The sequence below is a fragment of the Acinetobacter sp. N1-1 genome (assembly GCF_056711485.1).
Genome location: NZ_JBWXUO010000012.1, coordinates 1,729,293 through 1,844,635, shown reverse-complemented (window position 1 = coordinate 1,844,635; position 115,343 = coordinate 1,729,293). Strand labels below are relative to the sequence as shown.

108 protein-coding genes, 6 tRNA genes and 3 pseudogenes (2 of these 117 cut by a window edge) are annotated in these 115,343 nt (G+C 35.5%); 83 read left to right on the top strand and 34 right to left on the bottom strand.

Going from position 1 to position 115,343, the window contains the following annotated elements:
• The 4 genes from AC1MPL_RS09160 to AC1MPL_RS09145 all read left to right on the top strand — a co-directional run.
• Positions 1–641, top strand: partial view of an autotransporter assembly complex protein TamA gene (locus tag AC1MPL_RS09160; RefSeq protein WP_479766208.1) — the 3' portion only. Its footprint begins 2,047 nt before the window's first position; the window shows 641 of its 2,688 coding nt (coding positions 2,048–2,688); its start codon lies off the left edge, out of view; its stop codon occupies positions 639–641.
• Between the two features lie 19 nt (positions 642–660).
• Complete coding sequence (locus tag AC1MPL_RS09155) at positions 661–5,151, top strand: translocation/assembly module TamB domain-containing protein (RefSeq protein ID WP_479765545.1); 4,491 nt, start codon at positions 661–663, stop codon at positions 5,149–5,151.
• Positions 5,152–5,225: 74 nt separating this feature from the next.
• A complete protein-coding gene (locus tag AC1MPL_RS09150; RefSeq protein WP_479765544.1) occupies positions 5,226–5,561 on the top strand; it encodes a hypothetical protein in 336 nt (111 codons plus the stop codon).
• A 187-nt stretch (positions 5,562–5,748) separates the two neighbouring features.
• Positions 5,749–8,388, top strand: coding sequence for a bifunctional aconitate hydratase 2/2-methylisocitrate dehydratase (locus AC1MPL_RS09145; RefSeq protein WP_479765543.1), 2,640 nt, complete (start codon positions 5,749–5,751; stop codon positions 8,386–8,388).
• Positions 8,389–8,449: 61 nt separating this feature from the next.
• Here the strand turns inward: AC1MPL_RS09145 and AC1MPL_RS09140 are convergent, their stop codons facing one another.
• Complete coding sequence (locus tag AC1MPL_RS09140) at positions 8,450–9,364, bottom strand: hypothetical protein (protein WP_479765542.1); 915 nt, start codon at positions 9,362–9,364, stop codon at positions 8,450–8,452.
• Between the two features lie 226 nt (positions 9,365–9,590).
• A complete protein-coding gene (locus AC1MPL_RS09135; protein WP_479765540.1) occupies positions 9,591–10,469 on the bottom strand; it encodes an ATP-binding protein in 879 nt (292 codons plus the stop codon).
• Between the two features lie 182 nt (positions 10,470–10,651).
• Here AC1MPL_RS09135 and AC1MPL_RS09130 point away from each other — a divergent pair, with 182 nt between their 5' ends.
• From AC1MPL_RS09130 to AC1MPL_RS09100, 7 genes are all read left to right on the top strand, one after another.
• Positions 10,652–12,130: a DUF3336 domain-containing protein gene (locus tag AC1MPL_RS09130; RefSeq protein WP_479765539.1), complete on the top strand. Its 1,479-nt coding sequence runs from the start codon at positions 10,652–10,654 to the stop codon at positions 12,128–12,130.
• Positions 12,120–12,896 (top strand): protein kinase domain-containing protein, encoded by a 777-nt coding sequence (locus tag AC1MPL_RS09125; RefSeq protein WP_479765538.1) that lies wholly within the window; start codon positions 12,120–12,122, stop codon positions 12,894–12,896. The genes AC1MPL_RS09130 and AC1MPL_RS09125 overlap by 11 nt, the downstream gene beginning before the upstream one ends.
• 108 nt (positions 12,897–13,004) lie before the next feature.
• A tRNA-Leu gene (locus AC1MPL_RS09120) sits at positions 13,005–13,089 on the top strand.
• A gap of 31 nt (positions 13,090–13,120) precedes the next feature.
• Positions 13,121–13,194, top strand: a tRNA-Trp gene (locus tag AC1MPL_RS09115).
• Positions 13,195–13,233: 39 nt separating this feature from the next.
• Positions 13,234–13,318: transfer RNA gene (locus tag AC1MPL_RS09110), tRNA-Leu, on the top strand.
• 55 nt (positions 13,319–13,373) lie between these two features.
• Positions 13,374–13,447: transfer RNA gene (locus AC1MPL_RS09105), tRNA-Trp, on the top strand.
• Between the two features lie 37 nt (positions 13,448–13,484).
• A tRNA-Leu gene (locus AC1MPL_RS09100) sits at positions 13,485–13,569 on the top strand.
• 68 nt (positions 13,570–13,637) lie between these two features.
• On the opposite strand, the gene AC1MPL_RS09095 is transcribed toward AC1MPL_RS09100, so the two are convergent.
• The 4 genes and pseudogenes from AC1MPL_RS09095 to AC1MPL_RS09080 form a co-directional block, all read right to left on the bottom strand.
• Positions 13,638–13,841, bottom strand: a complete 204-nt coding sequence (locus tag AC1MPL_RS09095) for a hypothetical protein (RefSeq protein ID WP_479765537.1) — start codon at positions 13,839–13,841, stop codon at positions 13,638–13,640.
• 280 nt (positions 13,842–14,121) lie between these two features.
• Positions 14,122–14,517, bottom strand: a pseudogene (locus tag AC1MPL_RS09090) (hydroxyacylglutathione hydrolase C-terminal domain-containing protein); the annotation flags it as partial.
• A gap of 39 nt (positions 14,518–14,556) precedes the next feature.
• Positions 14,557–15,722 (bottom strand): IS3 family transposase gene (locus tag AC1MPL_RS09085; RefSeq protein WP_479764079.1). Its coding sequence is split into 2 segments (ribosomal slippage): positions 14,557–15,464 and positions 15,464–15,722, totalling 1,167 coding nucleotides; the frame shifts between segments, so codons are not numbered across the junction.
• A gap of 63 nt (positions 15,723–15,785) precedes the next feature.
• Positions 15,786–16,136, bottom strand: a complete 351-nt coding sequence (locus AC1MPL_RS09080) for an MBL fold metallo-hydrolase (RefSeq protein WP_479765536.1) — start codon at positions 16,134–16,136, stop codon at positions 15,786–15,788.
• 169 nt (positions 16,137–16,305) lie between these two features.
• Here AC1MPL_RS09080 and pabC point away from each other — a divergent pair, with 169 nt between their 5' ends.
• Genes pabC through tmk form a run of 3 tightly spaced genes read left to right on the top strand, consistent with a single transcriptional unit; the run spans position 16,306 to position 18,791 of the window.
• Complete coding sequence (gene pabC / locus AC1MPL_RS09075; RefSeq protein ID WP_479765535.1) at positions 16,306–17,121, top strand: aminodeoxychorismate lyase; 816 nt, start codon at positions 16,306–16,308, stop codon at positions 17,119–17,121.
• 5 nt (positions 17,122–17,126) lie between these two features.
• Positions 17,127–18,182, top strand: coding sequence for an endolytic transglycosylase MltG (gene mltG / locus AC1MPL_RS09070; RefSeq protein ID WP_479766206.1), 1,056 nt, complete (start codon positions 17,127–17,129; stop codon positions 18,180–18,182).
• Positions 18,183–18,791, top strand: coding sequence for a dTMP kinase (tmk, locus tag AC1MPL_RS09065; RefSeq protein WP_479765534.1), 609 nt, complete (start codon positions 18,183–18,185; stop codon positions 18,789–18,791).
• Here tmk and AC1MPL_RS09060 read toward each other — a convergent pair.
• From AC1MPL_RS09060 to AC1MPL_RS09050, 3 genes are all read right to left on the bottom strand, one after another.
• Positions 18,786–19,373: a uracil-DNA glycosylase family protein gene (locus AC1MPL_RS09060; protein WP_479765532.1), complete on the bottom strand. Its 588-nt coding sequence runs from the start codon at positions 19,371–19,373 to the stop codon at positions 18,786–18,788. The two genes, tmk and AC1MPL_RS09060, sit on opposite strands and share 6 nt — an antisense overlap.
• Before the next feature lie 196 nt (positions 19,374–19,569).
• The gene (locus AC1MPL_RS09055; RefSeq protein WP_479766126.1) at positions 19,570–20,142 is read right to left on the bottom strand and encodes an IS630 family transposase; all 573 of its coding nucleotides are present in this window, start codon (positions 20,140–20,142) and stop codon (positions 19,570–19,572) included.
• Positions 20,052–20,408 carry an IS630 transposase-related protein gene (locus tag AC1MPL_RS09050; protein WP_479763665.1) on the bottom strand — a complete coding sequence of 119 codons (357 nt, stop codon included), beginning with the start codon at positions 20,406–20,408 and terminating at the stop codon, positions 20,052–20,054. Before AC1MPL_RS09050 ends, AC1MPL_RS09055 begins: the two co-directional genes overlap by 91 nt.
• Before the next feature lie 436 nt (positions 20,409–20,844).
• On the opposite strand from AC1MPL_RS09050, the gene AC1MPL_RS09045 reads away from it, so the two are divergent.
• From AC1MPL_RS09045 to AC1MPL_RS09035, 3 genes are all read left to right on the top strand, one after another.
• Entirely contained in the window at positions 20,845–21,081 is a 237-nt protein-coding gene (locus AC1MPL_RS09045) for a hypothetical protein (RefSeq protein WP_479765531.1), read from the top strand.
• A gap of 124 nt (positions 21,082–21,205) precedes the next feature.
• Positions 21,206–21,538 carry a hypothetical protein gene (locus tag AC1MPL_RS09040; RefSeq protein ID WP_479765530.1) on the top strand — a complete coding sequence of 111 codons (333 nt, stop codon included), beginning with the start codon at positions 21,206–21,208 and terminating at the stop codon, positions 21,536–21,538.
• Positions 21,539–21,649: 111 nt separating this feature from the next.
• Positions 21,650–22,267 (top strand): LysE family translocator, encoded by a 618-nt coding sequence (locus AC1MPL_RS09035; protein ID WP_479765529.1) that lies wholly within the window; start codon positions 21,650–21,652, stop codon positions 22,265–22,267.
• Positions 22,268–23,056: 789 nt separating this feature from the next.
• Here the strand turns inward: AC1MPL_RS09035 and AC1MPL_RS09030 are convergent.
• From AC1MPL_RS09030 to AC1MPL_RS09020, 3 genes are read right to left on the bottom strand one after another with little or no spacing between them, the layout of a single operon-like run.
• Positions 23,057–23,629: an IS630 family transposase gene (locus AC1MPL_RS09030; protein ID WP_479766126.1), complete on the bottom strand. Its 573-nt coding sequence runs from the start codon at positions 23,627–23,629 to the stop codon at positions 23,057–23,059.
• Positions 23,539–23,895, bottom strand: coding sequence for an IS630 transposase-related protein (locus AC1MPL_RS09025; protein ID WP_479763665.1), 357 nt, complete (start codon positions 23,893–23,895; stop codon positions 23,539–23,541). The genes AC1MPL_RS09030 and AC1MPL_RS09025 overlap by 91 nt, the downstream gene beginning before the upstream one ends.
• A 32-nt stretch (positions 23,896–23,927) precedes the next feature.
• On the bottom strand, positions 23,928–24,131 hold the full coding sequence (locus AC1MPL_RS09020) for a hypothetical protein (RefSeq protein ID WP_479765528.1): 204 nt from the start codon (positions 24,129–24,131) through the stop codon (positions 23,928–23,930).
• Positions 24,132–24,501: 370 nt separating this feature from the next.
• On the opposite strand from AC1MPL_RS09020, the gene dusB reads away from it, so the two are divergent.
• The 3 genes from dusB (at position 24,502) to cydB (ending at position 28,500) form a co-directional block, all read left to right on the top strand.
• Positions 24,502–25,503, top strand: coding sequence for a tRNA dihydrouridine synthase DusB (gene dusB, locus AC1MPL_RS09015; protein WP_479766204.1), 1,002 nt, complete (start codon positions 24,502–24,504; stop codon positions 25,501–25,503).
• A gap of 547 nt (positions 25,504–26,050) precedes the next feature.
• Entirely contained in the window at positions 26,051–27,496 is a 1,446-nt protein-coding gene (locus tag AC1MPL_RS09010) for a cytochrome ubiquinol oxidase subunit I (protein ID WP_479765527.1), read from the top strand.
• Positions 27,496–28,500: a cytochrome d ubiquinol oxidase subunit II gene (gene cydB / locus AC1MPL_RS09005; protein WP_479765525.1), complete on the top strand. Its 1,005-nt coding sequence runs from the start codon at positions 27,496–27,498 to the stop codon at positions 28,498–28,500. The genes AC1MPL_RS09010 and cydB overlap by 1 nt, the downstream gene beginning before the upstream one ends.
• A gap of 406 nt (positions 28,501–28,906) precedes the next feature.
• Here the strand turns inward: cydB and rbsK are convergent, their stop codons facing one another.
• The gene (gene rbsK / locus AC1MPL_RS09000) at positions 28,907–29,839 is read right to left on the bottom strand and encodes a ribokinase (protein WP_479765524.1); all 933 of its coding nucleotides are present in this window, start codon (positions 29,837–29,839) and stop codon (positions 28,907–28,909) included.
• 446 nt (positions 29,840–30,285) lie between these two features.
• On the opposite strand from rbsK, the gene AC1MPL_RS08995 reads away from it, so the two are divergent.
• The 8 genes from AC1MPL_RS08995 to AC1MPL_RS08960 all read left to right on the top strand — a co-directional run bounded on the left by AC1MPL_RS08995 (position 30,286) and on the right by AC1MPL_RS08960 (position 37,122).
• Entirely contained in the window at positions 30,286–31,536 is a 1,251-nt protein-coding gene (locus tag AC1MPL_RS08995; protein WP_479765523.1) for a NupC/NupG family nucleoside CNT transporter, read from the top strand.
• A 218-nt stretch (positions 31,537–31,754) separates the two neighbouring features.
• Complete coding sequence (locus tag AC1MPL_RS08990) at positions 31,755–32,705, top strand: nucleoside hydrolase (RefSeq protein ID WP_479765522.1); 951 nt, start codon at positions 31,755–31,757, stop codon at positions 32,703–32,705.
• A 120-nt stretch (positions 32,706–32,825) separates the two neighbouring features.
• Positions 32,826–32,900, top strand: a complete 75-nt coding sequence (gene pqqA, locus AC1MPL_RS08985; RefSeq protein WP_081401732.1) for a pyrroloquinoline quinone precursor peptide PqqA — start codon at positions 32,826–32,828, stop codon at positions 32,898–32,900.
• A 70-nt stretch (positions 32,901–32,970) separates the two neighbouring features.
• Positions 32,971–33,885 (top strand): pyrroloquinoline quinone biosynthesis protein PqqB, encoded by a 915-nt coding sequence (gene pqqB / locus AC1MPL_RS08980; RefSeq protein WP_479765521.1) that lies wholly within the window; start codon positions 32,971–32,973, stop codon positions 33,883–33,885.
• 23 nt (positions 33,886–33,908) lie between these two features.
• Complete coding sequence (pqqC, locus tag AC1MPL_RS08975) at positions 33,909–34,667, top strand: pyrroloquinoline-quinone synthase PqqC (protein WP_479765520.1); 759 nt, start codon at positions 33,909–33,911, stop codon at positions 34,665–34,667.
• The gene (gene pqqD, locus AC1MPL_RS08970; protein ID WP_479765519.1) at positions 34,664–34,942 is read left to right on the top strand and encodes a pyrroloquinoline quinone biosynthesis peptide chaperone PqqD; all 279 of its coding nucleotides are present in this window, start codon (positions 34,664–34,666) and stop codon (positions 34,940–34,942) included. The genes pqqC and pqqD overlap by 4 nt, the downstream gene beginning before the upstream one ends.
• Positions 34,939–36,063 carry a pyrroloquinoline quinone biosynthesis protein PqqE gene (pqqE, locus tag AC1MPL_RS08965; RefSeq protein WP_023272233.1) on the top strand — a complete coding sequence of 375 codons (1,125 nt, stop codon included), beginning with the start codon at positions 34,939–34,941 and terminating at the stop codon, positions 36,061–36,063. Before pqqD ends, pqqE begins: the two co-directional genes overlap by 4 nt.
• A 6-nt stretch (positions 36,064–36,069) precedes the next feature.
• On the top strand, positions 36,070–37,122 hold the full coding sequence (locus AC1MPL_RS08960; protein WP_479765518.1) for a dipeptidase: 1,053 nt from the start codon (positions 36,070–36,072) through the stop codon (positions 37,120–37,122).
• Between the two features lie 41 nt (positions 37,123–37,163).
• On the opposite strand, the gene AC1MPL_RS08955 is transcribed toward AC1MPL_RS08960, so the two are convergent.
• On the bottom strand, positions 37,164–37,817 hold the full coding sequence (locus AC1MPL_RS08955; protein ID WP_479765517.1) for an epoxyqueuosine reductase QueH: 654 nt from the start codon (positions 37,815–37,817) through the stop codon (positions 37,164–37,166).
• Between the two features lie 712 nt (positions 37,818–38,529).
• Between AC1MPL_RS08955 and AC1MPL_RS08950 the strand changes: the two genes are divergently transcribed.
• Positions 38,530–39,840, top strand: coding sequence for a PepSY-associated TM helix domain-containing protein (locus AC1MPL_RS08950; RefSeq protein ID WP_479765516.1), 1,311 nt, complete (start codon positions 38,530–38,532; stop codon positions 39,838–39,840).
• A 24-nt stretch (positions 39,841–39,864) separates the two neighbouring features.
• Here the strand turns inward: AC1MPL_RS08950 and lptB are convergent, their stop codons facing one another.
• From lptB to AC1MPL_RS08925, 5 genes are read right to left on the bottom strand one after another with little or no spacing between them, the layout of a single operon-like run.
• Positions 39,865–40,608 carry an LPS export ABC transporter ATP-binding protein gene (gene lptB, locus AC1MPL_RS08945; RefSeq protein WP_479765515.1) on the bottom strand — a complete coding sequence of 248 codons (744 nt, stop codon included), beginning with the start codon at positions 40,606–40,608 and terminating at the stop codon, positions 39,865–39,867.
• Complete coding sequence (gene lptA / locus AC1MPL_RS08940) at positions 40,605–41,192, bottom strand: lipopolysaccharide transport periplasmic protein LptA (RefSeq protein WP_479765514.1); 588 nt, start codon at positions 41,190–41,192, stop codon at positions 40,605–40,607. Before lptA ends, lptB begins: the two co-directional genes overlap by 4 nt.
• Positions 41,176–41,724, bottom strand: a complete 549-nt coding sequence (gene lptC / locus AC1MPL_RS08935; protein WP_237413739.1) for an LPS export ABC transporter periplasmic protein LptC — start codon at positions 41,722–41,724, stop codon at positions 41,176–41,178. Before lptC ends, lptA begins: the two co-directional genes overlap by 17 nt.
• 34 nt (positions 41,725–41,758) lie before the next feature.
• Positions 41,759–42,298 (bottom strand): KdsC family phosphatase, encoded by a 540-nt coding sequence (locus AC1MPL_RS08930; RefSeq protein WP_479765513.1) that lies wholly within the window; start codon positions 42,296–42,298, stop codon positions 41,759–41,761.
• 1 nt (position 42,299) lies between these two features.
• Positions 42,300–43,292: a KpsF/GutQ family sugar-phosphate isomerase gene (locus AC1MPL_RS08925; RefSeq protein ID WP_479765512.1), complete on the bottom strand. Its 993-nt coding sequence runs from the start codon at positions 43,290–43,292 to the stop codon at positions 42,300–42,302.
• A 193-nt stretch (positions 43,293–43,485) separates the two neighbouring features.
• On the opposite strand from AC1MPL_RS08925, the gene cysS reads away from it, so the two are divergent.
• The 5 genes from cysS (at position 43,486) to AC1MPL_RS08900 (ending at position 49,774) form a co-directional block, all read left to right on the top strand.
• Positions 43,486–44,907: a cysteine--tRNA ligase gene (gene cysS / locus AC1MPL_RS08920; RefSeq protein WP_479765511.1), complete on the top strand. Its 1,422-nt coding sequence runs from the start codon at positions 43,486–43,488 to the stop codon at positions 44,905–44,907.
• 45 nt (positions 44,908–44,952) lie between these two features.
• Positions 44,953–45,028: transfer RNA gene (locus AC1MPL_RS08915), tRNA-Gly, on the top strand.
• A gap of 195 nt (positions 45,029–45,223) precedes the next feature.
• Positions 45,224–47,377 (top strand): TonB-dependent receptor, encoded by a 2,154-nt coding sequence (locus AC1MPL_RS08910; RefSeq protein WP_479765510.1) that lies wholly within the window; start codon positions 45,224–45,226, stop codon positions 47,375–47,377.
• A gap of 28 nt (positions 47,378–47,405) precedes the next feature.
• Positions 47,406–48,629 carry an MFS transporter gene (locus tag AC1MPL_RS08905; protein WP_479765509.1) on the top strand — a complete coding sequence of 408 codons (1,224 nt, stop codon included), beginning with the start codon at positions 47,406–47,408 and terminating at the stop codon, positions 48,627–48,629.
• Positions 48,630–48,658: 29 nt separating this feature from the next.
• Positions 48,659–49,774 (top strand): siderophore-interacting protein, encoded by a 1,116-nt coding sequence (locus tag AC1MPL_RS08900; protein ID WP_479765507.1) that lies wholly within the window; start codon positions 48,659–48,661, stop codon positions 49,772–49,774.
• Between the two features lie 8 nt (positions 49,775–49,782).
• Here the strand turns inward: AC1MPL_RS08900 and AC1MPL_RS08895 are convergent, their stop codons facing one another.
• On the bottom strand, positions 49,783–50,709 hold the full coding sequence (locus tag AC1MPL_RS08895) for a helix-turn-helix transcriptional regulator (RefSeq protein WP_479765506.1): 927 nt from the start codon (positions 50,707–50,709) through the stop codon (positions 49,783–49,785).
• A gap of 434 nt (positions 50,710–51,143) precedes the next feature.
• Between AC1MPL_RS08895 and AC1MPL_RS08890 the strand changes: the two genes are divergently transcribed.
• The 5 genes from AC1MPL_RS08890 to AC1MPL_RS08870 all read left to right on the top strand — a co-directional run bounded on the left by AC1MPL_RS08890 (position 51,144) and on the right by AC1MPL_RS08870 (position 59,976).
• Positions 51,144–52,742, top strand: a complete 1,599-nt coding sequence (locus AC1MPL_RS08890) for a purine-cytosine permease family protein (protein ID WP_479765505.1) — start codon at positions 51,144–51,146, stop codon at positions 52,740–52,742.
• 103 nt (positions 52,743–52,845) lie between these two features.
• Entirely contained in the window at positions 52,846–54,672 is a 1,827-nt protein-coding gene (gene atzF / locus AC1MPL_RS08885; protein ID WP_479765504.1) for an allophanate hydrolase, read from the top strand.
• Between the two features lie 13 nt (positions 54,673–54,685).
• Positions 54,686–58,291 carry an urea carboxylase gene (uca, locus tag AC1MPL_RS08880; RefSeq protein ID WP_479765502.1) on the top strand — a complete coding sequence of 1,202 codons (3,606 nt, stop codon included), beginning with the start codon at positions 54,686–54,688 and terminating at the stop codon, positions 58,289–58,291.
• A complete protein-coding gene (locus AC1MPL_RS08875; protein ID WP_479765501.1) occupies positions 58,291–58,983 on the top strand; it encodes a GntR family transcriptional regulator in 693 nt (230 codons plus the stop codon). The genes uca and AC1MPL_RS08875 overlap by 1 nt, the downstream gene beginning before the upstream one ends.
• 102 nt (positions 58,984–59,085) lie before the next feature.
• On the top strand, positions 59,086–59,976 hold the full coding sequence (locus AC1MPL_RS08870; protein WP_479765499.1) for an amino acid ABC transporter substrate-binding protein: 891 nt from the start codon (positions 59,086–59,088) through the stop codon (positions 59,974–59,976).
• Between the two features lie 48 nt (positions 59,977–60,024).
• Here the strand turns inward: AC1MPL_RS08870 and AC1MPL_RS08865 are convergent, their stop codons facing one another.
• The gene (locus AC1MPL_RS08865) at positions 60,025–60,954 is read right to left on the bottom strand and encodes a DUF6662 family protein (protein WP_479765497.1); all 930 of its coding nucleotides are present in this window, start codon (positions 60,952–60,954) and stop codon (positions 60,025–60,027) included.
• 124 nt (positions 60,955–61,078) lie between these two features.
• Here AC1MPL_RS08865 and AC1MPL_RS08860 point away from each other — a divergent pair, with 124 nt between their 5' ends.
• The 3 genes from AC1MPL_RS08860 to AC1MPL_RS08850 are packed head-to-tail and all read left to right on the top strand — an operon-like array spanning position 61,079 to position 62,870.
• The gene (locus tag AC1MPL_RS08860) at positions 61,079–61,603 is read left to right on the top strand and encodes an FMN-binding protein (RefSeq protein WP_479765496.1); all 525 of its coding nucleotides are present in this window, start codon (positions 61,079–61,081) and stop codon (positions 61,601–61,603) included.
• Positions 61,591–62,442, top strand: a complete 852-nt coding sequence (locus tag AC1MPL_RS08855) for an FAD:protein FMN transferase (protein WP_479766202.1) — start codon at positions 61,591–61,593, stop codon at positions 62,440–62,442. The genes AC1MPL_RS08860 and AC1MPL_RS08855 overlap by 13 nt, the downstream gene beginning before the upstream one ends.
• An 8-nt stretch (positions 62,443–62,450) precedes the next feature.
• On the top strand, positions 62,451–62,870 hold the full coding sequence (locus AC1MPL_RS08850) for a hypothetical protein (RefSeq protein ID WP_479765495.1): 420 nt from the start codon (positions 62,451–62,453) through the stop codon (positions 62,868–62,870).
• A gap of 254 nt (positions 62,871–63,124) precedes the next feature.
• On the opposite strand, the gene AC1MPL_RS08845 is transcribed toward AC1MPL_RS08850, so the two are convergent.
• The 3 genes from AC1MPL_RS08845 to AC1MPL_RS08835 form a co-directional block, all read right to left on the bottom strand.
• Complete coding sequence (locus AC1MPL_RS08845) at positions 63,125–63,493, bottom strand: DUF423 domain-containing protein (protein ID WP_479765493.1); 369 nt, start codon at positions 63,491–63,493, stop codon at positions 63,125–63,127.
• A 94-nt stretch (positions 63,494–63,587) separates the two neighbouring features.
• The gene (rpoH, locus tag AC1MPL_RS08840; protein WP_479765492.1) at positions 63,588–64,460 is read right to left on the bottom strand and encodes an RNA polymerase sigma factor RpoH; all 873 of its coding nucleotides are present in this window, start codon (positions 64,458–64,460) and stop codon (positions 63,588–63,590) included.
• Positions 64,461–64,584: 124 nt separating this feature from the next.
• Positions 64,585–64,836 carry a sulfurtransferase TusA family protein gene (locus AC1MPL_RS08835; protein WP_479765491.1) on the bottom strand — a complete coding sequence of 84 codons (252 nt, stop codon included), beginning with the start codon at positions 64,834–64,836 and terminating at the stop codon, positions 64,585–64,587.
• Positions 64,837–65,189: 353 nt separating this feature from the next.
• Here AC1MPL_RS08835 and AC1MPL_RS08830 point away from each other — a divergent pair, with 353 nt between their 5' ends.
• The 10 genes from AC1MPL_RS08830 (at position 65,190) to AC1MPL_RS08785 (ending at position 74,960) form a co-directional block, all read left to right on the top strand.
• Positions 65,190–65,402 carry a cold-shock protein gene (locus AC1MPL_RS08830; RefSeq protein ID WP_023272199.1) on the top strand — a complete coding sequence of 71 codons (213 nt, stop codon included), beginning with the start codon at positions 65,190–65,192 and terminating at the stop codon, positions 65,400–65,402.
• 104 nt (positions 65,403–65,506) lie between these two features.
• Positions 65,507–66,658: an ATP-dependent RNA helicase RhlB gene (rhlB, locus tag AC1MPL_RS08825; protein WP_479765490.1), complete on the top strand. Its 1,152-nt coding sequence runs from the start codon at positions 65,507–65,509 to the stop codon at positions 66,656–66,658.
• 148 nt (positions 66,659–66,806) lie between these two features.
• Entirely contained in the window at positions 66,807–67,385 is a 579-nt protein-coding gene (locus AC1MPL_RS08820; RefSeq protein ID WP_479765489.1) for a nitroreductase family protein, read from the top strand.
• 11 nt (positions 67,386–67,396) lie between these two features.
• Entirely contained in the window at positions 67,397–68,476 is a 1,080-nt protein-coding gene (locus AC1MPL_RS08815; RefSeq protein ID WP_479765488.1) for an NAD(P)H-dependent glycerol-3-phosphate dehydrogenase, read from the top strand.
• Positions 68,477–68,499: 23 nt separating this feature from the next.
• Entirely contained in the window at positions 68,500–68,970 is a 471-nt protein-coding gene (locus AC1MPL_RS08810) for a phosphoglycerate mutase family protein (protein ID WP_479765486.1), read from the top strand.
• Positions 68,971–69,116: 146 nt separating this feature from the next.
• Positions 69,117–70,121, top strand: a complete 1,005-nt coding sequence (locus AC1MPL_RS08805) for a quinone-dependent dihydroorotate dehydrogenase (RefSeq protein ID WP_479765485.1) — start codon at positions 69,117–69,119, stop codon at positions 70,119–70,121.
• Between the two features lie 5 nt (positions 70,122–70,126).
• Positions 70,127–70,717, top strand: coding sequence for a CvpA family protein (locus AC1MPL_RS08800; protein WP_479765483.1), 591 nt, complete (start codon positions 70,127–70,129; stop codon positions 70,715–70,717).
• Between the two features lie 24 nt (positions 70,718–70,741).
• Positions 70,742–72,280 (top strand): amidophosphoribosyltransferase, encoded by a 1,539-nt coding sequence (gene purF, locus AC1MPL_RS08795; RefSeq protein ID WP_479765481.1) that lies wholly within the window; start codon positions 70,742–70,744, stop codon positions 72,278–72,280.
• A gap of 93 nt (positions 72,281–72,373) precedes the next feature.
• Complete coding sequence (locus tag AC1MPL_RS08790; protein WP_479765479.1) at positions 72,374–74,251, top strand: M48 family metalloprotease; 1,878 nt, start codon at positions 72,374–72,376, stop codon at positions 74,249–74,251.
• 64 nt (positions 74,252–74,315) lie between these two features.
• On the top strand, positions 74,316–74,960 hold the full coding sequence (locus tag AC1MPL_RS08785; protein ID WP_479765477.1) for a hypothetical protein: 645 nt from the start codon (positions 74,316–74,318) through the stop codon (positions 74,958–74,960).
• Positions 74,961–74,995: 35 nt separating this feature from the next.
• On the opposite strand, the gene AC1MPL_RS08780 is transcribed toward AC1MPL_RS08785, so the two are convergent.
• Together AC1MPL_RS08780 and rpsU are read right to left on the bottom strand one after the other, a co-directional pair.
• A complete protein-coding gene (locus AC1MPL_RS08780; RefSeq protein WP_479765475.1) occupies positions 74,996–75,442 on the bottom strand; it encodes a GatB/YqeY domain-containing protein in 447 nt (148 codons plus the stop codon).
• 27 nt (positions 75,443–75,469) lie between these two features.
• Positions 75,470–75,685, bottom strand: coding sequence for a 30S ribosomal protein S21 (gene rpsU, locus AC1MPL_RS08775; RefSeq protein ID WP_001136722.1), 216 nt, complete (start codon positions 75,683–75,685; stop codon positions 75,470–75,472).
• A gap of 144 nt (positions 75,686–75,829) precedes the next feature.
• Between rpsU and tsaD the strand changes: the two genes are divergently transcribed.
• Positions 75,830–76,846 carry a tRNA (adenosine(37)-N6)-threonylcarbamoyltransferase complex transferase subunit TsaD gene (gene tsaD, locus AC1MPL_RS08770; protein WP_479765474.1) on the top strand — a complete coding sequence of 339 codons (1,017 nt, stop codon included), beginning with the start codon at positions 75,830–75,832 and terminating at the stop codon, positions 76,844–76,846.
• 35 nt (positions 76,847–76,881) lie between these two features.
• Here the strand turns inward: tsaD and AC1MPL_RS08765 are convergent, their stop codons facing one another.
• Entirely contained in the window at positions 76,882–77,103 is a 222-nt protein-coding gene (locus AC1MPL_RS08765; protein WP_479765473.1) for a DUF1653 domain-containing protein, read from the bottom strand.
• Between the two features lie 440 nt (positions 77,104–77,543).
• Between AC1MPL_RS08765 and AC1MPL_RS08760 the strand changes: the two genes are divergently transcribed.
• The 4 genes from AC1MPL_RS08760 to AC1MPL_RS08745 all read left to right on the top strand — a co-directional run bounded on the left by AC1MPL_RS08760 (position 77,544) and on the right by AC1MPL_RS08745 (position 82,069).
• Positions 77,544–78,134: an IMPACT family protein gene (locus AC1MPL_RS08760; RefSeq protein WP_479765472.1), complete on the top strand. Its 591-nt coding sequence runs from the start codon at positions 77,544–77,546 to the stop codon at positions 78,132–78,134.
• Positions 78,124–78,738, top strand: coding sequence for an acyltransferase (locus AC1MPL_RS08755; RefSeq protein WP_479765471.1), 615 nt, complete (start codon positions 78,124–78,126; stop codon positions 78,736–78,738). Before AC1MPL_RS08760 ends, AC1MPL_RS08755 begins: the two co-directional genes overlap by 11 nt.
• A gap of 326 nt (positions 78,739–79,064) precedes the next feature.
• A complete protein-coding gene (gene pgaB, locus AC1MPL_RS08750; protein WP_479765470.1) occupies positions 79,065–81,068 on the top strand; it encodes a poly-beta-1,6-N-acetyl-D-glucosamine N-deacetylase PgaB in 2,004 nt (667 codons plus the stop codon).
• A 158-nt stretch (positions 81,069–81,226) separates the two neighbouring features.
• Positions 81,227–82,069, top strand: coding sequence for a universal stress protein (locus AC1MPL_RS08745; RefSeq protein WP_479765468.1), 843 nt, complete (start codon positions 81,227–81,229; stop codon positions 82,067–82,069).
• 113 nt (positions 82,070–82,182) lie between these two features.
• Here the strand turns inward: AC1MPL_RS08745 and AC1MPL_RS08740 are convergent, their stop codons facing one another.
• The 3 genes from AC1MPL_RS08740 to AC1MPL_RS08730 all read right to left on the bottom strand — a co-directional run bounded on the left by AC1MPL_RS08740 (position 82,183) and on the right by AC1MPL_RS08730 (position 84,943).
• Complete coding sequence (locus AC1MPL_RS08740) at positions 82,183–82,848, bottom strand: O-methyltransferase (RefSeq protein WP_479765467.1); 666 nt, start codon at positions 82,846–82,848, stop codon at positions 82,183–82,185.
• Between the two features lie 107 nt (positions 82,849–82,955).
• The gene (locus tag AC1MPL_RS08735) at positions 82,956–84,230 is read right to left on the bottom strand and encodes a histidine-type phosphatase (RefSeq protein ID WP_479765466.1); all 1,275 of its coding nucleotides are present in this window, start codon (positions 84,228–84,230) and stop codon (positions 82,956–82,958) included.
• A gap of 17 nt (positions 84,231–84,247) precedes the next feature.
• A complete protein-coding gene (locus AC1MPL_RS08730; protein WP_479765465.1) occupies positions 84,248–84,943 on the bottom strand; it encodes an oligogalacturonate-specific porin KdgM family protein in 696 nt (231 codons plus the stop codon).
• A 281-nt stretch (positions 84,944–85,224) separates the two neighbouring features.
• Here AC1MPL_RS08730 and AC1MPL_RS08725 point away from each other — a divergent pair, with 281 nt between their 5' ends.
• Both AC1MPL_RS08725 and AC1MPL_RS08720 read left to right on the top strand, forming a co-directional pair.
• Positions 85,225–88,164 carry an insulinase family protein gene (locus tag AC1MPL_RS08725; protein ID WP_479765464.1) on the top strand — a complete coding sequence of 980 codons (2,940 nt, stop codon included), beginning with the start codon at positions 85,225–85,227 and terminating at the stop codon, positions 88,162–88,164.
• A gap of 19 nt (positions 88,165–88,183) precedes the next feature.
• Positions 88,184–89,347, top strand: coding sequence for a phospholipase A (locus tag AC1MPL_RS08720; protein ID WP_479765463.1), 1,164 nt, complete (start codon positions 88,184–88,186; stop codon positions 89,345–89,347).
• Positions 89,348–89,385: 38 nt separating this feature from the next.
• On the opposite strand, the gene ilvA is transcribed toward AC1MPL_RS08720, so the two are convergent.
• Positions 89,386–90,921 (bottom strand): threonine ammonia-lyase, biosynthetic, encoded by a 1,536-nt coding sequence (gene ilvA, locus AC1MPL_RS08715; RefSeq protein ID WP_479765462.1) that lies wholly within the window; start codon positions 90,919–90,921, stop codon positions 89,386–89,388.
• A 117-nt stretch (positions 90,922–91,038) separates the two neighbouring features.
• Between ilvA and rpiA the strand changes: the two genes are divergently transcribed.
• The 9 genes and pseudogenes from rpiA to AC1MPL_RS08670 all read left to right on the top strand — a co-directional run bounded on the left by rpiA (position 91,039) and on the right by AC1MPL_RS08670 (position 98,490).
• A complete protein-coding gene (gene rpiA / locus AC1MPL_RS08710) occupies positions 91,039–91,710 on the top strand; it encodes a ribose-5-phosphate isomerase RpiA (RefSeq protein WP_479765461.1) in 672 nt (223 codons plus the stop codon).
• Positions 91,711–91,718: 8 nt separating this feature from the next.
• The gene (locus AC1MPL_RS08705) at positions 91,719–92,378 is read left to right on the top strand and encodes a YgjP-like metallopeptidase domain-containing protein (protein WP_479765460.1); all 660 of its coding nucleotides are present in this window, start codon (positions 91,719–91,721) and stop codon (positions 92,376–92,378) included.
• 117 nt (positions 92,379–92,495) lie between these two features.
• Positions 92,496–93,542, top strand: coding sequence for an N-acetyl-gamma-glutamyl-phosphate reductase (argC, locus tag AC1MPL_RS08700; RefSeq protein ID WP_479765459.1), 1,047 nt, complete (start codon positions 92,496–92,498; stop codon positions 93,540–93,542).
• A gap of 54 nt (positions 93,543–93,596) precedes the next feature.
• Complete coding sequence (locus tag AC1MPL_RS08695) at positions 93,597–94,343, top strand: DUF6776 family protein (RefSeq protein ID WP_479765458.1); 747 nt, start codon at positions 93,597–93,599, stop codon at positions 94,341–94,343.
• Between the two features lie 17 nt (positions 94,344–94,360).
• Complete coding sequence (clpS, locus tag AC1MPL_RS08690) at positions 94,361–94,774, top strand: ATP-dependent Clp protease adapter ClpS (protein ID WP_479766201.1); 414 nt, start codon at positions 94,361–94,363, stop codon at positions 94,772–94,774.
• Positions 94,775–94,783: 9 nt separating this feature from the next.
• Entirely contained in the window at positions 94,784–97,060 is a 2,277-nt protein-coding gene (gene clpA / locus AC1MPL_RS08685) for an ATP-dependent Clp protease ATP-binding subunit ClpA (RefSeq protein ID WP_479765456.1), read from the top strand.
• 9 nt (positions 97,061–97,069) lie between these two features.
• Positions 97,070–97,414: a YnfA family protein gene (locus AC1MPL_RS08680; RefSeq protein WP_479765455.1), complete on the top strand. Its 345-nt coding sequence runs from the start codon at positions 97,070–97,072 to the stop codon at positions 97,412–97,414.
• 135 nt (positions 97,415–97,549) lie between these two features.
• A complete protein-coding gene (locus AC1MPL_RS08675; RefSeq protein WP_479765454.1) occupies positions 97,550–97,747 on the top strand; it encodes a hypothetical protein in 198 nt (65 codons plus the stop codon).
• A 72-nt stretch (positions 97,748–97,819) separates the two neighbouring features.
• Positions 97,820–98,490 (top strand): annotated as a pseudogene (locus tag AC1MPL_RS08670) (pseudouridine synthase).
• Positions 98,491–98,527: 37 nt separating this feature from the next.
• Here the strand turns inward: AC1MPL_RS08670 and AC1MPL_RS08665 are convergent.
• Complete coding sequence (locus tag AC1MPL_RS08665; protein ID WP_479765452.1) at positions 98,528–99,838, bottom strand: MFS transporter; 1,311 nt, start codon at positions 99,836–99,838, stop codon at positions 98,528–98,530.
• A 375-nt stretch (positions 99,839–100,213) separates the two neighbouring features.
• On the opposite strand from AC1MPL_RS08665, the gene AC1MPL_RS08660 reads away from it, so the two are divergent.
• Together AC1MPL_RS08660 and ykgO are read left to right on the top strand one after the other, a co-directional pair.
• The gene (locus AC1MPL_RS08660; RefSeq protein WP_479765451.1) at positions 100,214–100,390 is read left to right on the top strand and encodes a hypothetical protein; all 177 of its coding nucleotides are present in this window, start codon (positions 100,214–100,216) and stop codon (positions 100,388–100,390) included.
• 102 nt (positions 100,391–100,492) lie between these two features.
• Complete coding sequence (gene ykgO / locus AC1MPL_RS08655) at positions 100,493–100,618, top strand: type B 50S ribosomal protein L36 (protein WP_023272165.1); 126 nt, start codon at positions 100,493–100,495, stop codon at positions 100,616–100,618.
• Positions 100,619–100,811: 193 nt separating this feature from the next.
• On the opposite strand, the gene AC1MPL_RS08650 is transcribed toward ykgO, so the two are convergent.
• On the bottom strand, positions 100,812–101,228 hold the full coding sequence (locus AC1MPL_RS08650; RefSeq protein ID WP_479765449.1) for an A1S_2505 family phage non-structural protein: 417 nt from the start codon (positions 101,226–101,228) through the stop codon (positions 100,812–100,814).
• A gap of 137 nt (positions 101,229–101,365) precedes the next feature.
• Here AC1MPL_RS08650 and uvrB point away from each other — a divergent pair, with 137 nt between their 5' ends.
• From uvrB to proB, 5 genes are all read left to right on the top strand, one after another.
• Complete coding sequence (uvrB, locus tag AC1MPL_RS08645; RefSeq protein ID WP_479765447.1) at positions 101,366–103,381, top strand: excinuclease ABC subunit UvrB; 2,016 nt, start codon at positions 101,366–101,368, stop codon at positions 103,379–103,381.
• Between the two features lie 82 nt (positions 103,382–103,463).
• Positions 103,464–104,039 (top strand): lipocalin family protein, encoded by a 576-nt coding sequence (locus AC1MPL_RS08640; protein WP_479765445.1) that lies wholly within the window; start codon positions 103,464–103,466, stop codon positions 104,037–104,039.
• A 126-nt stretch (positions 104,040–104,165) separates the two neighbouring features.
• Positions 104,166–105,125, top strand: a complete 960-nt coding sequence (gene rarD / locus AC1MPL_RS08635) for an EamA family transporter RarD (RefSeq protein WP_479765443.1) — start codon at positions 104,166–104,168, stop codon at positions 105,123–105,125.
• 147 nt (positions 105,126–105,272) lie between these two features.
• Complete coding sequence (gene cgtA, locus AC1MPL_RS08630) at positions 105,273–106,478, top strand: Obg family GTPase CgtA (RefSeq protein WP_479765441.1); 1,206 nt, start codon at positions 105,273–105,275, stop codon at positions 106,476–106,478.
• A 16-nt stretch (positions 106,479–106,494) separates the two neighbouring features.
• Complete coding sequence (gene proB / locus AC1MPL_RS08625; RefSeq protein WP_479765439.1) at positions 106,495–107,628, top strand: glutamate 5-kinase; 1,134 nt, start codon at positions 106,495–106,497, stop codon at positions 107,626–107,628.
• A gap of 47 nt (positions 107,629–107,675) precedes the next feature.
• On the opposite strand, the gene AC1MPL_RS08620 is transcribed toward proB, so the two are convergent.
• Positions 107,676–107,885, bottom strand: coding sequence for a hypothetical protein (locus AC1MPL_RS08620; RefSeq protein ID WP_479765437.1), 210 nt, complete (start codon positions 107,883–107,885; stop codon positions 107,676–107,678).
• 167 nt (positions 107,886–108,052) lie between these two features.
• Here AC1MPL_RS08620 and AC1MPL_RS08615 point away from each other — a divergent pair, with 167 nt between their 5' ends.
• The 8 genes and pseudogenes from AC1MPL_RS08615 to recO form a co-directional block, all read left to right on the top strand.
• A complete protein-coding gene (locus AC1MPL_RS08615) occupies positions 108,053–109,252 on the top strand; it encodes a DUF1615 domain-containing protein (protein ID WP_479765435.1) in 1,200 nt (399 codons plus the stop codon).
• Positions 109,222–109,875, top strand: coding sequence for an HAD-IB family hydrolase (locus AC1MPL_RS08610; protein ID WP_479765433.1), 654 nt, complete (start codon positions 109,222–109,224; stop codon positions 109,873–109,875). Before AC1MPL_RS08615 ends, AC1MPL_RS08610 begins: the two co-directional genes overlap by 31 nt.
• 341 nt (positions 109,876–110,216) lie before the next feature.
• Positions 110,217–112,040 (top strand): translation elongation factor 4, encoded by a 1,824-nt coding sequence (lepA, locus tag AC1MPL_RS08605; RefSeq protein WP_479765431.1) that lies wholly within the window; start codon positions 110,217–110,219, stop codon positions 112,038–112,040.
• Between the two features lie 13 nt (positions 112,041–112,053).
• Complete coding sequence (gene lepB / locus AC1MPL_RS08600; RefSeq protein ID WP_479765430.1) at positions 112,054–112,917, top strand: signal peptidase I; 864 nt, start codon at positions 112,054–112,056, stop codon at positions 112,915–112,917.
• Between the two features lie 230 nt (positions 112,918–113,147).
• Positions 113,148–113,849: a ribonuclease III gene (gene rnc / locus AC1MPL_RS08595; protein ID WP_479765429.1), complete on the top strand. Its 702-nt coding sequence runs from the start codon at positions 113,148–113,150 to the stop codon at positions 113,847–113,849.
• A gap of 2 nt (positions 113,850–113,851) precedes the next feature.
• Positions 113,852–114,874, top strand: coding sequence for a GTPase Era (gene era / locus AC1MPL_RS08590; protein ID WP_479766200.1), 1,023 nt, complete (start codon positions 113,852–113,854; stop codon positions 114,872–114,874).
• Positions 114,875–114,898: 24 nt separating this feature from the next.
• Positions 114,899–115,071: pseudogene (locus AC1MPL_RS08585) on the top strand (NF038104 family lipoprotein).
• Positions 115,072–115,343: the beginning of a DNA repair protein RecO gene (gene recO / locus AC1MPL_RS08580; protein ID WP_479765427.1), read on the top strand. It continues 439 nt past the right edge of the window; 272 of the gene's 711 nt are visible here — the first part of the coding sequence; the start codon lies at positions 115,072–115,074; its stop codon lies off the right edge, out of view.

Here is a 115,343-nt window from a genome sequence, read left to right as displayed (position 1 = left end):
TAAATAGTAGTGATGTGCCTGCTGCATTTTTAAAACCTGGCTCTAGTCCTGAACAACAAGCCTTGTTACTAGGTTATCAATTGTCGAAAACCAATAGCAATGATCCAATTAATCCAGTAAAAGGTTTCAAACAAACATATAAGCTTCAATTGGGCTCTAAATCTGTTGTTTCAGATGCCAATATGGCAATTGCAAATGCAGACTGGAGCTTTATATATTCGTTAGGGAAAAACTATAATCATCAGTTTATTGGCAGTGCAAAGCTTGCTTATATTTTTACCGATGATTTTGCAAATGTTCCTTATAATTTAAGATTCTTTGCAGGGGGAGATCAAAGTCTGAGAGGCTTTGATTATAAAGCATTATCTCCTACAGAAGATGGTTATAAAATTGGTGGGCAAGGATTGGCTGTAGGTTCATTAGAATATAATTATCAATTTAAAGAAGGTTGGCGTGCTGCGATATTTACCGATTTTGGTAATGCATATAATAAGAATTTTAGTAATCCAATTGCTTATAGTGTTGGCACGGGTATTCGTTGGCAGTCTCCTATTGGACCAATTCGTTTAGATATTGCTTCAGGTATTTCAGATCCTGCACATCCAATTCGTTTACATTTCTTTATTGGCTCTGAACTTTGATTTTTGGATGAGAAAACGTATGACTGTACAAGAAAAGCCAAAATCAAGTTGGCTAAAAAGAATTTCTATTTCATTGTTGAGTATTCTTGTTGTTTTGTTGATTGCACTTGCTGTAATGTTTTCAACGGATAAAGGCAGTAAGTTTTTACTAGATCGTGTACTTTCAAATCAAAGTATGTTGAGGTATCAATACGAACGAGGTAGTTTTTTAGATGGTCTTATTTTAAATAATATTGATGTCAATTTAGACTCACTTGAAATCAAAATTAAACGTGCAGACTTAGTTATAGGTTGGCGTGCTGTTTTAGAACAAGAAGTTCATTTCTCTCGTGCAAATATTCAAGAACTACAAATTATTGATAAGAAGCCACCAAGTAATAAACCTTTTGAGTTTAGTGACATTAATATGCCTGTGACCTTGCGTCTAGATCAGGCAAACTTAGATGTATTGCGAATAAAAACAACAACATCAAGTACAGATTTAAAAGATTTACATTTGAAGAATACCTTATGGAAAGGTACGAAGCTTACATTTAAAGAAGCAAACTTAAAGGTTGGTGATTACGTTGCTGTAAATAAAGCACAAGGTATGATGGACTTTAAGCAAAAGTATCCATTAAATGTGACTGCACAAGTAGATATTCCATCACTACATACATTGAATATTAAAAATATTTTTGTCGATGCCAGAGGGACGCTAGATACAATTACCGCAGGTTTTGCAACAAATACCCCAGATTTAGTATCAGGGAGAATGATTGTTCATCCTGTACGTGATAATGTGCCGATGAATGGTCAATTAAACTTTAAAAATTATCACTTGCCATTTGCAACAGACCAAAAATTGTTTATTCCATCGGGGGTTGCCTATTTAAATGGTTCTGCTTCAGATATGTCTGTAAATTTAAATACTGAATTATCGGGTAAAGATATACCGAAAGGAAATTATAGATCAAATTTATATGTAGACTATGTACATCAAATGAAGATTAACCAATTTCAAGGTAATCTGATGGGAGGTATTATTAATCTCTCAGGTATCTTAAATTGGGAAAAGGCGCTTCGTTGGGATATAAAAGGACAGTTAAGTGGTCTGAAAGCATCTGATAAATCAATTCCTACTTCTATAAAAGACTTTTTGCCTCCTGATATGGATGGTAAGTTGGGTGCAACAGGTGATTTAGATAAAGGGACTCATCTCAATGCATTTATTGACTTTAATAAGTATGAAAAAATTAAATTTAAACTGATACAAGATGAACAAAGCACAGCAAATAAAAAAAGTGTATCGCCACTTAAAATGAATGTTTCATGGTCTGATATGAATCGTGCTATGCCTTATATTGGGTGGTTGAATAGCCCGAAAGGACAGGCAGATATTTCATTAGAAGGGCAAAAAACATCAGTAAATGCAAACTTAGATATTATTAAAAATCCAAAGGGAACGCTACCTACAGGGCAATATATTGCAAATGCATTATTGAATGATCATGATTTGGATGTTTCTACCTTTAAATATATTACGCCTCAAGGTGGGCTTATCGGTGATGCAAAAATATTACTGCCTACTGAAAAAAGACCATTGAAATGGGAAGCCAATTTACAGGCTAAAGACTTTAATCCGCAAACGGTAGCTGATGCTGCACCTGTAGATCTGCTTAATGGGGCATTGAAAGCAAATGGTTATGCTGAAAAAGATGCCCAAATTATTCAGTTAAAAGCGATTGATCTCACTGGAAAAATGGCTCAACAAAAAGAGACGATTCGTTTAACTGGTGAGACCACGGCATCTATTTTAATGAATGATGAAAAGCATGGCGGTGGTTTACGCGGTTATGGCGTAATTTATAATGGAAACTTGAAGTCTAGCCAATATCCAGATGCAGATGGCGCATTAAATATTAAAATTGCGGGTACGAAAGATAGTATTCAAGTGAATCAATTCCAACATGAAGGGACTGCTGGTAAAATTTTAGCCAATGGTGTTGTAAACTTACATAATGGTATTGGTTGGAATATGAATGCTTCATTGGTGAAGTTTAAACCACAGTATTTTGTATCTAATGTGCAAGGTGAAGTCTCTGGTGTGATTAAGACACAAGGAATATGGTCTGATCAGGCAAAGCGTATTTCTATAGAAGATTTGAACTTAGCAGGTATCATTAATCGCCAAATTTTGCGTGGTAAGGGGAAACTTAGTTTAGTTTTAAATACAAAAAATAATAGCTTAGTGCCACAGCAATTCGAAGCAAATGATTTGTTCCTTGCTTATGCAGGTAACCAAATTCAGGTTACAGGAAATGCACAAGATTTAGATGTAAAACTTAATGCTCCAGCATTGTCTAATATTTATAGTGGACTTTCAGGAAATGCTTATGGTGCAGTTCATCTAAAAACACAGCCAAATATTAGAGCAACTGCAAATATTAATGTAGATCATCTCACATATGCTGGAAAACTTAATGTTGAAAAAGTTCGTATTCGTGGAGAGTTACCAACTTCTGAAACAACACCAAGTACATTAAAAGCAGAGCTGACTAACTTAAATTATGGCAATAGGCAAGTTCAGTATGGTGGTCTTGTTTTATCAGGTACGCGTGCAGCCCATATTGTCAGCCTACAAGCTTGGAATAAATACTCTAAGTTTTATGTTCAGTTGGCAGGTGGTTTTAATGCCAATAATGATTGGTTAGGGCAAATTCAGAAAGGAACATTTGATTCTGTACGTGCTGTTTTAAACCAGCAGTCGAATGCAAATGTGATATATCGTACAGCGACAAAACAGCTATATGTTGGAGAGCATTGTTGGGCAAGTAATCAAAGTAAACTTTGTTTTGATAAGCCTGTACAGATTAATCCAACAAGTGGTGATGTTTCTTTTGTTGCTAATAACTTAAATTTGAATGACTTTTCAGCCTTTATGCCAAGTGGTTTAGCCATGACAGGAGAGGTTGATGGTTATGCGAAAGCGAATTGGTCCGACGGACATAAACCAAATATTGATGTAAGTATTATTGCAAAAAATGGAGATATTGGTGTTTCTTCGGATGATCCTGATGATCCTGCAACAACGACAAGCTACCAACAGATGAGTCTGATTGCTAAGAGTGTAACTCAAGGCTTATTAATGCGTTTTGATGTAAAAACAGCAAATATTGGTAATGGCTATGCAAGTGTGGTGATTAATCCATATGATGAAAATTTGCCGATGCAAGGTGAAGTTGCATTTTCGAAGGTTGATCTTAAATTTTTAAAACCATTTATTTCAGACGTAAGGAATATTGGCGGAACACTAGATTTTGCTGGAAAAATTAACGGAACACTCTCAAAGCCTTTAGCAACTGGAGATTTACGCTTAAAAGATGGCTCTATTAGTATGATCTCAGCGCCAGTCAATTTAACGAATATTCAGTTGTATTCTTCAATTAGACAAGATCAGGCAAGTATTATGGGAATCTTTAATAGTGGACCAGGTATAGGAAAAATTGATGGTTTTGTAAATTGGGCGGATGACTTACATATTCAGTTAAAAGTGCAAGGTGATAATTTACTTATTAGACAAACACCTCTTGCAACAGCACTGGTAAATACGAAGGTAGGTTTAGATATTTATCCAATGTCTAGAAGTATTATTGTTAATGGTAAAATTGATGTCCCTCGTGCGATTATTAATATGCCAGAAACAAGCCCTGATGTAATTAATGTATCTTCAGATGCAAGAGTTGTTCATAGTGGCGACGATTTAATTGCTATTCTAAAAGCAACAAAACCATGGAATATACAAGCAGATATTGATTTATTGTTAGGTGATCGTGTTATTTTTCAAGGATTTAATAGTAGAATTCCTCTAACTGGTCATTTGTATTTATCTCAACGTGGTACAGAAATTGCGATGAGTGCAAACGGAGCAATTGGGGTAAGTCAAAAGGTTAAAATTGAAGCCTATGGACAGTCATTAGACTTAAATCGCGCGATTGCTCGTTTTAATGGACCACTTTCAAATCCAACATTAGATATAGATACGACGAAGAAGATTTCGAATACAACAGTGGGAATTCGAATTACGGGAACAGCAACAATTCCAAATATTCAAATTTATAATGATGGCGGCTTATCTGAGCAAGAAGCTTTAAATGCTTTAATTACTGGAAGAATTAATGAAGGTAGTAGTAGTTTAAGTCAAACAGAAGGTTTTAAATCGGATGTAAATAATACGCTTGCAGCAGCAGGTATTAGCTTAGGTTTGGGTGGAACTCGCGCATTTACAAATCAGATTGGTCATGCATTTGGTTTGAGTGGCTTGGCTTTAGATGCTCAAGGTACAGGAAGTGATACGCAAGTGAGTGTGACAGGTTATCTTACACCTGATCTATACTTACGGTATGGTGTTGGTGTATTTACAGCAGTGAATACTTTAACACTACGTTATCAAGTCAATAGACGTCTATATCTAGAAGCGAGTGAATCTGTCGAACGTGCAGTTGATTTATTCTATAATTGGCGTTTTTAAAAATATGTTATTTTAATCAAAATCTTAGGATAAAAATTGATTAACTTAAATTCATAAATTGGTTTGGAGTTGGAATGAAGAAATTATTGTTTCTCGCTATTGGTGGGGTTTTATTGGTAGGCTGTAGTGAGCATAAGCAAGTATCATCTCAAGAAGCATGGCAAGGGTTTTGTAAGTCAATTCCAAGTGCTGCGTATAATATTATGACAGACCGCCAACAAGGTATTATAGAGAATGCTGCATTAGACAATGCTAAAAAAATTGAAGATGAGCATGCACGTAACTACGTGGTTAGTCTTGTGAAAGATGCATATAAAGTACCACTATATGAAAAGATGGTTGATAAGGAGAGTGCAATGACAGAGTTTAGTAAAGGGCGTTACGAGAGTTGTCTTGCACAGCAACCATAAGCGAAAGAAAGCACTCTATATGAGTGCTTTTTTATATATACCATTTCGATAGAAAATAACGAGCATCACAAACAAACACCTAAATAACATTAACTTTTTGAATTAACTTTAGTAAAATTTAAACAGTACATTACTTACAGCAATAGGAAGAGTAAGTAATTTTTGAGAAAAAAAGAGGAAGAAAACCGTGCTAAAAGCTTACCGCCAACACGTTGAAGAACGTGCCGCACTCGGAATCCCACCGCAACCATTAAATGATGCACAAACAGTTGAATTGGTTGAATTACTTAAAAACCCTCCAGTAGGTGAAGAAGATTATTTAGTTAACTTGCTAGAAAACCGTATTCCTGCAGGTGTAGACCAAGCAGCTTATGTAAAAGCTGCTTTTCTTGCAGCGATTGCAAAAGGTGATGCAGAATCTCCTCTTGTAACTAAAGAAAGAGCTGTATATTTGTTAGGTACAATGCTTGGTGGTTATAATGTTGCACCACTTGTAGATTTACTTGAAGATAAGCAACTTGGTGAGCTTGCAGCAACGGCATTGAAAAAAACATTACTCGTATTTGATGCGTTTCATGATGTTGCAGATAAAGCAAAATCGGGTAATGCAAATGCACAAGCAGTTTTACAGTCATGGGCAGATGCAGAGTGGTTTACAAGCCGTAAAGATGTGCCTGAAGAAATTAAAATTACTGTCTTTAAAGTCACAGGTGAAACGAATACCGATGACTTATCTCCTGCGCAAGATGCATGGAGCCGTCCAGATATCCCTTTACATGCAACGGCAATGTTAAAGAATGAACGTGATGGTATTCATCCTGAGAAGCAAGGTGAAGTCGGTCCAATTAAACAAATTAAAGAGTTACTTGCAAAAGGAAATCAAGTTGCTTATGTAGGTGATGTTGTTGGTACAGGCTCATCACGTAAATCTGCAACAAACTCGGTGCTTTGGTACTTTGGTGAAGATTTACCTCATATTCCAAATAAAAAAGATGGTGGTGTGTGCTTAGGTGGGAAAATTGCGCCAATTTTCTTTAATACAATGGAAGATGCTGGCGCACTACCTGTGGAAATTGATGTTTCTGATATGAATATGGGAGATGAAATTCTTCTTAAAGTAAATAAAGCTGAAGCAAAAGTTACAGCATTTAAAAATGGTCAGCAAATTGCTGATTCAGAATTAAAAACACCTGTATTACTTGATGAGGTACGTGCCGGCGGACGTATCAATTTAATTATTGGTCGTGGATTAACAGCCAAAGCACGTGAAGCATTAGGTCTTGAACCATCAACATTGTTCCGTCAGCCAAGACAACCACATGACTCTGGTAAAGGCTTTACGCTTGCTCAAAAAATGGTGGGTCGTGCTTGTGGTTTACCTGAGGGTCAGGGAGTACGCCCTGATACATACTGTGAACCACGCATGACAACAGTTGGTTCGCAAGATACTACAGGCCCAATGACACGTGATGAATTGAAAGATTTAGCATGTTTAGGTTTCTCGGCAGATTTAGTGATGCAATCTTTCTGTCATACAGCAGCTTATCCAAAACCTGTTGATGTTCAAATGCAACATACATTGCCTGATTTTATTATGAATCGTGGTGGAGTTTCATTACGTCCGGGTGATGGTATTATTCACTCTTGGTTAAACCGTATGTTGCTTCCTGATACTGTTGGTACAGGTGGAGATTCTCATACACGATTCCCATTAGGAATTTCATTCCCCGCGGGTTCGGGCTTAGTTGCATTTGCTGCAGCGACGGGTGTTATGCCATTAGATATGCCAGAATCAATTCTTGTGAAATTTAAAGGAAAAATGGCACCAGGTATTACATTGCGTGACCTTGTACATGCTATTCCTTATTATGCAATTCAAGCAGGTGATTTAACCATTGAGAAAAAGGGTAAGAAAAATATTTTCTCAGGTCGTATTCTTGAAATTGATTTAACTGAAATGGAAAATGAGCTAACAGTAGAGCAAGCTTTTGAGTTATCAGATGCATCTGCTGAAAGATCTGCTGCTGGTTGTGCAATTACTCTTTCTGAGGAAAAAGTTGCTGAATATCTCCGTTCAAATATTACAATGTTAAAGTGGATGATTTCGCAAGGCTATGGCGATGCACGTACAATGGCACGCCGTGTAGAAAATATGGAAAAGTGGCTGGCAGAACCAAACTTATTAAAAGCAGACCCTGATGCTGAATACACCAAAGTCTATGAAATTGATTTAGCAGACATTCAAGAACCTGTATTATGTTGTCCGAATGATCCAGATGATGCAAAACTATTATCTGATGTTCAGGGTGTGAAAATTGATGAAGTCTTTATTGGTTCTTGTATGACTAATATTGGTCATTTCCGTGCAGCAGGTAAATTGTTAGATAAAGTACCAAGTGGTTCACTTTCTACAAGATTATGGTTGGCACCACCAACACGTATGGATGAACACCAATTAATGGAAGAAGGTTTCTATAATACATATGGTCGAGCAGGTGCAAGAACAGAGATGCCAGGTTGTTCATTATGTATGGGTAACCAAGCACGTGTTGCACCAAATACAACTGTTGTTTCGACATCTACACGTAACTTTCCAAACCGTCTAGGTCAGGGAGCAAACGTATATCTTGCTTCTGCTGAGCTTGCATCGGTTGCGGCAGTTTTAGGTAAATTACCAACACCTGAAGAATATAAAACGTATGCATCGCAAATTGATAGTATGTCATCTGATATTTATAGATATATGAACTTTGATCAGATGAGTGATTATCAAAATGCTGCTGTGAAAGTAGATACTAAAAAAATTGCAATGGCTCAATTAACGTAGACATAGGCAGTTAAAAAATACCCACATTTATGCGGGTATTTTTTTAACTTTATATTTTATATTATACAGAAAGTAGTTCCACTTTAATTTCAACTCGTTTGTTTTTTGCACGTATTTCGAAATTTAAATTGATATGGTTTAACTCTTGAATATAACGAATTGATTCAATATCAATAATTTTGAAGAATTCACCAAAATGATTAAAATCATGGCTTAAATCTTTGAAATCATTTTTAAATTCTTCAACCAATACATGTTCAAGTGCGCATACTAGTGATTTATCTTCCGTTGTATAGCTAAGTTCTTTTATTTCTTCACTCTGAGTATCTGTAATTAAGCAATCTACTTTATAGGTGAGTGTTTCTCGGTCGTTTAAGAAAGCAGGATGTAGCATTGATTGGTCTGTATCTAAACTGAACTCGACAGCATATGTCCATAAGTTAAGTTCACCGCGAAATTGTTCCCAATCTTCTAAGAAAGCATCTTTTGATGTTGCTATATAGTCTTCGCCTAACGGTTGTTCTTTTACATTTTTAAAAAACTCAGGTAGGAAGCCCATTGCTTTTGCATTTTCTTCGCTAATGTCTTTAATTTGTTCTATCCAAACTTTTTCAACCCTAAGGTGAAGTCTAGAAACAAATTTAGGCATAGTTTCCGCAAGGCGCCATGTTCCACGTAAAGAAGCGGGACTACCTTTTGAGCCTTTTGTCCCAACATTATCGGCCTGATACCAATAGTTATCATCATCTAAGTTTGGGCTTTTACATTCTTCAGCAGATACATCATTATATGACCAATGTGCTGCCCAGTTTTCTTGGATCCAGATTTGATCGCCAACTTGAAAAGGAATGCTTAGTTTCGCGGCCTCTTCTGCATTTTGTGGTTGAGGCTGAATGGGTACACGTAGTTGTTGTTTTTCTTTTCTAAGAATAGCATTGACTTCACCCGCCATCAGTGGAATTGAAAATTCAGACATATTGTTATCCTAACAAATTAAATTTTAAGAATTAAAATGAATACGAGTATAGAATAAAAAAATCTTAAACTATTTTCATATTCATCTTGAAATATAAAATGTAATAAAACATATACCTTTAGGTTATATCACGACTAATACTAATATGTGTAGTGATATGGCACAGGAGATATCATTTTATGTTCTGATTAAGCAATAAATGATATCTTTATAAAATTTTAAACATTTAATTTTTTTGATATTTTAATTGAGATGAGCCAATCCAATGTTTTGAAAATTGATATGCTGCACGTCCTGAACGTTGTCCTCGCATTTGACACCACTGTAATGCTTGTAGGCGAGCTTCTTGACTAAATTCTAATCCGTTTTTTTCTAAATAATGTTCTACAATTTCTAAATACAGGCTTTGATCCATAGGATAAAATGATAACCACAACCCAAAACGGTCAGAAAGAGATATTTTTTCTTCAATGGCCTCTTGAGGGTGTAGCTCAGTATATTGTGGAACATCTACTCGAGTTGTTGGCGTATTTTCATGCATAAACTCAGGAAGTAAATGACGTCTATTACTGGTTGCATATACAATAAAATTATTATTTCCTGATTGTAATGAACCATCTAAAACACTTTTTAAACTACGATAATTTTCATCTTCTGCATTAAATGCAAGGTCATCACAGTAAACAATAAATTTTTCAGGTCTATCTTTAATTTGTGCTTGAATTATGGGTAGGTCTGCTAGGTCATCTCGTTCGATTTCAATGAGTCTTAACCCGTAATTTTGGTATTGAGTAAGTAAAGCCCTAACAATAGATGATTTCCCCGTTCCTCTAGAGCCTGTCAGTAAAATATCATTTGCAGGTAGGCTTTTTAAAAATTGCTCAGTATTTTGAATAATGACTTCTTTTTGTCTTTGGATGCCCTTTAGATCATCAAGATACATCGTTTTAGGTGAGTGAATAGCAATAAGTTGTTTATTTTGCCATTTATAGGCAGGTGCAGAAAAATCTGTTTCTTGCTTGAGTTCAGGTAGGGTTTGCTTAAGCTGTTGTAAAACGTGCGAAAGTGAATCAATAAGGTGATCAGGGAGTTCTATATGTGCCATAATTGTGTATTATCATTGATTTGTTTTATTACTTTTTAAAATATTTAAAAACAATTTACAAGTAAAGCATAAAAGTTGTATTTCAACTCTTTTTATATTTTATAAAATGTTTTATAGATACAGGTATATTTAGTTAATTTTGCTTAACTACGATCGGGTTAGGTGAAAATTTAGGACATAGAATGTTAAAGCTATTATCACAGCATGCGACAAATTTTCAGCACGCTTATAAAATAAAAAGATTAGAACAGCAGCTTGTACATGCAAATAATTATGAGGAATGGAAAGAAATAGCACAACAACTTGATGAAACATCAGATATACAAGCATGGAAAGAGGATAATGAGTCGACATACTTTGATCGTGATGTGATTACACATCGGTTATTTCTACTCAAAAAATATAAACAACAGGGGCGGATAAAAGACCTCCTAGGTATATTGCATGAGGGACTGACCTATGATGTGGCAAATATCTGTCATCCGATGCTTTTTGTTGTATCTTATTTAGGTACAAAAAAAATTATCGAAGACTATATTGATACTGTTGATCAAAGCCTAAAATATATTGCTGCTGCATCTGATGAAATAATTTCATTGGATGAAAAAGTTAAATTCTTTGAGCTATGTAAGACCGCATATGGTCAGCCTGCATTGATGTTTTCAGGTGGTGCAACATTAGGACTTTTTCATAGTGGTGTTTGTAAAGCGCTGAAAGAGCATAATCTTTTACCAAATGTATTGTCAGGTTCAAGTGCAGGCGCAATTATGACGGCAATGCTTGGTACATTAGACAGTGAAAAATTTAATGAATTGTCTACAGGTGATCAGTTTTATAGTCAGGTTTTTCAGTTTAAATCTTTAAAAATGCTTTTAAAAGATCCAAGCGGTTTTACGGATGTTAATTATTTGAAAAATTTCTTACAAGAACATCTAGGTGATATTACTTTTGCAGAAGCATATGAGAAGTCAGGTCTAGATATTAATATTGCGGTGGCACCTTATAATGCTTCACAAAACCCGCGAGTATTAAATCGTTATATGTCACCCGATTTAATGATTTGGAGTGCTGTATTGGCATCTTGTGCTGTACCTATTTTATTTCCTCCAATTGAACTGATTGCAAAGCGTTATGATGGTAAACACGTACCATTTATGAAAAATACCCGTTGGGTAGATGGCAGTGTAAGAAGTGATTTTCCGCAAGAAAAAATTGCGCGCTTATATAACATTAACTACAGCATCGCGAGTCAGGCAAACCCGCATGTTGTCCCTTTTATGCAAAGTGATGTTGAGCGCTATCGTCAAGATTTGTTAAGTTGGCCAGAGCGTATTGTCAGAAGGCAAGGGAAGGTCTTTGCTAAAGGTGTAATGGATTTTACACGTGAACGTGTTGGTGCTGTGCCACAAGTTCGTCGCTTGCTTGACCATGGTTATGGTATTGTTGATCAATATTATTATGGAGATATTAATATTATTGGTAAATATAACTTTCGCCATTATGGTTATTTATTACAGAACCCAACCCCTGAAATATTTAAAAAACTGCAAAAAGAAGGTGAACGTGCAACTTGGCCTAAGCTATCAATGATAGAGATCTATGCACGTATTGGGAAAGCACTTACGCAGATTCATGCAGATTTATTAAAAAATGAATCTTGAGTTAGTTTCAAAGTCACAAAGTTTAAAATATGGACGCCGTGTTTTTCGCTTTAAAAAAACAGATGGGTTTTATTATTTGAAGTGTCAAAGTGATGTCGGTCATGAACAATTGAGGCAAGGTTTTAAGCGAGAATATAGTTTTTATATTAAAAATCAGAAGAATCTTTTTCTATTACCATTTGAAAAAGCAAGTCTTACAACATTAGATACATTTGGTCTGTCAGAAAATAATTTTGGTTTTATTCTGCCAGAAGCAAAACCAGTTTTTTTAAATAGAAGCCCGAGTGAATTCAATCTTTATGAAATTGTAGAACACATTTTAAACTTATGTGAGCCTTTGCAAAAATTACATCAAGCGGGATATATCCACGGTGATATAAAAAAAGAACATTTTGTTGAATATGCCGAACGCTTCTGTCTTTTAGACTTTGAACATACGGTTTTAGCTTCTTCTGAAAATAGATGTAGTTTAAATGCAACGCCAAGATACATGGCACCAGAACTTTTTCATGGTAAAAATAAGACAATTCAAACAGACTTATATGCATTGGGTATTGTTTTATATGAATGGTTAATACAGCAGCGCTTAAGTGCATATTCTTATGAAGCGTGGGCCAAATTACATTGTCAGCAATATTTTTTTCAACTGCCTAAAGTTTATGACAAGCTACAATTTATAATTAATGGATTACTAGAAAAACAAAAAATAAATAGATTTCAAACTGTAGATGCATTTAAAGCGTCGATTTACTTAAATTTTATGTAGGTAAAGCATGCTAAGCTTATGTTTTGAATGTTATTTGTGCATGTAAAATAACTTTTGGAAAAAAATACTTGTCATATAAATGACTTCTCTATAATATACACAGCCATTGGGGGCGTGGCGAAATTGGTAGACGCACTGGATTTAGGTTCCAGCGCCGCAAGGTGTAAGAGTTCGAGTCTCTTCGCCCCCACCAGTTTTTAGTAGCAATATGTTATTAAAAATATAGAGGATTGGTGTAATGGTAGCATGACGGTCTCCAAAACCGTTCGTAAAGGTTCGAATCCTTTATCCTCTGCCACTTTTAGGAGTGATTCTAAAATCTGAGTAAATACTCAAAGGGGATGTGGCGAAATTGGTAGACGCACTGGATTTAGGTTCCAGCGCCGCAAGGTGTAAGAGTTCGAGTCTCTTCATCCCCACCATATATTAAGAAGCAAGATAATACTCTTGCTTTTTTATTACTGAGATTTGAGTATTAGAGGATTGGTGTAATGGTAGCATGACGGTCTCCAAAACCGTTCGTAAAGGTTCGAATCCTTTATCCTCTGCCATTATAGATTAGAAAAAATTCTGAAGTGTAAATGTTTAGGGGATGTGGCGAAATTGGTAGACGCACTGGATTTAGGTTCCAGCGCCGCAAGGTGTAAGAGTTCGAGTCTCTTCATCCCCACCATATATTAAAAAGCAAGACTAGAGTCTTGCTTTTTTTGTATTTAAGCGGAGCCGATCCATATAATAAAATTATGCTTTTAAGTGATCTTCAAACTCTTCGCCCAGTTGCATTGCTAATGAGTTACCAGCTAGATCGAAGGTTACAAGACCGTATTCTTTCTTAAAACTAAATGTAAAACCTTTATTGTCAGTTAAGCTTTTTACTGAGTACCCCAATTTTTCTAACCAAATTCGAAAAGCAATTAAGTTTTTTGCTTTAACAACCTTTTTCATGGATTATCTCCTTATTTGTCCTTTCTTATTTATAAGGTTGTATGGTTTATTTTTAAAGGGGGGAGAACTGCAATAAATATGAAAAAAATACGTTTCAAAAAAAAACGTTATAAAATAACAACACTGCTTACAATCTAACTGTAAGTGTAAAACAGACTATTTGTGCCAAAATAATAAATATTTCTATATAATCATATAATTAAGATTTATTCTAAAATCAAAATATTTTATCAATGTTACATTTACACTTTTTGTTATATTGTAAGTAAATATTGCAGTTCTATAGATTATCTTTGAGTGTACGCAAATTTGAAAACGATTCAACCGATTTTGCACGTAGAAATGGGTTGGTTTCTTTTTCTAGAGCAATTGTTGTTGGAAGTGTAATTTTATTGAGCAGTCTTAAATATTCAATGTGCTCTACACGCTCTTGTAATATAAAGTTATCAGGTTCTACAGATAATGCAAATTTTCCATTACTTAAAGTATATTCATGTGTGCAATATACCTGAGTAGTATTTGGTAGTTGTGCGAGTAACTGCAAAGAGTGATACATTTGAGTATGTGTCCCTTCAAAAACGCGACCACAACCCATAGCAAATAGTGTATCTCCAACAAATACGCAGTTTATGCTTGGAATATAAAAGACAATATGACCTAGGGTATGACCAGGTGATGTGTGCTGAATTATCAGGAGACTTTCACTTGGGAGATTTTAGGCAGCCAACTTGCAAAAGTCCTCTGCCATTTGATTTGGTGTCTTAAAATCCAAACCTTTTTGAATTCTTCGTTGATTATAAAATAACTCTATGTATTTTGTAATCTCCGCTTTGGCTTCTTCCCTCGTTTTATAGCTATGATGATGCACCAATTCGTTTTTGAGTATGCCCCAGAAGCTTTCAATCGGTGCATTATCGTAACAATCGCCACGCTTGCTCATTGAACCCTGAAAGCCACATTTTTCAAGTAAGTTTCGATATTCATGACCGCAATATTGGCTGCCTCTGTCTGAATGCACAATGAGGTCCTTAGTTGGTTTTTGATTGCGAATAGCCATATTCAATGCATCACAAACAAGCTTGGCTGTCATACGCTCATTTAAGCTGTAGCCAACCACTTGTTTCGTGTAAAGGTCTTTTACAGCTGCTAAGTACAACCAGCCTTCAGTTGTCCATATATACGTAATATCACTCGACCACGCTTGATTTGGTTTAATCATTGAGAATTGTTGTTCAAGCAAATTTGGATAGATCGCTCGGTTATGGTCACTGTTCGTTGTTCTTTTGAAACGCTTGTGGCGCTTACAATACAGCTGATTTAACTTTTTTATCTGACGAACGGCATAGGCACTAATTTTTACGCCCTGAGCCTGTAAATGCTTGGTTAAACGAATATAGCCATAGCTCTGTTTCGTTTCCTCATGTGCTATTTTGACCAAAATTGCTTGTTGATTTCGCTGAATTGATTGTTTACTCACACCTTGTTTTAGCCAATCATAAAAGCATGAAACTGATACGTGAAGTAAGCGAGCCATCAAAATAATAGGAAATAAGTGTCTTTGCGATTTCATATAGGCGTACCTTACTGACTTTCTTTGGCAAAGTACGCTGCTGCCTTTTTTAGAAATTCACGTTCCATTTCGGCTGTTTTAAGCTGCTGTTTAAGTTTTTTATTTTCTTCGAGTAAAGCATTTAGATCAGGTGAATACTGTTTTGTACCGGCTAAAGTCCCTGCCTTTGCCTTTGTATTCCAGTTCGAAAGGGTTTGCATGGAAATGCCGAGTTCTCTAGCTGTTTGGGATACATTGCCTTGATTGGCTTCTATTGCTTTGATCGCTTCAGCTTTAAATTCTGCCGTATACGTCTTGTGTTTCTTGCTCATGGTAAACTCCTGATGAGTATGTATAGTTTACCAAGTTAAACCCTCCTGTTTTTTCAGCAGACATCAAGGTGTTGCCAAAACTTCAATATTAAAATGATTAAAAGTAAACTGATCCTGATGCTGTAGTGGCTTAGATAAAAAAGGAATTTTCTTCTCCTCTAATTGTGGGCCATATATAGGTAGACTCACATCGTATTCTAATAGTCTTGGTACGCCAGCAGTGTGGTCTTTGTGCCAATGCGTAAGCCATACCTGTTTTATTTTTAAATAATTATTCTTACAGTATTCAATGACAATCTCTCCATCTGTTGGATCTACGACGACAACCTCACGTGTTTTTGTATCTTCAAGTAACCAAATATAATTTTGTAGACTATTTTCAACATCTATTACATGTATATTAAAATGTATCATTAACTGCAATCCTTATGTATTTGATAAATTATAGATGTAAAGAATTGGATCTATAAGACTTACTTATGTAACATAACTTTAATTTATTAAAAAATAAGTATTTTTATAAAAATAAGTATAAAAAATTAAACAAAGAATTTACACTATTAAAAAGTAAGAGAGGGTAGTTATGTTTTGTTTTAAAAATGGTGTAAGCGTAACTCATACTTCATTATTAGATCGTGCTTTTCAGTATGGAGATGGCTGTTTCACTACCATATGTATTGAAAATGGCAAAATACAGCTTTGGTCTAGACATTTAAATAGACTACGTCAATCTGCTGAATGTCTAATGCTTAATTTTGATGAAAATGCTTTAGAAAAACAATTGATTACATCTCTGTCAGAAATTCGGGACTTTAATGGCACTTTAAAAATAATACTTAGTCGAGGTGAGGGACAACGAGGATATGATTTCTCAAGAGAAAAAGAAGTAGATATTTATCTATTATTCTTCCCGAGTTATCAAAAGGTTACACCATATTCAATAATAGCAGCATCCAGTATTTTAAATAATAAAATTGGTATAACAATGCCAAATCTTGTAGGCATCAAGTCTTTAAATAGATTAGAACAAGTTGTTTTGAAAAGAGAAGCAACAGACAGAGGTGTTAAAGAAGCACTAGTTTTAGATATTCAAGATAGAATTGTTGAAGGTATAAGCAGTAATTGCTTTTTGTTGTTAAATGGACAATGGGTTACACCTTATCTTGGTTATAATGGCATACATGGTGTAATGCGTGCTGAAATATTAGATAGAATGAAAGAATCTCATATTATTTGCCAAGAGCGCGAAGTTTATATTGATGAAGTAATCAATATTCAGGCAATGTTCTTTTGTAATGCACTACATCCTATGCAAGCTGTTCAGAAAATAGATAACCACGTATTAGATGATCAAATAACTAAACAATTATTTGATCTATTGAAATTAGACCAAATGTAATAATGATGAATAGAATGGAAAAAAATAGACCTGAAAAGAAAAAAACCAATATACGCTTTTGGTTTGTTGCACTATTTGTCATTGTTGCTAGTTGTTGGATTATTTATGGTTTGAGTTTAGGGCGTCAATATCCTGTTGATGGACAAAAGCAATTTATTTCTATTAATCAAGGTGAAACATATACAGGCTTGATCGACCGTTTAGCACAGCAGAACAAAATTGATTTTCCAACCGTTGTAAAAATTTATCGTAAATTGATGGTTCATGGGACGCTTAAAGCAGGTGTTTATGAGGTTGAAAAAGGAATGACTGTAGTTGAGGTTTTACAGCTGATGTCTAATGCTGAAAATTCTCAAATGAATAAAATTATGGTAATTGATGGGACAACATCTAAACAACTTTTAGATAGGTTGCGTCAAGATCCATTTGTGACCAAAACAATTGTAAATTTACCATATGACCAAATGATGGCAGAACTTGGAATACCTTATAAAAATTTAGAAGGACTTTTAGCACCGAATACTTACTTTTTTAATAAAGGTGAAACAGATAAACGAATTATTTTAAATTTGTATCACCGTCAAATGGATGCTTTAGATCGTGCATGGGAAAATCGTGCTGGCAATCTACCTTATAAAAATAAATATGAGGCGCTGATCATGGCATCTATTATTAAAAAAGAAACAAGTGTAGACAGCGAACTTAATCAAGTTTCAGGTGTGTTTGTACGTCGGCTTCAGCAAGGTATGCGTTTACAAACAGATCCAACAGTAATCTATGGGTTGGGAGACCAGTACGATGGTTCAATTACAAAGCAAGATTTGCGGACACCTACACCATATAATACTTATACAATGAATGGTTTACCACCAACACCAATTGCGTTACCAGATACTAAATCTATAGAAGCTGCGATGCATCCTGATGATTCTAAAAATGTCTATTTTGTAGCAACTGGAAATGGTGGACATAAATTTAGTGAGACATTAGCGGAGCACAATGCGGCAGTTCAAAGTTATTTATCCGTTTTAAAAGCAAAGAAGAATGGAGCAACACCATAAATGTTTATTAGTTTTGAGGGTACAGAAGGTGTTGGTAAAAGCACTTTAATTAAACGTGTACATGAATATTTCTTAGAGAAAAATAAAGAAGTTATTTTAACACGTGAACCTGGTGGCACAGCTTTAGCAGAAAAAGTACGAAATCTTTTATTGCAGGTTGATGATACAGAGGTCATGTGTCCTGATACAGAGCTTTTACTCATTTATGCAGCACGTAGTCAGCATTTAAGTGAAGTCATTTTACCTGCACTTCGTGATGGGAAAGTTGTTTTAAGTGATCGTTTTACAGATGCAAGTTTTGCCTACCAAGTGAAAGGGCGCGGGTTGAGTGAATCAAAACTAGAAATACTCAATCAGACCTTTGTAGAAAGAATGCCAGATATTACGTTATGGTTAGATGCACCTATTGAAGTGGGTATGTCTCGTGCGCGTGCACGCGGTCAGTTAGATCGTTTTGAAAAAGAAAAACTTTCTTTTTTCTCTAAGGTGAGAGAAGGATATGCAGAACTACATCGGCAACAGCCTCAACGTATTTATAAGGTAGATGCGACACGTTCTGAGCAAGAAGTGTTTAGGCAGGTATTAGAAATTTTTGAATCTAAATTATAGTAAGCCGATTTCTTTAAATAATTTTTGATATGCTTGTGCTTTCTCTTGGAGCGCTAAAGGGTAAGCACGAGATGTTGATGGCATTCTATATAGTTTAATATCACGATTTATGAAATGTACATGACTTGACTGTTGTATTGTGGGTGCTTTCGCATAGGTAGGAAAATGTTGCATTAATATTTGAGTTGCTTTCTCTCCTGTAGTCATGATTGCTTTACAGTTAGGTATTGCTGTTAAAAGTGCAGTAAGACTGCTTGGTTCAATCACTTTTAAAAATTTATCCGATGCATTTCCTTTCAGACGTTTGACTCTGTATGCAGTATCAAAAATAGCAATATGATATTCATGAAGAAAAGCTTTAATTTTATCTAGATAAAAGTTTTTATTTGCAACATCTAAAAAGTAAGATACATCTTTAAAGAATAATAGCCCTATGATCCGCCACATATCATTTTGATAATTTGGATAATAAAAATCCATTTTCCACTTATTTTTAGGAGGTGGAAAGCTACCAAGTATAAGTAGTTTAGCTTTTTTAGGTAAAAAAGGATCTAATGGATGGATTTCGATAGTTGGTTGCATGTTATGATATTTTTAACTTATTTGTACTTGACTAACATTATTAATGATGCTGTAAACTCTTACAATACAACTATTTAATTATATCCAAATGAACCTAAATTTTAATATATAATTCAAATATTTAAAAACATAAACTAATTCATAACAAAAGTAGCCTGTTTTAAGTTGAGTGGTAATAAATATATAGTCAAACAATCTAATTACTCATACAGACATGAAAAAACATCTGAAAGAGTCGATCAATACAATCCTCTTGCCATTCTTTTCTCTTTTTCTTAATCCATGCCCATGTCTTTTCAATGGAATTCAAATCAGGACTATAAGGCGGTAACCATAAAATATGATGCCCATGATGTTCTAGTAACTCCTGTGTGTCTGCTCGTTTGTGAAACGTCGCATTATCCATCACAATGATGCTGTGTCTAGGTAATTCAGGAATAAGAAAATGCTCTACCCAGAAATGGAATACATCTGAATTAATTTTACAATTGAATAGCCCAACGCTAAACAACTTATTTTCATACAATGCACCAATGGCATTGGTCTGATTATTTAATTGCCAATTAAATAATCCATAACATGGTGCTCCTTTAGGAGAGTAACCATGAGGTCGATAATCGTGTGATTTAAACCCACTTTCATCAAGATAAACAATGGGATGCTTTTTTTGAAGATGATCTAAAGCTTTGGTGAATGCGGATCTGAGGGATTCTTTTGCTTGTGGATGGCGTAAGGTCTTTTTTTCACTGTGATTCCTAAACGTTTTAATGCATAACCAATAGATGCAGCTGAGCAGGAAAAGCGTACAGCACGCTCATATTGATAATCATCTGGATATTTCTCAACATCAGCACGTAGTGCATCATCCTCAATTTTAAAAGGTTTCCGTGGGCGAGTTCTTTTAACCTCAATTCTTTTTTTCCAACTCAAAATTGTATTTTTATCAATCTCAAATTGTGTCGATACCGCTCGTATGGAATGTCCTTCCTCAAGCTTCGCTATAACTTTTCGTCTAAAATGTTCTGAATAACTCATTTCCATATTGTCTTATATTTTTGATTGTTTGACTATAAATTATGAATTTTCCAAATATTGATGTATAGATATCATCAAATAGGGCATATCAAACATTAAAACTTGGGTTAGTGACTTAAATTTATTACTTACTATTGTTAACGTATCTTAATATCTATTGGTTGCTAAGTAACCGTATTGAAATTTTATTGAAACAATATTGATTAACTAAAAAAAATAGGTATAATAATTTTTATAGGTTAAATATATTTTCATAAAATATATTTATTGACCACCCTCTATTTATAGCCACGTTAATACCCCAATTGCGTGGTTTTTTTTATCTTTTAGAAAGCTAAATAGGTAGATGCAATGGTTTGAAACACTTTACTGCATCACAAATACGGTTTTCTATGGTATCTATAACTCACTTTAAAAGATGCATAGGAAATGTGAAGTGATTGTTACACTAGAAAAAGTATTGGATGGTTCTATTTTAAAGGTATTTACTCAGGAAGTAATTAAGAAAAAAACTAATGGTGATCAAGTAACTGTTGTGGAATGGTATGATGAAAATCAACAGTTAATTCAAGAAAATAATTATCTTGAAGTATTGAAGGAACCTGAGGTTGGAAAAGAAATAGGTTCTTTACTTCTTGAAACAAGATATAAAATTATTGATATTAAACACTAAGATTTTTATAAAATGCGTAAATTTTGCGCATTTTATCTCATCTATTTGGGGGTATTCGCAATATAGAATGAAGATACTCTATTAACAGCTTATACTGAACTATTGAGAATGGAATTTAATAAAGATGTATGAATATAATTATAGAACAGGATGGTCAGATGCTAAATATGATTTTAGTGCTGAATTAAATAGAGAGTTACAAACAACCGATGGGCCAATTACACCAGAGGAAGCAATGGAACGTTTGGGGTATATTTGTGATCCTAGTCTATATTTTAATCCTGAAAATTCCCCTAAATATATTACTGTATTAATAGCAAAAACTGTAAATGTGGATATGTATCAATATATTGTTATTTTCTCTTTATATGCTGATAATTTTGAGTATTTTGGTGTTTCAGATATGCCAAGTTTAATAGAGCTGCTTGGTAAACTTATTCCTATAGTCAGAGCATGATTTTGAAAAACTTGATGCTAATAATACAAACTTATAGATACCTTTAAGTAGTTTTTTACAATAAAAAAATCTATTCTATAAATATAAAAATATTCTACTGGGACATTTTACATGATTGAAATTTTAATTCCTTTTTTAATTGCAATTTGTATTTTAACAATTACACCAGGCTTAGATACAACTTTAATTATTAGAACTGCTAGTTTAGAAACAAAACCGAAAGCATTGAAAACTGCTACAGGAATTGGTTTTGGGTGCATTATTTGGGGAATAGTTGTTGCTTGTGGTCTTGGAGCATTACTTGCAACCTCTGAAATAGCATTTAATATTTTAAAGTGGATAGGTGCTATTTATTTGGCTTGGCTAGGTATAAAAATGATTCTTAATCCAAGAAATTCTCTTGAGTCTGTGAGCGATGTGACAAGTAATGGGAGTCAAAATTGGTTTATAAAAGGTTTTTTAACCAATATTTTGAATCCTAAAGTTGGAATATTTTATATTTCTTTTTTACCACAGTTTATTCCTGCAGGTGGACAGACTGAGGTTTGGGTAATGGCATTGGTTTCTATCCATGTCATCATAGGATTTATTTGGTCTTTTATACTCATTACTTTAATGCGGCCTATTGCAAAATATCTAAAGCAACCGAGTGTTATTAAGAGGCTAGATAGAATTACTGGATCAATATTTTTATTATTTGCCATTAAATTAGCGTTTACCAAACGCTAATATTTTCAAAATAGTAAGTCAAATTATGAGGCTTTTGTTTGACCTAGTATATAAAGTAAGAAATATGGTCAAATTTAGGAAAGATATAATTGTTTTAAAACACTACAACAGGTTGTTGATGCTGTCACATAAGGCATTTCAATATTTTTGAGCAATAGATGACAGAGTAATACAGTAAAAGCTTTTCTTTAATCGATCAGTTTTGGTACTATATGCTTTCGGTTAAGAATACTGCTAAAACAACAACTGTAGTTAGCTCTACCTATACAGTATTATTTCTTGCACCCAAACTTAGATCTATTTATTACTTTTATAAAAGCTTACATTATTTATAATTACAACATTAATTTCTCTTAGTTGATTGAGTAGTCGAATAAACTAACTTATGCACTTCTGTAGTTTTACTCTCTGAAATTATCCTTCGTCATATACTAGAGGTGATTAGCACCTGTATATTCAGTTAAGTTTTGGATTTGTTTTAGAGTGTTATAATATCTTGTTTTATATGATATGAAAGATAGTATTAGTACTTTCAATAGATGTTAGCTCTAGCAAAGGTTTATATGAATCAGGTGAAATATATTTTATTTTTCTAAGAATTAAATACTTGATATAGATATTTTTTCTAGCTTTTATAAAAGCTAGTCGTGAGAGCTTGAAACTCTAAACTTATTGGTAACTATTCGTGATTTGCGTAATCCTGAAAGAGAGTTTTTATATTCATTAATTACACCTTCAATATTTTGCCCCATACATATTCAGCTTCAGTATGAACTATAGTCAAACAATCTAATTACTCATACAGACATGAAAAAACATCTGAAAGAGTCGATCAATACAATCCTCTTGCCATTCTTTTCTCTTTTTCTTAATCCATGCCCATGTCTTTTCAATGGAATTCAAATCAGGACTATAAGGCGGTAACCATAAAATATGATGCCCATGATGTTCTAGTAACTCCTGTGTGTCTGCTCGTTTGTGAAACGTCGCATTATCCATCACAATGATGCTGTGTCTAGGTAATTCAGGAATAAGAAAATGCTCTACCCAGAAATGGAATACATCTGAATTAATTTTACAATTGAATAGCCCAACGCTAAACAACTTATTTTCATACAATGCACCAATGGCATTGGTCTGATTATTTAATTGCCAATTAAATAATCCATAACATGGTGCTCCTTTAGGAGAGTAACCATGAGGTCGATAATCGTGTGATTTAAACCCACTTTCATCAAGATAAACAATGGGATGCTTTTTTTGAAGATGATCTAAAGCTTTGGTGAATGCGGATCTGAGGGATTCTTTTGCTTGTGGATGGCGTAAGGTCTTTTTTTCACTGTGATTCCTAAACGTTTTAATGCATAACCAATAGATGCAGCTGAGCAGGAAAAGCGTACAGCACGCTCATATTGATAATCATCTGGATATTTCTCAACATCAGCACGTAGTGCATCATCCTCAATTTTAAAAGGTTTCCGTGGGCGAGTTCTTTTAACCTCAATTCTTTTTTTCCAACTCAAAATTGTATTTTTATCAATCTCAAATTGTGTCGATACCGCTCGTATGGAATGTCCTTCCTCAAGCTTCGCTATAACTTTTCGTCTAAAATGTTCTGAATAACTCATTTCCATATTGTCTTATATTTTTGATTGTTTGACTATAAAACAGCTTTAATATGGCTTGACTCTTTCAGTACTGTTGATGGTGCAACATCTTCAAGCCCAATAGATGGATCACCTTTTCTGCAGTATAGGGCATGATCTGAAAAATCTTGTCTTGTTAATGAATAGATATTTTTCTCAGAAATGATTAAACTAGCGAGGTAATTAAGTGTCCAAGTTTTTGTCCCTAGCGAAACCATCTGATTCTTCCAAATATTTTTTGATGAGATCAGTCAAGGTTCTGCGTTTAGCAGCAACTTCAGGATTTAATCAATCAGGGTTAACCAATATTTAGCATCACTTTCTTTTTTAAAAGTTCTGGTCTTATTGAATGTAGTTTTATCTGGTCTTTTAATTCGTATCTGTGCCGTGTAAGTAAATTTACCATCTACTTTTTGACGTTTTGTAATGGTTCCCATGCTGTTCGTAGCTAACTTTGGTACTAAATTTGTTTGTTGCTACAAATGCGAAAATTGTAGCATTATTTTAGCAATGAATAGCATAAAATCATTGAGAATGTTAAAGAATATAGGAAATTAAAAATTGAGTAAAAACAATGTAATTAGAGAATTGTTTGATAGATCAATAGATAAGAAGATTTGGGTTGCACCGATGGCAGGTGTAACAGATAGACCTTTTAGAACATTATGTAAATATTTTGGTGCAGGTCATGCAGTTAGTGAAATGATGACGGCAGATAAAACTTTAAGAATGACAAAAAAGAGTTTGTATCGTGCAAATTTTGATGGAGAAATTGCACCAATATCTGCACAAATTGCAGGCTCTGATCCATTAGAACTTGCTGAGGCAGCGCGCTATCAGGTTGCAAATGGTGCGCAGATCGTTGATATAAATATGGGATGTCCCGCAAAAAAAGTATGTAATAAGCTTGCAGGTTCGGCATTACTCCAAGATGAAAACTTGGTTGAGAGAATACTTAGTACGGTAGTTGAAGCTGTGGATGTGCCAGTGACATTAAAGACTCGACTGGGTTTCCTTAATGGTGAAGAAAATATTCTAAGAATAGCAGAGTGTGCTGAAAAATCGGGAATACAGGCGCTTGTATTGCATGGTCGTACACGTGAAGATATGTATTTAAATACAGCACGTTATGATTTGATTGCCCAAGTTAAAAATACCATTAATATTCCTGTAATTGCAAATGGCGATATAGATAGCCCTGAAAAAGCAAAATATGTTCTAGATAAGACTAATGCAGATGCTATTATGATCGGTCGTGCTGCACAGGGAAGACCATGGATATTTAGAGAAACTGCTCATTATTTAAAAACTGGGAAATATTTAGCTGCACCTGAAATACAGGAAGTGCGTAATGTACTTCTTGGACATTTAACTGAACTATACGACTTTTATGGTGAGTATTCAGGGTGTCGTATTGCAAGAAAACATATCGCTTGGTATACCAAAGGGCTACATTCAAGTAATGATTTTCGTCAACAAATGTATAAGGTAGATAGCACAGCTGAACAGGCAAAAGTTGTTGAACAGTATTTTAATCAACTATTGCATCATGGTGAAAGAATGAGTGATGTACAGATTGAGTGTATTTAGCTAGAAAAGATACTTGTATACACCGATCTATATATACAAAGTTAATTATAGTTATGGATGTTAGCTTGAGCGAATAAGTTCTAGTCTTATTGCAGCTTTGTTATATAAAAATTAAGTAGATAGGTGTGTTTATATTCTATAATAGATTATTGACCGTATAACGTAAAATTCCAATATATCAGATACAGTCATTGTGATTTTTTAACTCTATATTTTCTAATAGCAATCTTATTTGGAATTCTGATCTTATAGTTAAGTTTTTGGCTTAAATTCAATAGATGTTGCAGTAGATCATGAAACTGATTTAAAAAAATATTAATATTTGGCATCAAATATGACATAACTCGGTTAATATATACCATTATAAACATGGATAGCATATTGATGCAGTTTATACCCCAATCATCAATGTTTATTAACTAAACAGTTGCAAATTTATCATCTAGCAGTTAGCCAGATCGGTATATTTGCATATGATTTATCGGTAAAGGAAATTTAAGCATGACTTAGTCGAGATGACTAGATCTCATAATCCTGAGGAGGAAATATGTCTCTAGGATTAACAGCACTTGAATTAGCACGAATTCAATTTGCTTTTACAGTTTCTTTTCATATCATTTTTCCAGCGACATCCATTGGTTTAGCATGCTTTTTAGCAGTTTTAGAATGGCGTTGGCTACGTACAAGAAACCCTGTATATAAAGATTTGTTTAAGTATTGGCTTAAAATCTTTGCAGTTGCCTTTGGTATGGGTGTGGTTTCTGGCGTGGTAATGAGCTATGAATTTGGTACGAACTGGAGTGAGTTTTCAAGAATAGCAGGAGGTGTTACTGGTCCTCTACTTACTTATGAGGTACTTTCAGCATTCTTCTTGGAAGCAGGTTTCTTAGGTGTAATGATGTTCGGTTGGGGAAGGGTGAGCGAAAGAGCCCACTTTTTTGCAACGTTCATGGTTGCTATAGGAACTTGTATTTCGATGTTCTGGATTTTATCTTCGAACAGTTGGATGCAGACCCCACAAGGATTTGCTATTGAAAATGGTGTTATTGTACCGAAAGATTGGTTAGCAATTGTTTTTAATCCATCTTTCCCATATCGTTTTGTACATATGGCAATAGCTGCATTTCTTGTTTCTGCCCTTATTGTTGCAGGCTGTTCAGCATGGCATCTGTTACGTGGTCGCCGTGATGAATTGGTTAAAAAATCATTTTCTATGGCACTTTGGATGATTTTGTTTGCAGCACCAGCACAAGTTATGGTTGGAGATCAGCATGGTTTAAATACTTTGCACCATCAACCTGCAAAACTTGCGGCAATTGAAGGTCACTGGGAAACAAATACAAATGAGTCTATGCCACTCTATGTATTTGGTATTCCAGATATGAAAGAAGAAAAAACTAAATATGCAATTGGTATTCCATATTTAGGTAGCCTTGTACTGACTCATGAATTAAATGGTGTTGTTAAGGGCTTAAAAGAGTTTCCTGCAGAAGATCGTCCAAATTCAACAGTAATTTTTTGGACTTTCCGTGCAATGGCGGGTCTTGGTATGCTTATGCTTTTATTAGCGGTAACAGGTTTGGTACTGCGTAAAGGTAAGGCACTTTATGAGAAGTCTTGGTTCCACCGTTTTGCAATTGTAATGGCACCTACAGGATATATTGCATTATTAGCTGGTTGGATTACAACAGAGATGGGGCGTCAACCATGGGTTGTATATGGTGTATTACGTACATCTGATGCAATGTCGCCAGTATCTGCAAACCAAGTAGGTATTACATTAATTATCTTTGTGATTGTTTATACTGTAGTTTTTGGTACAGGTATTTACTATATCTTGAAGCTTATGCATAAAGGTCCTCAGTTTATTCATTCTAAAGCTGAAGAAGTTGGTGGTGTTGGTCATTTTAAAACACCTATGCGTCCTTTAAGTGCAGTTGATGAAGATATTGATGAAGATGACAGTCATGGTAACAAGGGAGGTAAACAATAATGATTGATTTATCTTTAATCTGGGCTGTTATTATTGCGCTTGGTGTTCTAATTTATGTAGTTCTTGATGGGTTTGATTTGGGAATTGGAATTTTATTCCCATTCATTAAGGATCAGCAAGAACGCGATGTAATGATGAATACTGTAGCTCCTGTTTGGGATGGTAATGAAACTTGGATGGTACTTGGTGGAGCTGGTCTATTCGGTGCTTTCCCAGTGGTCTATGGTACATTGCTTTCAGCATTTTATATGCCAATTATGCTAATGCTTGTTGCTCTTATTTTTAGGGGAGTTGCTTTCGAATTTCGTTTTAAAGCACATCGCTCTAAACCAGTATGGGATATGGCATTTATTGGTGGTTCTACATTTGCAAGCTTTATTCAAGGTGTTATTTTGGGTGGATATATCCAAGGTGTTAAAACTGAGAATGGGCTATATGTTGGTGGTGGTTTAGATTGGTTAACACCTTTCTCTCTATTTACTGGCGTTGGTGTGGTAGTAATGTATGCAGCTTTAGGCTGTGGTTGGTTAATTATGAAAACTGATCATGAGCTACAAGATAAGATGTATCGTCTTATGCCAAAGCTTATAATTGCAGTATTATTACTCATTGCAGCTGTTAGTTTGTACACACCATTTGCACACCATACAATTGCACAAAAATGGTTTACTACACCACAGCTTTATTACTTTATGCCTGTACCATTACTTGTAATTCTATTTGGTTTCCTTGCATGGAAGTCTTGTTTTGCACGTGATGACTTTAAACCATTCTTTTATACATTATGTATCATGTTTTTAGCATATACAGGGTTTATTATTTCGTTGTGGCCAAATATTATTCCGCCATCTTTAACAATTTGGCAGGCTGCAGCACCTAGAGATAGTCAACTATTTGCTTTAATTGGTGCATTGGTACTCATACCGATTATCCTTATGTATACTATTATGGGATATTGGGTGTTTAGAGATAAAGTTCGTGTAGGTGATGAAGGTTATCACTAATTTATGAGGGAAATATGAAAGGTTCTCAAATAAAATGGTTTGTGCTTCTATGGCTTGCTGGCGTTTTAGTACTTGCGGTTATTGCAGGCTTATTTAGAGGCTTGTTAATGCTTGCGTATTAGGTGTCATTGAGTTATTTGAATCAATATCCTTCGAAAAAAAAGCCGACTAATTTAAGTCGGCTTTTTTTATTTTAAATTTTGAATGGTTCAGGAGAGTCTCTTTTATGGAATATAGTTCTAGGTATATCTTCTATGTCAAAGAAAAGTATAAAATTTTGTAGTCAAAAGCATTTTAAGTGCTTGTAAAAATTATTTATTAGAATATTAAGTAAAAATGAGCATGTATTTTCTTTCTAAATATAAATGATACCCTTGCATAGAAAGGATACAAGGGTATCATTTACTTATTGATCTTCTAAGAAAAGATTAATTTCTTTGCGCCATGGTACAGAAGGTTGACCACCTGCACGAGTAACTGCAATTGCAGCGGCAGCATTGGCAAAGCGTGCAGCTTTCTCTGCAGTTTGGCCTTCTAGAAGAGCTGTAATAAAAGCGCCATTAAATGTGTCCCCAGCTGCAATGGTATCTATTGCTTGTACTTTAAATCCAGCAATCAATTGCCCTTGTCCATTTTGGCTAAGCCAAACACCGCGTGAACCCATAGTAATTACAACTGTTTTAATGCCTTTGCCATGTAAAATTTGAGCTGCATCATCAGCGTCTTTTTCATTATGTACAATTTTTCCAGTTAGGCTTAGCGTTTCTGTTTCATTGGGAGTAATAATATCTACTAAACTTAATAGTGTTTCAGGTAGTTCTCTTGCGGGTGCAGGGTTTAAAATAACTGTTACATTTGCTTCATTTGCAATTTTTGCAGCTTCTATAATACTTTCTAGTGGTGTTTCTAGTTGTAATAGTAGGGCATCAGCTTCAGAAATAAGTGATCTATACTGTTGTACGTATGAAGGTGTAAGGCTAGCATTCGCGCCTGCACAAATACCTATACAGTTCTCGGCAAGTGCATTCACAAAGATAAGAGCAACGCCAGTAGGTTGTCCATTGACTGATTGAATGGCATGTATATTAATATTATCTTTTTCTAATTGTACCTTAACACTATTACCAATCGCATCATTGCCAACACAAGCAATAAATGAAATATTTGCACCACTACGACCAGCAGCAACCGCTTGGTTTGCACCTTTGCCGCCAAAAGCAACTTGATAGTCATCTCCTGTCAAGGTTTGACCAGGGTGAGGGAACTGCTCTAACTTAAGAATATGATCTGCATTGATACTGCCGAGTACAACAAGTTTTTTATGAGATATAGAATTCATTAACAGCCCAAAATATAAAAAATTAGACAAATGATACCGTGTTTTTTTTAAATTTACTGTGAAGTTAACCTATGAATGGGCAAAATATATTCTTAACTTTAGGTTATAATATATATTCCTACAAGGAATAATTTGTAAGATAAGTAAAAAAAGATTCGATATTTTAGTAGAAATTTGTTACATTTACGCTAATTGAAGTGGTAAAGATAAAGTTTTTTATAAAAAACAAATACTTAATTTTAACTACTTCTTTTTTGTGCTTGAAATTTAGCATGAACAATTCGTTTTGAGTAGATTTTAGGGCATTTGCTGTTTAGTAAGGGGTGAATGCTAAAATTTACTGCAACATCAAGTTTAATCTGAGTTTTGTAATATAAGAAAAGTATTTGCGTAATCTATTTTTAAATAGGTGTGGATAGACTTGTGCTTATATTACGGAGATACGTATGTCTGAATACCGCGGCTTAATTGGGATATTGATTCTGTTGCTTATAGGTTTTATTTTTTCAAATAACAGAAGAATGATTAAGATACGTACCATTCTACCTGCATTGGCTTTGCAGTTTGTATTGGGGCTTTTAATTTTATATGTCCCTTTTGGAAAATATTTATTTGAACAACTCGCGGTAGGTTTTAATAAAATTATTAGTTATTCTGATTCAGGAAGTACTTTTCTTTTTGGACCACTTGTTGGTAGCAAAATGAATACAGTATTTGATGGTGCAGGATTTATTTTTGCTTTCAAAGTACTTCCAACGATTGTTTTTGTAACAGCGCTCATTACTATTTTGTATTACCTTAAAATTATGAATGTATTTATTCGTATTTTAGGTGGTGCATTTCAAAAAGTATTAAATATTAGTAAAGTAGAATCTTTTGCTGCTGTTACAACCATTTTTATTGGTCAAAATGAACTGCCTGCAGCACTTCGTCCATTCTTACTTAAAATGAATAAGAATGAACTATTTACTGTAATGTGTAGTGGTATGGCTGCTGTGTCTGGTTCGGTACTGGTTGGCTATGCTGGTCTTGGTGTGCCAATGACATATTTACTTGCAGCATCTTTAATGGCTATTCCAGGTGGTATCTTGTTTGCAAGGTTACTTAGTCCTGCAACTGAAGTTTCACAAGTAGAAGTCAAAGAGATCTCTTTTGGTGAAAACAAACCAACCAATATTATTGAAGCTGCTGCTAGTGGTGCAATGCTTGGTCTTAAAATTGCTGCTGGTGTTGGTACGGTGATTATGGTTTTTGTCGGCTTGCTGGCACTACTGAATGGTTTGGTCGGTGGAATTGGTGGAATATTTGGAATTTCAGATTTATCAATCAATTCAATTTTTGGTTATATTTTATCCCCACTTGCTTATTTAATGGGCGTGGATTGGCATGATGCTTCTCTTGCAGGTGCATTACTTGGACAGAAATTGGCAATTAATGAGTTCGTTGCCTATTTAGGTTTAGCGCCTCATTTAGTGGATCACAGTATTTCTTCACAGACTGCTGCAATTATTTCATTTGGTCTTTGCGGCTTTGCAAATTTTAGTTCTATTGGTATAGTAATTGGTGCATTTAGTGTTGTAGAGCCAAGTTTAACCCCTGTTTTATCTAAACTTGCATTACGCGCACTTTTAGCAGCAACGCTTTCTAATTTAATGAGCGCAACAATTGCAGGAATTTGTTTGTCTTTCACAATGTAATAATATTTTTTTTACTCAGCCAAACTATACAAAGTGTATGTTTGGCTTTTTTTATGCAAGTCGCTTAAAAAATTATATTAACTTCAGTTTACATTATGATATTTGCATTAGAATTATACAGGCTCGGGTTCACTTCATATAGGGTTCACGGTATAGTGCCGTGTCATTTTTAAGTCAATACAATAGTGTTGGTTTTTTGCTCATTGAAAGGTATTTACATGCGATCTACAACTCAAAAAATTATTATTGATACAGATCCAGGTCAGGATGATGGTGTTGCAATTTTGCTGGCACTTGCAAGCCCAGAACTAGAAGTTATTGGTATTACGACTGTTGCAGGTAATGTACCTCTTGCTTTAACAAGTCGTAATGCAAGAATGGTATGTGAGTTGGCAAAGCGTTCGGATATAAAAGTTTTTGCAGGCTGTGATAGACCACTCAAAAAGCCATTGGTTACTGCTGAAAATGTGCATGGTAAAACAGGGCTCGATGGTATAGATTTGCCTGAACCAACAATGCCATTACAAGAGCAACACTCTGTTGATTTTATTATAGAAACATTTCGTAATGCACCTGAGAAAACAATTACATTGTGTACACTAGGACCAATGACCAATATTGCTCAGGCTTTGATACAAGCACCAGATATTGCGACACGTATTCAAAAAATTATTTCTATGGGTGGTGGCTTCTTTGAAGGTGGAAATATTACACCTTCAGCAGAATTTAATATGTTTGTAGATCCTGACGCAGCCAAAGTTGTATTTGATGCAGGAATTGAAATTACTGTTGTACCATTAGATGTGACACATAAGGCTTTAACAAGTGCAACTTGGATTAAAGAGTTAAGAGCATTAAATACGCTTGTGGGTGAGGCTGTAGCTTCTTGGACAGATTTCTTCGAGCGCTATGATAAAGAAAAATATGGTTCGGCAGGTGCGCCGTTGCATGATCCATGTGTAATTGGTTATTTGATTGCACCACATTTGTTTACAGGTAAACAAATTAATGTGGAAATTGAAACAACAAGTGAGTTAACTATGGGGGCGACTGTTGCCGACTGGTGGAAAGTAACTGATCGTCCTAAGAATGCATATTTTTTAAATACAATTAATCGTGATGGGTTCTTTGATTTACTTACTGAGCGTTTAGGCACTTATACTGAGTAATTTACATTTTAAGAAACTCTAAGGCTGTCCATTTTATATAAAGTTGGTTACAATAGAGTTTCAAATTTATCTTAAAATGGATGTGCGACCAATTAGCACATAAGGATTGGAGTATTGGACATGCAATGGACTAAACCTGCATACACTGATTTACGTATTGGCTTTGAAGTAACTATGTATTTTGAACACCGTTAATTTAAAAGTATTTATTGATAAGCCCTAGAATTTCTAGGGCTTATGTTTTTGTAGCATAGGTAAATAAAATATGTATATTTATGTATTAGGTTCGGCTGCAGGTGGTGGTTTTCCACAATGGAACTGTAACTGTTCTAATTGTGATGGTGTAAGAAATGGCATACTCAATGCAAAAACCAGAACACAATCTTCTATAGCAGTATCTGAAAATGGTATAGATTGGGTGTTATTTAATGCCTCTCCAGATATCAGGCAACAACTTTTTGACTTTAAAGCAGCACAGCCTGCGAGAGCATTAAGAGATACGGGCATTAAAAGTGTTGTTCTGATGGATAGTCAACTTGACCATACAACAGGCTTGATTACGCTTAGAGAAGGCTGTCCAATCAATGTTTGGTGTACAGATATGGTACATCAAGATTTAACCACAGGCTTTCCATTATTTAATATGCTCAAACATTGGAATGGTGGTGGTTTACAGCATCACAAAATTGATCCTACACAGCAGTTTAAGATTGATGGATTTGAGAATTTAGAATTTATCCCATTAGTTATTCGTAGTGCATCACCACCATATTCGCCACACCGAAATGACCCACACGATGGTGATAATATCGCAATGATTATCAAAGATCGTAAAACGCAAAAGCAGTTATTCTATGCACCAGGGTTAGGAAAAGTAGATAATGAAGTTATGCAAATTATGCAAGCTTCCGATTGTGTAATGATTGATGGTACTTTGTGGACAGACCACGAAATGCAAACGCGTGGTGTAGGTACAAAAACAGGTAGAGATATGGGGCATTTATATATCTATGGTGAAGGTGGATCTTTGTCTTATTTAGACCAGCTTGAAGATACTCGTAAGATATATATTCATATTAATAATACTAATCCAATTTTGGATGAAGATTCAGAGCAGTTTGCAACATTAAAGAAACATGATGTGGAAGTCGCATTTGACGGCATGCAAATCGAGCTTTAAAACATAAAGATCAAGGAATGAAAATGAGTCATACGCAGACACCTTTTACGACTGAGGAATTTAAACAGACCATCTTAGATAAAGGTCAGTATTATCATATTTATCATCCATTTCATGTCATGATGCATGAAGGGCGAGCGACTCAAAAGCAAATTCAAGCATGGGTTGCCAATAGATATTATTATCAGATTAATATTCCTTTAAAAGATGCTGCAATTATGGCGAATTGTCCTGATCAGCGTGTACGCCAAGAGTGGATTCAGCGTATGATTGATCAAGATGGCGAGTATCCAGATGGTGGTGGGCGTGAAGCATGGTTGCGTTTAGCTGAAGCAGTAGGATTGACACGTGAGCAAGTTATTTCAGAAGAACTTGTTTTACCCGGAGTACGTTTTGCTGTAGATGCGTATGTAAATTTTGCTCGTCGTACATCTTGGCGTGAAGCAGCAAGTAGCTCCTTGACTGAGCTTTTTGCACCTAAAATTCATCAATCGCGTTTAGATTCTTGGCCAAAACATTATCCTTGGATTAACGAGCAAGGTTATGACTATTTTCGTTTAAGGCTTGGACAAGCACGTCGTGATGTTGAGCATGGCTTAAATATTACGTTAGATTCATTTACAACGTATGAATCGCAACAGCGCATGTTGGAAATTTTGCAATTTAAGCTTGATATTTTATGGTCAATTTTAGATGCGCTTACATTGGCTTATGTACATAATGAAGCACCGTATCATAGCGTGACAGATCAACCCGTATGGCATAAAGGATTATTTAAATGATTTTAGATACAAGTATTGTACCCGTATGGCAACGTGGTTATCGTTTTCAATATGAGCCATCACAGCAAGCACATATTATTTTGTACCCTGAAGGAATGATTAAGCTGAATGAGTCTGCTGCTGCGATTGCACAGCATATCGATGGTCAGTGTACGATTGCAGATATTATTGCAAACCTGAAGCAACAGTTTGGCGATATTGAGCAAATTGATACCGATGTGGCCGACTATATGCTTGTAGCGCAAAAAGAAAATTGGATTAAGTTAGACAAATGAGTGAGGTTGGTTTACCGCTCTGGTTACTTGCCGAGCTGACTTATCGTTGTCCTTTACAATGCCCATACTGTTCCAATCCGCTTGAATTTGCATCTATGCAAAATGAGCTAACAACAGAGCAGTGGTTCGATGTATTTAAAGAAGCACGTGAGATGGGTGCAGTTCAGTTAGGGTTTTCGGGTGGAGAACCATTGGTTCGCCAAGATTTGCCTGAACTCATTGAATATGCACATAAATTGGGTTTTTATACCAATCTCATTACTTCAGGCCTAGGGTTTAATGAAGAAAAAATTGCTCAGTTTAAGCAAGCAGGTTTAGATCATATTCAAGTGAGTTTCCAAGCCAGTGATCCTGTTATTAATGATATGTTGGCAGGTTCAAAACGTGCTTTTGAAAAGAAAAATGAAATTGCACGGCTTGTAAAAAAATATGAATATCCAATGGTTCTGAACTTTGTTATACATAGGCATAATATTGATCAGATCGAAGATATTATTCAGCTTTGTATTGAACTTGAAGCAGACCAAGTTGAGCTTGCGATTTGTCAGTTTTATGGATGGGCATACTTAAACAGACAAGGGCTTTTACCTACCAAAGAACAGCTAGTTCGTGCTGAGCGTATTACCAATGAATATCGTAAGAAGCTCAGTGATGCGGGTAATCCATGTAAGCTTATATTTGTGGTTCCTGATTATTACGAAGAACGACCAAAAGCATGCATGAATGGTTGGGGAAGTATTTTCTTAACGATTACACCTGATGGTACTGCATTACCATGTCATGCAGCGCGTCAACTACCAATGAATTTCCCTAATGTCAAAGATGAAAAACTCTCTGATATATGGTATCGCTCTACAGGGTTTAATCACTTCCGAGGCGATGCATGGATGCCTGAGCCATGTAAAAGTTGCCCTGAAAAGAAAAAAGACTTTGGTGGTTGTCGCTGCCAAGCCTTTATGCTGACAGGAGATGCCTCTCAGCCTGATCCTGTCTGCTCAAAGTCAGACCATCATCATTTAATTTTAAAGGCAAGAGAAGAAAGTGAACGTGAGCTTGCATTACATGAGCTGACATTTAGAAATAAAAAGAACTCTAAGTTGATCTTGGTCTCTAAAGGATAGTTTTTAATGCAAAAACCAAAGATATTCGATGGTCATAATGACCTTTTGGCAAGACTTTGGTTAGCAGATGATGAAGACCCATCATTTGCTTTTTTGCACAGTACGCTTACAGGACAAATGGACTGGGAAAGATGTCAAAAGGGTCAACTTATCGGGGGGCTTTTTGCTATTTTTGTTCCGCCATTTGAATATGTAAAAAAGAACTATCCACATAAAATTGATTGGACTTTACATCAAACTGCATATACAACGCAGCAAGTTGAACAAATCTGTTTTGCACAAATGTCCTATCTACTACAGATAGAGGCAAAGTCAACAGGAAAAATTAAGATTTGTCGAACTGTTGAAGAGATTCATGATTGTATTGCAAATGGGGTATTTGCAGTAGTTATGCATATAGAAGGTGCTGAAGTACTTGATGCAGATTTTCATTTACTTGATGTTTTTTATGCTGCGGGACTAAGAAGTATTGGGGCACTATGGAATGCACCAAACCAGTTTGGTTATGGCTTAAACGTACCTTTTCCTCATTCGCCTGATACAGGGTATGGCTTAACAGCATTAGGAAAAGAACTCATTCGCTATTGTCAACATAAGCGATTGGTTGTTGATGTTTCTCATATGAATGAAAAAGCATTTTGGGATACTGCAAGTATTTTACAGCAACCCATTGTAGCGACGCATTCTAATGTCCATGAAATATGTCCTCAAGCACGTAATCTCACCAATATGCAGTTAGAGGCAATTGCTTTGTCTAAAGGTTTTGTTGGTGTAAATTTAGATACTGCTTTTTTACGTGAGGATGGGAAGCGTAATGCAGATACATCATTTGAAATTTTAATTCGCCATTTTGATCATCTCATTGAATATTTAGGAGAAGATCATGTTGGATTTGGTTCTGACTATGATGGTGGCTTTATGTCAAATGCATGGGCTGATATTTCTTATTTTCCAAAAATTATAGATAAACTCTCAGCACATGGATATAACGATGATTTAATTGAAAAAATTAGTCATAGAAATTGGTTATGTGTTTTAAAAGGTATTTGGAAGGAGTGAAAAGTAAAAGAGCCTCAATATTTTGAAGCTCTTAAATACAGTTACTCTTCGTTACTCATTGCAGAGTAGAATTTTACACCGAGCTTAATACGGTCTCTACCTTGGCTTTTACGGAAGCGGTTTGTATCACGTAGAGAGTAAACGCAACCACAATATTCTTGCTGGTAAAATTCTTCACGTTTACTAATTTCAATCATACGGCTTGAACCACCGCCTTTACGCCAGTTATATTCCCAATATGTCATGTCCGGATAATGAGATGCGGCACGTACACCACAGCCATTAATCTGTTTCATATCTTTCCATCGAGAAATACCTAACGAACTTGAAATGACAGGAAAACCATGTTCGTGTGCATACAGTGCTGTACGTTCAAAACGCATGTCAAAGCACATAGTGCAACGAATTCCACGCTCTGGTTCTTCCTCCATACCTTTTGCACGTTCAAACCAGTTGTCTGTATCGTAGTCACAGTCGATGAATGGAATATTATGTTTTTCAGCAAATCGAATATTTTCTTCTTTACGAATGAGATATTCTTTTACAGGATGAATATTTGGGTTGTAAAAGAAGATTGAAAAATCAATTTCAGATTCGATGAGTGCTTCCATAACTTCACCAGAGCATGGTGCGCAACAAGAATGAAGTAATAACTTATCCGCCTTATTTGGCAACTCTAGTTTAGGTCTTTGCATAATAAAAAATCGTAGAACATTACATAGTAGATAAGCGGGTCATTATACGAGAAAAACAAACAGATGTTGATGGTTTTTTATGCTTTGACACTTTATTTTACGAAGCAACTGCGTATCTAAGAGGATAGATATGCTATTTGATGGTTTAGAAATTCTAGTCAAAAGATAACGTTGCCTTTAATGGCTTTTTAGATTGTGCCCAATAATTGGTATAACTAGATATATAGTAGGTTTTATTTAAACGTGCTTTTAAATCAGGATTTATTTGCATACTTTCATTTAGAGTAGTAGTTGTAAAAGCAGGTAGGTTTGTAACATTATCAGTATAGTTTGCATTGTGTAATGCATCTATCGGATATCTTTTTGATATTAAAACGATAATTTGCAGTAAGGTTGGCGCTATGTTTCAGTTAAGCATGCTGATTGTATTGAGTTGCATATTCTATCTCTACACAAAGTGTATTCATATGCATGAATTTAGGCATAAAAACTTACAAAACACAAGGCTTTGAAATATCAATGCAATTATCGTAAGTGATAAGCCAAGTTTTTGTATATACGTAAATATATTGTCAAAATATGAAAAGCACAGCTATCTTACTCTATAATGGTTAATGTATGTAAAGTAAAAAAGTATGTTGCTAATAAAATGCACCAAAATTTCTCATTTAAAAGTTTTATAGATCAAACTTTACGAGTCCTACATATATATGTGGGGCTTCTTGTTGCGCCATTTATATTTGTTGCAGCACTCACTGGAACGCTTTATGGATTAACACCTCAAATTGAGAAAAAGCTTTATGAGCCATACTTGATTGCAAAACATCAAGTGCATCAGCAGTCACACCTTTTAAGTGAGCAAGTCAAACGTGCTCAAAAGTTTTTACCATCATCTGCACATATTACTGCTGTTCGACCTGCAACAGATGCCAATACAACAACAAGAGTGTTGTATATGGATATGAGAGACCCAAGTAAAACTGTAGCTATTTTTATTAATCCTTATAACCTGACAATGCAAGGTAAATTACCTGTTTATGGAACAAGTGGGGTTTTGCCTATACGTACCTTTTTAGACCATTTGCATCGTGATTTATTACTTGGTGAGTATGGGCGTATCTATAGTGAACTTGCTGCGAGTTGGTTGGGTATATTTGCGATTACAGGTTTTATTCAATGGCAAAGAAGAAAAAGAAAAACAGCCAATGCGCATTTAAGACATCGGTCTATATATTGGCATGGTCTAATAGGTATAAGTGTTTTGCCGATGCTTTTATTTTTCTCGACAACAGGACTGACATGGTCAAATTGGGCAGGGGGAAATATCGCTAAATTTAGGCATTTAATGAATAGTGATACGCCTTCTTTAAATACTCAGTTAGGTATCCATCCTTTAGTAAGTAGAGATGAACATGCTGAACATCATATGGGTATGATGATGCATCATGGCAGTGAAATGACATTAAATAATCTGACTGATTTTGATGCTATAGTAAATATTGCACGTACACGTGGATTAAATGCATCTGCGCTACAAATTAAACCAAGTTATGATAAAAATCGTGTTTGGACAGTTGAAGAACTACAACATCAATGGCCAATAAAAATAGATGCGTTGGCCGTAAATGTTAAAGATAAATTGGTTGTGGATCAGATTCATTTTAAAGATTTTCCACTGTCTGCAAAATTGACACGTTGGGGTGTAGATTTACATATCGGTATTTTATTTGGATGGGTAAATCAACTATTTTTAGTGATGTCAGGGCTTGGTTTGCTCGTTCTCATTTTCTTTGCATACCGTGCATGGTTTAGTTATGTAAGGCCATTACATACACTTATAGAATGTAGTCATCAATTAATATACTGGTGTAGCCATGCACATACTAACCAGTTAGGTCTTTGTTTAGTCGTATTAGGCGTGATGTACTTTATTATGCCTATTTGGGTAATTAGTATTGGTCTGTTAAGCCTTTTTGTTACAGTACATGCAATGTATTTAAGGGTTTATGAAAAGCAAGGCTAAAAGGTTTAACCCTGCTTTAATTATTTAGACTGTAAAGTCATCACCTAAATAAACTTCACGAACAGTACTGTTGGCAAGGACTTCAGCAGCTGTACCTTCAGCAATAACAGCACCTTCACTCACAATATATGCCTTTTCACAAATGGCGAGTGTTTCACGTACATTATGGTCTGTAATAAGAACACCAATGCCACGATCTTTAAGACTTTGAATAATTTCTTTGATATCGCCTACAGAGATTGGATCAACACCTGCAAAAGGTTCATCGAGTAGCATAAATTTTGGGTCTGCTGCTAAAGCACGTGCGATTTCTGCACGACGACGTTCACCACCAGATACACTCATACCAAGGGAATCTTTAATGTGGCTAATTTTAAAGTCTTCAAGCAATTCTTTTAAACGCTGTTCGCGTTGTACTTTATTTAAAGACTTTCGTGTTTCTAAAATAGCCATAATATTTTCCCCAATTGTCAGTTTGCGGAAAATTGATGCTTCTTGAGGAAGATAACCTAAACCCTTACGCGCACGTTCGTGCATCGCAAAGTTGGAAAGGTCTTGGTCGTCTAAATAGATTTCGCCTTTATCCATGCGTACAAGTCCGACAACCATATAAAAGCTGGTTGTTTTACCCGCACCATTTGGCCCAAGTAGACCTACAATTTGTCCACTTTGCATTTCAAATGAAACATCTTTTACAACCCAGCGTTTACTATAGTTTTTCGCAAGGTGTTTGATTCGAAGTGTTTGTGGTGTCATTGCTGTACTCATTGGCCAACAGCTCCAGGTGCTGCTTTTGATGTGTTTGGGGGAATTATGATTTGTACACGACCTCGGTTCTCAGAAGCACTCGTATTGGTTGCCGTTGAATTGCTACTACCAATAGCTTCAATGTCACCTTTATTCATGCTATAGCGTAAAGTTTCACCTTTTACACTTGCACCATCTTGGTCGACAAAGGCATTTCCTGTGAGAACAATAATACCTGAGTCAGCATTATAAATAATTTTCTGCCCTTGGCCTTTAGCAAGACCTTTATTTACATCCATTTTTTGTTGGAAGCGAGCAGGGTTACCTGTTGCTGTAACCGTGCTAATCTGACGATTTTTATTAAGTTGTGCAATGACAGAAGCTGCTTGTAACTTCATTGTACCTTGTTCAATAATAACATTGCCTGTATATGTAGTTACGCCTGTTTTATCATTATAAGTTGCACGGTCTGCAACTAAAGAAATTGGTTGATTACGGTCGCTAGGTATAGCAAAAGTAGCCATTGCCGTGAGTGATAACGTACCTACCATAACGCATTTTAGGAAAGCTTTATAATGAGATTGTTTTTTAGGATTTAGGTGCATACTTTCCTCGAATATTAAAAAACTCATATTGTCCTGAATTAAGATCGGCATTTAAGCCCTGACTGACAAATTGGCTTTGTGTAGAATCAACATTTACAGTGCGGTTGGTTTCTATACGTTTTTCTTTTGGATAGCCTGTAAGCTCATCAGTTTTAAATGTAATCATACCTTGAGGAGAGTTTCTATTAACGACAACATCATCTCTTAAAACGAGTTTTTGGTTGTCATTATAGCCATCACCACGTGGGGCATAATATGTACCATTTTCTTGTCCATGACTATATGTTGTAGCATGTAAATTATACATTTGTGTGGTTGCATCTTGTTTGTTTTGTATAATTTGGTCTACAGATGCGCGTATTGAAACATCGCCTTTCTCATCAGTTTGAGTCAGTTGAACGTTTTGTGCAGCGTAAGTCATGTTGCGTGATGCATTGGTATCTAGCTTTTTACTATTCCCACTATAGTAATAGTAACCACCGCTTACGGCTGCAATCACAAGTGCAATGACATATAAGTTTTTTGTTTCCATAAGCGTAGTTTATCAAACTAAATCGTTAAGAGTCTTAATGAGATGTTGCTAAATATTTTTCAAGAAGCTGTTCGTAAGAGCCTTTCGCTTGGAGCAAAAGGTCACATACTTCACGTACAGCACCGCGACCGCCCATAGCTTGTGTGACAAAGTCTGCACGTTTGCGAACTTCTATATGACCATTAGGTACAGTCACTTTTATTCCTGCAATTGAAAACGCTGAAAGGTCAGGCCAATCGTCACCCATATATAAGCAATCTTGAGGGTCTAAAGAAAGTTGCTTGCATGCTTCTTGTAAAGCAGTGCCTTTATCTTCACGTCCCTGATAAATAAGGTCTACACCTAAGTCAGTCATTCTTTTAGTGACAATCTGGCTTTGACGACCTGTAATAATAATGACTTTGAGACCTGCTTGTTGCACAAGCTTCATACCAAGTCCATCGCGAATATCAAATGATTTAATTTCATCACCTGAATTAGTGAGAGTAACAAAACCATCGCTCAATATACCATCGACGTCTAAAACGAGTGCTTGTATCTCTTTTGCTTTTTCAAAGTATATTTGAGAAGTCATATTAGGCTACTCCTGCGCGAATAAGGTCATGCATACCCAGTACACCAATGACTTTATTTTCATCATCTACAACAACAAATTGATTAATCTTTTTAGCATTTAATTGCGTAAGTGCTTCTACAGCACGCTCATTTTCTGAAATTGTTGCAGGGTTTTTTATCATAACTTCAGAGATAGGTAAGTTTACATCAAAACCTTGTTGTTTATCGATCAGACGGCGTAAGTCTCCATCTGTGAATATACCCAGTAATGTATTATTTTTATCAACAACTGTAGTTAAGCCTAAACGTTTTTCTGTAATTTCAAATAAAACCTGTCCCATTTTTGTTTCAGGTACTACGCGTGGGAGTGCATCACCTGTGTGCATGAGATGTTTTACATGTAAAAGTAAGCGTTTTCCTAATGCACCTGCAGGGTGAGATCTTGCAAAATCATCTGAAGTAAAACCACGAGCGTCTAGTAATGCGACAGCAAGCGCATCACCAAGTGCCAGTGTTGCTGTTGTACTTGATGTGGGTGCAAGGCCAAGAGGGCAGGCTTCTTGTAAGTCACCTAATGTAAGTGCGACATCTGCATTTTGAGGCATAGGGCCTTGGTCTGTTGCACTAATCGTAATGAGTGGGATTTCTAAGTGTTTTACCAAAGGCATGAGCATCATAATTTCATCACTCTTTCCTGAGTTTGAAATTGCAATGAGAACATCACCTTTGACGAGCATGCCTAAGTCGCCGTGACCTGCTTCACCCGGATGCATAAAAAATGAAGGCGTACCTGTTGATGCAAATGTCGCAGCCATTTTTCTGCCAATATGCCCAGATTTGCCCATGCCTGTAATGACCAAACGGCCTTTACATGCAAGAATAATTTGGCAAGCACGAACAAAGCGATCGTCAATTTCATTCGCTAATATATTTAGTGCTTGTTGCTCTATTTTTAGCGTTTCTAACGCAACCTTTTTAAAATCAACTTCGTTGGGTAGATTTGGAAAATTCAAAGCAGATTACCTTATGCAACAACGGGTATGAGGATATACCGAAAAATCATATGCATAGTATCATATAACAAACAAATGCATGTTTTTAAATGTATATCTTTTCACAAACTTAGCATTTTTATTGTATAAGACTTTGTGAAAAACAATCGATCAGTTATGATGGAATATCTTTCGTTTAAACAAATTAAGATCTATGCAACCATTTGTTTTATATAATTCAGAGCAACGTAAAAAAGTTGAATTTGTCCCACGTAAAGATGGCCACATTGACATCTATGTCTGTGGTATGACGGTTTATGACTACTGTCACATTGGGCATGCTCGTACAGTGGTTGCATTTGACTATATTATTCGGTTTTTACGTAGCCAAGGTTGGAAAGTTGAATATATTCGTAACATTACAGATATTGATGACAAAATTATTCAACGTGCCAATGAGCGTGGAGAAAGTATTGGTGAACTGACAACAAAGTTCATTGATGCAATGAATGAAGATTTTGCCGCATTGGGTTGTGTACCACCAGATCAATCGCCAAAAGCAACTGATTATATTGATGAAATGCAAAATATGATTGGTACATTGGTGAAGAATGGTACGGCTTATGCTGCAAATAATGGCGACGTATATTTTGAAGTCGATAAGTTCAAACGTTATGGTCGATTATCTGGTCGTAAGCTTGAAGATATGCAAGCGGGTGCAAGTGACCGTGTAGATGTAGAAGTGGAGAAAAAGCACCCATTTGATTTTGTATTGTGGAAACATGCGAAGCCAAGTGAACCATTTTGGAATTCTCCATGGGGTAATGGTCGTCCGGGTTGGCATATTGAATGTTCAGCAATGTCTACATGCTGCTTAGGAAATCATTTTGATATTCATGGTGGTGGTGGTGATTTACCATTTCCACATCATGAAAATGAAATTGCACAAAGTGAAGCAGCAACTGGCGAGCAATATGTAAACTATTGGATGCATGTTGGTTTTGTGAATGTTGATGGCGAGAAGATGTCGAAGTCTTTAGGAAACTTTTTCACAATTCGTGATGTGATGCAAAAGTTTCATCCTGAGGTAATTCGTTATTTTATTATGTCTTCCCATTATCGTAGTCCGATTAACTTTTCTGATACTGCACTGAAAGAGTCTAAGGCTGCGCTGACACGTTTTTATAATGCGTTTAAAGTATTTGAACAGCGCTATGGTATGACGGTCTCTGAATCTACAGAACAAACGTATATTGATCGTTTTAATCAGGTCATGAGAGATGATTTTAATACAGCCGAAGCACTTGCTATTATTTTTGAGGTATCTCGTGAGTTGAATCGGGCAGTAAAAGAAGAAGCTGAAAATGAGGCTCGCCGTTATCATGCGACGCTGAGATATTTAGTTGATATTCTTGGTCTAGTACAGCATTCAGTCGATGACTTCTTAAAGTCAGATATTGGTCAAACTGCACTTGAATTATCTGATGCTGAAATTGAAGAACTGATTGCCAAACGTGTTGATGCAAAGAAATCAAAAGATTTTGCGAAAGCAGATGAAGTACGTCAGCACTTATTAGATAAAGGTATTGTATTAGAAGATACACGTCAGGGGACTGTTTGGCGTAGAGCAGATTAAAAACTCTTGACAAACGTTTTCCCTAATTTATAATATTGGCACATTGCGGGAATAGCTCAGTTGGTAGAGCATAACCTTGCCAAGGTTGGGGTCGCGAGTTCGAGTCTCGTTTCCCGCTCCAAAATTTTGAAAGCCTCAAGATAATTCTTGAGGCTTTTTTTATATTATATAAAAAAATTAGTATTTCAAAATAAGTCTTTAAATTTCAGAATCTTTTCTTATTTTTTTTAATTATTTCCGATTCTTTCTATTCATTGAGAATGATTATTAGTAATCTTGTGAAAAATTTTATGCTTGAATAGTTACAAGGCTCAAAATGAATAACGTATTAGGTTTTAAACTTTCGGTATTAGGGATAAGTATTACATGTGTGATGCTATCTCAAATAGTACAAGCATCAACAGAAGTAAATGATAACTATAAAGTTTTACCGGCAATTAATCTTGAAGCAACAAAAAATACAACAGATACAATTTCAGCGGGTCAAGTCAGTCGAAAAAGTCAAATTGGCATCTTAGGGAATAAAGATGCTATGGATACGCCATTTAGTACAGCAAGTTATACAGCAAAGTACATAGAGGATCATCAAGCAAAAAGTGTCGCAGAAGCATTGGAAAGTGAACCGTCTGTACGTGATTATTTTGGTGCAAATAGTTTGGGAGAGTATTTTAATATTCGTGGTTTAAATGTAACGACTGAAGAGTTTGCATGGAATGGCTTATATGGGTTAAGCCCACATAATCGCACACCAACTGAATTTTTAGAGCGTGTAGAGGTCTTACGTGGAACGAGTGCAATGCTTTATGGTATGTCGCTTGGAGGTAGTGTAGGAGGGACAGTAAACCTAGTACCTAAACGCGCAACAGATGAGCCTATTACACGCTTGACAACAAGTTATACATCAAAATCTAATGTTGATGCGCATTTAGATATTGGACGTCGATTTGGTGAAGGTAATAAGTTTGGCGTACGTGTAAATGCAGTTAAAGGCCATGGAGATACGACGCTTAAGGGGCAAACTGAAGATAGAACATTAGGATCAATTGCATTGGATTATCGTGGTGAAAAATTACGAACGTCACTAGATGCCTATTATATTAAGGAAAAGTATGAGGGTGGCATGCCATTAATGGCATACTTTAAAACATCATCTATTTTGACAGCACCTAAGGCCTCTACAAATATTATGCAGGGTGCATATGCAACCAGTGAAACCAAAGCAGTTATAGGACATGCAGAGTATGACTTCATACCGAATTGGACTGTATATGCAAGTGGAGGTACCAAGGAGCAAGAGTCCCATGGTGCAATTGCAAATAATGCACTATGCACAATTACGAGTACAGATGGGAGTTGTACCGCAATTGGGCGTAATATTACAAATATCACGCATACAAGTTCAGGTGAGTTAGGTGTACGTGGGCAATTTAAAACGGGTGCTATTGACCATAGCCTTGTATTAAGCGGAAATATTGAAAAACAAGATACCGATTCTGGATATAATACTGTTTCTTGGAAGTCAAATATTTATTCACCAGTAAATAATACTCTATTTGCAAGTGATCCAACTTTTGTACCAAGAACGAAAGAGGTGACACTTTCAGGTATTGCACTTGCTGATAATCTATCTTTCGTAGATGGAAAATATCAGCTAATGCTAGGGACACGATTCCAAAATGTAAATACGCATAGTTGGACAAATAGCGGTACCGCAATTACAGGAAGTGCATCTTATAAGAAAAGTGCAGTTACACCTGCTGTAGGATTCGTAGTTAAACCTTGGAATAATTCAATTTCCCTTTATGGCAATTATATTGAGGGCCTTAGTCAAGGCGACCAAGTTACTGCAACAACAGCATCAAATTATGGTCAAGTGTTCGCACCGTATAAAACTAAGCAATATGAGCTTGGTACAAAATGGGAAAATGGGGCATTTAGAAATACATTAAGTATTTATCAAATTGATAAACCAAGCATGATTTATGACAAATCGACCAATAGCTATAATGCTGATGGTGAGCAACGAAATCGCGGTATCGAGTGGACGACTGCAGGCAATATAACAAAAGATGTGCGTCTTTTAGGTGGTGTGACTTATATAGATGCTATTACAACCAAGACATCATCTGGAACATATAACGGAAACAGAGCTTACGGCGTTCCTCATTGGCAGTCTAACCTTGGTTTAGAGTGGGATGTACCTCAGCTAGAAGGGTTAACATTAACAACAAATACAATTTATACCGGTAGTGAATATGTAGATACAGCCAATACGCAAAAAATTCCAAGCTGGTTCCGTTGGGATTTAGGTGCACGCTATAACACGTTTATTGCAGGATATAAAACTACCTTTATGGGTAGTGTTGAAAATGTAATGAATAAAAATTATTGGGCAGGCGTCTATGGTGGTTACTATATAAGCGAAGGTACACCACGTACACTCAAACTTTCTATGTCATTTAATTTCTAATCAGTATTTGAGATATGGAATGTTGTGCATGAATGATAATAAAAAACCGTGGCCACTATTAATTAGTGTGTATACCACACAATATATTGGTATTGCTTTTATTATTTCTGCAGCATTTGCGATTTTAAGGCAAAGTGGTATTGCACTGGATAAATTAGCTTTAATTAACTTAGTTGCATTACCACTGTTAGGAAAGGTGCTGTATGCGCCCTTGGTAGATAGTTTTCGTCTTTATTTCCAAGGGCAATATCGCTCTTGGTTGCTTACGGCACAATCGATGATGACGCTATTATTATTTATTTGTGGATTTTTAGATATACAGCATCATTTTTCTACCATTTTAATACTGTTTATTATTTATACTTTTTTTATGAGTGTGCAAGATGTTGCAGTCGATGCACTTGCGTGTAAGATTTTTATTGCGTCTGAACGACAGTTTGCTAACAGTATTCAGTACTCAAGCAACTTAATGGGAAATATTATTGGTGGTGGGATATTACTTATTTTATATCCATGGTTGCAGTGGAAAGGAGCACTATGGATTTTAGCAATTTTAACAGCAGTATCAAATGTACAAATTGCATTTTATCGTGAGCCTGAAAGCGATTATAACAATCCACATAAAAAAGCTTCTGGACAGTTTAAGAGCTTAGTTCAACAAATTCGAGTTTTTGTAAAACAACATAGAACATGGTTTTTTCTGTTGTTCATTTATCCAATTGGTTTTACCGCCGTTTTTGGCATGCTAAACCCTTTATTGGTTGATGCTAAATGGTCACTTATGGAAATTGGTTTTGCAACAAAAATATTTGGTTCGATTGTTGGTGTTTTTTCAGCATTTTTAGCCAGCTTTCTTATTAATAAATTACGCCGTAAATTTGCCTTGCTCACATTAACTTTGCTACAGGGAGCTGCACTGCTGTTATTTATTCCGATCACTTTGGGATATACACAAAAGTGGATGGTTTATACAGCAATCTTTGCCTATTTCATTGCAAATCCCGGATTAATGTCTGCATTGTCTACGTTAATTATGGATAGAGCATCTTTAATGCCTGCTAAAGCTACTTTCTTTAGCTTGCAGTTTAGTCTTGTGGTGTTTATGGGATTTGCTTATTCAGCCATAGGCTTGGCCCTTGCACAGCATATTGGGTATACAACTGTTGTCATACTCACATTTATTTGTGCACTCATTGTGACGACACTGACATGGAAGTTATTGCCAGATTATACCGAAGGGTCACAGACCTAATCTAAAAATTTGGAAAGATGAAGATAAATATGATTAAAAAGTATACCCCTATTCAGGAGAAAGACCGTAAGCTCGATATTGTTGATCATGTCAATCAGGATCATACGAAAGAACTACGTATGATTGCTCAGAGCTATGGAAAAAATATGCATATCGATTATGCATATATTGTTGATATTTTTGAAGAGGGCATTTTACTTAAGGTACACGATTCCGAGTTAAAAAAATACGCTGAATTATTCGTTGCGTTTGAATTAAATGGCGATCTTGAGGAACAAATTTTATATTTGGCCTATAACTCATTTGTTAAGCAAAAAATTGAATTTAGTAATAATACCAAACAGTATTTTGAAATCACTCAGAAGTCGCAAATCACTAAAAATATCAAACGTTTAACCATTAAAAGTCAATTGCCTTTGCCTGATGACTATGCGGGTTATGCTTATGGTCTAGTATTGAAAGTTTTCGAGAAATCTCAGCCTCTAAAAGTGAAATCATCAAATAAGAGTGGTTGGATAAAAAATACTTTTGATCGAGGATTTTTATGGGTAATGAAGCATCTATCGAGTCAGAAAAGACAAAAGCTATTAGAGACGATGAATAAAGATGTTCGTTTATATACGTTGCGAAAATCTTTTAGTCAGAGTGATGATACAGTATTGAATTATGGTTATATTGATATTTTTACGCATGGTAATAGCGCTGGCAGTGAATGGGTCAAACAACTAGAAGTAGGCTCTATGATTTCGAGTCGAACTGAAACAGACGATAAACATACACATTTACACGACGGTCGTGCTGTATTAATTGCAGATGAAACAGCTTATCCCGCTCTCGCAGGTATTTTAGAATTTTGGAAAAATGAATACCCACCGACAGTGATTTTATTGTGTGCCGATGAGGCAGATCTTGACTATTTTAACAACTTTTCTTTTCCAAGAAACACTGTATTAAAGCAGGTTCATGGTGATGTGATATATCAAGCACAGCAAGTCATTCAAGTATTGGAAGAAGTTGAACATATAGAAAATGTTTGGGGTGCTTTAGAAAATAATGCAGCCAAAAGAGTAAGACATTATTTACGTAATCAAAGACAGCTTCTTGGAAAAAATAACCATATTAAAGGATACTGGCGCTTAATCTAAAAAACGTTTTAGGGTTCGTATTGATAAAAGTTTGTAAATACTTTTTTAAAATATTGAGCACTACTATAACCAGTTTTTATAGCGACATATTCAAGAGAAAATCCTTCTTTAAGCAAAGCTTGGGCATATTTCATTCGTGCTTTAAGAAGATACTCTCCAATAGTATAGCCTGTATTTTCTTTAAAAAACTGTTTTAAGTGGCATTCATTTATACCGACTTGTTTTGCTAAATTCCGAATCGTGATTTTTTTATAAAATTGCGTATCTAAAATTTCGATTGCTCTTTTAATTGGTAGGGGAGTTTCATGCTGATATTGTTTATGTTTCAATAATAAGCTAACCAGCTCTAAAGTTGCTCCCTCCAAATGAAGTAAGTCTAACAAATTCTTGGCAGTTGGTAAGTTAAGTAAGTGTTGAGCATGGTGATGTATATCTTTATTAGGGATTTCAATGATATGTATTGCTGATGAGTGATTACTTGAGAAAAATTGAATAAAAAAGTTTTTTGCATCTAGAGGCTTTAATTTTTCTAATAAATCCTTCCCAAAATCAAGTGTAATTAAAGACATTTCTTGTTTGGCTTGTAAATAAATAGTCTGTTTACCAATAATGCCACGACGTAATATGATCTTAGGAGATTCAATAATATAATCTTTATTTAGATCACTATTCTTGATGTAGTGTGTACCTGAAAGTAATAAAGTAATACCAAAAGAAAATAAATTTCTATTTCCTGTAATTTCTAATGGTCGGTTTAACCAATATTTTCCTTTACCAATGCATAAACGATTAAAGTCATATAACTCCGTAAATCCGTTACCTTCTATTGGATTAAATATATTGAGTTGATGGTTAGGTAAAGACGAGATACTATCGATATATAGTCCTTGCGAAGATTTTAAGATTTCTTTATGGATATCAATAAATTTAGACACCGTATAAGACCTTAATTTAAGAAAACAGTTGATAATGATTTTCATTTAGTTGTGAGCTAATGTCAATGGTGGAAATTATTTTGTGAAGTTATAAATGATGGTATTTATTGGCAGATAAATGTTAATGCGAGTCTATTATTTTGATTTTTCACAGTGGCATAAACGTATCCGATTACTTTTCTCTAAGTAATTCATGGAATTTTACTTAATTTGGTTTATGTATGTCTTGGCTTTTTAATGCTTAAATTATTTTGTACGGTTCAAGTATAACTTTAATTAGCAAATTATTCCGATACTTATAATATGGATATGCATCGTATGCTATGCCATTATTACTGTTATATTTTTATAGAGAAAAAGTGTAATTAATATTTAGAGATTGGCATATTCATTGCATTTTTAATGACTCATTCTTTGAGTTGAGTTAAAGAGGCATGGAAAAAAATGGTTATGTAGAGGAACGGCCAAATAAAGCAGCCAATGAAACATTAGAAGATTATACCTTGCGTTATGCCCCATATAGCTTTCGCCGTTGGAGTCCTAAGGTAGTTGCTATTACTGCGCTTGGAGGAATCGCATATTTAGCAGATTTCTCCATTGGTGCTAGTATTGGTATGACTTATGGTACGAATAATGCCATCTATTCTATTTTATTTGCTGCAATGATTATATTCATCACGGGTATCCCGCTGTCTTATTATGCAGCGCGTTATAACATCGATTTAGATTTAATTACACGTGGTGCAGGTTTTGGCTATTTTGGATCTGTAATTACAAGTATTATTTTTGCGAGTTTTACGTTCATCTTCTTTGCGCTTGAAGGGTCTATTATGGCGCAAGGTTTATTGTTAGGGCTAGGAGTTCCCTTATGGTTGGGCTATTTAATTTCAACCATTATGGTTATCCCCTTAGTCATTTATGGTATGAAAGCCCTTAGTAAGTTACAGGTATGGACAACACCCATTTGGCTTATTTTAATGATTGGTCCTGTAGCTTATTTAATTTATCAAGAACCGACTTTAGTTCAATCATTTACTATATTTGCAGGTCAAAAAGGTTATGTACCAGGCGATCTTGCGGCAATTATGCTAGGTGCAGGTATTTGTTTATCTTTAATTATGCAAATTGGTGAACAAATTGATTACTTACGATTTATGCCAGCAAAAATAAAAGAAAATAGTAAATCTTGGTGGATAGCAGTTATCTCTGCAGGTCCGGGTTGGGTAATATTAGGTGCAATCAAGCAAATTATTGGTGCATTTTTAGGTTTTTATTTATTTACAAAGATTCCGAATGTTGATGCGACTGAACCTGTGCAACAGTTCAATGCAGCATTTCATGATATGTTGCCGGGTTGGCTCGCACTTGCGCTGGCGATTATTTTAGTTGTTATTTCACAAATTAAAATTAATGTGACGAATGCTTATTCAGGCTCTCTTGCATGGACCAGTGCATATACACGCATAAGTAAAAAGTATCCAGGAAGAATCATCTTTGTTTTATTTAATTTAGTGGTTGCCTTGGTATTGATGGAAGGCAATATGTTTGCAGTATTAGGGAAGATTTTAGGCTTTTATTCTAACTTTGCAATTGCTTGGGTTGTGGTCGTCGCAACAGATATTGCAGTAAATAAATATGTACTTAAGTTATCTCCAAAAGAGCCTGAATATAGACGTGAAATGTTATACGACTTTAATCCTGTGGGATTAGTTTCCTTTCTGATGGCTGCTGGTTTGTCTTTATTGGCATTTTTCGGGTTTCTTGGCAGTTTTTTATCTTCATATTCGCCTTTAATTGCTTTGGTTGTAGGTTTTGTTCTTACACCAGTCATTGGGGTACTAACAAAAGGAAAATACTATATTAAACAAGAACACGATGGTATTCATGAGCCAAGATTTGATGAAGAAGGATCACCAACAGCAACATCATATATGTGTTTAGCGTGTGATCAAGAATATGAAAGACCAGATGTCATGTATTCACATAAACATCATGGCGTGATTTGTTCTCTTTGTAAAACAATGGAAAAGTAACTTAATTTTTTCATACTCAACTTGTATACGGTTATTCATTTAATTATTTGGCACATATTGTGCTTATTAAAAATATAACTTGTATACAAGATGGGATTCAATCATGACATTAGATCAGATTTGTGGATGGACAATCCAAGATTGGCAACATGCCTATAAAAGTAAAGAAATAAGAATAGAAGATTTAATTCAAATTATTCAACAGCTTAATTTAGAAGATACAGCATGGATTTCAATTGCATCGGATGAACAAATACAAGCTCAGATTCAAGATATTAAAAACTCTGACATAGACGATTCTGAAAATAGATACACACATTTTCCGCTGTATGGGATTCCTTTTGCAGTAAAAGATAACATTGATGTAAAAGGTTTTGTATCTACGGCTGCATGTCGTGCACTTAAAGAGATCGCTTTAGAAGATGCAACTGTGGTTAGCGCATTAAAGAAAGCGGGTGCCATTGTTGTGGGAAAAACTAATTTAGACCAGTTTGCAACAGGTTTAGTTGGTACACGGTCTCCTTATGGTGCAGTTCCTAATACGTTTAAGAAAGATTATGTCAGTGGTGGCTCAAGTTCGGGTTCGGCAAGTGTTGTTGCAAGAGGAATAGTCCCATTTGCTTTAGGCACAGATACCGCAGGCTCTGGGCGGGTTCCTGCAGGATTTAATAATATTGTGGGTTTAAAACCTACAAAAGGTCGTTTCTCTAATTTTGGTTTACTACCTGCATGTAAAACTATCGATTGTATTTCTATATTTGCTTTGACTGTCCAAGATGCAGCATACGTTGCAGATTTTATGGAAGCATATGATATGAAGGATAGTTACTCGAGAAAGAACCCAAATACAGCACCTGCAAGCTTTTCATCAAATCTAACATTTGCTATTCCTCATGTTTTAGAGTTTTTTGGTGATCAATATGCGGAAAAAGCATTTAATACGTCTATTGAAACATTAAAAGCTTTGGGTGTATCTATTGTTGAAATAGATTTTTCACCTTTTGAAAAATTAGCAAAACAGCTTTATCAGGGTGCTTGGGTTGCAGAAAGAACAACAGCCGTAGAGCACATTTTAGAAAATCATAAGCATGACTTTGATGCAGTTGTTCTAGAAATTGTTGAAAAAGGCTATGACTATAACGCAGTAGATGCTTACAAAGCGGAGTATTTAAAGCAAGACTTAACTCGTCAAATTCAAGAGATATTGGCGACAGTAGATGCACTCTGTGTGCCGACTTCACCCACAATTTATACCATTGAGCAAATGAAAAATAATCCGATTAAGTTAAATGCTCAGTTTGGTACATATACCAATTTTACCAATTTGGCAGACTTGAGTGCTTTGGCTTTGCCTTCTCATTTTAGAGAAGATGGTTTGCCCTTTGGTATTACATGTATTGCACCTGCTTGGTATGACACTGCATTGGCAGATTTTGGTATACGTTGGCAGAACCATCTTGCACTTCAACTTGGAGCGACCAGTAAATCCTATGATGTGATCGCAAAGGATTTACCTCTTTCTAAACATCATATTCGTGTTGCAGTAGTTGGCGCTCATTTAACAGGAATGCCTTTAAATTTCCAATTAACATCACGTCAAGCTGTACGCCGTGAGGTGACTAAAACAGCTTCAAATTATTCACTCTACGCATTAAATGGCACTGTACCACCAAAACCAGGACTGGCTAGAGATATTGAAGGTGGAAGTTCTATTGTTGTCGAGCTTTGGGATGTTCCTATGGCGAGATTTGGTGAATTTGTTGCAGAAGTTCCAACACCTTTGGGTATTGGAAATGTAGAGCTTGAAGATGGTCGATGGGTAAAAGGATTTATTTGTGAGCCTTACGGCTTAGAAAATGCAGAAAACATTACTCAGTTTGGTGGCTGGCGTGCCTATATTCAACACATCAATTCATCACATCAGGCATAAAAAGGGGTTTCAAATGTTTTATACTGTTCTCGTTGCAAACCGTGGTGAAATTGCTGTTACAGCAATTCGTACATTAAAAAAAATGGGGATTCGAAGTATTGCTGTTTATTCAGATACAGATCGCTATGCACAACATGTTTTAGATGCCGATATTGCAATTTTTTTAGAAGGAATAAAACCTTCTGATACTTATTTAAACATTGAAAAACTGATTCATATTGCACATAAAACAGGTGCACAAGCAATTTTTCCGGGTTATGGATTTTTATCTGAAAGTGCTGATTTCTCTCGTGCATGTGAAGAAAATAATATTGCATTTGTGGGGCCGACAGCACATCAAATTTTAGAGTTTGGATTAAAGCATCGTGCGCGTGAGTTGGCTGCCCTTGCCAATGTGCCAATGACACCAGGAACAGGGCTATTAAATAGTCTAGATGAAGCAAAAATATCTGCTGAAGAAATTGGTTATCCAATTATGCTTAAAAGTACAGCAGGAGGTGGAGGAATTGGATTAACACGCTGTGATAATGAACAAGAGCTAATCGATGCCTATGAAAGTGTTAAGCGTTTAGGTGAGCAATTTTTTAAAGATGCAGGTGTCTTTCTAGAGCGTTTTATAGATAAAGCAAGACATGTTGAAGTTCAAATTTTTGGAGATGGTCAAGGGCAAGTCGTTGCACTTGGAGAACGAGATTGTTCACTGCAACGCCGTAACCAAAAAATTGTTGAAGAAACCCCAGCTGCAAACTTACCAGAAGATACGCGCCAGAAACTACATCAAGCAGCCATACAACTTGGCCAGTCTGTAAACTACCGAAGCGCAGGCACTGTAGAGTTTATTTATGATGCCATTCGAGATGAGTTTTACTTTCTAGAGGTAAATACACGGTTGCAAGTTGAGCATCCTGTGACAGAAGTGGTGACAGGCTTAGATCTTATTGAATATATGCTTAAAGTCGCTTCACATGATGACATTGATTGGGAGTATTTGGCACAGCTTAAACCACAAGGGGCTGCTATTGAGGTACGTATTTATGCAGAAGATCCAGTAAGAAACTTTCAACCGAGTCCAGGTGTACTCACAGAGGTCTATTTTCCAGAAGATGTTCGGGTAGACACTTGGGTAAAAACGGGTACGGAAATCTCTCAATATTTTGATCCAATGATCGCAAAAATTATTGTGTATGAAGAAGATAGAACAAAAGCGATTTCAAAACTTAAGCAGACACTTGCAGAAACTCGTCTCAGTGGAATTAGTACCAATCTAGATTATGCGCAAGAAATTATTTCAGACCATCGCTTTAAAGACATGAGCATATGGACAAGAATGCTTGATAGTTTTGCGTATACGCCTAGAGTCATTGAAGTGATTGACGCAGGTACGTTAAGTTCTATACAAGATTATCCAGGACGTGTTGGCTATTGGGATATTGGTGTACCACCTTCCGGACCTATGGATGATTTTGCATTTCGACTTGCCAATCAAATTGTTGGTAATCCAGAAAGCGCAGCGGGCTTTGAGTTTACACTGAAAGGTCCGATATTTAAGTTTCATGCCGATACAGTGATTGCTTTAACAGGTGCTCCTTGTGAAGCAACAATTGATGGGCATAAAATTAATTTTTGGCAACCAATCAATATTAAAGCTGGGCAAAGACTTGAATTGGGTTATGTTTCATCAGGTTGTCGCACGTATTTATCTGTGCGTCATGGTTTAGATGTTCCATTGTATTTGGGAAGCCGTTCAACCTTTGCACTTGGAAACTTTGGCGGTCATGCAGGTCGTACACTCCGCATGGGAGATACGATTAAAATGGTACATCCAGAGTTACTTACTCATGATGTAGATGTGACGTATCAAGCACCTCGAGCAATCGCTGAAACGCTTATTCCTAATTATGGTAATGAATGGCGAATTGGCGTGTTATATGGGCCACATGGTGCGCCAGACTTTTTTAAACAAGAATATATTGAAGAATTTTTTGCATCGGAATGGACTGTTCATTTCAACTCAAATCGTTTAGGCATTCGTTTAACAGGGCCAACACCGAGTTGGGCGCGAGAAAATGGCGGAGAAGCAGGGCTTCATCCATCGAATGTGCATGACTGTGAGTATGCAATTGGAGCAATTAATTTTACTGGAGATTTTCCTGTAATCTTGGCAAAAGATGGACCAAGCTTAGGAGGATTCGTTTGTCCAGTAACCATTGCAAAAGCAGAATTATGGAAGGTTGGACAGTTAAAGGCAGATGATAAAATTTCTTTTTATCCCCTAACGGTAAATCAAGCAAATCAACTTGAAAGAGATCAGTTAACAGTTATTCAAAATTTCTCAGACAGTCAAGTGGGCTTAAAGGATTGTCTTGAGGAAAGTTTGGGAACAACAATATTGGCACAGAAAGAAGTGACATCCGTTTCTCCAAAAGCGATTTATCGTCAGGCAGGAGACAGTTATATATTGCTCGAATACGGAGAAAATGTTCTTGATTTATCACTTCGTTTGCGTGTGCATCAACTCATTCAAATGATTCGTGAATCAGATCTTGCTGGTGTATTAGAGTTATCACCAGGGGTTCGATCTCTCCAAATTAAATATGATGGTTTAATCATTTCACAAGCTAAGTTAATTCAGGAGCTCATCTCTTTAGAAGATAAAATGGGAGATTTAAGCCAGATTAAAATCCCTTCTCGTATAGTGCATTTACCAATGGCATTTGAAGATAGTGCCACTTTAGGTGCTGTAGAACGCTATCAAGAAAGTGTATGTGCAAAAGCACCTTGGTTGCCTAATAATGTAGATTTTATACAGAGAATTAATGGTTTAGAACATAGAGATCAAGTCAAAGATATTTTATTTGAAGCAAACTATTTAATTCTTGGTTTGGGGGATGTTTATTTGACAGCACCTTGCGCTGTGCCTATTGATCCTCGCCATCGTTTACTCAGTTCGAAGTATAATCCTGCACGCACATTTACAGCTGAAGGCACTGTAGGAATAGGTGGAATGTACATGTGTATTTATGGCATGGATTCGCCTGGTGGCTATCAGTTGGTTGGTCGTACTTTACCAATTTGGAATAAATTTAAGAAAAATAAGCAATTTGAAAATAAAGAATGGTTTTTACAGTTTTTTGATCAAATCAAGTTCTTTGAAGTGTCGGAAACTGAATTAGATCAATGGCGTTCCAATTTCGAGAATGGTCTTATACACGTTGATATTGAGGAAACAACATTTGATTATGCGGAATATTGTCAGTTTCTAAAAGACAAAGAAGACAGTATTAATACATTTCAGAAGCAACAAAAAATGGCATTTCATACTGAAGTAGAGCGTTGGAAAGATGAGACTGTTGCCTCAAATGAAATCATTCAAGATAAATATATTGCTCAAGACTTTAGTCAATATACCGCAGTGAATGCCTCTATGACGGGAAATATTTGGAAAGTATTGGTTCATGAAGGGCAAAATGTGAAGAAGAATGACACTATTGCAATTATTGAAGCTATGAAGATGGAGTTGCCAGTATATGCATCGGAAGATGGTCAGATCAAAGCAATTGTTTGTCATGCTGGTCAAACGGTACATGGTGGAGAACCACTGATTTATATGGAGCCATAATGAGAAACAAAGAAATGCTTATACAACGCTCAGATAATTTATCTGAGCTTGTTTATCAAAGAATTAAAAATGATATTTTTGATTTTAAATTGATGCCGAGCGAACGTTTTACAGAATCAGAAATTGCTGAAGTATATAAAGTGAGCAGAACACCTGTAAGACAAGCACTTTACCGTTTACAACAAGAAGGTTATGTCGAAGTTGAATTTCGGAGAGGTTGGCAGGTGAGACCTTTAAATTTTAGATACTACGAAGAATTGTATGATGTACGAATTATACTAGAGAGTGCCGCGATTAAAATTTTATGTGCCTCTGAAATTGAGCCACCAATTGAGTTGGAAATTTTAAAAGAAAAATGGTGTATTCAACCAGAGAAGTATCTTAAAGATTTAAGAACATTAGCGCAGCAAGATGAGGACTTTCACTGTAGTCTAATGCGTGCAGCTGGAAATCAGGAAATGGTGCGTATTCATAGAGAATTGAGTGAGAAAATTAGAATTATACGTAGACTAGACTTTTCGAAAGAATACCGTGTAGAGGCTACCTATTTAGAGCATCAAAATATAATAAATCTTATCATTGCAAAAAATAAAGAAGAAGCGTTGGATAAACTTATTTTACATATAAAGCACAGCCGTGATGCAGTGAAAAAGATTACTTTACAAATGTTAGATCATAATCAGTTTGTTTAAAACAGTACTTTTCTTATAAAAGATATATTTTTTTAATATATATATACTATTATATTGCACTTAAATTTAACTAAGTTGTTTTTATATTTTAAGGGGAAACCAGTGAAAATTACTATTGTGATGGGGATCGCTTTAGCTTCTGCTCTAGCAGTAACGCAAGTTAATGCTGAGAGTACGTTAGATCGAATTAAAACATCAGGAAAGATAACGATTGGGTATAGAGAAAATGCGGATCCTGTTTCTTATTCTATAGATGGTAGACCTGCTGGGTATGCAATAGATGTTTGTCAAAACGTTGCAAATCAAATTAAGAAAAGTCTTCAAATGCCTCATTTAAATATTGAGTATAAAGCAGAGCATCCAATGACGCGTATTCCTGACCTAATTACAGGGAATATTGATTTAGAGTGTGGTACAACAACACATACGATACAAAGAGATGAAATTGTTGATTTTTCAACTGCTTATTTTATAACCGATGTTGGTGTGGCTGTTAAAGTTAAATCACATATAAATAAATTAGATGACTTAGTTGGTAGGCCAGTAATTTTGACTAAAGGTACAACATCTGAAAAATATATGATGTCATTAAAACGTACAGACGTTCTAAACTTTAAGAATCTTTATGGTGCAGATAATAAAGAATCATTTGATTCCTTATCTTCAGATAGAGTTGTAGGCTGGGCTATGGATGAGAATACATTGGTTACATTCATTGCAAAATCGCAAAATCCTACTGATTATAAAATACTTGATGGTGGTCTATCAAAAGAGCCATATAGTATAATGATGGCGAAAAATAGTCCTAAATTAAAAGCAATTGCTGATCAAGTTATTACTCATATGTGGAGCTCAGGCGAGATGGGCAAGCTTTATCAAAAATGGTTTCAATCACCAATTAAACCGAATAATATTAACTTAAATGTTTCACCAAGCTCATCATTTAAAGCACTTGAAAAACAACCAACAGATAAAGGCATTGATTTACCATAAAAAATATTCCTAGCATAAGAGTATTTTCCTCTTATGCTAGTTTATATATTAACCAAAAGGGAAGCCAAACTTTAAGACAAATTGATTTTTACCATGGTTATCAGATACTTTATTGTAACCTGTGCGTACGGAGCAGTCTGCTGTTCCATCGGCATAGCATTTTCCTTCTAATTGATAACGCCAAGCTGCTGTTGCCCACCATTTTTCACTTGCATAATGTACTGTTGGTCCAATAAAGTGAGCTGTCTGAGTATGTGTGTTCCAAAAGTAGCCATCATGATCGGTATGGTATCGTCCTTCAATACCTGCAGACCAGTTTGGTGCGAAACGGTAACTCGCACCGTAGAGGATATCTCCCATTGAATTACGAATTGTGCCTGCATCATCGTATTTTTCTTTTTCAGGCTCATATAAGAAGTTTAGTGTCAGAATTAAACGATCATCTAAGAAGTTTGATTGTAAGAGTAATCTCATTTCAAGAGAGTCTTCTAGTTGGCCTAAAGTGGGTTCAAGATATAAACCGACACCTACTGGAGAAGTAACTGGATTTAATATACGCCAAATAAGCTCTAAAGAACCACCATCAATTTTAAATTTATTATAAGAATCATTGTCATGGGCGCTACTTGGTACGCCAAAACCTGCTGTACATGGTTCACTATCTGTATGTCCATCACACATATCTGAATTTAGATAGTTTTTTTTCGCTTGAATAGAGTATGCATTTAAATAGCCAGCAACTTGAACATCGTCTGTTAGACCATACTCAATTTCCGATCTATACAGACCAAGATTATATGTACCTGTTCTTTGACCATGTGTTAAGTCGAAACGTTGTTCAAACTCGAAAGTCCCCTTAGGTTGCGTATCAAGTGTGTACGCGAATCCGAATAAACTTTCACCTGCATGGGATACTTGCCCCATACCAAGTGCTAAACATAGAGACAATATTGTTTTTTTTACAGAATGCATGTGCATTAATTGTTGCTCTTTCGTTAAAATAAAATATAATGATTATCACTTTTCCTTAAATTATTATTAAATTTAAGAAATATTTAAGATAAAATAATAAAAATAAAGTCTCTAAAAATAGGGGATTATTATGAAGTGGACATCTATAATGGGGGCAACATTACTTGTTACACCACTTGTTTCGCATGCAACAACATATTTAACAACTGAACAGGCAAAGCAAGTTATTTTTCCTAATCAGACGTTGATTCAACACAATATTCAGCTAACAAAAGACCAAGAAAAGAAATTAAAAGAACTATCAGGGATTACTTACCCATTAAAAACAGATCAAATTTTTAAAACGAAAGAGGGTGATTGGTTAATCATTGATCAGGTTTTAGGTAAGCATGAAATGATTACTTATGCTGTAGGTATTAAAGCAAATGGTTCAATTAAGCAAATTGAAATTATGGAATATACTGAAACATATGGTGCTCAGGTGAGAAATGCTTCTTGGCGTGATCAGTTTGTTGGTAAGACATCTAATTCTGCAATTACTTTAGGTAAAGATATTAAAAATATTAGTGGTGCTACATTATCCTCTAAGCATATTACAGATGGTGTTCATCGTATTATGGGCTTGTATGCAATGGAGCTAAAATCATTAAAGTAGTACGCTCGAAGCCACTTTTAGGTACATTTGTTGAAATTATAGTATACACAGATGACTCATTTCATATTTGTGAGTCATCTGTGCATCAAGTAATTAGTAGTGCTTATCAAATTATTGAAGATGTTCAAAAGATGATGAGTTTTCATGATGCTACAAGCGACCTTAGTTTATTAAATGCTTCCGCTTATCGAAAAAAAATTGAAGTACACCCATGGTTGTATCAAGTTTTATCTCGTGCACAGAAAATATATAACTTGTCCCAAGGACTATTTGACTGTACCGTTGCATCAAAATTAATCCAATTTGAATATTTACCATGTCATAATCAAAATAAAAAAGCTGTTATATCGCAGTCAGCTATACAATTATTAGAAAATAATCAAGTATGTTTTTTACAACCTATAATGATTGATTTAGGAGGAATTGCAAAAGGCTTTGCAGTAGATTTAGCAATAAATCACTTAAAAAGATGTGGTATTCCAAAAGCCGTTATTAATGCGGGGGGGGACTTGAGAGTATTGGGAGATGTTGCTGAAAAAATATATCTCCGAAATCCAGCACAGCCTTTAAAAACTAAGTGTATCGGTGAACTATCTGATGGCGCAATAGCAACATCTGCTAGCTATTTTACGGAAAAAGAATATAAAGAAAAGAGAGTCTCCCATCTTATCCATCCTTTAACAGGTGAAGCAATTGTAGAAAATATTAGCTTTAGTGTTATTGCTTCTAGGGCTTGGTTGGCTGATGCACTAACAAAAGTTGTTGCTGCAAGCTTAAATATAAATCATCCTTGTTTAACAAGATTTGGTGCGCGTGCAATACTGATTAAATCATTTTAGGATCTCTTGTGAAAGTTTCTATCCGACTTCCAAAAATTCAACAAATATCTTTATATGTAGTATGGACAATTTTAAGCATTACAGGTTTATATTTTGCTTATACACAAGATTGGAAAATGTATGATCCATCTGTATGGACAATATATACATTAAAGCTACATGGAATATGTGCAAGCTTGATGCTTATTCTTATAGGTACACTTATTCCTATACATATACAGCTTTCTTTAGAAGTGAAAAGAAATATTAAATCTGGTATTCCTATGCTTGTGACAATGTTATTACTTGCATTTAGTGGTGTTGCATTATACTACAGTGGTGAAGCTTGGATGACGATTGCGAAGATGACTCATATATGGATTGGTATACTTGTTATTATTATTTTGCCTGTTCACATTTTTATTGGCCGTAAGCGTAAGATAAAATAATAGCATTTATAAATTCTCCTTTTTATATAGTTTAAAGAAATAAGGCATTTCAAGTGAGCTGATATTTCTCAGACAGTTTATTTTCACTAGCTATTCACTTTATACTTTTTCATAGCAGATGCTATTCTAAAAAATAGTTTTGACGTATCACTACACTAACAAATTAGTATCACTTGATTATATTTTAAGGTACTAAATTGTTTTAAAAATAAATTGTAAAATACTTTAGTTCATGTTTATAAGTCATCTATTTATTAATATCCTTTAAATTTGATTGCATTCCATGCTAATAAAAGCCAACCTAGTATCATAAATAGCCCTCCAATAGGTGTAATTGCACCCAATATACGTGGAAAACCCAAACTCATTATATAAAGAGATCCACAAAAAAAGACAATACCAGTTTGAATGAATAAAAAACTTGTTTTTATAGGAAATGTTGGAGTTACTCTTACTAAAATACCTAAAGCGAGTAGACCTATAGCATGATAAAAAAAGTATTCTGTAGAGGTGTGCCACCATGTAAGTTGGTCAGCAGTTGCTCTTGCTTTTAAACCGTGTGCACCAAATGCACCAAGTATAACTGCAAGTGCTAAATTGATTGCTGCAATTGCTAACCACATTATAGTCATCCTTTTATAATTAATAATTATAACTTAGTTTTGGCATATCTTCACATAAGGAGACTATCAAGATGATAGTCTAAATATATAAGAATTAGTTTGAAGACATGGCAACTTTAATTTTTTCCATGGCATTTTTTTCAAGCTGACGAATACGTTCAGCAGAGACATTATATTCAGAAGCGAGTTCGTGTAATGTCGATTTATCATCATCTAACCAACGTCGCTGTAAAATATTTCTAGATCGGTCATCAAGTTGGCCCATAGCGCTATGAAGTGCTGAAGTGCTTTGTTCTTCCCAATCTTCATTCTCAACTAAGCGAGCAGGATCGTAGCGATTATCTTCTAAATATAATGAAGGAGAATAAGATTGAGTTGAACTGTCATCATCATCATCGTTTTGAGTTTCAAATGCGGCATCATATGCGGTAAGACGACCTTCCATCTCTAGAACTTGCTCAGGTGTCACATTTAAGTCTTTTGCAATAGACTGAGCTTCTTCTAATGTGAGTTTCTTACTAGATTTTTTTAGACTACGTAAGTTAAAAAATAATTTCCGTTGAGCTTTAGTTGTGGCAATTTTAACGATACGCCAATTGCGTATTACATACTCGTGTATTTCAGCTTTAATCCAATGTACTGCAAAAGATACTAAACGAACTCCCATATTCGGGTCGAAACGCTTTACTGCTTTCATTAGCCCAAGGTTTCCTTCTTGAATAAGGTCTCCTTGCGGTAAGCCATAGCCTGCATATGTACGTGCAATATGTACGACAAAACGTAGATGAGACATTACAAGCATTTTTGCGGCATCTAAATCTTGATCGTAAAAATAACGATCTGCTAACTCTTTTTCTTGGTCGGCAGAGAGTATAGGAATTTGATTGACAGTACTTATGTATGCGCCCAGATTTACGCCTGGTGCAGACAATGACAGGGGCATCAGTTGATTGCTGCTGTCAGTCATGAATGCTCCTTATTAGGATAGTCGTACCAATGTTAATAATGATAAAGTGCTTTCTTTATAGAATTAAGACGAAAAGGGTAGAAAAATGTAAAAAATATACGTTTGTGTTTAAAATAAAACCAAACTATGTGTTTTTCTCAATCATATAGCAATACTCCTTATCAGATGGCTTGGTTACATGACATGTAAGATGATGTATTTCACAATATCTTAGAATATCGATCTCACTATGAGGGTCAGATGCTTTAACATAGATCGGTTGTGGTTGTTTGTGTGATGAAATACTTTTCAATGCTCGTTTAAGCATAAGTAATGGCATAGGGCATGGTTTACCCATAGCATCTACAATAAAAATTGACGGTTGAGTCTGATTCATATAGCACAATATGAATGTTGATGAGTTTAAATCTATATTATCAAAAAAGATAAAATTACAAAAGACTAAAAAATAAATTGGATATCAATACCTTGTTAGATATTTTAATATTTATTGAAAATATTGTACCAATTACAGTGGAAGCATGTTAATCTCGAAAAAGTATTAGGGGCTGTGGTACGACCCCGTATTTAAGAACCTAGTACAATTTTGGATGTAACCGGGATTTTGTTGATAGTTTTACAGAATGATTACAAGCTTAGAAATTATAAATTTTTTTAAAACTTGTTTTGTTTACTCTGCTGTTCGCAACACCGGGTGGTCCTTTTTTCAATATAACTGAGGATTGACTTATGACAGTACGTGAACAAGGCGTAGTTAAGTGGTTTAATGACACAAAAGGTTTTGGTTTTATTCAACGTACAGGTGGTGACGATGTATTTGTTCACTTCCGTGCTATTCAAGGTGACGGCCACCGTTCTTTACGTGACGGCCAACGTGTTGAATTCAGCGTTGTTCAAGGTCAAAAAGGTTTTCAGGCTGAAGAAGTTCAACCTTTAGACTAATTATATTTAGCGAATAGCTAAATATAGCGCCCCAATTGTTATCTAATTGGGGCGTTTTTGTTATAATAAGACTCTGTTTTTGCCGACTTAGGGATTAATGCATAATGTCATCTGGTTTTGAAACCTTAAATTTACACCCACAGCTACAACAGGCGATTGATGCGCTTGGTTTTAAATCTATGACACCCATTCAGGAAAAAGTTTTAAAGTTTACATTAGCAGGTCATGATGCCATTGGTCGAGCGCAAACTGGAACAGGGAAAACTGCAGCATTTTTAATTAGTATTATTAATGATTTACTAAATAATCCAATTACAGAAAAAAGATATCGAGGTGAGCCTCGTGCATTAATTTTGGCGCCAACGAGAGAGCTAGCCTTACAAATTGAACAAGATGCCAAAGACTTGGTTAAGTTTAGTGGCTTAAATGTCATGACACTGCTAGGCGGTGTGGATTTTGATAAGCAACGTAAGCAGCTAGATGCAAATCCAATTGATATTTTAGTGGCTACACCTGGTAGACTGATTGATTTTGCAGAGCAAAAAGAAATTTGGTTAGATCAGGTTGAGTTTCTAGTCATTGATGAAGCTGATAGATTATTAGACATGGGTTTTATTCCAAGTGTGAAAAAAATTGTACGCTTTTCACCACGTAAGGAACAAAGACAGACGCTTATGTTTTCTGCAACATTTAGTTATGATGTTTTGAATCTTGCAAGACAGTGGTTATTTGAGCCTGTAACTGTCGAGATTGAACCTGAAAAGAAAACAAATGCAGATGTAGAACAGCGAATGTATGTTGTTGCAATTGAAGATAAATATAAGCTATTAAAAGATATTTTGAAAAATGAACCGATTGGGAAAGTGGTTATTTTTGCCAACAGAAGAGATCAAGTAAGAACGGTGTATGATCAACTTAAAAAAGATAAATACAAGGTTGTAATGTTATCTGGTGAAATAACACAAGATAAACGTCTTAAAATGTTAGATCAGTTTAAAAATGGGCAACATAATATTATGATTGCCACTGATGTTGCAGGGCGTGGTATTCATGTGGATGGTGTATCACATGTTGTGAATTATACTTTGCCCGAGCAGTCAGATGATTATGTACATCGTATTGGTCGTACGGGTCGTGCTGGAACAACAGGTGTGAGTATTAGCTTTCTTTCTGAAGAAGATGCATTTTATTTATCTGATATCGAGAAAGCCATTGGTCAAAAATTGCCTCTAACTCGCTTGGAAGGCTATTGCTAATGTTAAAAAAGCTCAGAATCTTCTGAGCTTTTTATTTTAATTACAATAATTTATATGAATATGTTTTTTCTTGCGAATGAGAGTGGAGTATGTTTTTAGGAGTATGCTACTCTAAAATAATCAAATAAAATTTCCAAGATTTATTATTATGCGATCATCAATTGAAGTAGTACACGACAATATTCACGACCGTCAATCTATTGGGCAACTTGTTACACCTGCACCAAATAGACAGCAATTAGAATTAGCATTTCAGGCTGCTTTAGCTGCACCAGATCATCACCGTTTAAAGCCAACTCGCTTTGTAATTGTTGAGGATGAGCAGCGTACAAAGTTTGGCGAGTTATTATCGCAGTCTATGGGCGATTTTGATGGAATTGATCCTGTTCAAGTAGAACGTGTTAAGAATCATCCTTTTCGTGCACCGACACTAGTACTTGCTTTAACGGAACTGATTGATCATCCTAAAGTGCCACATTATGAACAGATTCTAAGTACTGGTGCAGCAGTACAAAACTTTTTACTCTCATTGCAAGCACAGGGTTTCTCAACAATTTGGCGTACTGGTGCGGTTGTAGAGTCGAGCACACTTAAAAAAGCTTTAGGTTTACAGGAAAGAGATTTAATTTCTGCAATTATTTATATTGGAACTACAGATAAGAAAATTGCACCACGTGCGGAAATTGATACAAAATTGTATGTATCTAAATGGAATTTGAGTGAATAGAGAAGTATGTAATGACAGAGATTAACTTTTCTGATTTTGTGAATGCTATACCTGCTGAAGATAAAAATACTGTTGCTTTGCGTGTAACAGTATTAGGTGGTGGGAGTTTTGGGACAGCAATAGCAAATACTGCCGCGCGAAATGGGTGTGATACCACGCTGTGGATTAGAGATGCAAAGACAGCTAAAGAAATTAATGAAAAACATGTGAATACTCGTTATTTGCCAGATTTTAAACTAGATGAAAACTTAAAGGTATCATCAGATATAGAACAAGCAGTAAGAGATAAGGACTTAATTTTAGTCACTATTCCGAGTCACTCTTTTAGAAATGTACTTCAACAAATTAAGTCCTTTATTACTGCTCAAGCTGTCATTTCTTTAACGAAAGGCATTGAAGTTGACTCTTTTAAGTTCATGAGTGAGATTATTCGAGAAGAATTGCCTCAAGTACCTTACGGAGTATTATCTGGACCTAATTTGGCGAAAGAAATTGTTGCTGGTATGCCTGCGGGCACAGTTGTTGCAAGTCATTCAGAACGTGTACGTTTTGCGGTGCAAAAAGCCTTACATAGTGCTCTTTTTAGAGTCTTTGCAAGTGATGATGTACATGGCGTAGAACTTGGCGGTGCATTAAAAAACATTTATGCGGTTGCGATGGGGATGGCTGCAGCACATAAAGTTGGTGAAAATACACGTAGTATGATTTTAACGCGAGCTTTGGCTGAAATGAGTCGTTTCGCTGTAAAGCTTGGCGCAAACCCACTTACTTTTTTAGGCTTGTCAGGTGTTGGTGATTTATTCGCAACGTGTACAAGTCCTTTAAGTCGAAACTATCAGATTGGTTTTGCTTTAGGGCAAGGTAAAACACTTGAACAAGCAATTAAAGATTTAGGTCAAACGGCCGAAGGCATTAATACAATTATTCAAGTAAGAAAGCGTGCAATTGAATTGGATGTATATATGCCAATTACAAATGCCTTATATGAGGTGATTTTTGAGCAAGCTCCGCCGCTCAGTATTGCATTGTCATTAATGAAAAATGGTCATCGTAGTGATGTAGAGTTTGTGTTACCTCACCGAGATGTTTAGCTTAATTTTAAATGGATTGTAATATGCAACTAACATTAGTTCGACATGGTGAAGCAAAACCACCTGTTGCAGGGAATGATTATCAGCGTCCTTTAACCAATAAAGGGCATTTACAGGCAGCAAAGACAGCCGAATTCTTAAAGAATATACTGCATACACCTGATATTTTTGTGGTGAGTCCTTTACTGCGTGCACAAGAAACACTATCGTATTTAGAAAAATATTTTCCAAATATACCTGTTCAAATTTGCGATATGATTAAGCCTGATGATGATGCTAATTTAGCAATAGATTGGCTATCTCAATCTCAATTACAGTATGAAAACATTGTTGTAGTTTGTCATATGAATGTTATTGGATTTATTGATGAAAAAATTACAGGTAATAATTTTCATCCTTTTCAGCTTGCTGAAGCACGTGTTTATCAACAAGCTACCATTGCTCATGGTTTGAGCACAATCCATCATTCATTTATTCCTTATATTGAGGATTAAACTAAAATATATGTGTGTGATTATGTTTTTGCTATGTTTAAAGCGTGATATTTCACTTTTATGAAAATAAACATAGCAGAGCATAGTATTTGTATTATGAGATGGCCTATAATAGAGCCGTTCAAAACTAACAGATTTGATAGCATATGATGTATTCACTGGCTCGCCCTTTGTTGTTTTCCGTAGCACCAGAGCGTGCACATGAACTTACATTATCTTGGTTGCAGAAAGCGTATTCATTTGGTTTAGTTAATACTAAACTTATTGAAAAACCAACAATATGTATGGGAATAGAGTTTCCAAATCCTGTTGGTTTAGCAGCAGGATTAGATAAAAATGGTTCTCATATTGATGCATTAGCAGCTTTAGGTTTTGGATTTATTGAAGTTGGCACAGTCACACCAAGACCACAAGCAGGAAATGAGCAGCCACGATTATTTCGTATTCCAAAAGCAAAAGCTATTATTAACCGTATGGGATTTAATAATGATGGTGTAGATCAGCTTGTTGAGAATGTGAAAGCATCTAAATATAAAGGCGTGTTAGGTATTAATATTGGAAAAAATGCTGATACGCCTGTAGAAAAAGCTGTAGATGACTATCTTCATTGTTTTGAAAAAGTATATAACTATGCTTCTTATGTAACAGTCAATATATCTTCACCAAATACAAAAAACTTGCGAAGTCTACAAAATGGTGAGGCATTAACCCATTTATTAGAAACATTAAAAAACCGTCAAGCCGAACTTGCCGAAGAATATAAACATTATGTTCCACTCGTTCTAAAAGTTGCTCCAGATTTGTCAACTGAAGATATTGCATTTATTGCTAAACAGTTATTGCAATATAAAGTAGATGGTCTCATTGTAACAAATACCACTTTGTCTAGAGATGGTGTTGCCGATTTACCTTTAGGAAATGAAGCAGGTGGTTTATCTGGCGCACCTGTATTTGAAAAGAGTACAAAGTGTTTAAGAAGTTTTTCTGCTGTGCTCAAAAACCAAATTCCTTTGATTGGTGTTGGTGGTATCTTATCGGGTGAGCAAGCTTTAGCAAAACAAAATGCCGGTGCAAACCTTGTGCAACTGTATAGTGGCCTTATATATACAGGGCCAAAATTGATTAAAGATTGTATCCAAACCATGACATAGCCTAAATGAATATTTTAGATGTTGTTGTTGTTATTTTTATGGCGCTTGGAGGAATAAACGGTTTGCGACAAGGACTCATTCAAGCCTTGGCGAACTTAGTGGGTTGGGTATTTGCACTGTTTATGGGTGCAAAATATGCCAATGACTTAGCGCCAATGATGTCTGGATTAAGTCATGATTTTGTGGTGCAGAAAATAGCAGGATTTGCATTTATTGTACTTGTTGTCATGACTTTGACATGGTTGGTCTCTGCTATTTTAAATAAATTGTTGAAATCTCTAAAGTTAGGTCCATTAAATAGATTGGCTGGGGGGATTCTTGGCTGTCTAAAAAGTTTATTTGTTATGCTAATTGCAATGCAAGGTGCGGAGCCTTGGGTGCATACAGCACAGAGTTGGAAACAGTCTAAAATGGTACAGGTGCTGATGCCTTATGCCCCAATTGCGACTGAGGTTTCCAAAGAAGTTGCAACAGAGGCAATTCAGAATTTTCATGATAATGAAGCTAGAGTAGAACAGCATTCGAAAGAAATTGCTGAAAAAGTCTCTGCGCGGAAGAGTTCTTCAGAACATTCAGCGCAAAACCCTTTTAATTAATCCAAGCTTGTCTGCGAGGTTGCTATGTGTGGAGTTGTTGGGATCGCTGGAAAATCACCAGTAAACCAATTGTTATTTGATGCTTTAACGATGTTACAACATCGTGGACAAGATGCTGCAGGGATGGTAACCTGCGAAAATGATCGCCTATTCCTAAGAAAAGATAATGGTCTTGTGCGTGATGTTTTTCATACGCGACATATGCGTGCATTACGTGGTAACTATGGTATAGGTCATGTCCGCTATCCTACTGCAGGTTCATCAAGCAGTGCAGAAGCACAGCCATTTTATGTAAATTCACCATATGGTATTACGCTTGCTCACAATGGTAATTTAACCAATGCAGATGAAATTCGTCACTCATTATTTGAGACGGATTTACGTCATATGAATACCGATTCAGATTCAGAAGTTTTACTGAACGTATTTGCACATGAATTACAAAAACTACGTACATTACACCCGACTGCTGAAGATATTTTTTATGCAGTACATCGTGTACATCAGCGTTGTCGTGGTGCGTATGGTGTTGTTGCAATGATTACGGGGCAAGGGTTAGTTGCATTTAGAGATCCAAATGGTATCCGCCCATTAATTTATGGTTCTCGCCAAAGTGAATGTGGTAAAACTGAATATATCGTCGCATCTGAATCTGTAGCAATTACTGCTTTAGGTTTTAAAGTAGAGCGAGATATTGAACCGGGTGAGGCAATTTATATTGATACCAATGGTAACTTGTTCACAAAGCAATGTGCAAAGGATCCAAAATACTTTCCTTGTATTTTTGAATATGTATATTTTGCGCGTCCAGATGCAATTATTGATGGCATATCAGTATATAAAGCACGTTTAAAAATGGGTGAAAAGCTTGCACACCATATTTTAAAAGAATGGGGTGAAGCACACGATATTGATGTAGTTATTCCTATTCCAGATACGAGTAGAACATCGGCACTTGAACTTGCAAATGTACTTGGTGTGAAGTTCCGTGAAGGGTTTATGAAAAACCGTTATATTGGCCGTACATTTATTATGCCAGGTCAGCAGCAACGTAAAAAATCAGTACGTCAAAAATTAAACCCTGTAGAGTTAGAGTTTAAAGACAAAAACGTATTACTTGTTGATGACTCAATTGTACGTGGTACAACGTGTAATGAAATCATTCAAATGGCACGTGATGCTGGTGCAAAGAAAGTATTTTTTGCGTCTGCTGCACCAATGGTTAAGTATCCAAATGTATATGGCATTGATATGCCAGTGAAAGCAGAATTAATAGCCTCTGACCGTACTGTTGAAGAAATTCGCGAAATTATTGGTGCAGACCGCCTTGTATTTCAAGAGTTAGATGATTTGAAAGATGCTATACGCATACCAAAAGTTCCTGAAATCCAAGAGTTTGATTGTTCTGTCTTTGATGGCCATTATGTAACTGGAGATATTGACTCAGAGTATTTAACAGAGTTGGAGCAAAACCGTTCTGATCAAGCTAAGAAAGGAAATAAATATATTGATGTAAATATAGATGCTGCATCAGTAGATTTAACTGGTGTCACAGAAGCTTAAGCACTGCTATGCTTATAAAAAAAGCGGGATTTCCCCGCTTTTTTATTTTATTATCAATATAAATTGTTTAGGTCTAAATAGGGCTATTTAACATTGGCACTAAATAAAACATCATTCAGTCATCAGAAAAATTTATTTGTTGTGACGATTATTTGTATTTTTGCAATTGTCTTAACAATTATGATTTTGAATTTTTCTTTTGGTCTTATTATGTATTATGTGGATCAAAATCAATCTATTCTGTGGAATAAGCATAGTCCTTTACTGCTAGGCGCTGTTATTTGTATTATGTTTATTTCTCTATTTTATGAGCTTTATGTTTTTCGTGTTGGTGGGCATTCTTTAGCAAAGCAAATGCGTGCACGATATTTAAATACTTTAGAATGTACGCCAGAAGAAATTCGTGCGGTAAAACTTACAGAGCAGATTGCAAATAAATTTGGGATAATTACACCATCTGTATATGTATTACCAGATGAAATTGGTGTTAATGCATTAACAGCAGGTCAGAATGAAGAAGATACAGTGATTATTCTGACGTGGGGTGCCTTGCAGAATTTAGATGAACTAGAGCTTTATGGACTATTAAGTTATGCTTTTAATCAAATTATAAGCGGAGAAACACGTCAAAATATTAGATTAAAAATCCTTTTTAGTACTTTAACAAGCTTTAATCAATGGGGAAGTAAAATCGCAAGAAGAGGATTTAAACCTTACAATAATAAAAATAAGTTTGAAACAATGTTGGTTGCTTTAGGTGGTATTATTTGGTTGATGGGTAGTTTAGGGCTACTTATTTCAAGATTTGTAAAGTTTGTAACGTTATCGGGAAGGACCTTCAAAAATGATATAGAAACTCAGGAACTTATTTCCAATGATACTAATTTACAGACTTTATTAAGAATTTATGTGCATCATGCTGGCTCACAAATTCATAGCTCACATTCGGAATCTATTGCACATATGTGCTTTGCAAATTCACTAAGTCCACAAAGTTGGTTAAATATCCATCCTAATATTGAACGAAGAATTTACAAACTCGATCCGAACATATTAAAAGAAGTCCAATTGGAAAATTTAAAAAGAGTACAGACACAGTCATTATTTAGTCTTTTTCGACCATTTGGTGAAGAGCAGACGGAGGTAAGTATCGCTTGGGAACCACCTAAACCTTTTCCACTTATACGCTTATCTCCAATAAGTTTCCTCTCTCAAGATCAGCCATTAAGTCCACATTTTCGCCAATCTATGAAACAGCCAGAATTATTAAAACGTGCTTTGCAAACTGGGACTGGTGCAAGAGAGGTGATTGTTGCTATTTTAATGATTCGGCAGTATGGAGAATTTATCCCTAAAGATGTTCAGGTCAGTCATGCAATTGTAGATGCTTTGCTTACGGTAGATAAACGGTTACATGTTGAAGTTTTTTATAGCGCATGTCATAAACTTGTTCAGATGCCAATAAGTATTGCAAAACAGTTTTTAACAAGACTTGCACTTATTATACAAGCAGATGGTGAAGTAGGATTATTAGATATACTACTGTTGGAAAAAGTAAAAAGCCATCTTAATTTATTGCCGATTCATATGCCAACAGCTTATGATGATACAAAGTTTGAAATTGTACGTTTAGTTGATGCGTTAGTGCATGTTCAGAAATTAAATAGTCCTAATCAGCTTAAATGTAGAGATTCTATGCTTGAGCAATTACTGTCTAGTAAAGAAAGAAAAAAATATAAACATTTGTCAGATGAGCCTGTAAATTTAGGTGAAATTTTACATCACCTATCGGGTTTGTTATTAAGGGATCGTCTGAAAATATTGGGGGTTATAGAAAATTGTCTTAGTGAAGGGAGAGTCGTCACACAAGATGAATTAGATGTACTTGCACTATTATATTGGCGTCTAGGCTTTGAAAATAAAGAAGTTGTAGAGCAGGTATTAAAGCAAAATAGTTTAATGATTGTATAGCTTTTCTACAAGAAATAAGCTAACTCAATGTTAGAATATACTCCCTTTGTGGTATTAATAAAATATGAGTGAACAGCAATTGATACATCAACGAAATTTACTTTCGAATATAGGGATTGATATTTGGATTCCTAGGGATGTGGCTGTTTGTGAAAACTCTGCATCTCGGTTTTGGCGTGATGAAGTAACATGTGAAGAGCTGGAGCTCAAAGATGAGCCATTACAGGTTAATGATGAACACTTTATTGTAGCTCGAAAAGAAATTGCTTTAGAAGTTAAAAATGATATTGAGTTTAAAGTAGATAAAGAACCTTCGACTGATATCGCTCAAGTAGAAGAAATTGTAATAGAGCCGTTTGTATTGAGTGCATTTGTTTCCAGTAAAATTATTATTTTTATAAATACATTTGAGTTACCAAGTGAAGAAAGGCAATTATTAAATAGTCTTGTGATAACATTATCTTTATCACAATATAACTTACGATGGCCGATTCTGGAGAGCTTGCAAGATCAAAGCTTTTTATCAGTTTATATTAAAGGTTTTATTGATATTCGAAATAAAGCAGATATTCAATTGTCACAAATATTTTTAGGTAAGAAGCCGAAAGGCGTTTTATTGGAAGGTATTCAGGAGTTTGCTTCATTAAAAGAAATGATTGAGATGCCAAGTAAGAAAAAAATACTGTGGGAGTATTTAAAAAGCGTTTAAGCTGTCTTTAAATAAACGCTTTTTAAGGTAATGAGTTAGTTTAGCTTTGCTTTTACTTTTGAAGAAGCAATAGACGGGTCGGCACGTCCGGCTATGATCGGACGTAGAGAATTCATCACCTTACCCATATCTTTCATGCTAGTAGCACTTTGATCAGCAATAATCTGATCAATGACAGAATCAAGCTCTTCCTCAGTCATAGCTGCTGGTAGAAATTGAGATAGAATCTCAATTTCAGCTTGCTCTTTACTAGCTAAATCGTCTCGGCCAGCACCGGCGAAAGCCTTTACTGACTCTTTACGTTGTTTAACTTGCTTTTCGACAATTACAAGTACTTGATTTTCATCAAGCTCTATGCGTTCGTCGACTTCAATTTGCTTAATTGCTGCTTGCAGACTACGAATAACAGTTACAGTTGACATTTCTTTAGCACGCATAGCGCTTTTCAATGCATCGGTAATTTGGTTTTTTAAATTATTCATAGTCATTCAGCTTCAATCACAAATTAATTAGTAAAGACGAGTAGTACGTACAGATTCGCGAGCCAATTTCTTTTGGTAGCGCTTAACAGCAGCAGCTTTTTTACGCTTACGCTCTTGAGTTGGTTTTTCGTAGAATTCGCGTTTACGAACATCAGCTAAAACACCAGCTTTTTCGCAAGAACGTTTGAAACGACGGATAGCTACGTCTACTGGTTCGCCTTCTTTCAATTTAACTTGTGGCATGAAGAATCCTCAATATTATGGATAAAATCTAAAGCGGAATTGCTTTAGAAAACAAGTGAAGTGCGCTATTTTACTCATTTACATCTCATATCACAAGTCTATAATAGGGATTGTCGTAAATTGGACATAGAAATAGGCATTTAAATGATTGTTTTGGGCTTGGAAACTTCTTGTGATGAAACAGGATTAGCACTTTATGACAGTGAAAAGGGACTGCTTGGACAGGTGTTATATAGCCAAATTCAATTACATGCCGAATATGGTGGTGTTGTTCCTGAGCTTGCGTCACGAGATCATGTAAGAAAACTTATTCCACTACTAAATGAGTTGCTTCATCAAGCAAACGTAAGCAAAAAAGAGATTGATGCAGTTGCATATACACGTGGCCCAGGGTTAATGGGTGCATTAATGACAGGTGCTTTATTTGGTCGAACACTGGCGTTTGCATTAGATAAACCTGCAATAGGTGTACATCATATGGAAGGGCATATGTTGGCACCACTTTTATCGGATACTCCTCCACAATTTCCTTTTGTTGCACTATTGGTTTCTGGTGGGCATACCCAACTTATGGCTGCTTATGAAATAGGAAAGTATGAAATACTCGGCGAGTCGATTGATGATGCCGCAGGTGAAGCATTTGATAAGGTTGCTAAAATGATGGGGCTTGCTTATCCAGGTGGGCCAAATATTGCAAAGTTGGCTTTAGATGGTGATGCACAAGCATTTGATTTTCCGCGTCCGATGCTACATAAAGATCTTGTATTTTCTTTTAGTGGCTTAAAAACTGCTGTTTCTGTTCAGTTGAAAAAGGTTGAGGGGCAAAATAGAGAAGCCGATATAGCTGCATCTTTTCAAGAAGCAATTGTAGATACACTGGTGAAAAAATCGGTGAAAGCACTGAAACAAACAAAGTTAAAGCGTTTAGTCATCGCGGGTGGCGTAAGTGCAAATACTCGGTTGCGTGAAAGGCTTGAAGCGGAATTAGTAAAAATAAAAGCCCAAGTTTACTATGCAGAGCCTGCTTTATGTACAGATAATGGCGCAATGATTGCTTTTGCAGGTTATCAGCGTTTAAAAGGTGGTGCATGTGATGGCCTTGCTGTTACAACAACCCCACGTTGGCCAATGACAGAGCTAGAAACGCCAACCAATCTTTAAAATAAAAAAGGTGAACTTATAAGTTCACCTTTTTCTTAAAAATTTTCTCTTAGAAATTTGAAACGAGGCTGTAAAGTATTATCTAGACCAACTATTTGCTCTGTAAACATTGTTACAGGACGTACCCATAGTGAAAAATCATCATATAAGCATTGATAAATAACAAGAATTTCTTGTGTTTCACTATGTCTGGCAGTGCCAATAACTTGATAGAGTTTTCCTTTATAGTGTTCATAAATACCATGTGGAATATGCATTATTTATGCCTTAATGACTTTATATTGTAATTGTATATTAAGGCTTAGATACTTGTTGAGTAAATGAATCATTTTTATAAGTTTCTTTGAGCTATTTGCAAAATCATTTTTCTTTAATATTCAATTACGGTCACTCTCTTTCAGTATTATATATTGTGGTAATAGCGTTTAAAGTAAAAAATATAACTATTTTAATCATAGATATATTTTTTATAATCAATTCTTTGGATTCTTCTATATAGTGAAAATTTTCATGAGTTTTTTAGGGTTGTATTGCAAATTAGTATGCTGTAAATCTAAGCAATTTTTTATATAAAAATCTGCTTATTGCTAAGTAAGTACACCAAGTGTATGAATATTTTAGAGTTACTAAACACATAATATTTAGAGTTTAAGATGAAAGGGTTATAATTATTTAAATTCTACCATAATGAGTAAATATGCCTTTCACGATTCAAGAAACAATTGTTTATGAAGAGGATATAAAAAAAAGTCGCTTTCAAGCTTTTGCAATACCTGTAGAGACAGAAGATGATGTGAAGCTAGCTTTAGATGAATATAAAGATGTTTCGACAACGCATCAGTGTTGGGCATGGAAAATTGGTCATAACGTTCGGTTTAATGATGATGGTGAACCATCAGGTACAGCAGGTAGACCTATATTAGCAACCATCGAAGGTAATGAACTAACGAATATATTGGTTTTGGTTAACCGTTGGTATGGAGGTGTTAAATTAGGTACAGGAGGGCTTGTTCGTGCGTATGGTGGAACAGCAGGAAAAGCACTACTTCTTGCTGATAAAATAGAGCTGATAGAAAAAATCGAAGTTTATTTTCAATGTAGCTTTAGTGAATGGCCTATTTTTCAATATGAGCTTGCGCAACATCAAATAGTATATGTTGAGGATTATACTGCTGAGGGTGTAAGTATTGTTGCTAAAATACAGATTCATCAAAAAAATGAACTTGCCAAAAAAATTCAAGATGTAACGCGTGGTAGAGAGCAGTTGAAGGAAAAAAATGATGACTGATCCATTGTTAAAATATAGGGAGCAGCATAAACATCGTTTGAATTATATGCCGTGGCTATATTGGCGTTTAAAAGATAAACATAGAATTTGGGCTCAAGCATGGCAAGAAGAATACCAAGAGTATTTAAAAGAGATGGAAACGATTGAAATAGGGAAAAATTGTTTTATTTCACCATTGGCACATATTTTTGCTGAGCGTGGGCGAAAAATTTCGATTGGAGATAATACGTTTATTGCTGCAGATGCGACTTTACACGGACCCTTAACTATTGGTAATGAAGTTGCAATTAATCACCATTGTATTTTAGATGGCGGGAGGGCAGGTATTGTGCTTAAAGATCAAGCAAGATTAGCTGCATATACCCATTTATATGCTTTTGATCATGGTATGGATTTAGATCACCCAATTTATAAGCAACCTGTACGCTCAAAAGGCATTGAAATAGGAAAAGATGTTTGGTTAGGCGCGCATGTTGGTGTTAAAGATGGTGTAAGTATTGGAGATCATGCAATTGTAGGTATGAATAGTATAGTGACAAAAGATATTGCAGTGGCACATATTGTCGCTGGTAATCCAGCACAATTTATTCGTATTAGATATTAAATTATGACAAGCCTTAAGATTTTTTTAATTGTTATAATGTAACATTGTTAAGTTGTAGCTATAGATATATAAGTTGTGACGTATATCATAAATTATACAACTGGATGATCTAAAATACTTTGATAATCATTGTCCTAAAATTAGTACCTTTAAAACTTAATTAGTATGTAATGATTTATTGAAAATATTTTCACTCAATGTATTTAAATTGAAGTCTATATGTAATTGTCACTCCCAGAATGTATTTGATGAGATCAATATTAGTGAGAAGTACCAATTAAATCGTACGATCATCAAAACAGTATTTCACTTTTAATGGAAAAAATATGCTTAGTCAATTTCTGAATTCGCTATTTGTTGGATGTGTAACAACAGCGCTTTGTGGTGTTGTATCTGCTGCACATGCAGATGAAAAATCACAAATCAATCCAGAAACACTTACGGTTATTGGATATCATGAAGTAACGAATCAGGCAAATGATGCAATTATTCCACTATATGCTGTAACAACAGAAAATTTTGAAAATCAAGTTAAATGGCTACAACAAAATGGCTTTCATTTCATTTCGACGAATGATTTGATCAAAGCCAACGCAGGTACATTTAAACTGCCAACGAAACCTGTTTTATTGACTGTTGATGATGGTTATGAGTCGTTCTATAGCAATATTTATCCATTTGTGAAAGAAAATAAAATACCTGTTGTTTTGGCCGTTGTTGGATCTTGGGTAGATACGCCGTCAAATGAAGATGTTCATTTTGGTGATGCAGAAGTTAAACGAAATAAAATTTTAACTTGGGCACAAATTAAAGAAATGAGTGATAGTGGTTATGTTGAGATGGCAAGCCATAGTTATAACTTACACCGTGGTGTATTAGGTAATCCTCAAGGAAACTCAGAGCCTGCCGCAACAACACGTATCTATGACCCAAAAACCCAAAAATATGAGAGTGATAAAGCATATTATAATCGTATTTTTAATGACTTAAAGAAAAATAATGAAGTGTTCAAGGCACATGGGATTGCATCACCACGTGTAATGGTCTGGCCATATGGGCGCTATAATATGGAAACCGTAAATATTGCAAAACAGCTTGGTATGCCAGTCACGATTACATTAGATGATGGACCAGCAAACTATAAAAAATCATTAAGCTCACTCAATCGTATTTTGATTGAGCATAATATGACAACCAATGATCTTGAACATGAAATTGAGAATCGTGATAAAAACTTAGGTGATAATTATCGACCGCAAAAAATTATGCATGTCGATTTAGACTATATTTATGATAAAGATGAAAAACAAGAAGAAAAGAATTTAGGGTTATTGCTTGATCGTATTCAAAAGATGAATGTGAATACAGTATATTTACAGGCTTTTTCAGATACCGATGCAAATGGTTCTGCAGATATGGTGTATTTCCCAAACCGTTATATTCCAATGCGACAAGATTTATTTAATCGTGTTGCATGGCAAATTGCAAGACGTACTCAAGTAAGAAGAGTTTATGCTTGGATGCCACTTTTTGCATGGGAATTGCCAAAGTCAAATCCAGTATCTAAGGATTTAGTAGTCACACAGCAGCCTAAAAATGGTGATCATTTGAATATGGGGTATATTCGACTATCACCATTTTCAACGCAAGCTAAAAAGGTAATTGAAGGAATTTATGAAGACCTTGGCAAGTCCGCTGCATTTAATGGAATACTTTTCCATGATGATACAACACTATCTGATTATGAAGATGCAAGTCCTGAAGCACTTAAGGCTTATAAATCAGCAGGTCTATCGACTGATTTAAATGCCGTTCGAAATGATGACAAAAGTTTGCAGAAATGGACTGCTTTTAAGACAAATGCGATTGATGATTTTGCAATGAAAGTTGCAAATGATGTACGACAATATCAACCTGCTTTACTCACAGCACGTAATATGTATGCACAAGTTGTATTGCATCCATATGCAGAAAATTGGTATTCGCAGTCGCTTGAACAGTCTTTAAATCGTTATGATTTTACAGCAATTATGGCAATGCCATATATGGAGCAAGCAAAAGATAAAAACCAATTTTATCAAGATATTGTAAATCGTTTAAAGCAGTTCCCAAATGGTATACATAAGTCAGTGGTAGAGCTACAAGCGGTTGATTGGAGACAAGACAATAAACCAGTTCCCTCAGAAGAGTTGGCAGATACGATTAAGTCACTATATCAACAAGGCATTATGCATGTTGGGTATTATCCCGATGATCCAATAAAAGGGCATCCTGACCCTGCTATTTTACGACAGGCTTTTGATTTAAAGCCAAATAAAGTGCAGCCATAGTGGTGTAAAAGTGCATAAATTTCATTGATTTATGCACTACTTTGTAAATTTGTTGCAATAAAGCAAAATAAAAATACTTACAGAGTTGTTTACTTGTGTTAATTTAAAATAACTATAACGAATAGAATCAGAGTAACTCACTCAAAGAGAGGCAACAAATGAAACGAGTAATTGCTTGTGTTGATTCATCTCCTTGTATTAATGCAATTGCTGAAGCAGCTTCATGGATTGCAAAAAGAACGCAACGTGAATTAGTACTATTACAAGTTTTGGACTATTACCCTGCAAGTTATCATTTGGGGGAAATTAGTGGGGTCATAGGTTTTGAAAGTAATGCAATGCTTTTGAAAGAGCTTGCAGAACTAGAAGAAAAGCAAAGTAATTTAGCTGTAGATTACAGCAATAATTTACTTAAGCACCTTATTACGACCATTAAAGAAAAGCATGGTATTGATGCATCTGTTATTCAAGAGAAAGGTGACTTTTTAGAGCAAAGTCTAGGTGTTCTAAGAGAAGACGACATTGTTTTAATTGGTAAGGTTGGTGAAAGTGCAGCCGAAAAAAATAAAGCTTTGGGAAGTAATGTAGAAAACTTTATACGTGGTGCAAACTGCACAGTAATGACCGTAAGTGAGCATTTTAAGCCACCAACACGTTTTATTTTTGCTTATGAGGATTCACCATTATGCACACAAATGTTGGAAAATGTTGCTGCTAGTGAATTGTTTAAACAGTTGCAATGTCATTTACTTCATATAGGTACAGATACAGAGGTATTAAAAAAACCAGAAGCCTATTTAAAAGAAAAAGGTTTTGATGTTGTGGTTGCAACACGAGAAGGCGATGTGGCACAAGGAATTATTGATTACCAACAAGAGCATGGTATTCAGTTTGTTCTTCTAGGTGCTTTTAGTACAAACCGTATATCACAATTTTTCTTAGGTAGTATCACTACAACTGTCTATCGTAAGATTCATGTCCCAATTATTGTTGCAAAATAAAAAAAGTTATCCTAAGTTATCCGCACAAACTGTGGATAACTTTATGGATATGTGTTTTAAATATATATAAGTAATTGAAATTAAAGTAAAATAATTAATTGGTGATTTTTTGTTTACTTGACAATTGCAATCGCAAAACCATCATGTCCTTTGCTTCCTACGGTTTGTAGTGCAGTACATGAAAGTAATCTTGGATGTGCTTTTAATGCCTCAAAAGTTTGTCGAATACCTACAATACTTGGTTTTTGATTGTCAGGGTTAATGATATCGCCTGCACGAATAACATTGTCTAAAACTATAATTGTTCCTGAGTGAGCATGATTTAAACTCAACTCTAAATATTCAGGATAGCTGCCCTTATCTGCATCAATGAAAATAAAATCAAATGCAGGTGTATCAGAGGATAATGATTTTAAAACATCTGCTGCAAAGCCAACTTTTAAATCGATCTGCGTATTCATATTGGCTTCAGCAATATTCTTTTTAGCAACTTGAGCATGACTTTCTCTCCCCTCTATGGTGAGAAGGTAACCATCTTCAGGAAGTGCTCGTGCAAGCCAAATAGTACTATATGCAGCAAATGTTCCAATTTCTAAGACACGTTTACAATTATTCATCTGAATGAGCATTTGTAATAACATACCTTGATTTGGCGCTACCGCAAGATGGTTGGAAAGACCATTCTCAACAGTGTTATTCATTACTCTATTAAGTCGTTCATCATCAGGAATTAAATGTGAGTCAATATAGTTGTCTAAGTCAGTCCACATTTGTTGCATGGTTTTTTCACCTCGTTTACGATAAGTGAATTGTATAGATTTATACAGTTCATGCAATTTTTGTTATATATAAAATAAAAAGCGCCTATTTTAGGCGCTTTTTATAATTATTTATAAAGTGGTTGGTCGATATTAAGATGAACAATTTGCTTTTGTGCATCTTTTAAAAATTGGTTAAGTGGACAAAGTACACCAATGTTGGTTGTTTTACAGTATGAATATTTCAGTACATCTTCGTGTAATGGGTCTGTTTTAGACAGTGGTGTTAAATGACGCCATTGGTCTAAAGTACGTGCAGAGAACCCAATTTTAACGAAGTATTGTCCTGTACTTTTTTCTTTATATTTTTCAAAACTGAGCGTTCCTCCAGGTGGAATATCGTTTGCTAAATATTGGGGAAGCTGCCAGTTAAATTGTAAAAGCGTTTTAATTTCAGAAATATTGGTGTCATGCCCAACAAAAACCACAAGAGGACGGTGTAGGGGAGCTTCTGTTATTTTGTTATTGTCTAAGGCATCTAATATTTGTTGATACAGAATAGAGCCACCACGCTGTGCAAATAATGGTATTTCATTGAGATATTTATATTTTGCATCATGTAATACCATAAGTTTTTTCACATCATTGGCATTTTTGACATGTCCAAAAGCAACTTGAGAGAGTGGAAAGTTTTCGCTGTATTGCAGGCGAATTGTTTCTCCAATGTTAGAGCCTTCATCAGCAGGTCCACTTAATTTGGGTTGACCATTTTTATTTAGTTTAAGTTTCCAGTCTTTGTCTAAAAATTCACAGCTATTTGGTGCACAAACAGCTGCTTTTAACTGTTGATTCGACTGGGCGTATTTTTTTTGTATTGCATCTTGGCTTAGTATGCGTGATTTAAACTCTTTTTTAATTTCATCGAATTGCGCTGTTGCTGTACCCATTTTTAATGCATCAAATAATGGGTCATATTTATAGCCACTCACACCAACTTCGGGGTGGCATGTTTGTGAAATTGACTCAGAAATAGCATCGCCAGTTTTTCGTGTACGCTGGTCTGGTGCAGCCCAAATAAAGACCTGATTCTGATTTGAGCAGTTTTTTTGATTAAGAGAAATAGGAAGTCCAGCTTCTTGCCATGTTTTTAATTGGTATTGACTCTGATTTAGTATGCCATCATAACCACGCTGAGTTAAATAACCATCAGGAACTGACCATGTAGGCCAATCTTTTCCTGTTGCATTATTTAGTTCCTGTAGGTTGGTTTGAGGGCGAATACCGTGTCGAACGAGTGTGACGACTTGCTCTAGCTGATAATCATTTGTTGCTGCATGAACAGCTGTCCCTGTTATGGCGGTAATACTCGTTAGAATAGCGCAGATGAGTTTATTTTTTGTCATTTAATTTTTCCCAGTATTTAAAAGAATGAATAACTTATGCCTGTTTCAAAAATAGTTTGTCTTTTATCAGACTTGCTATTGATAGACTCATTGCGAATTTCAACATATGGTTTAAGTTTAGACGAAAGTTTGTATTCGACATTAAGTTTATGGCGGTAATCCGTATTTTTATTGTTAAATAATTTGCTGTCTTGACCATGGTAATAAGTATATTCATACGTAATTTTTGTTTTATCTATTTTTTTACTATAACCAGACTCGGCATAAATCATTTTTTTAGGTGCTTTACCATTGGTATAGTCGACTTTCTCGTCAACTAGTTTGATATAAAGCTTATCTGTTTCAGTGAGTGTAAAGTCGTTAATTGCTTTAATTTTATATTTATTGCCATCTGTTTTTTTGACATATTCTAGTTCAGGCCCAAGCGCATAGTATGGGTTGAAATCATATTTATATTTTACTTTAAATTTTTTTTCATAAAAGTTTTCATGGGAAAAAGCATTGCCTGCGCTTCCATCGGATTTTGCATCGGGGACAGCTTTCCATTCTGTACCGAGCGTAATGTTATTATTAAAAGTATGTTCAAGCCCTAATATATCTATATTTTTCTTTGTAACATCTTCGTAAGCATGGCCATAGCTAATACTAAGTGCATGTGCTGTGGGAGTAAGTATAATTAAGCCAAGCGAAAGAAATTTAATTACATTTTTCATGTTAACTTTTGTATCACTCTAGAAAGTAGAGCATACAATGCGATTTTTTTATGACAGTTTGGTTTACAGGATGTTAAGGTTTTATTAAATATAAATTGTTGTATTTTATGGTAATTTGATTTTATATATATTGTTTTTCATATTTATTATTTTAAATCTGCTTAAATGTGGGAATAATGTTTGATATTTTTTAGGCAATCACAGTTTTCTACTGAAATAAAATAATGAATCTCGTTATAATACCAAAACTTAAATATGTCTGATTATTTTTAGGAGATCACATGACGTTAGATGTCGCTGAAACAAATTCCAAAAACAACCATCCTGCGTTTCAGTTGGTACGTCAACACTATGTTGAGGCTTTAGATGTAAATGTAGCTGAGTATCGTCATCGTGTAACTGGGGCTATTCATTATCATCTTGAAAGTGATCATGATGAAAATGTATTTTTAGTTGCATTTCGTACCCAACCAATGGATTCTAAAGGTGCGGCACATATTTTAGAGCATACTGCATTATGTGGGTCAGAAAAGTTTCCTGTACGTGATCCTTTCTTTTTAATGATTCGCCGTTCATTAAATACGTTTATGAATGCTTTTACGGCAGCAGATTGGACTGCATATCCATTTGCAACACAAAATAAAAAAGATTTTAATAATCTACTTTCAGTTTATTTAGATGCAGCATTTGCAGCAAACTTGAATCCGCTTGATTTTGCGCAAGAAGGTATTCGTGTAGAAATTGAAAATGATAAACCTGTATTTAAAGGTGTAGTTTTCAATGAAATGAAGGGGGCTATGAGTTCACCATCAGATCAATTATACCACCAACTGGCACATCATTTATTTCCAGAAACAACCTATCATTATAATTCAGGCGGTGATCCTAAAGATATTCCAGACTTAACATACGAGCAGTTGGTTGATTTCTATAAGACACATTATCATCCAAGTAATGCAGTATTCATGACGTTTGGTAATATTCCTGCGGTTGAGTTACAAGAGAAATTTGAAACACAAGCATTGTCTAAGTTTGAGAAAGGTCAAACCATTTTCTCTAAGCCTGAAAAGCGTTTAACCGCGCCAGTTGAAGTTACTGAATCTTATGCTGTAGATAGTGAAGATTTAAAAGACAAAACTTATCATGTCATGTCATGGTTATTGCCTCAGGCAAGCGATATTAAACTTAGATTAGGAATGCGATTGGTTGAAGGGATTCTACTTGAAAACTCTGCATCACCATTACGTCACTATTTAGAAACATGTAATTACGCAGATTCTGCTGGCCCATTTATGGGTATAGATGATAGTAACTTTGAAATGACATTCTTTTGTGGTGTGCAGGGATCAAATGAAGAGAGTGCCACAGAGTTTAAGCAAGGTGTTTTGAATATCCTAACCGAGGTTGCATCTAAACCTGTAGATACAGCACTTGTGAATTCAATTTTGCATCAAATTGAATTACATCAACGTGAAGTGGGCGGAGATGGTTCACCTTATGGTTTAAGCCTTATTATGAATGGTATGGGAAGTGCGATTCATCATAGTGACCCAATTGATGTTTGGGATGTTGATGGTGCGATTGCAATGGTTAAAGAAGAGTTGAAAGACCCTATGTGGCTTTCATCACTTATTCAAACCTATTTGTTAGACAATCCGCATCGTGTGCAACTCACACTTGTACCAAATGCAGAAAAAACTAAACTTGATCAAGCAGCTGAACAAGCTCGACTAGATAAAATTGATGCTGAATTGACGAATGAACAGCGTGAAGATTTAAAGCAACGCGCGATAGATTTAAAGCAACGTCAAGAAACTGAAGATGACTTAAGCTTATTGCCTAAGGTTGGGTTAGAAGATATTCCTGAAGAGCTACATATTGTTGGTGGTGTAACAACTGCAATTGTTCATAATGATAAGGATATGCCATTACATATATACCATGCAGGTACCAATGGGCTGTATTACAATCAAATTATTATTGAAATTCCAAAGGAAATTTTATCTTCTCCTTATTTTAGCCTATTTAGCGTTTTAATGGGCGAGGTTGGCGCAGGAAAATATGATTACTTAGAGTTGCAACAGTTACAAACTGCTGTGAGTGGTGGCTTAGGTATGGGGGCATCATTACGAAGTGGTTTGAATGATAAAAATGAAATTAGTGCATTTTTAACGCTAACTACAAAAGCACTCGCAGATAAGAAAGATGCGATTGAACTGTTAAAGTTAGCTTTTGAAAAAATAAGATTTGATGAAAAAGATCGGATTATTGAGTTATTGCAACAAAGAAAAACACGTTGGCATGCCCGTGTAACAGGTTCAGGACATAGTTATGCAATGCAGATTGCTGCGCGTAATATGAGTGCACTTGCGAAACGTGATTATTTCAGCACAGGTTTGGGTGCTTTGAATTGGCTTGGAGAATTAATCCGAAAAGTCGAAGCAGATGAAACTGAATATCAAGCGCTTATTTCTGCATTTGAAGCCATTCATGAGCAATTGGTTAAAGCACCAAAACAGGTTCTTCTTGTATGTGAGGAGCAGCAAGCAGAAGATTTGAAAGCGCAAATTGCAACGGTTTGGAAAGCTACAGATTACACAACAAAAGATCTAACATTACCAGTTGTTGCAAGAGATGATGTAGAAGGTGATCAAGCATGGTTAGTGCAAACGAATGTACAGTTTTGTGCTGCATCGTATGAAGCAGTAGCATCGTCACACGAAGATGCAGCACCACTAATGGTCTTGGCTGGTTATCTAAGAAATGGCTTCCTACATAGTGCTTTACGTGAGAAAGGTGGTGCTTATGGTGGAGGTGCGATGTATGACGGTAACTCATGTGCATTTAAGTTCTTTAGTTATCGCGACCCTAGATTGTCTGAAACATTTGCAGATTTTGAAGAAAGTTTAAATTGGCTTATGACGAAAGAGCATAAAGCTCACCAACTTGAAGAAGCAATTTTAGGCTTAATTGCATCTATGGATAAGCCGGGCTCTCCAGCAGGAGAGGCGATTACAGCATGTTATTCTATGTTGCATCAGCGTACACCTGAGTTTAGAAGTGAAATGCGTGCTCGTATTTTGTCAGTTACTTTTGATGACTTAAAGAGAGTAGCACAGCAATACCTTATTAATGCACAGCCTGTTAAAGGTGTAGTTGCACCATTTGCAAAGCGTGATGAGTTACAGGCACTTGGCTTTAATATTAAACAATTAAACTAATAGTAAGTTGGTAAGACATATGGCGTTAAAAAATGAGAATCATCGCAGTTTATATTTGGGAACATTAACCGCAGTTGGTTCATTGTTTTTAGCCACAACGCCATATGCACAAGATGTGGCAAATGTAGGGTTTGCCCCCAGTACGGGGCAAGCTTGTGTAAGTATAGAAGATAATGCTGCACGTCTGGCATGCTACGATACTTATTTTAAGGTTCAGGTGAATACAAATACGCAGAGTAATGCTGAAACTATAGCTTCGTCGCAGAGTATAAAACCAAGTTATCAAAAACAAAGAGAATCGTTTTCAGATAAGCTGAAACAGTCGATAGGCGCTATTTATTCAAGTGATACAGATAGTCGTATTAACCCAACAGAATCTTTATTAGATAGTCGTTGGGAGTTATCTGAAAATAGTAAGTTAGGTACATGGAATATGCGGGCATATAAACCTGTATATATTTTTCCTGCATTTTGGACAAGCAATAAGAATATGATGCCATATAGTCCAAACCCTGATAATCGTGTACCAAAACAAGATATTGATTCAACAGAATTAAAATTCGAACTCTCTTTTAAGACAAAGGCATTTGAAAATATATTTGGTAATAATGGCGATTTATGGATTGGATATACTCAGTCTTCTCGTTGGCAAGCCTATAATGCGCGTAATTCAAGTCCATTTCGTGAAACTAATTATGAGCCTGAAGCAAGCTTAATTTTTAGAACTAATTATAAATTGCTTGGTTTAGATGGACGTTTACTCGGTTTGACATTTAATCACCAATCAAATGGTCGAGAGGATCCTTACTCTAGAAGCTGGAATAGAGTAATGTTAAATATTGGATTAGAGCGTAATAATTTTGCTGTAATTTTTAGACCTTGGTATCGTATGCCTGAATCGGCAAAAAATGACAATAATCCTGATATTAAAAACTATGTGGGTCGTGCAGATCTCACTGCATTTTATAAATTGAATGATAATAATTTTGCATTGATGGTACGCCATTCTCTTAAAGGTGGTAGCGCATCACATGGAGCAATGCAGTTTGAGTGGAGTTTTCCAATTAAAGGAAAACTTAGAGGTCAGTTTCAGTACTTTAATGGTTATGGTGAAAGCCTAATTGATTATAATCATCATGCAAGTTATGTTGGGTTAGGTGTGTCTTTAATTGATTGGTTTTAAAAGTGAGCCGATGTGACTCACTTTTAAAAGTTTAAATACTATTTTAAAAAGCGTTTATAGCCTAAGTTATTAGTTACTTCTTGGTAAGGATAGTTTGTGCTTTGAAGTTTTTGTATTAAGTCATCGTTTTTACTATTGTTTGTGTCTTCAGATTGGAGACCAACAAGTACGCGACCTTCAGCTGCACCATGATTACGATAGTGGAATAACGTAATGTTATGGGTTGGCCCTAATCTTTCTAAGAACGTGAGCAGTGCGCCAGGACGTTCAGGAAATTCGACACGAAATAAGCGTTCATTTTGTTGAGCATGCCCACCAATGAGATAGCGAATATGTAGCTTTGCGACTTCATCATTAGAAAGATCATCTACATCATAATGGGCTTGTAGCGTTTCTAAAATTTCTTGGCGCTCTGTGTCGCCATCTTTTAGGCTTACACCAGCAAATACTTGTGCAGTATGGTTGTCATTTACGCGATAGTTAAATTCGGTAATATTGCGCCCTTGTAGCGTACGACAAAAATCGAGAAAAGCTCCTTTTTGCTCAGGTATTGTAACTGCATAAATTGCTTCACGACGTTCACCTAATTCTGTGCGCTCTGCAATATAGCGTAAACGGTCAAAGTTCATGTTTGCACCACATACAATAGAAACAATATTTTTGCCTTCTAACTGATGTGTTTTTACATATTTTTTAATGCCTGCAAGTGCCATTGCACCAGAAGGTTCTACGATGCTGCGTGTTTCATCATAGGTATCTTTGACAGCAGCACAAATTTCATCTGTATTAACAAGAACAACTTCTTTATCAACAATAGGTGTACCATCACCTTTGGTTTTGCGTAACACCTCGAATGGTAATTCTCCGATGCGAGCAACCGCAGTACCATCTGCAAATAGACCTACTTGTGGCAGAGTGACACGTTCATTGGCTTCAAAAGCTGCTTTTAAACAAGCTGATTCTTCATATTCAACTGGAATAATTTGTACATGTGGTGCAATTTCAGCAAAATAAGCGGCAATTCCTGAAATAAGTCCACCACCACCAACAGCAACAAAAATATAGTCGACTTCACGCCATTGGCGTAAAATTTCGTTGGCAATCGTCCCTTGTCCTGCAATTACTAGTTCATCGTCATAAGGAGGGACAAATACAAGCCCCTCTGCTTCTGCACGTTGCATTGCATATTTGTTTGCAATATCAAAAGAGTCGCCGTGTAAAACGACTTCACCACCTAAGCGTTTTACTGCTTGGACTTTAATGTCAGGTGTTGTACTTGGCATAACAATAATTGCACGAATACCGAGTTTCTCTCCTGAAAGAGCTACACCTTGAGCATGGTTTCCTGCTGAAGCACAGATAACACCGCGTTTTTGCTGTTCTTTTGAAAGTTGGCTAATACGGTTATATGCACCACGTAGTTTAAAAGAGAAGACTGGTTGTAAGTCTTCGCGCTTTAAACGAATATTATTATTAATTTTTTGACTAATTCGTGGAGCTGCTTCGAGAGGAGATTCAATGGCAACATCATATACAGTTGCTTGTAAAATTTGTCTTACCAAGCGAAACAACATGGTTATCTTCCGTTTAACAGTTTAAAATAAGAATGAATTGTAATAAACACTGTATATGATTAGGTTGAATAATCAACCTAATTCTTTCATCAATCTGAAAAAATTGAGTAATCTTTTATGAGTTTATACGCAAACCAAGATGCAAAAAAACAAGCAGCAGCACAGGCTGCTTTAAAACATTTACCGAAAGGGGGCATTTTAGGTGTAGGTACAGGTAGCACAGTAAACTTTTTAATTGACTTATTGCCTCAGCTAGAACTAACAGGCGCTGTTGCAAGTTCTCAAGCCACGGCTGAACGCCTAGAAAAACTAGGTATTGAAGTTGTGGATATGAATCACGTTGGTGGATTAGATGCCTATGTAGATGGTGCTGATGAGATTGATCGCCATTTAAATATGATTAAAGGCGGTGGTGCAGCGCTCACTCGTGAAAAAATTGTGGCATCAATTGCTAAGAAATTTGTATGTATTGTAGATGACTCTAAATGGGTAGGACAGTTAGGTCATGATTTTCCTTTACCTATTGAAGTGATTCCGATGGCGCGCTCTGCGGTTGCACGTAAAATTGTCACATTAGGAGGTGATCCAGCATACCGTGAAGGTGTAGTTACAGATAATGGAAATGTAATTATAGATGTCCATAACTTAAATATTTTAGATCCGCTTGAGTTAGAACGTACAATTAATGATATTCCTGGTGTAGTTACAAACGGTATTTTTGCTTTAAATAAAGCTGATATTGCTGTTGTTGCAACTGATAGTGGTATTGAAGAGCGTTTTGCTGAGTAAACCTTAAAATGCCTACTGGGTTACCAGAAATTAAAATTATCCGACATGCAAGCGCAAAACAATTGCGTTTGCGTGTTTTTGTGAATGAAGTAAAATTGACAGTGCCTCAGCATTGTTCAAAACGTCAGATTCAGCAATTTTTAACTCAGTCAGAACCTTGGTTATATAAAACATGGCAAAATTTGATTTTGCAAAAAGATAATCAGTTATTTCCTGAAAAAATATTTTTATTCAATCGTGAAAATGCACTAAATATTATTGTTCGTCAGCAAAAAAAACCTTATATCCTTGATGAAGAAAATCATGTCGTATTTCTAAATGATCATAAAAATTTGAAAGAATTTATTTTGATGTATGCAAAAATACATTTATCTCAGTATTTAAGTCATGTGTCGCAAGAAATAAAGATACCTTATTCAAACTTGCAAGTAAGGTTTGTAAAAAGCCGTTGGGGAAGCTGTAATAAGCAACATAAAATAATGCTTAATGCGTTATTGGTTTTATTGCCTTTAAGTACTGTACGTTATGTGTGTATTCATGAACTTGTACATACTATCCATTTTGACCATAGTACTTCTTTTTGGCAACAGGTTGAAAAGTATGATGCAAACTATAAAGTACAGGTAAAACAGTTAAAGGAGTTTCAGTGGCCATGGTGGATGTTATAATATGTGTTGAGCGCAGTGCAGACTAAATTTTTTGTTGTGATATATTTTCTACTCGAAAAAAATAATCTTCCTGTCATACTAAGTGGTTTAGTAAATATATAATTTGAGGTAGTCGTCGTGATTTCAGTTGGGATAGTTGGTGGTACGGGTTATACAGGTGTTGAGTTACTCAGATTATTACTTAGACATCCACAGGTTACTGTACGTACGCTTACTTCACGAACTGAGGCAGGCAAGCGTGTTGATGAAATGTTCCCGAGTTTGCGTGGTCAAACATCACTTGAGTTTTCTGATTTTAATATAGATATACTAAAAGCATGCGATGTTGTATTTTTTGCAACGCCACATGGTGTTGCAATGAAACATGCCGAGGAGTTGGTTAGTGCAAATACAAAAGTAATTGACCTCGCAGCTGATTTTAGATTGCAAAATTTGGATAACTTTGAAAAGTGGTATGGCATGTCACATGCTTGTCCTGAGTTGTTGAAATCTTCTGTATATGGTTTATCGGAACTCAATCGTGAGCAAATTAAACAGGCTCAGGTTGTGGGTAACCCAGGTTGTTATCCAACAACTGTTCAACTTGGATTAGCACCATTATTAAAAAAACAAAATCTTATTCGAGAAGAAAGTATTATTATTGATGCAAAGTCTGGTGTTTCTGGTGCAGGGCGTAAGGCAAGTTTAGGCATAATTTATACAGAAAATGCTGATAATTTTAAAGCTTATGCAGTTGCAGGTCATCGCCATCAACCTGAGATTGTTGAGGCACTTGAAGCGATATCAGGTAAAAAAGATGTCTTTAATCACTTGGTTTTTGTACCTCATTTAGTGCCCATGATTCGTGGTATGCTAAGTACAATCTATGTAGATTTAACCGCAGAAGGTGAAGCAACAGATATACAAAAACTATATGAGCTATTTTATGAAAGTGAAAAGTTCGTTGATGTTATGCCTGTTGGTGCATTGCCTGAAACTCGTAGTGTGAGAGGTGCAAACGATTTAAGAATTGCTTTGTATAAACCACAGCCTAAGAAGTTAGTTATTGTTGTTGTTCAAGACAATTTAGTGAAAGGTGCAGCAGGGCAAGCGGTACAAAATATGAATTTAATGTGTGGTTTAGCTGAAGATACCAGCTTAACAGGGATTGCATTATCACCTTAAATTTGAGAAGCACTCATTACTTATGGTAGTGAGTGCATTATGTTGAGCATAAAAATGACACAAAAGACGCTTGAGAAGAATCCTTTAGATTCTCAAAAAACAAAAAAACCTAATTTTATTGAAGCCCATAAATTTCTTTTATTGGGCAGTACAATCTTGTTTGTTGGTGGAGGTGTGCTTGGTTATTCTGTTGGACATCGGCAAGGTTTAACTGTCGTTGGATATGAAGCTAATGCAGAAGAGCTCATGGAAATTGTACAAAAGCAAAAAGATACGCTTTCTACGCTAAATAAAAACCTAAATATGGCAGTACAAGAGCGTGATGTTGCATTAAGTAATACCGCACACCTTAGCCATGCATTATCTGAAGGAAAAGCTGATTTAGGTATTGCTCAAACTCAAAGCCAAATCTATAGACATATTCTGCGGCAAAGAGGTGGTGTAAGTCTGATGGTGCAAAACCTAGGGGTTAGACCATTGCCTGAAAATGTATTTGAATATCAGTTAGACTTATTGCAAGTGAGTCCACGTAAAGCATCGGGGACTGTAGAACTACGACTAATTCGTGGTGGAGATGTGCTTATTGTTCCTATGGAAGATAAGCATTTTGATTTTGAAAGTTTTCAACGTTTAACAGGTCGCTGGACAATGCCCAAAGGGTTTACTCCACAATTTATTGAAGTGCGCTTAAATGGTGGTTTATCTGAAATTAAGCGTTTCAATTGGTTAAGGGGTAAAGAGGTTGAAAGTCCTGCGGCCTTTGTGTCAGATATTCCTCAAGCTGAGGCCAAAGTTCAGTAATTATGAAATTAAACTCTATGCGTTATGTAAAAAAGAAATTAAATTTGAGTGAAGTTAAAGCTTCATTTCAACAATCAGGCTACACAGATTGGCATCTTAATATGTCTCATGCTGATGAGCATAATGATGATGCTGATAGTGATTTAGCTGTAAAAACTGCGCCACCAGAGTTTAAAGCACCTCCCTTATATACGGTTGTCTTATTGAATGACGACTATACCCCTATGGATTTTGTTATTGAAATTTTACAAGATTTCTTTGCAATGAATCTTGACCAAGCAACACAAGTAATGCTAACTGTACATTATGAAGGAAAGGGTATTGCAGGTGTTTATCCTAGAGATATTGCTGAGACAAAAGCCAATCAAGTAAATAATTATGCTCGGACACAAGGTCATCCACTATTGTGCCAAATCGAGCCAAAACAATAAGGGGATTGTATGCTTAGTCGTCAATTAGAAGTATCATTGCGTTTAGCTGTAAGTATGGCTAGACAAAAAAGACATGAATTTTTAACAGTTGAACATCTATTAGTTGCATTATTAGATAATGATTCTGCCGTAAATGCACTTAAATCTTGTGGTGCAGAAATTACGACATTACGTAAAGAGCTAGAAGAGTATGTTGAGAAACATACACCAAAGTTAAGTGAAAATAGTGAACAAGCACCACATCCAACGGAAAGTTTTGATCGCATATTACAGCGCGCAATTTTCCATGTGCAATCAAGTGGTGGAAATAGAGCAGTTGAAGGTGCAGATGTACTTGTAGCAATGTACTCAGAGAGAGATACTTTTGCAGTTTATTTGTTGAAACGTCATCAGATTAATCGTGTGACATTAACACAGTACTTGTCACATGGTGGAAACCAAGAAGAAGCCAAAGTTGAAAGTGAAATTGAGGATTTAGAAGGCGAGCAAACGACTTCTTCGCAAGCAAATCCGTTGGAAGTCTATACAGTTAACTTAAATGCTGAAGCATCTAAAGGAAAAACTGACCCTCTGATTGGGCGTGAAAAAGAAGTCGAACGAGCAGCTCAAATTTTGTGTCGTCGCCGTAAAAATAATCCATTATTGGTTGGTGATCCAGGTGTGGGGAAAACCTCTATTGCTGAAGGACTTGCTTGGCTGATTGTAAATGGTAAAGCTCCAAAACCATTAAGTGAAGCTGAAATATATAGTCTAGATATTGGTGCACTTGTTGCGGGTACAAAGTATCGTGGTGATTTTGAAAAGCGTTTAAAGCAGTTGTTGAGTGGACTGAAAAAAAATCCAAATGCAATTTTATTCATTGATGAAATTCATATGATTATTGGTGCTGGCTCAAGCATGGGCAGTACGATGGATGCCTCGAACCTTATAAAACCTGCTTTAGCAAATGGTACACTGCGTTGTATTGGTTCTACAACTTTTCAAGAGTACCGTCAGGTTTTTGAAAAAGATCATGCATTATCACGCCGTTTTCAAAAAATTGATGTGAATGAACCGAGTATCAGTGAAACTATTGATATTTTACGTGGTCTAAAAACAAAATTTGAAGAGTTTCATCATGTTAAATATGACGACCAAGCATTGGTTTTAGCAGTTGAGCTTTCTTCAAAATTCATTAATGATCGCTTTTTGCCTGATAAAGCGATTGATGTTATTGATGAGGCTGGTGCACAGCGCCGTTTAAAAACAGAAGAAGAGAATACTCAAATTACTGTAGATAATATTGAAGATATTATTTCTAAAATTGCTAGAATTCCTGCAAAAACGGTATCTAAAGATGATAAAACTGTCCTTCAAAATCTTGAAAGAGATTTAAAACGAGTTGTTTTTGGTCAAGATGAAGCAATTACTGCTTTGGCTTCGGCAATTAAACTCTCTAGAGCAGGTTTAAAGTCACCTGATAAGCCTGTCGGTAGTTTTGTATTTGCAGGTCCAACTGGTGTAGGTAAAACTGAAGTGACCAAACAGCTTGCAAAATTATTGGGTGTCGAGCTTATCCGTTTTGATATGTCTGAATATATGGAAAGACATGCTGTATCACGTTTAATTGGCGCACCTCCGGGCTATGTTGGCTTTGATCAGGGTGGATTGCTCACAGATGCCGTACATAAAAATCCGCATAGTATTTTGTTGTTAGATGAAATTGAAAAAGCTCATCCAGATGTGTTCAATTTATTGCTACAGATTATGGATCATGGCTCTTTGACGGATAATAATGGTCGTAAATCCGATTTTCGTAATGTAATTTTAGTCTTAACGACCAATATTGGTGCTGAAAGTATTTCAAGATCTAGCATTGGATTTATGGAACAAGACAATAGTAATGACAATAAAGATGCGATGAAGAAAGCTTTTTCTCCAGAATTTAGAAACCGTTTAGATAGTACAATTCAATTTAAAGCACTACCTCATACGGTCATAGAGTCTGTTGTAGACAAGTTTTTAACAGAGCTTCAAGCACAACTTGATGATAAGAAGGTCGTTTTAGATGTTGATGAAAACGCGCGTAACTGGATGGCTGAAGAAGGTTATGACAGACTTATGGGTGCACGTCCAATGCAGCGTTTAATTCAAGAACATTTGAAAAAACCACTGGCTGAAATGATTCTTTTTGGTGAATTGGCAGAAAATGGCGGTAATGTTGCTGTAACTGTTAAAAAAGAAAATGATAAACGTGTTGGTTTAAAGCTTACGGTATTTGAAGATCAGGTGACGACACTTGCTTAATAGGTTGCTATGTTTAATCTAGATTTAATCCGAATACTGCATGTATTCGGATTATTTTTTGTTACTGCAATTGCAGAAATATTAGGATGCTATTTCCCTTATTTAATATTGAATCATGGTAAAACCAAATGGCTTTGGCTACCAACTGTATTCAGCTTATTATTATTTGTATGGTTACTTAGTTTACATCCTTCTGCTTCAGGTCGAATATATGCTGCCTATGGTGGTATTTATATTTTTACTGCATTGTTATGGCTAAGGTTTGTAGATCAAGTTCATTTAACACCATGGGATATTTTTGGTGGATTGGTCGTTATGCTGGGTACATGTATTATTATTTTACAGCCAACATAAATTCTAATTAAGTGACTTTTAACTCGCATCTTATACATAGTTTATTAAATTTCACAAATAAATTTTATAATGTTAAATAATTAACATTAAATCTAAGATACAATATGTTGAAATACTAAATTTATAGGTTTTTAGATGTCTAGCTGTATTGTCGAGCTATTAGAATCAATTTACTTAGAAAAAGAAGGGCTTGCACCTATCTTTTTTGATAAAGGTACTTTGTTTAAAGTTGTCTATAATTCAGTAAATAGTCATTTGGTACGTACTGATAGCGGTATGACATTTTCTATTGCTAAACAAGACCAAGATCAAGTATGGCGCTATTTAGATTAGATAGAGAATATAAAATTGACATAAAAAGATGAGGTTGTTATTTTTTACATTTAAAGTCATAACAACATTCTAATGCTTGTAAAAAAAAATCATTTTATATATTGTCCACCAACAGAACCTTTGCAGATATTATATGAAGATGAGCATTATCTTGCGATAGATAAGCCAGCGGGTCTTCTTTCTGTACCAGGACGACTACCTGAGCATCAAGATAGTGCTTTTTTAAGGGTGCTTGAAGTGTCGAAAATGGCAAAGGTAACTCATCGTTTAGATATGGCAACTTCTGGAGTTTTAGTATTTGCTAAACATCGAGAGGCAGAAGTTGAAATGAGTAAAATATTTCAAAAAAGAGCTGTAAAAAAACCTATATTGCATTAGTGCAAGGAAAAGTAGATGCTTTGGGCGAGGTGGATGTCCCTTTAATTACAGATTGGCCTAATAGACCGAAGCAGAAAGTAGATTTAATCGAAGGAAAGTCTGCTAAAACATGTTATCAATGTTTAGATTATAATGAGCAAAAAGATAGAAGCAGAGTCTTACTTACGCCAATTACAGGTAGGTCACACCAGTTACGTGTTCATATGATGCATATTGGTCATCCTATTTTAGGTGATCAGTTTTACCACCCAAGATCAACAGAATTTGAGCAGAATAGAATGGCACTACATGCGCATATGCTTTCTTTTCAGCATCCACTTTTTGATGGTGAGAATATAGAAATTGCTTCTAACGTACCATTTTAAATAAAAAACGCGATTTTTGAATCGCGTTTTTTATTGGTTAAAGCTGATTAATATCTTTATTTTTTGTTTCTTGAATGGCAGAAAATGCAATTAAAGAGAGAATAGCTGCAATGGATAAATAATATCCAACTGAAGATATACCGTAATTCGTTGCAAGGTTGTTTGCAATAAGAGGTGCAAAAGAAGCGCCTAGAATGCCTGCTAAGTTAAAAGATAAAGCCGATCCTGTGTATCGAATGGAAGTTGGGTATATTTCAGAAAGTATTGTACCTATTGGGCCATAGGTTAATCCCATAATAGATAAACCAATACATAAAAATAAAGTCATTAATATAGGTGCATTAGGTATTAAAAAATATTGAAAACTTAAACCAAATATTGCTACTAAAGCACAAATAACGATAGAAGTTTTTTTACGACCAAATTTTTCGGCTAATATTGCTGAAATAGGAATGAAAATACCAAAGCACACAGTTGCGATAAGTTGCATTTTAAGAACATCGGCACGCGAGTAGCCTAAAGCTGTTGTTCCCCAATTCAATGCAAATACAGTCATTAAGTAAAATAGAACAAAAGTACAAACTGCGCCAATTGTACCTAAAAATAATGTTTTACCATGATGTGAAAATACTTCTTTGAATGGAATATTTGTTTCTTTTTGCTTTTTTAAAACACGCTGAAAGGCAGGTGTTTCATGTAGTTTAAGACGAATGTAAAGTCCTAAGAAAACTAACACTGCACTTGCAATAAATGGAATACGCCAACCCCACTCTAAAAAGCTTCCATTTGGCATGGTTGCACCTAAAATAAGGAAAGTACCTGCAGCCAAAATAAAACCTATAGGTGCGCCGAGTTGTGGAAACATACCATACCAAGCTCGTTGTCCTTCTGGTGCATTTTCAGTTGCAAGAAGAACAGCACCACTCCATTCTCCACCTAATCCTAAACCTTGGCATAAGCGACAAATAATAAGCAATAATGGTGCAAATATACCAATATGTGCATAAGTAGGTAATAAGCCAATACAGACTGTAGATAACCCCATAAGTAAAAGTGCAGCAACTAGCGTTGCTTTTCGACCAACACGATCACCTAAGTGCCCAAAAATAGCAGCACCAATTGGTCGTGCAATAAATGCAACTGCAAATACAGCCAGTGACTGTAATGTTGCAGCACCACTACTACTTGCTGGAAAAAATAGATGTGGAAATACGAGAACCGCAGCAGTTGCATAAATATAAAAGTCAAAAAACTCAATTGTTGTACCAACTAAACTCGCAATTAATACACGTATTTTTGAGTTGTTACTAGTCGGTATAGAGTTGTCATTAGACGCTGAATATTCCATGAGGAACCACACTTATAAAAAATAAAAAATTTCTTTGCCTATGCAAGCTACATTTTTAGATGAGCCTAGATAATAGAGTTATGTTGCTATGTTTATTATGAATTATTTTAATAGGAATATATTATGCAATATTTTAGTGGTTTGAATTAAAAATAGGATTTTTTTCTAATTTATATTAAATAAATGATTTAATTTTCAATTGAATTACTCCTATATTAAAATTGAGCTATATGATGGTGGTAATTAAATTGTTTGTATATTTTAAGATTTTTACATGGACTTTTTTTATCTTGGACTCTGATATACGATAAAAATTCGTTATTTCTCTAAAAAAAGATTAAAATAGTAAAAGATGTTTTAAATGTTGTGACAAATATGAGTAGTAATAAAGCTAAAAAACCTGTGGTAAAACTTCCTTTTCCAGTTAAAAAAGATGAAGTAGAAGCGAATTCAGAAACCGCACATAATCAAGTTAGACCTAAGCCTGAACAGTATGCTGACCGTACGTGGATGCCACCCCGTGGAACACGCCGTTCTATGGGTAAGCGTTAGAATTTAAATTATAGAGGTTATTGAAGAAATCAATTCATCAACCTCTATTTTTTAACCTATTTATATGTTATGTTATAACATATAAATTTTAGGGTTAATTTTATGCAAGTATTATCATCTTTAAAAAGTGCAAAGCGTCGCTCAGCGGATTGTCAAATAGTTCGTCGTCGTGGAAAGCTGTATGTAATTTGTAAGTCTAATCCTCGTTTTAAAGCTCGCCAAGGCTAATAAAATGAGCATTGCTATTGAAATTAAAAAGTGAGCACGTACTCACTTTTTTAATATTTTTTCTTATACTAATCATACATTGAATGATTGATAAGAAGGTTTGTGAAAATTTATATAGTTATTTGATTAAAAGTTAATTATGTCCATCGTATAGTGTTACGTTTCATAGGAATTATAGGTAAAATTTTGTACCTTAAAATGACCTCAAATTTTCTACTAAAAAAGATTTAAATGATAATGGGAAAATTACATTGTTTGAAATTCCTTTAAATAAATAAGCCATTTCTAATTTGGAGCTTTCTTCTAGGTTACACCCTAGATCTGTAATAAAATAAGTTGTAGATATATGATTTTTTACATAAATTTTAAAATCATATATATATGAAGCAATTTCTTTAGTGGATAATGGTTTTAAGTATTCATCTAAAGTTGGTATTGCAAAACTTTGTCCAGCCCAACCACGACCAACGCCTTTAACTGCACCAAAGTATTTATGAGCAATCCGTGCGTTACCATCTTTATGTTTTCCTGCTAAGTCACTGCTAAATACAAAAATGGCATCGGTGGGTAATGATTTAACGATATGCTCATCATGGTATTGATATGTCATATGTGGCTACACCAAAATATTTTATTATTCATTACATATTGAGAGTGAAAAGGTCAATTCGTCAAGATATATCCTTGAAGATTTAAAAAACAGTACAATATATATAAAAGCTTATAAACAAAGAAAGAGAGATAATAGTGAATGATCATCAGTCCTTTGAGCTTGTGACAAACTATGAACCTGCTGGAGATCAGCCTCAGGCAATACAAAAATTGGTTTCAGGTGTTGAAGGAGGGATGAAAAATCAACTTTTACTGGGTGTAACAGGTTCTGGAAAAACCTATACCATGGCGAATGTAATTGCAAATTTGCAGCGCCCGACTATTATTATGGCGCATAATAAAACATTGGCTGCTCAGCTTTATGGAGAGTTTAAATCATTCTTTCCAAATAATGCTGTTGAATATTTTGTAAGCTATTACGACTATTATCAACCTGAAGCCTATGTTCCTTCTTCAGATACATTTATCGAAAAAGATTCTGCTATTAATGATCATATTGATCAAATGAGGCTGTCCGCAACACGTGCACTTTTAGAAAGAAAAGATGCAATTATTATTGCTTCTGTATCAGCAATTTATGGTTTGGGTGATCATGCTACTTATATGCAAATGATTTTGCACTTGGTAAAGGGTGATAGAACAAGCAGAGATAAGATCATTCATCGTTTAGTTGAAATGCAATATATACGAAATGATTTGGAATTTTTAAGAGGTACATACCGTATACGTGGGGACATTATTGATATTTTTCCAGCAGAATCAGACCGGTTTGTAGTTAGAATAGAGTTATTTGATGATGAGATAGATACAATATCTTGGTTTGACCCTATTAATGGCAAAGTAACCAAAAAAGTGCCTCGTGTAACTGTTTATCCCAAAAGTCATTATGTAACTCCAAAAGATAAATTACAGCGTGCTATTGGTACGATTAAAGAAGAGCTTAAAGAGCGTATCGAGTTTTTAAAGGCAAATGATAAGTTGTTAGAAGCACAGCGTATTGAACAAAGAACTCGCTATGATTTAGAGATGATGCAACAGCTTGGCTATACTAATGGTATTGAAAATTATTCACGTCATTTGTCCGGTCGTTCATCAGGAGAGGCTCCACCAACATTATTTGAGTATTTGCCGAAAGATGGACTACTTATTATTGATGAGTCACATGTGACTATTCCTCAAATAGGAGCAATGTATAAAGGAGACCGATCTCGTAAAGAAAATTTAGTTAATTATGGCTTTCGCTTACCGAGTGCATTAGATAATAGGCCAATGAAGTTTGAAGAGTGGGAACGTATTATACCAACGACCCTTTATGTCAGTGCAACACCAGCTTTGTATGAGCTTGAACATGCAGAACAGGTTGTTGAGCAAGTGGTTAGACCAACAGGACTTATTGACCCTGAAATTGAAGTACGTCCTGTATTGACACAAGTTGATGATGTTTTATCTGAAATTAATTTACGCCGTGATAACAATGAAAGGGTTCTAATTACAACTTTAACCAAAAGAATGGCTGAAGATTTAACATCTTATTTGAAAGAGTATGGTATTAAGGTTGCTTATTTACATTCAGATATTGATACGGTAGAGCGTGTTAAAATTATTCATGAATTACGTTCTGGTATTTATGATGTACTTGTTGGTATTAATCTATTGCGAGAAGGTTTAGATATGCCAGAAGTATCACTTGTTGCAATTTTAGATGCAGATAAAGAAGGCTTCTTACGTTCAGAACGATCTTTAATTCAAACGATTGGACGTGCAGCACGTAATGTAAAAGGTAAAGCTATTTTATATGCCGACCGTATTACTGAGTCAATGCGTAAAGCAATTGATGAAACTGATAGGCGTCGTGAAAAACAGCTAGCGTTTAATGCTGAACACGGAATTACACCACGTAGTACCGTTAGGCAGGTTGTGAAGGAAATTGATACAGGGGAAGCCGTTGAAGATGAAGCTTCTACTGATATTCCTATTGATACAAAATTGACCGCCGATGAGCAACATATTATTTCAGAACCTAAATTGTTAACGAAACATTTGGCAAAACTTGAAAAAGACATGTTAAAAGCATCTAAAGAGTTACAGTTTGAACAAGCTGCTAAAATTCGTGATGAAATAGTGCATTTAAAATCGTACTTATTGCAATAAGCTAAGAAAGATTTACATAAAATAAGTGGTCTAGTTTTATGTTTGTCGCTATGTTTTTAGGTATTAAAAAAGGAATATAACGATGAAAAAAAATCATAAAATTGTGGCATTGATAGCTGGTACTGTTGGTGTAATATGCTTTATGAATTTAGCTTGTGCAGATAAGCAAGTTAGCTATCAGCCTATACAAGCAGTTCAAAGGATTGATTTACCAAAATACTTAGGGACATGGTATGAAATTGCACGTAAGCCCATGTATTTTCAACGGAGATGTGCAAAAAATGTGCAAGCAAGTTATGCACTAAATGTGAATGGAAATATTGATGTTGAAAATTCATGTCTGAAGCAAAATGGTGTGCGTGATATTGCAAAAGGCGAAGCATTTGTAATGAACCCACCTTATGGTAGTCAATTGAAGGTGAGCTTCTTGCCAGACTCATTGCGTTGGTTACCTGTAGGACGAGGTGATTATTGGATCTTAAAAATTGATAAAGATTATAAAACTGTTTTAGTGGGAGATCCGGCAAGGAAGTATTTATGGCTACTTGCAAGAACTCCTCATATACGCGATGACATTTGGCATGAATATTTAGCTTATGCGAAAGAAATTGGTTATGATGTGAGTGATTTTCATTTAACTGAACAAACAGAACGATAATTTGTATTAGACTAAATATAAAAATCACACTATTGGTTTGAATTCAAAATTCTTATACTTTAAGTGCGTTAGGTTAAAATAAGCCTAACGCATTTTTTAATGTTATGTTGTGGAGTAGAGGTCATAATGCTTAAAGGGATTTTGCTATCTGTCTTAGCCTCTAGTGTATTTGGTATATTATATTTTTATAGTCAGCTACTACATGCTTTTGATGGATCTCAAGTGTTTGGTTGGCGAGTTATCTCTTTTTTACCATTTCTCACACTATTTATGTTGTTAAGTGGTGATTTGCACTATATTGCTGAAATTTTTCAACGTATTGTAAAACAGCCTTTACTTATTTTGGGCGTGTTGGGAACAGCAATATTAGGTGGCTTTCAATTATGGCTATTTTTGTGGGGACCAATGCATGGTAGAGGAATGCAAGTATCATTGGGATATTTCTTACTGCCATTGGTACTTGTCTTAATTGGTGCGTTATTTTACAAAGAAAAATTGTCACTCTTCCAAAAAATAGCAGTTGGTTTTGCCATCTTAGGTGTTGGTCATGAAATATGGAAAGTTGGGAGTATTGCATGGGAAACAGCATTAGTTGCTTTTGGCTATTCAGCATATTTCTTTTTACGTAAAATTATTAAAACAGATCATTTAGGCGGTTTTTGGTTAGATAATATATTGGCACTTCCAGTTGCAATTTATTTTGTATTGACACAGCAGGTAGAACCATTTTCATCTATTTTTGAGTCACATCTGATTCTTGTAATTATTGGATTAGGTATATTAAGTGCCATTGGACTAGGCTCATATATTTTAGCAAGTCGTTATTTATCTATGGTTTTGTTCGGATTGCTGAGTTATTTAGAGCCTGTGCTACTGGCATTCGCTTCACTTATGATTGGAGAGAAGATTAGTGCTGCACAGTGGTTTACATACACTCCAATTTGGTGTGCAGTGGGTATTTTGGTAATTGAAGGTGTTTACCACATTTATAAGCAAAAGCGTCGTCATCAAGACTTGTTGCTGAAAGTAGAAAAACTTCCTAAAAGAATTGAGCGTTCGCGTAAACGGCATGAAAAATCAGGTTAAAAAGATACTTTTGACATGAAATTGTTCTATTTATGAATGTTCGTGTAAATAGTATGCTGATATAAAAATAATTCACCATATCAATATTCATGAAATCAGGTACAATATGGCAAAATAGTTTGTTTTATAGAATCAGAGGATTGGCAGATGCGCTTTGTTGATGAAGCAGTCATTACCGTAGAGGCTGGCGACGGAGGCAATGGCGTGGCCAGTTTTCGCCGTGAGAAGTTTGTACCATTTGGTGGACCTGATGGTGGTGATGGTGGTAGAGGTGGCTGTGTATATATACAGGCTGATGAAAACACAGGAACACTAGTTGATTTCCGTTATACACGTAGATTTCGTGCAGAGCGTGGGAAAAATGGTTCAGGCGCGAACTGTGCAGGGCGTGGTGCACCAGATGTTGTTTTACATGTTCCTGTAGGAACAACCATTGTAGATACAGATTCAGGCGATATTATTGGCGACCTTACTGAACATGGTCAGCGAGTTTTAGTTGCACAAGGTGGCGATGGTGGCTTAGGTAATACCCACTTCAAATCGTCTACAAACCGTGCACCTCGTAAGTTTACTACAGGCATTAAAGGCGAATTTCGTGAAATTCGTTTAGAGCTGAAAGTACTTGCAGATGTTGGTTTGTTAGGTATGCCAAATGCAGGTAAATCTACATTTATCCGAGCAGTTTCTGCTGCAAAACCAAAAGTTGCAGATTATCCATTTACAACAATGGTGCCAAATTTGGGTGTTGTAGATGCAGACAGGCAGCGTTCTTTCGTTATGGCAGATATTCCAGGTCTGATTGAAGGTGCATCTGATGGTGCAGGGTTAGGCATTCGCTTCTTAAAACATCTTGCACGTACACGAATTCTTTTACATATTGTTGACGTTCAGCCAATTGATGGTTCTGATCCTGCACATAATGCAAAAGCAATTTTAAATGAATTGAAGAACTTTTCACCAACGCTTTCAAAGCTACCTGTGGTTTTAGTATTAAATAAACTAGACCAGTTAGATGATGCAACGCGTGATGAGTGGTGTGATTACATTCTAAATGAATTACAGTGGGATGGTCCAACATTTAAAACATCAGGCTTACTTTCAAATGGTACCAAAGAAGTTGTGTACTACTTAATGGATCAAATTGAGCAACAACGTGAACGTGAGCTTGAAGATCCTGAGTATGCTGCACAAATGAAGGCATTCCGTGATCAGTTAGAAGAAGAAACACGTGAGCAAACACTTGCCGCAAAAGAAGCATATCGTGCACAGCGTCGTGCGCAACGTCTAGGTTTAGATAATGATGGTGACGACGATGATGATGATAGTGAAATGGAAGTATATTACGTACGTTAAGTACGACTGAGGAGATATGATTAAGGTAGTAGATGGGCGACGTCAGCTTGAAGATTGCAAGCGAATTATTGTCAAAATTGGTTCATCTTTGCTTACTGCAAATGGACAAGGCTTAGATATTGATGCAATTACCCATTGGGTGCATCAAATTGCCAAATTGCATAATGCTGGACATGAAATTATATTGGTTTCTTCTGGTGCTGTTGCAGAAGGCATGGTTCGTATGAAACTCACTGAGCGACCCTCAGATCTACCAAGTCTCCAAGCATGTGCTGCTATAGGGCAAATGGGACTTGTGCAGACATGGTCTAGTGTTTTAGAAGAGCATAATATTCAAACTGCACAAGTCTTATTAACTCACGATGACTTAACCGATCGTCAGCGTTATCTAAACTCTTGTGATGCTTTACAGCATTTAATTGACTGGAGAGTCATTCCAGTTATCAATGAAAATGATACTGTATCGACAGGTGATATTAAATTTGGTGATAATGATACGCTTGCAGCCATGGTTGCAGGACAGGTTAATGCCGATTTACTGATTATTTTAACGGATCAGCAAGGCATGTTTAATGCCGATCCGCGTTCTAACCCAGATGCCCAATTGCTTTCTACTGTACCTGCTTTAGATGAAGAGCTATTTAGTATGGCGGGCGGTGGTGGTGCTTTAGGAACCGGTGGCATGGTAACTAAGGTAAAAGCTGCACGACTTGCTGCACGTTCTGGTTGTCCAACAATTGTTGCAAGTGGTGAGAAAGATGAAGTCTTGTCTAAGCTTATGACAGGTGATGAACTTGGAACACTATTTGTTGCAGACAGTGATCCAATTACAGCAAGACAACAATGGCTTGCTGCACATTCACAAACAGCTGGGTGTCTAGTGTTAGATAATGGCGCAGTTGAAGCAATTAGATTAAAGCATCGTAGTCTACTCCCCGTGGGTGTTCGCTATATAGAGGGCGAGTTTGAGCGTGGTGATGTTGTAGAGTGTGTTGATATTAAGGGCAAGAGGGTTGCCGTTGGTATTGTGAACTTTAGTTCACGTTATGCAGATATTGTTAAGGGGCTTTCATCTGAGAAAGTTCAACAGGTATTAGGTGAAGTCCGCTCATTTGAGATGATTCATCGTAACCATATGGCAATATATTAGATTTTAACTGGACCTATGTAAGGTAATTCGTTCATAGGTCACGATTTTTACTTTTTATTATGATAATTGACACTAATGTCAAAAATAGGGTTGCCTTGTTGATCATTAACAGTGACTGCACCGTCGTGAAAAATAGAAATGAGTGCACCTGTTAGTAGTAGACTATCATAAGTCACATCCTGTGAAGTATTTTGTCCATGTTTATCTTTTGAGATAAGATATATCTTGGCTTCTGTTTCTGATAAGTGTAATTTCATAAAAAATAAAGTTTTTTCGATTTTAAAATTATATAAAATAAAGTGATTTTTATAAAATAAAATTGTGTTTTTATTGAGCAATAAAAGCGATATACTTTAAGCATAAAAGCTTCTACAATGCCGAAAATCTGGCAGGTTATACCATCTTCTGAGTTTTGTTATTTCATATGAAAAATCTCTCTATATTTTTCCATTTTCCTTTATCTTTCATGCTATTTTTGAGTTTAACGGCATGTGGCAATCACTCATTATTATCACAAGATGATGAGGATACCATCATGAATGAAAAGCAAATTAGGCATTTGGTTCCTTCTCATGTTCGTCAAAGAGATTCATGGGCACAAGACATTGATAATATTATGGATACATTAAAAGTTGAAAAATCAAAAGAAAATGTCTGTAGTATTATTGCTATTGTAGATCAGGAGTCTAACTTTGTTGCTAATCCTCAAGTTCCTGGGTTGGGAGAAAAAGCAATTCGGGAAGTTCATCATCGTCTTGAAGAGAAGTTTACAGATAAGCTAGGGGATAAACTTGGAGGAGTAGTTGCTGTTTACTTTCAAGATGTTTTAAAGAATCAACCAACGCCAGAAAATAGCTATCTTAAACAGATGAAAAAGGTGAAAACAGAAAAAGATTTAGATATCCTATATCGTCAAATTTTTGATTATATGACGAAGCATTATCATGTGAGTGCAATAACGGGTGTTGCTAAATTTGTTGGACAAGATATTGGGGAAAGAATGAACCCAATTACGACATTAGGTTCTATGCAAGTCCAAGTTAGTTATGCGCAAGAGCATGAGCGTAATAATATGAATGTTTATCAGCTTAGAGATGACCTCTATACACAATATGGTGGTTTGTATTACGGTATTCATCGTTTAATGCTTTATCCAACAGAATATAGTAAACCAATTTATCGTTTCGCTGATTATAATTCGGGAAGGTATTCTAGTCGTAACGCAGCATTCCAGCAAATTTTAGAAAAATTAACGGGTATAGACTTATCTTTAGATGGTGACTTATTAGTATATAGTAAAGATGGTAAGCCACAGTCTACTAAAAGTCAGTCGGAAATCGCTTTGACTAAATTATTTAATGAAAGTGGAATCGTAATTACACCTAAAAAACTACGTGCTGACTTAAAAGAAGAGAAAGAGCAATCTTTCGAGAAGACGCAGACATATCTTGCTGTTCAAAAGCTATATACAGAAAAAACAGGTAAAAAAGCACCATATGCAATTATGCCTGAAGTGATTATTTCTGGACCTAAATTAAGTAAAGATTATAATACAAACTGGTATGCAACGCGTGTGAATACAAGGTATGATGCATGTATGCATCGGGTGAAAAATGTGCATTAAAAAATATGAAGAAAAACTCACTTGCCTTATTTGACTTTGATGGAACGCTTTACTTAAAAGATAGTTTTACGCGGTTTATTTTTTATGTATTGAAGTCACGCTATGTATTTAAAAAAGGTATCGCACTTATTCCATGGGTACAAAAATATTATTTAAACTTATATCCAGCATCAAAGATGAGAAAAAAGCTGTTTTATACCATGTTTGAAGGGTTTGCATTTAAGCATGTTGAGGCAGATGGTAGGAATTATGCAAAAACATTGTTAGCTGATTTAAATCCTGTTTTATTGGCTCAATTAAAGCAGCATCAAGAATTAGGTCATAAAGTAGTATTGGTTTCTGCATCTTTGGATCTATATTTAAAGCCATTATGTGATTTACTGGCCATAGATTTAATTTGTACTAGAACTGAAATTATGAATGATCATTTAACAGGTTTATATATCTCTGAAGATTGCAGTGGTGAAGAAAAAAAGAAACGAATTTTACAATCCTATCCACAAGATGAATATGAGTATGTCTATGCTTATGGAAATACTCATGAAGATTTAGCTATGCTTTCAATTGCAGATTTTCCTTTTATGGTTGGTGTGGATGAAATATTACCTTTATTGAATCGCTAGTAATGGTATGTAGTAATATTGATGTAGGATTAAATCAGATTGGAAAAATACAAGATAAATTTGATATTTAGAATAATATGGTGACATGTTTTTATTGTGGATCTAGGTGATTTAATGAGATATAAAAATCTGGACTTATAGGTTCTTTGGAGGGTGGTGGTTTCTATTTGATTGTACTTTGTATGTAAAATAATCTGAAACGACGAAACAATTTCCTATAAAATCTATGTTTTTTAAGCATAACTGTTATACTGTGCCGTTATTAAGATTTTATTTTTTTGCACATCATGGGTACTTTGCTAAATAAGTACGTGATTGTGTACATATATTTTGAGTGATCCATGGCTGTAACTAAAAAATCTGTAAAAATCAGTAATATACGAAACTTTTCCATTATTGCACACATCGACCACGGTAAATCTACTTTGGCCGATCGCTTTATTCAAATGTGTGGTGCGCTTCAAGATCGTGAAATGCAGTCGCAGTTTTTGGATTCAATGGATCTAGAGCGAGAACGTGGCATCACGATTAAAGCAGCCTCAGTTACGTTGTATTATACTCATCCTAAAAATGGCGAAGAGTATCAGTTAAATTTTATTGATACTCCAGGGCATGTCGATTTTTCATATGAAGTTTCTCGCTCCCTTGCAGCTTGTGAGGGTGCTTTACTTGTTGTAGATGCTGCACAAGGTGTCGAAGCACAATCTGTCGCCAACTGTTATACGGCAATCGATCAAGGCTTAGAAGTACTTCCAGTCTTGAATAAAATTGACTTGCCTCAAGCAGAGCCTGAACGTGTCATTCATGAAATTGAAGAAATTATTGGTGTAGAGGCAACAAATGCGCCAACCTGCTCAGCAAAAACAGGGATGGGTGTTGAAAGTGTTCTAGAAACCTTAGTTGATGTTATTCCTGCACCGCAAGGCGATCGTGAAGCAGATTTACAAGCGTTGATTGTCGACTCATGGTTTGATAACTATTTGGGCGTTGTTTCCTTAGTACGTGTAAAACAAGGTCGTATTAAGAAAGGCGATAAAATGCTAATTAAATCGACAGGACAGTCTCATATTGTGACTTCTGTAGGTGTATTTAGTCCAAAGCATACAGAAACTGGTATGCTAGAAGCTGGTGAGGTTGGCTTTGTTATCGCAGGGATTAAAAATATTTTTGGTGCACCTGTGGGTGATACAATTACATTAATTTCTACGCCTGATGTTCCATCATTGCCTGGTTTTAAAAAGGTTAAGCCGCAAGTTTATGCTGGACTTTTCCCAATTGATGCAAGTGACTTTGAACCATTCCGTGAAGCATTGCAAAAACTACAAATTAACGATTCAGCATTATTTTTTGAGCCTGAAAGTTCTGATGCGTTAGGCTTTGGTTTCCGTTGTGGATTCTTAGGCATGCTACACATGGAGATTGTACAAGAGCGTTTAGAGCGTGAGTATAATCTCGATATTATTACATCTGCACCAACTGTAATTTATGAAGCAGTAACGAAATCTGGTGAGACGATCAATATTGATAGCCCTTCAAAAATGCCCGATGGTGGTACAGTTGAAGACTTACGTGAACCAATTGCAGAATGTCATATCTTAGTTCCAAAAGAATATTTAGGAAATGTAATTACATTGTGTATCGAACGTCGTGGTATTCAAAAGGATATGAAGTACTTAGGTAATCAAGTTTCATTGACATTTGATGTGCCAATGGCTGAAGTCGTTATGGACTTCTTTGACCGTTTGAAGTCGTGTTCACGTGGTTTTGCATCTCTAGATTACAATTTTGTTCGTTTCCAAAGCTCAAGCCTTGTAAAGGTAGATGTGTTAATTAATGGTGATAAAGTTGATGCATTAGCAATGATTTGTCATCGCAATGAAGCACGCCATCGTGGTAATGCACTAGTCGAAAAAATGAAAGAGTTAATACCTCGTCAAATGTTTGATGTTGCCATTCAAGCGGCGATAGGTGCACAAATTATTGCACGCTCAACAGTGAAGGCAATGCGTAAGAACGTGTTGGCAAAATGTTATGGTGGTGATGTTTCACGTAAGAAAAAATTGCTGTCTAAGCAAAAAGAAGGTAAAAAACGTATGAAGCAAGTGGGAAGTGTTGAAATTCCACAAGAAGCTTTCTTAGCAGCATTACAAGTTGATAAAAAATAAGGTTTAAAAGTTCATGGATTTTGATTTTAATTTAATCCTCGTTCCCGTTACTTTAATTCTATTTATTGTATGGTTACTTGATAAGTTTGTATTTAGACAACGAGAAGCTAAAGGACGTGGTAATGAAAATTTTGTCATTACATGGGCTTATGATTTTTGGCCAGTACTCGCTGTAGTACTGGTTTTACGCTCTTTTTTCTTTGAGCCGTTTAATATTCCTTCTGACTCTATGGTTCCTACTTTAGAGACAGGAGATTATATTTTAGTAAATAAGTTTGATTATGGTATTCGTTTGCCACTTGCAAACACGAAAGTGATTAATGTAGGTGAACCAGAGCGTGGTCAAGTTTTTGTATTTCGTTATCCATTGCAACCAAGTATTAGTTATATTAAGCGAGTTGTTGGTTTACCTGGCGATCACATTCAGTATCATAACAATACGCTTTATATTAACGGACAACAAATTGCGTCAACGGCAACGCCATTTGCACGTGAAAAAGATAGTTTATCTTCTTTTAAAGCGAATTACACTTTGGAAACACTTGGTAATCATCAACATTGGGTACGTCATTTAGCAGACAGAAACCCACTGATTGAACAGTTTAATTATGCAATGAGTACTGGTAATCAATCACTCATTCCTTTTGTTGCAAAAGCAAATCAGACTTTCATAAAAAGTGATGGTAATGATTGGGAAGTAACCGTACCTCAAGGTCATTACTTCGCAATGGGTGATAACCGCGATGAAAGTTCTGATAGTCGTTTCTGGGGATTTGTGCCAGAAGAAAATCTGATTGGTCGAGCAGTCTATATTTGGATGCATAAAGAGCCTGGCTTACATCTACCAAGTTTTTCTAGAAATGGTACAATCAAGTAATTACTGTTAGAGTATCAAAATCGCCTATTTCTATTTTATGTTGAATGCTTAAAATAGAAATTTGTGGTTTTAGGCTGTTAGCTAAATGTAGTGGTAGAATGAGTATAAAACTCTTTTATGTAAAAGGTTAATTTAGATATTTGTATTAAATACTCAAAACCATTACAAAAGTATTAAGGACATAAAGCATTCGCTTTTAAGTATTCATTATTTAACCATCGAGAAAAGTTTTGACCAAAGGACAGTCCAAGCTAAATAATCAGCGTTTAGCTTTACAAATTGGTTATGAGTTTAAAAATACTGAGTTATTAAAACTTGCGTTAACCCATAGATCTGTAAGTCATAAGTATAATTATGAGCGTCTAGAGTTCTTAGGTGACTCATTGTTAGGTATGATTATCGCAAACTACTTATATCATACTTATCCTTATGAAAACGAAGGGCGCTTGACGCGTATGCGAGCAAGTTTAGTAAGACAAGAAGCTCTAGGGAAAATTGCAAACGATTTGAAACTTAGTCCGTATATGATTATGAGTACTGGAGAATTGAAATCTGGTGGTCATCATCGTGAGTCTATATTGGCAGATACTGTTGAAGCCATTATTGGTGCGATTTATGTAGATTGTGAAAGTCTCGATTTTCTTAAAAAAATCGTTCTAACTTGGTACAAACCTTATTTAGAACATATTGAGCCAACAGATCAACTCAAAGATCCTAAATCTAGGTTACAAGAGTACTTACAGGCACGTAAAAAACCTTTACCAATCTATGAAGTTACGGATATTCAAGGAGATGCACCAAATCAACACTTTAAAGTGGTTTGTCGTGTAGAGGATTTTACTGTAACAGAAGGGCAAGGTAGTAGTCGTCGGTTTGCAGAGCAAGCAGCTGCGGCTGAAATTTTGAAATTATTGGAGCAAAAAACTGCATGACAATGTCATCCGATCAGAACCATGATGATAACAATGCACCATCTGAAAAACATGATTTAATTGATCAGTTTTTTAGTTCACAGAATATTGAAATTCCTGCTGATTTTAAGAGTGGGTTTGTTGCTATTGTGGGCAGACCAAATGTTGGTAAGTCAACATTGATGAATCACTTGTTAGGGCAGAAGCTTTCAATTACTTCACGTAAGCCGCAAACAACACGTCATAAAATTGTAGGTATAGATACACGAGAGAAATCTCAGGCAGTTTATGTAGATACGCCGGGAATGCATAAAAAAGAAGTGCGTGCCATCAATAAAATGATGAATCGTGCCGCAAACTCTGCATTACGTGATGTGAATCTAGTTTTATTCGTAGTTGATGGGCACAAGTGGACTCAAAATGATGAGCTTGTATTAGAAAAGCTACAAGATGCAGAAATGCCTGTAATCTTGGTAATCAATAAAATTGATACATTAGAAGATCGTAAGATGCTTCTACCATTGATTCAAGAGCGTACAAAGTTAATGAACTTTGTGGAAATTGTTCCAGTTTCTGCACTACGTGGTGCAAATCTTGAACATTTGCGTGATACTATTGAAAAGTATTTACCATTTTCACAACCATTATATTCTTTTGATCAGGTAACCGATCGTTCTGAGCGTTTTTTAGCGAGTGAAATTATTCGTGAAAAAATTATGCGCCAATTGGGTGAAGAGTTACCATATGACTTAACAGTTCAGATTGAAACATTTAAAACGGAAGAACCTATTTTAAATGAAAAAACTGGTAAGCTTAAACCTGCTTGTACTTATATTGATGCAACAATTTTTGTAGATCGTTCTGGACAAAAAGCAATTGTAATTGGTGATAAAGGTACAAAGCTTAAAAAGATTGGTATGGAAGCACGCTTCGACATGGAAAAAATGTTTGAGCAGAAAATCATGCTAACATTATGGGTTAAAGTTAAAGGTGGTTGGTCAGATGATGAACGTGCTTTAAAAAGCTTAGGTTATAGTGATATATAAATTATAAGTAAAATAGGTGAAGTCATGACAAAATGGGTATGTTTAATTGCAACGATGCTGTTGTTGCAAGGTTGTATACAAGTGTTGTGACTTTACCTGTTAAAGTAGCATATAAAACGACAAAAGGTGTTGTGAAAGGAACAACAGCAGTCGTTAAGGCTGCTATACCAAATGGTGATGACGATAAGAAAGATTAAATGCGGAATGAGACTTTACATGGATATGTAATCCACTACCGTAAATATAGAGAACGTAGCCATATTGTACATTTATTTAGTGAGGAATATGGTCGAATAGATGGTGTATTAAGACGTTCTTTACCTCCTTTATTTCAACCTATACAGCTTTTAGCCTCAGGAAAGTCCGAACTTAAAAATTTTAATCAGCTTGAAATTGAAAATAAACCAATATTTTTTCAAGGCGATGCATATTTTTGTGGTTTCTATTTAAATGAAATACTTTTGAAACT

Bases quoted from the DNA above. Each gene is read 5' to 3' on its own strand.
- AC1MPL_RS09155 (WP_479765545.1), top strand. From the start codon at position 661: ATGACTGTACAAGAAAAGCCAAAATCAAGTTGGCTAAAAAGAATTTCT.
- AC1MPL_RS09150 (WP_479765544.1), top strand. From the start codon at position 5,226: ATGAAGAAATTATTGTTTCTCGCTATTGGTGGGGTTTTATTGGTAGGC.
- AC1MPL_RS09140 (WP_479765542.1), bottom strand. From the start codon at position 9,364: ATGTCTGAATTTTCAATTCCACTGATGGCGGGTGAAGTCAATGCTATT.
- AC1MPL_RS09135 (WP_479765540.1), bottom strand. From the start codon at position 10,469: ATGGCACATATAGAACTCCCTGATCACCTTATTGATTCACTTTCGCAC.
- AC1MPL_RS09130 (WP_479765539.1), top strand. From the start codon at position 10,652: ATGTTAAAGCTATTATCACAGCATGCGACAAATTTTCAGCACGCTTAT.
- AC1MPL_RS09125 (WP_479765538.1), top strand. From the start codon at position 12,120: ATGAATCTTGAGTTAGTTTCAAAGTCACAAAGTTTAAAATATGGACGC.
- AC1MPL_RS09095 (WP_479765537.1), bottom strand. From the start codon at position 13,841: ATGAAAAAGGTTGTTAAAGCAAAAAACTTAATTGCTTTTCGAATTTGG.
- AC1MPL_RS09080 (WP_479765536.1), bottom strand. From the start codon at position 16,136: ATGATACATTTTAATATACATGTAATAGATGTTGAAAATAGTCTACAA.
- pabC (WP_479765535.1), top strand. From the start codon at position 16,306: ATGTTTTGTTTTAAAAATGGTGTAAGCGTAACTCATACTTCATTATTA.
- mltG (WP_479766206.1), top strand. From the start codon at position 17,127: ATGAATAGAATGGAAAAAAATAGACCTGAAAAGAAAAAAACCAATATA.
- tmk (WP_479765534.1), top strand. From the start codon at position 18,183: ATGTTTATTAGTTTTGAGGGTACAGAAGGTGTTGGTAAAAGCACTTTA.
- AC1MPL_RS09060 (WP_479765532.1), bottom strand. From the start codon at position 19,373: ATGCAACCAACTATCGAAATCCATCCATTAGATCCTTTTTTACCTAAA.
- AC1MPL_RS09050 (WP_479763665.1), bottom strand. From the start codon at position 20,408: ATGAGTTATTCAGAACATTTTAGACGAAAAGTTATAGCGAAGCTTGAG.
- AC1MPL_RS09040 (WP_479765530.1), top strand. From the start codon at position 21,206: ATGTATGAATATAATTATAGAACAGGATGGTCAGATGCTAAATATGAT.
- AC1MPL_RS09035 (WP_479765529.1), top strand. From the start codon at position 21,650: ATGATTGAAATTTTAATTCCTTTTTTAATTGCAATTTGTATTTTAACA.
- AC1MPL_RS09025 (WP_479763665.1), bottom strand. From the start codon at position 23,895: ATGAGTTATTCAGAACATTTTAGACGAAAAGTTATAGCGAAGCTTGAG.
- AC1MPL_RS09020 (WP_479765528.1), bottom strand. From the start codon at position 24,131: ATGGTTTCGCTAGGGACAAAAACTTGGACACTTAATTACCTCGCTAGT.
- AC1MPL_RS09010 (WP_479765527.1), top strand. From the start codon at position 26,051: ATGTCTCTAGGATTAACAGCACTTGAATTAGCACGAATTCAATTTGCT.
- cydB (WP_479765525.1), top strand. From the start codon at position 27,496: ATGATTGATTTATCTTTAATCTGGGCTGTTATTATTGCGCTTGGTGTT.
- rbsK (WP_479765524.1), bottom strand. From the start codon at position 29,839: ATGAATTCTATATCTCATAAAAAACTTGTTGTACTCGGCAGTATCAAT.
- AC1MPL_RS08995 (WP_479765523.1), top strand. From the start codon at position 30,286: ATGTCTGAATACCGCGGCTTAATTGGGATATTGATTCTGTTGCTTATA.
- AC1MPL_RS08990 (WP_479765522.1), top strand. From the start codon at position 31,755: ATGCGATCTACAACTCAAAAAATTATTATTGATACAGATCCAGGTCAG.
- pqqB (WP_479765521.1), top strand. From the start codon at position 32,971: ATGTATATTTATGTATTAGGTTCGGCTGCAGGTGGTGGTTTTCCACAA.
- pqqC (WP_479765520.1), top strand. From the start codon at position 33,909: ATGAGTCATACGCAGACACCTTTTACGACTGAGGAATTTAAACAGACC.
- pqqD (WP_479765519.1), top strand. From the start codon at position 34,664: ATGATTTTAGATACAAGTATTGTACCCGTATGGCAACGTGGTTATCGT.
- pqqE (WP_023272233.1), top strand. From the start codon at position 34,939: ATGAGTGAGGTTGGTTTACCGCTCTGGTTACTTGCCGAGCTGACTTAT.
- AC1MPL_RS08960 (WP_479765518.1), top strand. From the start codon at position 36,070: ATGCAAAAACCAAAGATATTCGATGGTCATAATGACCTTTTGGCAAGA.
- AC1MPL_RS08955 (WP_479765517.1), bottom strand. From the start codon at position 37,817: ATGCAAAGACCTAAACTAGAGTTGCCAAATAAGGCGGATAAGTTATTA.
- lptB (WP_479765515.1), bottom strand. From the start codon at position 40,608: ATGAGTACAGCAATGACACCACAAACACTTCGAATCAAACACCTTGCG.
- lptA (WP_479765514.1), bottom strand. From the start codon at position 41,192: ATGCACCTAAATCCTAAAAAACAATCTCATTATAAAGCTTTCCTAAAA.
- lptC (WP_237413739.1), bottom strand. From the start codon at position 41,724: ATGGAAACAAAAAACTTATATGTCATTGCACTTGTGATTGCAGCCGTA.
- AC1MPL_RS08930 (WP_479765513.1), bottom strand. From the start codon at position 42,298: ATGACTTCTCAAATATACTTTGAAAAAGCAAAAGAGATACAAGCACTC.
- cysS (WP_479765511.1), top strand. From the start codon at position 43,486: ATGCAACCATTTGTTTTATATAATTCAGAGCAACGTAAAAAAGTTGAA.
- AC1MPL_RS08910 (WP_479765510.1), top strand. From the start codon at position 45,224: ATGAATAACGTATTAGGTTTTAAACTTTCGGTATTAGGGATAAGTATT.
- AC1MPL_RS08905 (WP_479765509.1), top strand. From the start codon at position 47,406: ATGAATGATAATAAAAAACCGTGGCCACTATTAATTAGTGTGTATACC.
- AC1MPL_RS08900 (WP_479765507.1), top strand. From the start codon at position 48,659: ATGATTAAAAAGTATACCCCTATTCAGGAGAAAGACCGTAAGCTCGAT.
- AC1MPL_RS08890 (WP_479765505.1), top strand. From the start codon at position 51,144: ATGGAAAAAAATGGTTATGTAGAGGAACGGCCAAATAAAGCAGCCAAT.
- atzF (WP_479765504.1), top strand. From the start codon at position 52,846: ATGACATTAGATCAGATTTGTGGATGGACAATCCAAGATTGGCAACAT.
- uca (WP_479765502.1), top strand. From the start codon at position 54,686: ATGTTTTATACTGTTCTCGTTGCAAACCGTGGTGAAATTGCTGTTACA.
- AC1MPL_RS08875 (WP_479765501.1), top strand. From the start codon at position 58,291: ATGAGAAACAAAGAAATGCTTATACAACGCTCAGATAATTTATCTGAG.
- AC1MPL_RS08865 (WP_479765497.1), bottom strand. From the start codon at position 60,954: ATGCACATGCATTCTGTAAAAAAAACAATATTGTCTCTATGTTTAGCA.
- AC1MPL_RS08860 (WP_479765496.1), top strand. From the start codon at position 61,079: ATGAAGTGGACATCTATAATGGGGGCAACATTACTTGTTACACCACTT.
- AC1MPL_RS08845 (WP_479765493.1), bottom strand. From the start codon at position 63,493: ATGTGGTTAGCAATTGCAGCAATCAATTTAGCACTTGCAGTTATACTT.
- rpoH (WP_479765492.1), bottom strand. From the start codon at position 64,460: ATGACTGACAGCAGCAATCAACTGATGCCCCTGTCATTGTCTGCACCA.
- AC1MPL_RS08835 (WP_479765491.1), bottom strand. From the start codon at position 64,836: ATGAATCAGACTCAACCGTCAATTTTTATTGTAGATGCTATGGGTAAA.
- AC1MPL_RS08830 (WP_023272199.1), top strand. From the start codon at position 65,190: ATGACAGTACGTGAACAAGGCGTAGTTAAGTGGTTTAATGACACAAAA.
- rhlB (WP_479765490.1), top strand. From the start codon at position 65,507: ATGTCATCTGGTTTTGAAACCTTAAATTTACACCCACAGCTACAACAG.
- AC1MPL_RS08820 (WP_479765489.1), top strand. From the start codon at position 66,807: ATGCGATCATCAATTGAAGTAGTACACGACAATATTCACGACCGTCAA.
- AC1MPL_RS08815 (WP_479765488.1), top strand. From the start codon at position 67,397: ATGACAGAGATTAACTTTTCTGATTTTGTGAATGCTATACCTGCTGAA.
- AC1MPL_RS08810 (WP_479765486.1), top strand. From the start codon at position 68,500: ATGCAACTAACATTAGTTCGACATGGTGAAGCAAAACCACCTGTTGCA.
- AC1MPL_RS08805 (WP_479765485.1), top strand. From the start codon at position 69,117: ATGATGTATTCACTGGCTCGCCCTTTGTTGTTTTCCGTAGCACCAGAG.
- AC1MPL_RS08800 (WP_479765483.1), top strand. From the start codon at position 70,127: ATGAATATTTTAGATGTTGTTGTTGTTATTTTTATGGCGCTTGGAGGA.
- purF (WP_479765481.1), top strand. From the start codon at position 70,742: ATGTGTGGAGTTGTTGGGATCGCTGGAAAATCACCAGTAAACCAATTG.
- AC1MPL_RS08785 (WP_479765477.1), top strand. From the start codon at position 74,316: ATGAGTGAACAGCAATTGATACATCAACGAAATTTACTTTCGAATATA.
- AC1MPL_RS08780 (WP_479765475.1), bottom strand. From the start codon at position 75,442: ATGAATAATTTAAAAAACCAAATTACCGATGCATTGAAAAGCGCTATG.
- rpsU (WP_001136722.1), bottom strand. From the start codon at position 75,685: ATGCCACAAGTTAAATTGAAAGAAGGCGAACCAGTAGACGTAGCTATC.
- tsaD (WP_479765474.1), top strand. From the start codon at position 75,830: ATGATTGTTTTGGGCTTGGAAACTTCTTGTGATGAAACAGGATTAGCA.
- AC1MPL_RS08765 (WP_479765473.1), bottom strand. From the start codon at position 77,103: ATGCATATTCCACATGGTATTTATGAACACTATAAAGGAAAACTCTAT.
- AC1MPL_RS08760 (WP_479765472.1), top strand. From the start codon at position 77,544: ATGCCTTTCACGATTCAAGAAACAATTGTTTATGAAGAGGATATAAAA.
- AC1MPL_RS08755 (WP_479765471.1), top strand. From the start codon at position 78,124: ATGATGACTGATCCATTGTTAAAATATAGGGAGCAGCATAAACATCGT.
- pgaB (WP_479765470.1), top strand. From the start codon at position 79,065: ATGCTTAGTCAATTTCTGAATTCGCTATTTGTTGGATGTGTAACAACA.
- AC1MPL_RS08745 (WP_479765468.1), top strand. From the start codon at position 81,227: ATGAAACGAGTAATTGCTTGTGTTGATTCATCTCCTTGTATTAATGCA.
- AC1MPL_RS08740 (WP_479765467.1), bottom strand. From the start codon at position 82,848: ATGCAACAAATGTGGACTGACTTAGACAACTATATTGACTCACATTTA.
- AC1MPL_RS08735 (WP_479765466.1), bottom strand. From the start codon at position 84,230: ATGACAAAAAATAAACTCATCTGCGCTATTCTAACGAGTATTACCGCC.
- AC1MPL_RS08730 (WP_479765465.1), bottom strand. From the start codon at position 84,943: ATGAAAAATGTAATTAAATTTCTTTCGCTTGGCTTAATTATACTTACT.
- AC1MPL_RS08725 (WP_479765464.1), top strand. From the start codon at position 85,225: ATGACGTTAGATGTCGCTGAAACAAATTCCAAAAACAACCATCCTGCG.
- AC1MPL_RS08720 (WP_479765463.1), top strand. From the start codon at position 88,184: ATGGCGTTAAAAAATGAGAATCATCGCAGTTTATATTTGGGAACATTA.
- ilvA (WP_479765462.1), bottom strand. From the start codon at position 90,921: ATGTTGTTTCGCTTGGTAAGACAAATTTTACAAGCAACTGTATATGAT.
- rpiA (WP_479765461.1), top strand. From the start codon at position 91,039: ATGAGTTTATACGCAAACCAAGATGCAAAAAAACAAGCAGCAGCACAG.
- AC1MPL_RS08705 (WP_479765460.1), top strand. From the start codon at position 91,719: ATGCCTACTGGGTTACCAGAAATTAAAATTATCCGACATGCAAGCGCA.
- AC1MPL_RS08695 (WP_479765458.1), top strand. From the start codon at position 93,597: ATGACACAAAAGACGCTTGAGAAGAATCCTTTAGATTCTCAAAAAACA.
- clpS (WP_479766201.1), top strand. From the start codon at position 94,361: ATGCGTTATGTAAAAAAGAAATTAAATTTGAGTGAAGTTAAAGCTTCA.
- clpA (WP_479765456.1), top strand. From the start codon at position 94,784: ATGCTTAGTCGTCAATTAGAAGTATCATTGCGTTTAGCTGTAAGTATG.
- AC1MPL_RS08680 (WP_479765455.1), top strand. From the start codon at position 97,070: ATGTTTAATCTAGATTTAATCCGAATACTGCATGTATTCGGATTATTT.
- AC1MPL_RS08675 (WP_479765454.1), top strand. From the start codon at position 97,550: ATGTCTAGCTGTATTGTCGAGCTATTAGAATCAATTTACTTAGAAAAA.
- AC1MPL_RS08665 (WP_479765452.1), bottom strand. From the start codon at position 99,838: ATGGAATATTCAGCGTCTAATGACAACTCTATACCGACTAGTAACAAC.
- AC1MPL_RS08660 (WP_479765451.1), top strand. From the start codon at position 100,214: ATGAGTAGTAATAAAGCTAAAAAACCTGTGGTAAAACTTCCTTTTCCA.
- ykgO (WP_023272165.1), top strand. From the start codon at position 100,493: ATGCAAGTATTATCATCTTTAAAAAGTGCAAAGCGTCGCTCAGCGGAT.
- AC1MPL_RS08650 (WP_479765449.1), bottom strand. From the start codon at position 101,228: ATGACATATCAATACCATGATGAGCATATCGTTAAATCATTACCCACC.
- AC1MPL_RS08640 (WP_479765445.1), top strand. From the start codon at position 103,464: ATGAAAAAAAATCATAAAATTGTGGCATTGATAGCTGGTACTGTTGGT.
- rarD (WP_479765443.1), top strand. From the start codon at position 104,166: ATGCTTAAAGGGATTTTGCTATCTGTCTTAGCCTCTAGTGTATTTGGT.
- cgtA (WP_479765441.1), top strand. From the start codon at position 105,273: ATGCGCTTTGTTGATGAAGCAGTCATTACCGTAGAGGCTGGCGACGGA.
- proB (WP_479765439.1), top strand. From the start codon at position 106,495: ATGATTAAGGTAGTAGATGGGCGACGTCAGCTTGAAGATTGCAAGCGA.
- AC1MPL_RS08620 (WP_479765437.1), bottom strand. From the start codon at position 107,885: ATGAAATTACACTTATCAGAAACAGAAGCCAAGATATATCTTATCTCA.
- AC1MPL_RS08615 (WP_479765435.1), top strand. From the start codon at position 108,053: ATGAAAAATCTCTCTATATTTTTCCATTTTCCTTTATCTTTCATGCTA.
- AC1MPL_RS08610 (WP_479765433.1), top strand. From the start codon at position 109,222: ATGTATGCATCGGGTGAAAAATGTGCATTAAAAAATATGAAGAAAAAC.
- lepA (WP_479765431.1), top strand. From the start codon at position 110,217: ATGGCTGTAACTAAAAAATCTGTAAAAATCAGTAATATACGAAACTTT.
- lepB (WP_479765430.1), top strand. From the start codon at position 112,054: ATGGATTTTGATTTTAATTTAATCCTCGTTCCCGTTACTTTAATTCTA.
- era (WP_479766200.1), top strand. From the start codon at position 113,852: ATGTCATCCGATCAGAACCATGATGATAACAATGCACCATCTGAAAAA.